102 protein-coding genes, 1 tRNA gene and 2 pseudogenes (2 of these 105 cut by a window edge) are annotated in these 114,812 nt (G+C 71.4%); 63 read left to right on the top strand and 42 right to left on the bottom strand.

Translation table 11 applies throughout. The annotated features are described in order from the left end of the window. Together Ani05nite_RS27340 and Ani05nite_RS27335 are read left to right on the top strand one after the other, a co-directional pair. Nucleotides 1-133 carry the 3' end of an SseB family protein gene (locus Ani05nite_RS27340; RefSeq protein WP_239130672.1) on the top strand. 3,305 nt of this gene lie to the left of the window's left edge, so 133 of the gene's 3,438 nt are visible here — the last part of the coding sequence; the start codon falls outside the window, past its left edge; its stop codon occupies nt 131-133. Continuing rightward, complete coding sequence (locus Ani05nite_RS27335) at nt 130-495, top strand: UCP033725 family protein (protein ID WP_203772949.1); 366 nt, start codon at nt 130-132, stop codon at nt 493-495. The genes Ani05nite_RS27340 and Ani05nite_RS27335 overlap by 4 nt, the downstream gene beginning before the upstream one ends. A 6-nt stretch (nt 496-501) precedes the next feature. Here Ani05nite_RS27335 and Ani05nite_RS27330 read toward each other — a convergent pair whose 3' ends face one another. The 6 genes from Ani05nite_RS27330 to acs form a co-directional block, all read right to left on the bottom strand. After that, nucleotides 502-1,422 carry an alpha/beta fold hydrolase gene (locus Ani05nite_RS27330; protein WP_203772947.1) on the bottom strand — a complete coding sequence of 307 codons (921 nt, stop codon included), beginning with the start codon at nt 1,420-1,422 and terminating at the stop codon, nt 502-504. Between the two features lie 18 nt (nt 1,423-1,440). Further along, complete coding sequence (locus Ani05nite_RS27325; RefSeq protein ID WP_203772945.1) at nt 1,441-1,902, bottom strand: superantigen-like protein SSL4; 462 nt, start codon at nt 1,900-1,902, stop codon at nt 1,441-1,443. A 68-nt stretch (nt 1,903-1,970) separates the two neighbouring features. Continuing rightward, a complete protein-coding gene (locus tag Ani05nite_RS27320; RefSeq protein ID WP_438845630.1) occupies nt 1,971-4,340 on the bottom strand; it encodes an immune inhibitor A domain-containing protein in 2,370 nt (789 codons plus the stop codon). A 164-nt stretch (nt 4,341-4,504) separates the two neighbouring features. Beyond that, on the bottom strand, nt 4,505-4,897 hold the full coding sequence (locus Ani05nite_RS27315) for a hypothetical protein (RefSeq protein WP_203772941.1): 393 nt from the start codon (nt 4,895-4,897) through the stop codon (nt 4,505-4,507). Between the two features lie 95 nt (nt 4,898-4,992). Further along, complete coding sequence (locus Ani05nite_RS27310; protein ID WP_203773191.1) at nt 4,993-7,398, bottom strand: immune inhibitor A domain-containing protein; 2,406 nt, start codon at nt 7,396-7,398, stop codon at nt 4,993-4,995. A 272-nt stretch (nt 7,399-7,670) separates the two neighbouring features. Continuing rightward, complete coding sequence (gene acs / locus Ani05nite_RS27305) at nt 7,671-9,656, bottom strand: acetate--CoA ligase (RefSeq protein ID WP_203772939.1); 1,986 nt, start codon at nt 9,654-9,656, stop codon at nt 7,671-7,673. 199 nt (nt 9,657-9,855) lie between these two features. Between acs and Ani05nite_RS27300 the strand changes: the two genes are divergently transcribed. After that, nucleotides 9,856-10,599, top strand: coding sequence for a Fic family protein (locus Ani05nite_RS27300; RefSeq protein ID WP_203772937.1), 744 nt, complete (start codon nt 9,856-9,858; stop codon nt 10,597-10,599). An 81-nt stretch (nt 10,600-10,680) separates the two neighbouring features. Next, nucleotides 10,681-11,157, top strand: coding sequence for a PH domain-containing protein (locus tag Ani05nite_RS27295; protein WP_203772935.1), 477 nt, complete (start codon nt 10,681-10,683; stop codon nt 11,155-11,157). Between the two features lie 334 nt (nt 11,158-11,491). Here the strand turns inward: Ani05nite_RS27295 and Ani05nite_RS27290 are convergent, their stop codons facing one another. Beyond that, a complete protein-coding gene (locus Ani05nite_RS27290; protein WP_203772933.1) occupies nt 11,492-12,292 on the bottom strand; it encodes an HAD family hydrolase in 801 nt (266 codons plus the stop codon). A 335-nt stretch (nt 12,293-12,627) separates the two neighbouring features. Continuing rightward, the gene (locus Ani05nite_RS27285) at nt 12,628-13,002 is read right to left on the bottom strand and encodes an STAS domain-containing protein (protein ID WP_203772931.1); all 375 of its coding nucleotides are present in this window, start codon (nt 13,000-13,002) and stop codon (nt 12,628-12,630) included. A 305-nt stretch (nt 13,003-13,307) separates the two neighbouring features. On the opposite strand from Ani05nite_RS27285, the gene ssd reads away from it, so the two are divergent. The 7 genes from ssd to Ani05nite_RS27250 all read left to right on the top strand — a co-directional run bounded on the left by ssd (nt 13,308) and on the right by Ani05nite_RS27250 (nt 18,301). Next, nucleotides 13,308-14,357: a septum site-determining protein Ssd gene (gene ssd / locus Ani05nite_RS27280; RefSeq protein WP_203773189.1), complete on the top strand. Its 1,050-nt coding sequence runs from the start codon at nt 13,308-13,310 to the stop codon at nt 14,355-14,357. Then, on the top strand, nt 14,354-15,550 hold the full coding sequence (locus Ani05nite_RS27275; protein ID WP_203772929.1) for a TadA family conjugal transfer-associated ATPase: 1,197 nt from the start codon (nt 14,354-14,356) through the stop codon (nt 15,548-15,550). Before ssd ends, Ani05nite_RS27275 begins: the two co-directional genes overlap by 4 nt. After that, on the top strand, nt 15,547-16,329 hold the full coding sequence (locus Ani05nite_RS27270) for a hypothetical protein (protein ID WP_239130671.1): 783 nt from the start codon (nt 15,547-15,549) through the stop codon (nt 16,327-16,329). Before Ani05nite_RS27275 ends, Ani05nite_RS27270 begins: the two co-directional genes overlap by 4 nt. 313 nt (nt 16,330-16,642) lie before the next feature. Continuing rightward, entirely contained in the window at nt 16,643-17,353 is a 711-nt protein-coding gene (locus tag Ani05nite_RS27265) for a type II secretion system F family protein (RefSeq protein ID WP_203772927.1), read from the top strand. A 20-nt stretch (nt 17,354-17,373) separates the two neighbouring features. After that, the gene (locus Ani05nite_RS27260) at nt 17,374-17,556 is read left to right on the top strand and encodes a DUF4244 domain-containing protein (protein WP_203773185.1); all 183 of its coding nucleotides are present in this window, start codon (nt 17,374-17,376) and stop codon (nt 17,554-17,556) included. Next, entirely contained in the window at nt 17,553-17,942 is a 390-nt protein-coding gene (locus Ani05nite_RS27255; protein WP_203772925.1) for a TadE family type IV pilus minor pilin, read from the top strand. The genes Ani05nite_RS27260 and Ani05nite_RS27255 overlap by 4 nt, the downstream gene beginning before the upstream one ends. Next, nucleotides 17,939-18,301 carry an Rv3654c family TadE-like protein gene (locus Ani05nite_RS27250; RefSeq protein WP_203772923.1) on the top strand — a complete coding sequence of 121 codons (363 nt, stop codon included), beginning with the start codon at nt 17,939-17,941 and terminating at the stop codon, nt 18,299-18,301. Before Ani05nite_RS27255 ends, Ani05nite_RS27250 begins: the two co-directional genes overlap by 4 nt. Before the next feature lie 246 nt (nt 18,302-18,547). Here Ani05nite_RS27250 and Ani05nite_RS27245 read toward each other — a convergent pair whose 3' ends face one another. Beyond that, nucleotides 18,548-20,923, bottom strand: a complete 2,376-nt coding sequence (locus tag Ani05nite_RS27245; protein ID WP_239130669.1) for a DEAD/DEAH box helicase — start codon at nt 20,921-20,923, stop codon at nt 18,548-18,550. A 141-nt stretch (nt 20,924-21,064) separates the two neighbouring features. On the opposite strand from Ani05nite_RS27245, the gene Ani05nite_RS27240 reads away from it, so the two are divergent. The 6 genes from Ani05nite_RS27240 to topA all read left to right on the top strand — a co-directional run bounded on the left by Ani05nite_RS27240 (nt 21,065) and on the right by topA (nt 29,098). Beyond that, nucleotides 21,065-21,436, top strand: a complete 372-nt coding sequence (locus Ani05nite_RS27240; protein WP_203772919.1) for an STAS domain-containing protein — start codon at nt 21,065-21,067, stop codon at nt 21,434-21,436. Beyond that, entirely contained in the window at nt 21,433-21,873 is a 441-nt protein-coding gene (locus tag Ani05nite_RS27235; RefSeq protein WP_203772917.1) for an ATP-binding protein, read from the top strand. Before Ani05nite_RS27240 ends, Ani05nite_RS27235 begins: the two co-directional genes overlap by 4 nt. 307 nt (nt 21,874-22,180) lie before the next feature. Then, the gene (locus tag Ani05nite_RS27230; protein ID WP_203772915.1) at nt 22,181-24,547 is read left to right on the top strand and encodes a sodium-translocating pyrophosphatase; all 2,367 of its coding nucleotides are present in this window, start codon (nt 22,181-22,183) and stop codon (nt 24,545-24,547) included. A 74-nt stretch (nt 24,548-24,621) separates the two neighbouring features. Then, complete coding sequence (locus Ani05nite_RS27225; protein ID WP_203772913.1) at nt 24,622-25,152, top strand: hypothetical protein; 531 nt, start codon at nt 24,622-24,624, stop codon at nt 25,150-25,152. 34 nt (nt 25,153-25,186) lie between these two features. Continuing rightward, nucleotides 25,187-26,071: a hypothetical protein gene (locus Ani05nite_RS27220; RefSeq protein WP_239130667.1), complete on the top strand. Its 885-nt coding sequence runs from the start codon at nt 25,187-25,189 to the stop codon at nt 26,069-26,071. 198 nt (nt 26,072-26,269) lie between these two features. Further along, entirely contained in the window at nt 26,270-29,098 is a 2,829-nt protein-coding gene (gene topA / locus Ani05nite_RS27215; RefSeq protein ID WP_203772911.1) for a type I DNA topoisomerase, read from the top strand. A 61-nt stretch (nt 29,099-29,159) separates the two neighbouring features. Here topA and Ani05nite_RS27210 read toward each other — a convergent pair whose 3' ends face one another. Continuing rightward, entirely contained in the window at nt 29,160-30,452 is a 1,293-nt protein-coding gene (locus Ani05nite_RS27210) for a D-arabinono-1,4-lactone oxidase (RefSeq protein ID WP_203772909.1), read from the bottom strand. Between the two features lie 137 nt (nt 30,453-30,589). On the opposite strand from Ani05nite_RS27210, the gene Ani05nite_RS27205 reads away from it, so the two are divergent. Then, entirely contained in the window at nt 30,590-31,219 is a 630-nt protein-coding gene (locus Ani05nite_RS27205; protein ID WP_203772907.1) for a TetR/AcrR family transcriptional regulator, read from the top strand. Between the two features lies 1 nt (nt 31,220). Here Ani05nite_RS27205 and Ani05nite_RS27200 read toward each other — a convergent pair whose 3' ends face one another. Beyond that, nucleotides 31,221-32,423, bottom strand: a complete 1,203-nt coding sequence (locus Ani05nite_RS27200) for an amino acid deaminase/aldolase (protein WP_377880296.1) — start codon at nt 32,421-32,423, stop codon at nt 31,221-31,223. A 248-nt stretch (nt 32,424-32,671) separates the two neighbouring features. Between Ani05nite_RS27200 and tmk the strand changes: the two genes are divergently transcribed. The 5 genes from tmk to Ani05nite_RS27175 all read left to right on the top strand — a co-directional run bounded on the left by tmk (nt 32,672) and on the right by Ani05nite_RS27175 (nt 37,895). After that, on the top strand, nt 32,672-35,338 hold the full coding sequence (tmk, locus tag Ani05nite_RS27195; protein ID WP_307836720.1) for a dTMP kinase: 2,667 nt from the start codon (nt 32,672-32,674) through the stop codon (nt 35,336-35,338). A 19-nt stretch (nt 35,339-35,357) separates the two neighbouring features. After that, entirely contained in the window at nt 35,358-36,551 is a 1,194-nt protein-coding gene (locus Ani05nite_RS27190; protein ID WP_203772903.1) for a DNA polymerase III subunit delta', read from the top strand. A gap of 102 nt (nt 36,552-36,653) precedes the next feature. After that, on the top strand, nt 36,654-36,980 hold the full coding sequence (locus Ani05nite_RS27185) for a YbaB/EbfC family nucleoid-associated protein (protein ID WP_203772901.1): 327 nt from the start codon (nt 36,654-36,656) through the stop codon (nt 36,978-36,980). Nucleotide 36,981: 1 nt separating this feature from the next. Further along, a complete protein-coding gene (locus tag Ani05nite_RS27180) occupies nt 36,982-37,278 on the top strand; it encodes a type VII secretion target (RefSeq protein WP_203772899.1) in 297 nt (98 codons plus the stop codon). Then, nucleotides 37,278-37,895 (top strand): hypothetical protein, encoded by a 618-nt coding sequence (locus Ani05nite_RS27175; protein WP_203772897.1) that lies wholly within the window; start codon nt 37,278-37,280, stop codon nt 37,893-37,895. Before Ani05nite_RS27180 ends, Ani05nite_RS27175 begins: the two co-directional genes overlap by 1 nt. A gap of 306 nt (nt 37,896-38,201) precedes the next feature. Here the strand turns inward: Ani05nite_RS27175 and Ani05nite_RS27170 are convergent, their stop codons facing one another. After that, the gene (locus Ani05nite_RS27170; protein WP_203772895.1) at nt 38,202-40,301 is read right to left on the bottom strand and encodes a hypothetical protein; all 2,100 of its coding nucleotides are present in this window, start codon (nt 40,299-40,301) and stop codon (nt 38,202-38,204) included. A 152-nt stretch (nt 40,302-40,453) separates the two neighbouring features. Between Ani05nite_RS27170 and Ani05nite_RS27165 the strand changes: the two genes are divergently transcribed. Further along, on the top strand, nt 40,454-41,290 hold the full coding sequence (locus Ani05nite_RS27165) for a PSP1 domain-containing protein (protein ID WP_203772893.1): 837 nt from the start codon (nt 40,454-40,456) through the stop codon (nt 41,288-41,290). Between the two features lie 139 nt (nt 41,291-41,429). Here the strand turns inward: Ani05nite_RS27165 and Ani05nite_RS27160 are convergent, their stop codons facing one another. Beyond that, nucleotides 41,430-43,514: a metallophosphoesterase family protein gene (locus Ani05nite_RS27160; protein ID WP_377880114.1), complete on the bottom strand. Its 2,085-nt coding sequence runs from the start codon at nt 43,512-43,514 to the stop codon at nt 41,430-41,432. Between the two features lie 107 nt (nt 43,515-43,621). On the opposite strand from Ani05nite_RS27160, the gene Ani05nite_RS27155 reads away from it, so the two are divergent. Then, nucleotides 43,622-43,695, top strand: a tRNA-Thr gene (locus Ani05nite_RS27155). Between the two features lie 205 nt (nt 43,696-43,900). Here the strand turns inward: Ani05nite_RS27155 and Ani05nite_RS27150 are convergent. Beyond that, nucleotides 43,901-44,689 carry a sigma 54 modulation/S30EA ribosomal C-terminal domain-containing protein gene (locus tag Ani05nite_RS27150; RefSeq protein ID WP_203772891.1) on the bottom strand — a complete coding sequence of 263 codons (789 nt, stop codon included), beginning with the start codon at nt 44,687-44,689 and terminating at the stop codon, nt 43,901-43,903. A gap of 848 nt (nt 44,690-45,537) precedes the next feature. Between Ani05nite_RS27150 and Ani05nite_RS27145 the strand changes: the two genes are divergently transcribed. From Ani05nite_RS27145 to Ani05nite_RS27110, 9 genes and pseudogenes are all read left to right on the top strand, one after another. Next, complete coding sequence (locus Ani05nite_RS27145; protein ID WP_203772889.1) at nt 45,538-47,556, top strand: NACHT domain-containing protein; 2,019 nt, start codon at nt 45,538-45,540, stop codon at nt 47,554-47,556. Between the two features lie 982 nt (nt 47,557-48,538). After that, entirely contained in the window at nt 48,539-52,123 is a 3,585-nt protein-coding gene (locus tag Ani05nite_RS27140) for a WD40 repeat domain-containing protein (RefSeq protein WP_203772887.1), read from the top strand. A gap of 145 nt (nt 52,124-52,268) precedes the next feature. Further along, nucleotides 52,269-52,799, top strand: a complete 531-nt coding sequence (locus tag Ani05nite_RS27135) for a hypothetical protein (protein WP_203772885.1) — start codon at nt 52,269-52,271, stop codon at nt 52,797-52,799. A gap of 470 nt (nt 52,800-53,269) precedes the next feature. Then, nucleotides 53,270-53,467, top strand: a pseudogene (locus Ani05nite_RS42430) (hypothetical protein); the annotation flags it as partial. Nucleotides 53,468-53,616: 149 nt separating this feature from the next. Then, nucleotides 53,617-55,206, top strand: a complete 1,590-nt coding sequence (locus Ani05nite_RS27130; protein WP_203772883.1) for a VWA domain-containing protein — start codon at nt 53,617-53,619, stop codon at nt 55,204-55,206. Nucleotides 55,207-55,219: 13 nt separating this feature from the next. Further along, nucleotides 55,220-56,038, top strand: a complete 819-nt coding sequence (locus Ani05nite_RS27125) for a protein phosphatase 2C domain-containing protein (RefSeq protein ID WP_203772881.1) — start codon at nt 55,220-55,222, stop codon at nt 56,036-56,038. 2 nt (nt 56,039-56,040) lie between these two features. Then, nucleotides 56,041-57,531, top strand: coding sequence for a hypothetical protein (locus Ani05nite_RS27120; protein WP_203772879.1), 1,491 nt, complete (start codon nt 56,041-56,043; stop codon nt 57,529-57,531). Further along, entirely contained in the window at nt 57,525-59,009 is a 1,485-nt protein-coding gene (locus Ani05nite_RS27115; protein ID WP_203772878.1) for a DUF4407 domain-containing protein, read from the top strand. The genes Ani05nite_RS27120 and Ani05nite_RS27115 overlap by 7 nt, the downstream gene beginning before the upstream one ends. After that, on the top strand, nt 59,006-60,574 hold the full coding sequence (locus tag Ani05nite_RS27110; protein ID WP_203772876.1) for a hypothetical protein: 1,569 nt from the start codon (nt 59,006-59,008) through the stop codon (nt 60,572-60,574). Before Ani05nite_RS27115 ends, Ani05nite_RS27110 begins: the two co-directional genes overlap by 4 nt. A gap of 1,444 nt (nt 60,575-62,018) precedes the next feature. Here Ani05nite_RS27110 and Ani05nite_RS27105 read toward each other — a convergent pair. The 5 genes from Ani05nite_RS27105 to Ani05nite_RS27085 all read right to left on the bottom strand — a co-directional run bounded on the left by Ani05nite_RS27105 (nt 62,019) and on the right by Ani05nite_RS27085 (nt 67,253). Further along, nucleotides 62,019-62,681 (bottom strand): nitroreductase family protein, encoded by a 663-nt coding sequence (locus Ani05nite_RS27105; protein ID WP_203772874.1) that lies wholly within the window; start codon nt 62,679-62,681, stop codon nt 62,019-62,021. 124 nt (nt 62,682-62,805) lie between these two features. Continuing rightward, nucleotides 62,806-64,488, bottom strand: a complete 1,683-nt coding sequence (locus tag Ani05nite_RS27100) for a hypothetical protein (RefSeq protein ID WP_203772872.1) — start codon at nt 64,486-64,488, stop codon at nt 62,806-62,808. A gap of 154 nt (nt 64,489-64,642) precedes the next feature. Further along, nucleotides 64,643-65,416, bottom strand: a complete 774-nt coding sequence (locus Ani05nite_RS27095; protein WP_203772870.1) for a 5'-methylthioadenosine/S-adenosylhomocysteine nucleosidase family protein — start codon at nt 65,414-65,416, stop codon at nt 64,643-64,645. Further along, complete coding sequence (locus Ani05nite_RS27090) at nt 65,413-66,438, bottom strand: nucleotide-binding protein (RefSeq protein WP_203772868.1); 1,026 nt, start codon at nt 66,436-66,438, stop codon at nt 65,413-65,415. Before Ani05nite_RS27090 ends, Ani05nite_RS27095 begins: the two co-directional genes overlap by 4 nt. A gap of 215 nt (nt 66,439-66,653) precedes the next feature. Further along, on the bottom strand, nt 66,654-67,253 hold the full coding sequence (locus Ani05nite_RS27085; protein WP_203772866.1) for an NUDIX domain-containing protein: 600 nt from the start codon (nt 67,251-67,253) through the stop codon (nt 66,654-66,656). Between the two features lie 132 nt (nt 67,254-67,385). Here Ani05nite_RS27085 and Ani05nite_RS27080 point away from each other — a divergent pair, with 132 nt between their 5' ends. Further along, nucleotides 67,386-67,868 (top strand): CoA-binding protein, encoded by a 483-nt coding sequence (locus tag Ani05nite_RS27080; RefSeq protein ID WP_203772864.1) that lies wholly within the window; start codon nt 67,386-67,388, stop codon nt 67,866-67,868. An 18-nt stretch (nt 67,869-67,886) separates the two neighbouring features. Here the strand turns inward: Ani05nite_RS27080 and Ani05nite_RS27075 are convergent, their stop codons facing one another. Beyond that, nucleotides 67,887-68,675, bottom strand: coding sequence for an aminoglycoside adenylyltransferase domain-containing protein (locus Ani05nite_RS27075; protein ID WP_203772862.1), 789 nt, complete (start codon nt 68,673-68,675; stop codon nt 67,887-67,889). Between the two features lie 317 nt (nt 68,676-68,992). Between Ani05nite_RS27075 and Ani05nite_RS27070 the strand changes: the two genes are divergently transcribed. The 3 genes from Ani05nite_RS27070 (at nt 68,993) to Ani05nite_RS27060 (ending at nt 72,895) form a co-directional block, all read left to right on the top strand. Continuing rightward, nucleotides 68,993-69,754 (top strand): ABC transporter ATP-binding protein, encoded by a 762-nt coding sequence (locus Ani05nite_RS27070; protein WP_203772860.1) that lies wholly within the window; start codon nt 68,993-68,995, stop codon nt 69,752-69,754. 3 nt (nt 69,755-69,757) lie between these two features. Then, nucleotides 69,758-72,271, top strand: coding sequence for an FtsX-like permease family protein (locus Ani05nite_RS27065; RefSeq protein WP_203772859.1), 2,514 nt, complete (start codon nt 69,758-69,760; stop codon nt 72,269-72,271). 192 nt (nt 72,272-72,463) lie between these two features. Next, nucleotides 72,464-72,895 (top strand): DUF6232 family protein, encoded by a 432-nt coding sequence (locus Ani05nite_RS27060; RefSeq protein ID WP_203772857.1) that lies wholly within the window; start codon nt 72,464-72,466, stop codon nt 72,893-72,895. A gap of 16 nt (nt 72,896-72,911) precedes the next feature. Here Ani05nite_RS27060 and Ani05nite_RS27055 read toward each other — a convergent pair whose 3' ends face one another. Genes Ani05nite_RS27055 through Ani05nite_RS27045 form a run of 3 tightly spaced genes read right to left on the bottom strand, consistent with a single transcriptional unit; the run spans nt 72,912 to nt 75,243 of the window. Then, nucleotides 72,912-74,108, bottom strand: coding sequence for an MFS transporter (locus Ani05nite_RS27055; protein ID WP_203772856.1), 1,197 nt, complete (start codon nt 74,106-74,108; stop codon nt 72,912-72,914). Further along, entirely contained in the window at nt 74,105-74,680 is a 576-nt protein-coding gene (locus Ani05nite_RS27050) for a TetR/AcrR family transcriptional regulator (RefSeq protein ID WP_239130665.1), read from the bottom strand. The genes Ani05nite_RS27055 and Ani05nite_RS27050 overlap by 4 nt, the downstream gene beginning before the upstream one ends. Then, nucleotides 74,677-75,243, bottom strand: a complete 567-nt coding sequence (locus Ani05nite_RS27045; protein WP_203772854.1) for a sugar O-acetyltransferase — start codon at nt 75,241-75,243, stop codon at nt 74,677-74,679. The genes Ani05nite_RS27050 and Ani05nite_RS27045 overlap by 4 nt, the downstream gene beginning before the upstream one ends. Nucleotides 75,244-75,262: 19 nt before the next feature. Between Ani05nite_RS27045 and Ani05nite_RS27040 the strand changes: the two genes are divergently transcribed. Then, on the top strand, nt 75,263-76,492 hold the full coding sequence (locus tag Ani05nite_RS27040) for a geranylgeranyl reductase family protein (protein WP_203772853.1): 1,230 nt from the start codon (nt 75,263-75,265) through the stop codon (nt 76,490-76,492). A 329-nt stretch (nt 76,493-76,821) separates the two neighbouring features. Here the strand turns inward: Ani05nite_RS27040 and Ani05nite_RS27035 are convergent, their stop codons facing one another. The 6 genes from Ani05nite_RS27035 to Ani05nite_RS27010 all read right to left on the bottom strand — a co-directional run bounded on the left by Ani05nite_RS27035 (nt 76,822) and on the right by Ani05nite_RS27010 (nt 80,289). Next, on the bottom strand, nt 76,822-77,382 hold the full coding sequence (locus Ani05nite_RS27035) for a DUF6226 family protein (protein WP_203772851.1): 561 nt from the start codon (nt 77,380-77,382) through the stop codon (nt 76,822-76,824). A gap of 64 nt (nt 77,383-77,446) precedes the next feature. Continuing rightward, nucleotides 77,447-77,647, bottom strand: coding sequence for a DUF397 domain-containing protein (locus Ani05nite_RS27030; RefSeq protein WP_307836719.1), 201 nt, complete (start codon nt 77,645-77,647; stop codon nt 77,447-77,449). A 249-nt stretch (nt 77,648-77,896) separates the two neighbouring features. Further along, on the bottom strand, nt 77,897-78,094 hold the full coding sequence (locus Ani05nite_RS27025) for a DUF397 domain-containing protein (RefSeq protein ID WP_203772849.1): 198 nt from the start codon (nt 78,092-78,094) through the stop codon (nt 77,897-77,899). A 48-nt stretch (nt 78,095-78,142) separates the two neighbouring features. After that, on the bottom strand, nt 78,143-79,060 hold the full coding sequence (locus Ani05nite_RS27020; RefSeq protein ID WP_203772847.1) for a helix-turn-helix domain-containing protein: 918 nt from the start codon (nt 79,058-79,060) through the stop codon (nt 78,143-78,145). A 177-nt stretch (nt 79,061-79,237) separates the two neighbouring features. Continuing rightward, nucleotides 79,238-79,678: a DUF6232 family protein gene (locus tag Ani05nite_RS27015; RefSeq protein ID WP_203772845.1), complete on the bottom strand. Its 441-nt coding sequence runs from the start codon at nt 79,676-79,678 to the stop codon at nt 79,238-79,240. A gap of 257 nt (nt 79,679-79,935) precedes the next feature. Next, nucleotides 79,936-80,289 (bottom strand): DUF1304 domain-containing protein, encoded by a 354-nt coding sequence (locus tag Ani05nite_RS27010; protein ID WP_203772844.1) that lies wholly within the window; start codon nt 80,287-80,289, stop codon nt 79,936-79,938. A gap of 174 nt (nt 80,290-80,463) precedes the next feature. Between Ani05nite_RS27010 and Ani05nite_RS27005 the strand changes: the two genes are divergently transcribed. Next, nucleotides 80,464-80,925, top strand: coding sequence for a DUF2231 domain-containing protein (locus Ani05nite_RS27005; RefSeq protein WP_203772842.1), 462 nt, complete (start codon nt 80,464-80,466; stop codon nt 80,923-80,925). A gap of 30 nt (nt 80,926-80,955) precedes the next feature. Then, nucleotides 80,956-81,501, top strand: a complete 546-nt coding sequence (locus tag Ani05nite_RS27000; RefSeq protein ID WP_203772840.1) for a type 1 glutamine amidotransferase domain-containing protein — start codon at nt 80,956-80,958, stop codon at nt 81,499-81,501. A gap of 98 nt (nt 81,502-81,599) precedes the next feature. Here Ani05nite_RS27000 and Ani05nite_RS26995 read toward each other — a convergent pair whose 3' ends face one another. Next, nucleotides 81,600-82,088, bottom strand: a complete 489-nt coding sequence (locus Ani05nite_RS26995) for an NUDIX domain-containing protein (protein WP_203772839.1) — start codon at nt 82,086-82,088, stop codon at nt 81,600-81,602. Between the two features lie 13 nt (nt 82,089-82,101). Beyond that, the gene (gene ku, locus Ani05nite_RS26990; protein WP_203772837.1) at nt 82,102-83,130 is read right to left on the bottom strand and encodes a non-homologous end joining protein Ku; all 1,029 of its coding nucleotides are present in this window, start codon (nt 83,128-83,130) and stop codon (nt 82,102-82,104) included. Between the two features lie 95 nt (nt 83,131-83,225). Between ku and ligD (Ani05nite_RS26985) the strand changes: the two genes are divergently transcribed. The 4 genes from ligD (Ani05nite_RS26985) to Ani05nite_RS26970 are packed head-to-tail and all read left to right on the top strand — an operon-like array spanning nt 83,226 to nt 86,065. After that, nucleotides 83,226-84,176, top strand: coding sequence for a non-homologous end-joining DNA ligase (ligD, locus tag Ani05nite_RS26985; RefSeq protein ID WP_203772835.1), 951 nt, complete (start codon nt 83,226-83,228; stop codon nt 84,174-84,176). Then, nucleotides 84,169-85,080, top strand: coding sequence for a non-homologous end-joining DNA ligase (gene ligD, locus Ani05nite_RS26980; RefSeq protein ID WP_203772833.1), 912 nt, complete (start codon nt 84,169-84,171; stop codon nt 85,078-85,080). The genes ligD (Ani05nite_RS26985) and ligD (Ani05nite_RS26980) overlap by 8 nt, the downstream gene beginning before the upstream one ends. A gap of 32 nt (nt 85,081-85,112) precedes the next feature. Beyond that, nucleotides 85,113-85,454: a PadR family transcriptional regulator gene (locus tag Ani05nite_RS26975; RefSeq protein WP_203772831.1), complete on the top strand. Its 342-nt coding sequence runs from the start codon at nt 85,113-85,115 to the stop codon at nt 85,452-85,454. Continuing rightward, the gene (locus tag Ani05nite_RS26970) at nt 85,451-86,065 is read left to right on the top strand and encodes an HAAS signaling domain-containing protein (protein ID WP_203772829.1); all 615 of its coding nucleotides are present in this window, start codon (nt 85,451-85,453) and stop codon (nt 86,063-86,065) included. Before Ani05nite_RS26975 ends, Ani05nite_RS26970 begins: the two co-directional genes overlap by 4 nt. 13 nt (nt 86,066-86,078) lie before the next feature. On the opposite strand, the gene Ani05nite_RS26965 is transcribed toward Ani05nite_RS26970, so the two are convergent. Together Ani05nite_RS26965 and Ani05nite_RS26960 are read right to left on the bottom strand one after the other, a co-directional pair. Then, the gene (locus tag Ani05nite_RS26965) at nt 86,079-87,740 is read right to left on the bottom strand and encodes a DNA repair helicase XPB (protein ID WP_203772828.1); all 1,662 of its coding nucleotides are present in this window, start codon (nt 87,738-87,740) and stop codon (nt 86,079-86,081) included. Nucleotides 87,741-87,918: 178 nt separating this feature from the next. Beyond that, nucleotides 87,919-90,354, bottom strand: a complete 2,436-nt coding sequence (locus Ani05nite_RS26960) for a helicase-associated domain-containing protein (protein ID WP_203772826.1) — start codon at nt 90,352-90,354, stop codon at nt 87,919-87,921. 71 nt (nt 90,355-90,425) lie between these two features. On the opposite strand from Ani05nite_RS26960, the gene Ani05nite_RS26955 reads away from it, so the two are divergent. Genes Ani05nite_RS26955 through Ani05nite_RS26945 form a run of 3 tightly spaced genes read left to right on the top strand, consistent with a single transcriptional unit; the run spans nt 90,426 to nt 91,694 of the window. Then, nucleotides 90,426-90,638, top strand: a complete 213-nt coding sequence (locus Ani05nite_RS26955; RefSeq protein WP_203772824.1) for a hypothetical protein — start codon at nt 90,426-90,428, stop codon at nt 90,636-90,638. Then, nucleotides 90,635-91,261, top strand: a complete 627-nt coding sequence (locus Ani05nite_RS26950) for an HAD family hydrolase (RefSeq protein WP_275410641.1) — start codon at nt 90,635-90,637, stop codon at nt 91,259-91,261. Before Ani05nite_RS26955 ends, Ani05nite_RS26950 begins: the two co-directional genes overlap by 4 nt. A 46-nt stretch (nt 91,262-91,307) precedes the next feature. Further along, a complete protein-coding gene (locus Ani05nite_RS26945; protein WP_203772822.1) occupies nt 91,308-91,694 on the top strand; it encodes a cold-shock protein in 387 nt (128 codons plus the stop codon). Between the two features lie 99 nt (nt 91,695-91,793). Here the strand turns inward: Ani05nite_RS26945 and Ani05nite_RS26940 are convergent, their stop codons facing one another. The 3 genes and pseudogenes from Ani05nite_RS26940 to Ani05nite_RS41420 all read right to left on the bottom strand — a co-directional run. Beyond that, nucleotides 91,794-92,621 carry a 1,4-dihydroxy-6-naphtoate synthase gene (locus Ani05nite_RS26940; protein ID WP_203772820.1) on the bottom strand — a complete coding sequence of 276 codons (828 nt, stop codon included), beginning with the start codon at nt 92,619-92,621 and terminating at the stop codon, nt 91,794-91,796. Between the two features lie 108 nt (nt 92,622-92,729). Beyond that, a complete protein-coding gene (locus tag Ani05nite_RS26935) occupies nt 92,730-93,380 on the bottom strand; it encodes a futalosine hydrolase (protein ID WP_203772818.1) in 651 nt (216 codons plus the stop codon). A 773-nt stretch (nt 93,381-94,153) separates the two neighbouring features. Further along, nucleotides 94,154-95,641: pseudogene (locus Ani05nite_RS41420) on the bottom strand (MFS transporter); the annotation flags it as partial. A 51-nt stretch (nt 95,642-95,692) separates the two neighbouring features. Here Ani05nite_RS41420 and Ani05nite_RS26925 point away from each other — a divergent pair. Then, the gene (locus tag Ani05nite_RS26925; RefSeq protein WP_377880293.1) at nt 95,693-96,565 is read left to right on the top strand and encodes a DUF3027 domain-containing protein; all 873 of its coding nucleotides are present in this window, start codon (nt 95,693-95,695) and stop codon (nt 96,563-96,565) included. Here Ani05nite_RS26925 and Ani05nite_RS26920 read toward each other — a convergent pair. Then, nucleotides 96,562-96,786 carry a DUF2530 domain-containing protein gene (locus tag Ani05nite_RS26920; RefSeq protein WP_239130684.1) on the bottom strand — a complete coding sequence of 75 codons (225 nt, stop codon included), beginning with the start codon at nt 96,784-96,786 and terminating at the stop codon, nt 96,562-96,564. The genes Ani05nite_RS26925 and Ani05nite_RS26920 overlap by 4 nt on opposite strands. A gap of 226 nt (nt 96,787-97,012) precedes the next feature. Between Ani05nite_RS26920 and Ani05nite_RS26915 the strand changes: the two genes are divergently transcribed. From Ani05nite_RS26915 to Ani05nite_RS26905, 3 genes are all read left to right on the top strand, one after another. Further along, complete coding sequence (locus tag Ani05nite_RS26915; protein WP_203772810.1) at nt 97,013-98,491, top strand: NCS2 family permease; 1,479 nt, start codon at nt 97,013-97,015, stop codon at nt 98,489-98,491. 107 nt (nt 98,492-98,598) lie between these two features. After that, on the top strand, nt 98,599-99,042 hold the full coding sequence (locus Ani05nite_RS26910) for a MarR family winged helix-turn-helix transcriptional regulator (RefSeq protein ID WP_377880291.1): 444 nt from the start codon (nt 98,599-98,601) through the stop codon (nt 99,040-99,042). A 70-nt stretch (nt 99,043-99,112) separates the two neighbouring features. Continuing rightward, nucleotides 99,113-100,456, top strand: a complete 1,344-nt coding sequence (locus Ani05nite_RS26905; protein ID WP_203772806.1) for an MFS transporter — start codon at nt 99,113-99,115, stop codon at nt 100,454-100,456. Nucleotides 100,457-100,544: 88 nt separating this feature from the next. Here the strand turns inward: Ani05nite_RS26905 and Ani05nite_RS26900 are convergent, their stop codons facing one another. Next, nucleotides 100,545-101,219 (bottom strand): FadR/GntR family transcriptional regulator, encoded by a 675-nt coding sequence (locus Ani05nite_RS26900; RefSeq protein WP_203772804.1) that lies wholly within the window; start codon nt 101,217-101,219, stop codon nt 100,545-100,547. Nucleotides 101,220-101,241: 22 nt separating this feature from the next. Between Ani05nite_RS26900 and Ani05nite_RS26895 the strand changes: the two genes are divergently transcribed. The 3 genes from Ani05nite_RS26895 (at nt 101,242) to thpR (ending at nt 103,483) form a co-directional block, all read left to right on the top strand. Next, entirely contained in the window at nt 101,242-102,450 is a 1,209-nt protein-coding gene (locus tag Ani05nite_RS26895) for a CynX/NimT family MFS transporter (RefSeq protein WP_203772802.1), read from the top strand. 84 nt (nt 102,451-102,534) lie between these two features. After that, nucleotides 102,535-102,984: a hypothetical protein gene (locus tag Ani05nite_RS26890; protein ID WP_203772800.1), complete on the top strand. Its 450-nt coding sequence runs from the start codon at nt 102,535-102,537 to the stop codon at nt 102,982-102,984. A 16-nt stretch (nt 102,985-103,000) separates the two neighbouring features. Further along, nucleotides 103,001-103,483: an RNA 2',3'-cyclic phosphodiesterase gene (gene thpR / locus Ani05nite_RS26885; protein ID WP_203772798.1), complete on the top strand. Its 483-nt coding sequence runs from the start codon at nt 103,001-103,003 to the stop codon at nt 103,481-103,483. Between the two features lies 1 nt (nt 103,484). Here the strand turns inward: thpR and sepH are convergent, their stop codons facing one another. Beyond that, on the bottom strand, nt 103,485-104,564 hold the full coding sequence (gene sepH / locus Ani05nite_RS26880; RefSeq protein WP_203772796.1) for a septation protein SepH: 1,080 nt from the start codon (nt 104,562-104,564) through the stop codon (nt 103,485-103,487). Nucleotides 104,565-104,760: 196 nt separating this feature from the next. Between sepH and Ani05nite_RS26875 the strand changes: the two genes are divergently transcribed. After that, the gene (locus Ani05nite_RS26875; protein ID WP_203772794.1) at nt 104,761-105,255 is read left to right on the top strand and encodes a GNAT family N-acetyltransferase; all 495 of its coding nucleotides are present in this window, start codon (nt 104,761-104,763) and stop codon (nt 105,253-105,255) included. Between the two features lie 267 nt (nt 105,256-105,522). Continuing rightward, entirely contained in the window at nt 105,523-105,990 is a 468-nt protein-coding gene (locus Ani05nite_RS26870; RefSeq protein ID WP_203772792.1) for a hypothetical protein, read from the top strand. A 301-nt stretch (nt 105,991-106,291) separates the two neighbouring features. Here the strand turns inward: Ani05nite_RS26870 and Ani05nite_RS26865 are convergent, their stop codons facing one another. The 3 genes from Ani05nite_RS26865 to Ani05nite_RS26855 form a co-directional block, all read right to left on the bottom strand. Then, nucleotides 106,292-107,551 carry a pyridoxal phosphate-dependent aminotransferase gene (locus Ani05nite_RS26865; protein ID WP_203772790.1) on the bottom strand — a complete coding sequence of 420 codons (1,260 nt, stop codon included), beginning with the start codon at nt 107,549-107,551 and terminating at the stop codon, nt 106,292-106,294. Between the two features lie 61 nt (nt 107,552-107,612). Continuing rightward, nucleotides 107,613-108,734, bottom strand: coding sequence for a phosphoserine transaminase (serC, locus tag Ani05nite_RS26860; protein ID WP_203772788.1), 1,122 nt, complete (start codon nt 108,732-108,734; stop codon nt 107,613-107,615). A 30-nt stretch (nt 108,735-108,764) separates the two neighbouring features. Beyond that, nucleotides 108,765-109,871, bottom strand: coding sequence for a citrate synthase 2 (locus Ani05nite_RS26855; RefSeq protein WP_203772786.1), 1,107 nt, complete (start codon nt 109,869-109,871; stop codon nt 108,765-108,767). Nucleotides 109,872-110,075: 204 nt separating this feature from the next. Here Ani05nite_RS26855 and pdxH point away from each other — a divergent pair, with 204 nt between their 5' ends. The 6 genes from pdxH to Ani05nite_RS26825 form a co-directional block, all read left to right on the top strand. Beyond that, on the top strand, nt 110,076-110,702 hold the full coding sequence (pdxH, locus tag Ani05nite_RS26850) for a pyridoxamine 5'-phosphate oxidase (RefSeq protein ID WP_203773175.1): 627 nt from the start codon (nt 110,076-110,078) through the stop codon (nt 110,700-110,702). Beyond that, nucleotides 110,699-112,066, top strand: a complete 1,368-nt coding sequence (locus tag Ani05nite_RS26845; protein WP_203772784.1) for an MFS transporter — start codon at nt 110,699-110,701, stop codon at nt 112,064-112,066. Before pdxH ends, Ani05nite_RS26845 begins: the two co-directional genes overlap by 4 nt. Nucleotides 112,067-112,076: 10 nt before the next feature. Further along, complete coding sequence (locus Ani05nite_RS26840) at nt 112,077-113,006, top strand: aldose 1-epimerase family protein (protein WP_203772782.1); 930 nt, start codon at nt 112,077-112,079, stop codon at nt 113,004-113,006. A gap of 2 nt (nt 113,007-113,008) precedes the next feature. Continuing rightward, the gene (locus Ani05nite_RS26835; protein WP_203772780.1) at nt 113,009-113,653 is read left to right on the top strand and encodes a nitroreductase family protein; all 645 of its coding nucleotides are present in this window, start codon (nt 113,009-113,011) and stop codon (nt 113,651-113,653) included. 127 nt (nt 113,654-113,780) lie between these two features. Next, nucleotides 113,781-114,077 carry a type II toxin-antitoxin system VapB family antitoxin gene (locus Ani05nite_RS26830; protein WP_203772778.1) on the top strand — a complete coding sequence of 99 codons (297 nt, stop codon included), beginning with the start codon at nt 113,781-113,783 and terminating at the stop codon, nt 114,075-114,077. Nucleotides 114,078-114,095: 18 nt separating this feature from the next. Continuing rightward, nucleotides 114,096-114,812, top strand: partial view of an acyl-CoA dehydrogenase family protein gene (locus Ani05nite_RS26825; protein WP_203772776.1) — the 5' portion only. 453 nt of this gene lie beyond the right edge of the window; only the first 717 of its 1,170 coding nucleotides appear in the window; it begins with the start codon at nt 114,096-114,098; the stop codon falls past the right edge of the window.

Here is a 114,812-nt window from a genome sequence, read left to right as displayed (position 1 = left end):
CGCGGAGTTCAAGGTGGACAGTGTGCGGCTGCCGCACGGCGCGGAGTTGTGGCGGATCGTCGACGGCGCCGAACAGCTCATCGCGGTCTTCGACTGTGACGCGCCCATGTGGCGCCGGGTCGGTGAGCAGTGATGCGGGACGGCTACGTGGTGAACTGGCGCGGCCGCGAGTACGACGCCGCGCCGGACGGTGAGAACGTACGGGTCTACGCGCCTGAGCCGGCCGAGGGTTTCACCGAGGTCCGGCCCGGCCGGTACGTCCGCGTGCTCCAGCCCGGCGAGTTCGGTGAGTTGGTCTACGTCCGGACGACCTGCTCGTGGCGGGATGAGCCGTTCATCGTGCTGGCCGAGGCGGACAACTGGCTGCGGCTGGAGTACACGGGTGGCCGCGCGCCGGTCGCCCGGGAGCTGGGCCTGGAGGAGTTCGACTTCGGCGTCTACCAGGGTTGGGCCCCGGCCCACGAGGTCACCGAGCTCTACGAGCACCGGGTCTGACCGGCATCAGGCCTTGAGCCAGCGCAGGATCTCGCCGGTCACCAGGTCGGGCGCCTCCTGGTGCAGGAAGTGGCCCACCTCCGGGATCAGCCGCCACTCGTAGGGTGCGATCACGTAGCGGCCCGAGCCTTGCGCCGTCCGGGGCAGCACCGCCGTGTCCAGCTCGCCGTGCATCTGCAGGGTGGGGGTGACCAGCGGCTTCTGCATCAGCTTGACGAAGCGGTAGCCCTGCAGCCGCAGCGCCGACCGGAACACCCACCGGTACGCCTCCAGCGCGCAGAACGCCGCCTGCGGGATCTGCATGGCTTCCCGGCACCGCGCGACGTATTCCGCGTGTTCGGCGGTCTCCGTCCATCTCGGACTGCTCCACTGCCGGATCAGCTCGCCGATCAGGGCCGCGTCGTCCTTCGTGAGCACGTGCTCGTAGCGCGGCACCTGGAAGCGCAGCATGGACGCGCTCGCCTTGGCCTGGCCGCGCGGGTCGGCGAACAGGGCGGCGCGCAGCCGCAGCGGGTGCGCGGCGCCCAGCACGACCAGCCGGCTGACCATCTTGGGATGGAAGGCCGCCGCCGCCCAGCCGATCATGCCACCGGCGCCCGCGCCGACGATCATCGCGGAGCGTTCGCCGAGGGCCCGGATCAGGCCGGTCACGTCGGCGGCCATCGTGTAGCCGTCGTAGCCGCGCGGGGGCTTGTCGCTGGCGCCGTAGCCGCGCAGGTCGACCGCGACCGCCCGGAAGCCGGCGTCGGCCAGGCGGGTCAGCACGTCGTGCCAGGCCCACCAGAACTCGGGGAAGCCGTGCAGCAGCAGGACGAGCGGCCCGGCGCCCGCCTCGACGACGTGGAAGCGGCTGCCGTTGGCGCCGACGAAACGGTGGGTCCAGGGGCCCTCCGTCAGTACGCACGCCTCGTCCACCTGGGCACTCATGCCGACCAGCGTACGGGCCTAGGGAAAGCGCTGGAGGCCGCCCATGCTCACCGGGATGCCCTCGCCGCAGGCGATGCGTGCTTTGGCGGGGGTCAGCTCGGCCCGGATGTGCTCGCCCTGGGCCAGCTTGACGCCCTGGGTGGAGTGCATCGCGTAGGCGACGCCGTCGAACGTGACCAGGCCGTAGCAGGGGCCGGTGCCGCCGCGGGTGACCGTGCCCTCGACCCAGCCCGGCGAGGGGATGGTGTCGGTGGGCGTCTTGGGGATGCCGGCGGGCCGGGACGGTGGGGGACCGGCCGGCACCGAGTTGTACGGGCCGCTGGGTGAGGGGGCGGGGGGTTCCGACGTGGCGGTGGAGACCGAGCCGCTGGGCGTGACCGGCGCGGAGGCTCCCGGCGCCACGGCCGGTTCGGCCGAACACGCCGTGAGACCTCCGAGGAGCAGGACCGTTGCTGCGGCCGTACGGGAAAACGAGATCATGGCCCACCTCCGTGCGAAAGGGGCGACGCCCGGGGCCGAGGCCCCGGGCGTCGCGGTGGTGCGGTCGATCAGGAGAACTTGACCTTCAGGGTGGTGCCGGTCTGCTTCACGATCTTGATCTTGACGCCGACGGCCGGGAGCTTGACGCCCGCCCACGGGATCTCGTCGTAGAAGTACTTCTTGGTGTCGTCGAACGTGGGCTGCCCGGCCTGGCCGCGGATGTAGCTGGCCTTGCCGTTGATGTGCAGCGTGAACGAGTCCGCCTTCTTGGTGCTGAACGGCGCGTCGTACAGCTGGATCCGCGAGCGCCACGGGGTGCCGTCGAGGTTGTAGGACGGCGCCGGGTGGCTGTCGATGATCAGGTTACGACCCTGGCCGGGGTGCACGTTGACGTTGTTGTCAGCGACCGACGTGTCGTTGTACGAGATCAGCAGACCCTGCTGGTACGAGAAGTGCTCCACCCAGTCCGGCTTGGTGCTGGCCCAGCCGAAGTTGTACGGGCCGGTCTTGAGGTACCGGTCGTACGAGGTGTAGGTGCGGTTGCCCGCGATGTAGAAGTTGTCGTACTCGGCGGTGATCGAGGAGCCCTCGACGCTGAAGCCGGCAGCGGTCCAGGTCGGGGTGCCCTCGGCGCCGTCGACGTCGGTGGCCGCACCGTTCACCGTGAAGGTGAGGTCGTCGCCGAAGAAGCCGCCCGCGGAGAAGCCACCGTCGGTGATGTAGTGCAGGCGGACCTGCACCTTCTTACCGAGGTACGCGGTCAGCGGGATGCTGATGTTCTTCCACGCCGGACCGCCGTCGCCGCTCAGCGCCGGACGCGGGGGAACCGCGCCGTCGACACCCAGCGGGGCGCCGTCGACCGTGCCGTTGAGCGCGGTCCAGGTGGCGCCGTCGGTGGAGGCCTCGAAGTAGAGGTAGTCGTAACCCTCTTCGATGTTGTAGCGGCCCTTGAGGTCGAACGACGCCGCGGTGGCCCCGGTGAGGTCGACCGACTTGGTCAGCGTGGTGTTGAGGTTGTCGTCGTTGCCGGAGAAGTACTGCTTGGTGCCGGCGAACGGCGCGCCGAGGTCGGTGGTGACCTCCTTGTCGGGCAGGACCACGACCGCGGCCTGCGCCTTGTTGGTGTTGTACTCCTGCGGGCCGAGGTTGAGGGTCTTCTTCTGACCCGCGACGACGGTCTCGTAGTCCAGCCAGCCGAGCTGCAGCTTGTTCCAGGCGCCCAGGTCACCGGGGCGCGTGCCGAGGGGCTCGCCCGCGCCGGAGAGACGGCTCTGCGCCATCAGGGTCCAGAACTCGCTGTTGTTGTTCGAGCCACCGGAGGTGTCGTAGTCGTCCGGCAGGCCGAGGTCGTGGCCGTACTCGTGAGCGAAGACGCTCAGGCCGCCGTTCTCGGGCTGAACGGTGTAGTCACCGATCCAGATGCCGGTGTCGCCGATCTGGGTGCCACCCGCCTTGTTGGTGGCGGGGCCGGTGACGCCGGCCGAGGTGTTGTACGCGTACCAGCGGTGCGCCCAGATGGCGTCCTCACCCTGCTGCGGGTCGCCGTCGGACTGGTCGCCGCCGGCGTGGACGATCTGGAAGTGGTCGATGTAGCCGTCCGGCTCGTTGAAGTCGCCGTCGCCGTCGAAGTCGTACCGGTCCCACTGGTCGTAGCTGGCCATGTCGGCCTTGATCTGGGCGTCGGTGCGCCCGGCGGCCTTCTGGTCGGCGACCCACTGGTTGGCGGCGTCGGTGACCAGCGCCCACATGTTCGTGTCGGTGCAGGCGCCGGTGATGTCGCAGTCGCGACCGTAGCGGGCCTCGTTGTACTTGACCTTCACCCAGTCGGAGACCTCGCCGTCGACGCTGTAGCGCCCGGACGACTGGGTCTCGTAGTAGGTCTTGAGCGACTCGACGCCCTTGCCCTTGCCGAAGTACAGCTCCTCGTAGTGGGCCTGGTTGTAGTCAGGCTGCCACACGGTGGTGTTGTCCTTGGTGCGGTCGGGCGCCGGGATCTTGTTGTGCAGCGGGCCCTCGAACGTCGTCGGGCCCGGCGTGGCCGGGTCGCTGTCGACGTCCGGGTAGTTCGGGTGCCGCTCGTTGCCGAACTCCGCCAGGATCACGAAGATCTTGTCGGTGCGCTCGTTGCTGAGCTCGACGTACTGGTCCTGGCCGGCCCGGGCCACCTTGCGGTTGGTCTCGCCGCCGCCACGGGTCTTGCCCAGCTTGGCGACGGTGCTGCCACCGCGCTGCTGCGTCTTGACGGTGCCCTTGAGGATGCCGTTGATGGCCGCCTCACGCAGTTCGCGGCGCTTGTCCTCGAACGGGTTCGGCAGCTCGTCCACCGGGGCCTTCTTGCTGGCCGACTTCGGGGCCGGATCCACCGGAGGGGCCGCCATCGCCGCGGCGGGGAGCGAGATCCCGACGCTGCTGACCATTGCGGCACCGAGTAGTCCCACGACTACTTTGCGCACGTACTACCTCCGTTGACGTGACCGATCGCTGGGTGCAGCGCATCGGCGGTAAACGGCCCCGTGATTCGGGGCTCAGGAGAACGTATGCAAACAGTCAGATGTATGGAAGTGCTGGCCACAAATGAATTGAGATCTTTATGATTCCGCGCTCAGCGCAGCGGGGCCAGGGCCTTGACCTCGACGAGAGTGCCCGTCCCGCAGTCGATCCGCAAGCGGGACGCAACGGCGTCGACGGATATCCGAAGGCCCTTGGTCAATGCCCGGCCCTTGGCTTCATAGAGGGCATATTGGACGCCGTCGTCGGTGACGAGGCCGTAGCAGGGGCCATTCCCGCCGCGGTTCACCGTGCCCACGATGGTCGTGGTGGCCTTGGTGTCGTCGGTCGGCTCGCTCGGGGGTGCGGTGGGCGCCGTCAGCGTCGGCAGGGCCGACGCGGACTCCTCGCCGCGCGGGGGCGCCTGGGCGGGCTCCGGTCCGGCGGCGCCGCAGCCGGACAGGAAGGTCAGAGCGGTGGCCAGCGCCAGGAACCGGGAAATCGTCACGGTGACTGGGACGCGCGCCGGCTGCCGCCGGTTCCCCGGAAACGGGCCGGCGCCCGGGGAGCGAACTCCCCGGGCGCCGGTCGGTGCGCGGTGGATCAGCCGAACTTGACCTTCATGGAGGTCCCGTCCACGTCAACGACCTTGATCTTGACGCCGGCGGCGGGGAGCTTGACGCCGTGGTTCGGCAGCTCGTCGTAGAAGTACTTCTTGGTGTCGTCGAACAGCGGCTGCGCGGCCTGGCCCCGGATGTAGCTGGGCTTGCCGTTGATGTGCAGCGTGAACGAGTCCGCCTTCTTCAGGCTGAACGGCGCGTCGTACACCTGGACGCGGGCCCGCCAGGGCAGCCCCTCGAGGTTGTAGAACGGCGCCGGGTGGGCGTCGATGTACAGGTTGCGCCCGGTGCCCGGGTGGACGTTGGTGTTGTTGTCGACCTGCGACGTGTCCCAGTAGGAGATCAGCAGACCCTCTTGGTACGAGTAGTGGTCGACCTTGTCCGGCTGCGCCGGGTAACCGAAGAAGTACGGACCGGTCTTGAGGTACCGGTCGTACGACACGTAGCTGCGGTGACCGGCGATGTAGAAGTTGTCGAACGCCTCGGTCGAGGTGGCGCCGACGATCGAGAAGCCGTCGAGGGCCCAGGTGGTGGCCCCCTCCGCGCCGTCGGCCAGCACGGTCGCGCCGTCTGCGGTGATGGTGACGTCGTCGCCGAAGAAGCCGCCCTCGGAGACACCGCCGTCCGTCAGGTAGTGCAGGCGGAAGTCGACCTTCTTGCCCGCGTAGGCGTTCAAAGGGACCGAGATGTCGGCCCAGGCGCCACCGGTGCTGCCGGTCAGCGCCGGGGTGCCGCTGGCGTCGGTCGGGAAGGCCGCGCCGTTGACCGTGCCGTTGAGGCGGGTCCACGTCGTGCCGCCGTCGGTGGTGGCCTCGAAGTAGAGGTAGTCGTAGTCGGCCTCGATGTCGTAGCGGCCCTTGAGGGTGACCGCTGCCGTCGTCTTGCCGGTGAGGTCGATCGACTTGCTCATCGAGGTGTTGAGGTCGTCGGCGTTGCCGGAGAAGAACTGCTTGGTGCCGGCGAACGGCGCACCGAGGTCGGTGGAGACCTCCTTGTCCGGCAGCACCACCACGGCGGCCTGGGCCTTCGCGGTGTTGTACTCCTCCGGACCGAGGTTCAGGGTCTTCTTCTGGCTGGGCACGATGGTCTCGTAGTCGAGCCAGCCGAGCTGCAGCTTGTTCCAGGCGCCGAGGTCGCCGGGGCGGGTACCGATGCCCTGGTCCTCCTTGGCGCTGAGCCGGCTCTGCGCCATCAGAGTCCAGTGCTCGTTGTTGTTGTCGCCGCCACCGGAGGTGTCGTAGTCGTCCGGCAGGCCGAGGTCGTGCGTGTACTCGTGCACGAAGACGGACAGGCCGCCGTTCTCGGGCTGGATCGTGTAGTCGCCGATCCAGATACCGGTGTTGCCGATCTGGGTGCCGCCGAGCAAGTTGCCGGCCGGGCCGGTGCGGCCCTGGTCGGTGCCGTACGCGTACCAGCGGTGGCTCCAGATGGCGTCCTCACCCTGCTGCGGGTCGCCGTCGGCCTGGTCGCCGCCGGAGTGGACGATCTGGAAGTGGTCGATGTAGCCGTCCGACTCGTTGAAGTTGCCGTCGCCGTCGAAGTCGTAGCGGTCGTACTGGTCGAACGACTTCATGTCGGCGGCGATCTCGGCGTCGCTGTGACCGGCGGCCTTCTGGTTGGCGACCCACTGGTTGGCGGCGTCGCGGACCAGCGCCCACGTGTTGTTGCAGACCTGGCTCGCGCAGACCGCCGGGTCGTCGCCGTTGGCGTCGGTCGGCAGGTCGTTGGAGCGGCCGTAGCGGGCCTCGTTGTACGGCACCTTCACCCAGTCGGTGACCTCGCCGTCGACGCTGTAGCGGCCGGAGGACTGGCTCTCGAAGTAGGTCTTGACCGACTCGACGCCCGAACCCTCACCGAAGTACAGGTTGCGGTAGAAGTCCGCCGAGTAGTCCGCCTGCCACACCGTCGAGTTGTCGACGGCCCGGTTCGGCTCGGGGATCTGGTTGTGCAGCGGGCCGTCGAAGCGTGCCGGACCCGGGATGGTGGCGTTGGTGTCCTTGTCCGGGAAGCTCGGGCTGCGCTCGTTGCCGAACTCGGTGAGGATCACGAAGATCCGGTCGGTCTTCTCGCGGCCGACCTCGACGTACTGGTCCTGACCGGCCTTGGCCACGGCGCGGTTGCTGGTGCCGGAGCCCTGCGTCCGGCCGACCTTGACGACCGAGCTGCCGTTCTTGGTCACTGCCTTGGCCTTGCCGCTGACCACGTCCGCGACGGCCTGCTCCCGCAGGGCGCGGCGCTTGTCCTCGAGCGGGTTGGGCAGATCGTCGACAGGTGCTGAGTTGGCATCGGCCTTCGCGACCGGCGCTGGATCCACTGGCGGGGCGGCGTTGGCACCGGCGGGGAGCATGACCCCGACACTGGTGACCATCGCGGCGCCGAGTAGTCCCACGACCACCTTGCGCACTACGTGTACCTCCGTTGACGTGACCGAGCGCTGGGGTGCAGCGGACGGCGGTAAACCGGCCTCGGATTCGAGGCTCACGTGAACGTATGCAAACGGACCGATGTCTTGGAAGAGGTGAACGATATTGATGGGTGATGGTTATGCATTATGGTTTTGACATAACGCAAGGACCGGCAAAAGCCCGAAAATGGACTGTGCTCATGAAACGGCGGCAGACCCCACGATCGCAGGTCTGCCGCCGTTTATAGATGATTGTCTCAGTCTTCGGACTTCCCGGCCTGCATGCCCGAGGAGATCAGGTCCATCACCGCGGAGTCCTGCAGCGTGGTGACGTCACCCAGCGAACGGTTCTCCGCGACGTCCTTGAGCAGGCGCCGCATGATTTTGCCGGAGCGGGTCTTGGGCAGCTCGGCGACCAGCATGATCTGCCGCGGCTTGGCGATCGGACCGAGCTTCTTGGCCACGTGGTTGCGCAGATCCTGGATCAGCTGCTCGCCGGCATCGCCCGAAGTGTCCACATTGCCGCGTGGAATGGTGAAAGCCACAATAGCCTGCCCCGTGGTCGGGTCGGTCGCGCCGACCACGGCGGCCTCGGCCACCGACGGGTGCGACACCAGCGCCGACTCGACCTCGGTGGTGGAGATGTTGTGCCCGGAGACCAGCATGACGTCGTCGACCCGGCCGAGCAGCCAGAGCGCGCCGTCCTCGTCCCGCTTCGCGCCGTCGCCGGCGAAGTAGACCCACTCGTCCCCGGCGCCCGCGCCCTTGCCGAAGCGGGACCAGTACGTGTCCTTGAAGCGCTGCTCGTCACCCCAGATGCCGCGCAGCATCGAGGGCCACGGCTCGCGCAGCACCAGGAAGCCGCCGCCGCCGTCGGGCACCGACTCGGCCTCGTCGTTGACCACGTCGGCGGAGACGCCGGGCAGCGGGGTCATCGCCGAACCCGGCTTGGAGGCGGTCACGCCGGGCAGCGGCGAGATCATCATCGCGCCGGTCTCGGTCTGCCACCACGTGTCCACAATGGGGGCGTTGTCGTGGCCGACGTGCTCGCGGTACCACATCCAGGCCTCGGGGTTGATCGGCTCGCCGACGCTGCCCAGGATGCGCAGCGACGACAGGTCGTACTTGGCCGGGATGTCGTCGCCCCACTTCATCATGGTGCGGATGAGGGTCGGCGCGGTGTAGAGGATGCTCACCTTGTACTTGTCGACGATCTCCCAGAACCGGCCGCGGTGCGGGGTGTCCGGGGTGCCCTCGTACATGACCTGGGTGGCGCCGTTCGACAGTGGACCGTAGACGATGTACGAGTGCCCGGTCACCCAGCCGATGTCGGCCGTGCACCAGTAGACGTCGGACTCCGGCTTGAGGTCGAAGACCGCGTGGTGGGTGTACGACACCTGGGTCAGGAAGCCGCCCGTGGTGTGCAGGATGCCCTTCGGCTTACCCGTGGTGCCGGAGGTGTAGAGGATGAACAGCGGGTGCTCGGAGTCGAACGCCCGGGCCTCGTGCTTGTCACTGGCCTGCTCGACGGTCTCGTGCCACCACAGGTCCTTCTCGCCCCAGGCGATGTCCTCGCCGGTGCGGCGGACGACCAGCACGTGCTCGATGCTCGGGCACTGCGCGACGGCCTCGTCGACGGTCGGCTTCAGGGCGGACGGCTTGCCGCGCCGGTAGCCGCCGTCGGCCGTGATGACCAGCTTGGCGTCGGCGTCCTGGATCCGGGTGGCGAGCGCGTCGACCGAGAAGCCGCCGAACACCACGCTGTGCAGCGCGCCGATCCGGGCGCAGGCCAGCATGGCGACCGCGGCCTCCGGGATCATCGGCAGGTAGATGGCCACCCGGTCGCCGGCCGTCACGCCCAGCTCGGTGAGCGTGTTGGCGGCCTGGCTGACGCTGGTGAGCAGGTCCGCGTACGTGATCGCGCGGGTGTCGCCGGGCTCGCCCTCCCAGTGGATCGCGACCTTGTCGCCGTGGCCGGCCTCGACGTGGCGGTCCACGCAGTTGTAGGCGATGTTCAGCTCGCCGCCGACGAACCACTTGGCGAACGGGGCGTTCGACCAGTCCAGCACCTGCTCCCACGGCTTGGCCCAGCTCAGCCGCAGCGCCTGCTGCGCCCAGAAGCCCAGCCGGTCCTCCTCGGCCTCCCGGTAGGCCTCGGCCGTGACGTTCGCGTTGGCGGCAAGCTCGGCCGGCGGCGGGAACGTCCGCGTCTCCGAGTACAGGTTCTCCAGTGTCTCGCTCATGAGGGCGGCTCCTCTGCCATGACCGGTCGCTTCGTGTGAACACTAGTTCTGCCGGGATGGCCCGGCGAGGGTTGCAAGCTGTACTGCTGTCTGGCCGCGCCGAACGGGGACGGCGTGCGCGGTGCTGCGCGAATCTTGCCACTTACGAGCCCATTCGCGCATCCCATGGTGCCGGGCCTTTTCCGGCTACGGTTGGGCCGTGACTCCCGATCCGCTTGCCCCGCTGCTCGCCCTCGCCGACGTCGAGGCCGCCTTCACCGCCGCCCGCGAGCGCGTCGACGCGGCGCTGCGGCACCGCGCGCTGCGCCGCAACGGCGGCCAGGTGGCCGCCGAGATCAGCCTGCGGGCCGCGGTGGCCAGCGCGGCCCTGGAGGATCACCGGTACGGGCTGGACGAGGTACGCGCCGGCACGGTCACCGACCCCGTGGTCCAGGGCGCCCTGCGCGTCGCCGAAGCTGTGGGCGGACTCGTCGACCTGTGGCCCCGCGCCCCCCGCCAGGTGCTCGCCCGGCTGCACGTGCTGGCCGCCCGGGGCGTCGTGCCCGAGGCCGCCCTGGGCCGGCTGGAGAGCGGCGCCGAGCGGATCGACGCGCTGGCCGGGCTCGTGGCCGGCAACGACCGCACCCCGCCGCTGCTGCTCGCGGCCGTCGTGCACGCCGAGCTGCTGACCCTCAAGCCGTTCGCCGGCCCGGCCGGGGTCGTCGCCCGCGCGGCGGCCCGGCTCACCCTCATCGGGCGCGGCTTCGACACCCGCGGCCTGGTCGACGTCGAGGCCGGGCACCTGGCCCGCGAGCCGGAGTACGTCGGCGCGGCGGGGGCCTACGCCACCGGCACGCCCGACGGCCTGCGGTCCTGGCTGCGGCACTACGCGGCGGCGGTGTCCGTGGGCGCCGACGAGATCGCGGAGGTCGGGGACGCCGTCCTGAGCCCTTCGGCCACGTAGCGACTCACCCTGTCGGGCTCCATCTGCGTCGATGTCCGGAACATGCGGTTTCTTCCGGCCGTGGTTGGCATACTCGGGCTCGTGGGAGACGAGTGGAAGCGTCCGTACACGCCGGGCACCGGCCGCTGGCTGGTGATCGGCTGGGAGGCGGTCGCGCTCGGCCTGCTCGGCTGGAGCACGGTCGAGCAGTTCGGCCTGGCCGGCCCCGGCGTCCGCATCCTGGCCACGGTCATCGCGGCGGTCTGGGTGATCGGCGGCTTCCGCATCCGCGAGATGGGCGTCTACGTCGGGCCCGCCGGGTTGAGGATCCGCGGGCTGCTGCGCTCGCGCACCCTGCGCTGGGACGAGATCGCCCACGTGCGGCTGCACCGGCACACCCACAAGCTCGGCCACTGGCAGATCGAGGCCGGCATGACCGTGCTGATCGAACGCCGGGACGGGACGACGGTGAACACCGAGCTGTGGGCCCAGGGGGTCGACTTCCACACCCGGCCGCAGCTCTTCCGCGCTGTCTACCGGGAGCTCCGGGAACGGCACCTGGCCGCGTCCTTCTCCTGACCCGGCGTCCCTCGCATGACCCGGCCCCGGACGTGAGGACGGCGCCTCAAGGGTGAGGCGCCGCCGCTTCGCGCGTCCTTACCGGGTTATCAAGCGTGCACCTGGGTCGTTGTCGGCAGTCCTGATGAGGTGCCGCCGCAACGTGCCTGCCGTGGCTGATCGCGCGTGGGTTCCCGGTGGCCGTGCACGGTTCCTGCTGCCAGGTTCCGCTCCTTCTTTCTACGCCGGGCCGTCCTTGATCACCAGGGTCTTCGGGACAAAAGCTACCCACGGTGATTTGGTCAGACGCTTCCCCGCCGGCCTTCACATTCCGCTGTCGGACCCCGGCGGGCGCTCAGGCCAGCGCGGCCCGGGTGCGCCGGTGCCGGCCGTAGATGGCGAGCCCGATCGCCACCCCGACCCCGACGCCGAGCGCGGCCGCCGCGACCGGCACGGCGGGACGTTCGCGCAGCCTGCGCCCCAGCGGTACGGGATGCCGGAACTCCAGCACCGGCCACGAGCGCTCCAGGGCGACCCGGCGCAGCGAACGGTCCGGGTTCACCACGCTGGGATGGCCGACCGCCTCCAGCAACGGCAGATCACTGCTCGAATCCGAGTAGGCGTAACACTCCGCCAGGTCGTACCCGCGCTCGTCGGCCAGCTCGCGGACGCCGTCGACCTTGCGCGCGCCGGCCGCGTAGAACTCGACCTCGCCGCTGAACCGGCCGTCGACGATGCCCATCCGGGTGGCGATCACGTCGGTGACCCCGAGCAGGGCCCCGATCGGCCGGACCATCTCGTCGCCGGACGCCGAGACCAGCACCACGTCCCGGCCGGCGGCCTGGTGCTCGCCGATCAGGATGGCCGCCTCGGCGTACACGTACGGGTTGATCAGCTCTTCCAGGGTCTCCGCCACGATCTGCTGGACCTGCTCGACCGGCCAGCCCTTGCACAGCGCCGCGAGGTAGTCACGGGTGCGGGCCATGGCCTGCTCGTCCGTGCCGCCCAGCCGGAACATCAGCTGTGCGTAAGCGGACTTCACCACGTCCCGGCGGCTGATCAGCCCATCGCGGTAGAACGGCCGTCCGAAGGCCAGCGCGCTGGACTTGGCGATGACGGTCTTGTCTAGGTCGAAGAAGGCGGCACTCTGGCCCACGGGCCGAAAGTGTAGCCGCATGCCGCGCCGGCCCGGCCCGGTCGGCGCGCGCCGTCGCCGAATTCCCTGCGCGCCGGTCGCCGGTCACCCTGGGTACTCGACGGTGAGCCGCCCTTGAGGCATGCTTGTGGTGCGATTGCGATTCATGTTGTCCCGGGGATCAGCCCGGAATCGGCTGAGTCTCACCCACCCCGACGTCGCACCCGGATTCTCGGCGACTGCGCCCCCCGCGGTTGCCGGGTCAGATTCGGCTCGACCCCCCCGGAGCCGAATCCCAGGACGGCCCCCGACTCCCCCGTCGGGGGTCGTTCCCATCTGCGGGCGCCGGTGCGGGCTCAGGCGCCGGTCGCGGAGGACAGGGTCTCGCCCGGCCGGCTCAGGCCGTCCTCTGCCTGCTCGCTCATTCCGAAGAGCTCGCACAGCCCGGTCACGGTGAGCACCTGGCGGAAGCCAGGATTCGGGTTGGCCACGACGAAACGGCAGTCCTGCTCGGTCGCGGCCCGGTAGCCCTCGATAAGGGCGCCCAGGCCGGTCGAGTCGATGAAAGTGGCCGCGCCCAGGTCGACCCGCAGCACGGGCGGGTTCCCATCGGCGACGGCGTCGCGCAGGGCCTGGGCGACCTCGTCCGCGTTGGTGAAGTCGATCTCGCCCAACACCGCGACACACGCTGTCCCGTCATCGCCGAGCGCGCGCTCAGTCGGGTGCTCCATACCAACTCCATCGGTCCGGGTGGCGACCAACATACCCAACGGCCTGAGCCTCGACTCCTGACCGATCGGCGACGCGACCCCCGCAGTTACCCCGGATCCGCGGATTCGAACCTCTCGCCGATACCAGATCAGCCGGCTCGGTGGGCGCCGTCCACACGGTCGGAGTTGTCCACAGGCTGGGGCCGGGCCGGTTGAGCCGCGCCGGCCGGGACGCGACGGTGGGTGCCCGAGCCCGCCCGCCGTCCCGTGGAGCCGCGATGTCAGCCCGCACCCCCGTCCGATCCGGCCCGCGCCTGCCGCTGGTCGTGACCGCCGACCCGGACCTCCTCGACGACCTGGTGCGCCTGGCCGCCGCGGCCGGCACCGAGGTCGCCGTGGCCACCGACCCGGCCGCCGCGCGCGCCGGCCTCGCGACCGCCCCGCTCGTGCTGATCGGCGTCGACCAGGCCGCGTCCTGCCTGCGCGCCCGCCTCCCGCGCCGGCCGGGAACGGTCATCGTGGGCCACACCCCGGCGATCGAGGCGGCCTGGGAGGTGGCCGCACCCCTCGGCGCCGAGCACGTCGCCGCGCTGCCCGACGCCGAACCGTGGCTGGTCGACCGGTTCGCGGCCCGCGGCGAGCCGGCCGAGCAGGGGCGGATCCTGGCCGTGATCGGCGGCCGGGGCGGCGCGGGGGCGAGCATCCTGGCCGGCGGCCTGGCCGTGACCGCGGTCGGCGACGGCCACCGCACCCTGCTCCTCGACGCCGACCCGGTGGGCGGCGGCCTCGACCTGGTCCTCGGCTGGGAGGGTCTGGACGGCCTGCGCTGGCCCGCCCTGGCCGCGACGGGCGGCCGGGTCGACCCGCCGGCGCTGCTCGAGGCGCTCCCGCACCGCGGCGACCTGGTGTTGCTGTCGTTCGCCCGCGACGACGTCCACCCGGTGCCCGCCGCGGCGATGGCGGCCACCCTGGACGCCGGCCGCCGTGGCCGGGACGTGATCGTCGCGGACCTGCCCCGCCGGCTCGACGAGGCGGCGACCCTCGCCCTGGAGGCGGCCGACCAGGCCGTCATGATCGTGCCGGCGGAGCTGCGCGCGACCGCGGCGGCGGCACGGATCGCCGCGGTGGCCAGGATGCACTGCGAAAACCTCGCGGTGGTGGTCCGCGGGCCGGCGCCCGGCAAGCTGAAGGCGCGCGAGGTGGCCCGGTCGATCGGGTTGCCGCTGGCCGGTTCGCTGCGCCCCGAGCCGGCCCTCTGCCGGGCGCTGGAGAGAGGCGATGCCCCGGCCGCCGACGGACGGGGACCCCTGGCCGAGCTCTGCAAGCGACTCATCAGGCGGCTGACCAGCGATGACCGCGCGGGGGTGGCCGCATGACGGCCGCGTCGCCGGACGTCGCCGAGCGGGTGCGGCGGCGATTCGCGGCCGAGGGCGCGGAGGCGACGCCCGCCGCGGTGGTGTCGGCGGTGCGGGCCGAGCCCGGGGCGGCGGTCCTCGGGGACACGGCCGTGCTGCGCCTGGCCGACCGGGTGCACGACCAACTCGTCGGCGCCGGCCCCCTGGCGCCGCTGCTGGCCGACCCGACGGTCACGGATGTGCTGGTCAACGGCGTGCAGGTGTGGGTGGACCGGGGCGCGGGGCTGCACCGGGCACCCGTCACCCTGGGCACCCCCGACGACGTGCGGCGGCTGGCGCAGCGGCTGGCGGCGGCCTGCGGGCGGCGGCTGGACGACGGTCAGCCGTACGCGGACGCGCGGCTCGCGGACGGCACCCGCCTGCATGCCGTGCTGCCGCCGGTGGCGACCGGCGGGCCGTACCTGTCCCTGCGGACGTTCCGGCAGCGGCCGTTCGGTCTCGGCGATCTGGTCGACCACGGCACGGTGCCGGCGGCGCTGGCTCCCCTGCTCGCGGCGGTGGTGGCGGCCCGGCTCGCCTACCTCGTCACCGGCGGAACCGGCTCGGGCAAGACGACGCTGCTGGCGACGCTGCTGGGGCTGGTGCCGCCCACCGAACGGATCGTGCTGGTCGAGGACGCGGCCGAGCTGCGGCCGGTGCATCCGCACGTGGTGGCGTTGCAGGCGCGTACAGCCAACGTCGAGGGCGCCGGGGCGGTCGGTCTCACCGATCTGGTGCGGCAGGCCCTGCGGATGCGGCCCGACCGGCTGGTGGTGGGCGAGTGCCGGGGCGCGGAGATCGTCGACCTGCTCGGGGCGCTCAACACCGGGCACGACGGTGGGGCGGGGACGCTGCACGCCAATGCGCCGGCCGACGTACCGGCCCGGCTGGAGGCGCTCGGCCTGCTCGGCGGGCTGCCGCGGGCGGCGCTGCATGCGCAGGTGCTGGCGGCGCTGCAGGTGGTGCTGCAGGTACGGCGTACCGACCGGGGCCGGGTGCTGGAGTCGGTCGGCGTGCTGCGGCCGGCGGGGCAGCAGCGGATCGTGACCGTCGTACCGGCCTGGCAGCTCGGCCACGGCGCGGGTCCCGGCGCCCAGACGCTGGCCCGCCACCTCGCCGATCGCGGCGTGGCGGTCCCACCTGTCCTGCGCACGGCCGGGGAAGTGCGGCCGTGAGCGGGCTGGCGTGGGCGCTCGCCGCGACGCTGCTGGCGGGGGCGGCCATTGCGGCGGCCTGGCCGGCCCGCGCGGCGCTGCGCCGGCTCCACGGCCGCCGGCGACCGCTGCGCGCCGTCGCCACCACGGACGTTCGCCGCTGGTGGACCCGAGCCCGGGAGTGGGCGGAAGGATCCCCCCGGCGAGGCGTGGGCGCCGCCGCGCTCCTCGGTGCCGCCGGAGGGCTGCTCGTGGCGGGCCCGATCGCGGGCCTGACCTGTGCCGTCTACAGCGCCCTGGGCGCGGCGGCGGCCCTGAAACGCGCCGCGCTCCGCCGGGCGGCGGCGGCCCGGTCCCGCAGCCTCGACGACCTGAACACGCTGGCCGCCGACCTCCGCGCCGGCCTGGCGATCAGCGCCACCGCACCCGGCCCGGGCGGACCGCGGCTGCGCGAATCACCGGCCCCGAGGCTGTCCGACCTCACCGCGGCGGTGTGGCGGCTCGCCGAGCAGACCGGCGCCCCGGCCGCCGACCTCGTCGAACGGATCGAGGCGGACGCCCGGGCCGGCGACCGCGCCCGGGCGACGGCGGCGGCGCAGGCGGCCGGGGCCCAGGCGACTGCCCTGTTGCTGGCCGGGCTGCCGATCGGCGGGATCGCCCTCGGGTACGGGATCGGGGTCGATCCGCTACGGGTGCTGCTGCACACGCCGCTGGGCGGGGCGTGTGCGGTCGGGGCGGTGCTGCTGCAGTGCGGCGGTCTGGTGTGGGCGGACCGGCTGGCGAACGGCCCGGCCCGGTGACCCGGGCGGATGCGGCGACCAGTGCGGAGGACGCGGTGATCCGGGCGGATGCGGTGATCGTCGCGGGCGCCGTGGCGCCGGCCGGGCGGATGACTGCCGGCGGTGCCCTGGCCGAGCCGGTGTGTGGCGCCGCTGCTTTCCTGCGGCCAGGCGGCCCGGTCCAGGTTCCGCTCCGTCCCTGCTGTGCCGCCGCCTTCGTGCGGGCCGCCGGGACGCCCGGATTGTCCTTTCCGGACTGCCTGCGAGATCCGCTGGGCAGCTCAGGGCCAACTTCCCTGCCCGTACCGGTCGGGCCCGGCGGCGAGGTGATCCCTTGATCATCTTTGTGGGCCTGGCCGCGCTGGCCACGCTGCTCGGCTTCTCGGTCGCCCGGCGGCGGGCGGTCAGGCGGCGGCTGTCCCGGCTGCGCGGCCCGGCCACCGACGGATCCGGCCGCAAGCCGCGCGTGCTGATCGCCGTCGCTGTCGGGGCCGCGGTGGTCGCCGTGGTCGGGCGGTGGTGGGCGCTGCCGTTCGGGGTCGCCGCCGCTGTCGGGGTCGACCGGTTCCTGCGGCGTCGCGAGCCGGCCGACGTGCGGGCGGCCCGGCTGCGGGCGGTCGCCGATCTGCCGCTGGGCGCCGACCTGCTCGCCGCCGTGCTGCGGGCCGGCGCGCCCGTCGACCGGGCGGTGTCCGCCGTCGCCGACGCCCTCGGGGGTCCGCTCGGCGAGCGGCTCGCCCGGGTGGGCCGGTCGTTGCGGCTGGGCGCCGAGCCCGGCGAGGCGTGGGCGCACCTGGCCGACATGCCCGGCGCCGGCCGGCTGGTGGCGGCGGCCGTCCGGTCCAGCGCCAGCGGTGGCGCGCTGGCGGGCGCGCTGACCAGGCTCGCCGACGACCTGCGCGGGGACCGGGCCGTGGCCGTCGAGGCCGCCGCGCACCGGGCCGGCGTGCTCATCGTGCTGCCGCTCGGGCTGTGTTTCCTGCCCGCCTTTGTGCTCGCCGGCCTCGTGCCGGTGGTGGTCGCCGTGCTCGGCGACGTCCTGTGAGAACCCACCACAAGAAGGAGATCCACGTGCACAGACTCATCGTCCGCCTGGCCGGTCTGCGTGGCGACGACGGCATGAACACCGCCGAGTACGCCGTCGGCACGCTCGCCGCCGTCGCGTTCGCCGGCGTCCTGCTCAAGGTGCTCAGCAGCCCCAGCGTGCAGGCCTCGCTGACCGGCGTGATCAACGAAGCGCTGAAGTGAGCGGGCGCCGGTGGCCCGGCCGCCTGCCGCGGGTGCTCGGGGACGACCGGGGCGCGTTCACCGCCGAACTGGCGGCCGGGCTGCCGGCGCTCATGCTGCTCCTGCTGTCCGGGCTCACGGCGGTCAGCGCCGTCACTGCGCAGGGCCGGTGCGTCGACGCCGCGCGGGAGGGCGCGCTGGTGGCGGCGCGCGGTGGACCGGGTCTGGAGAGCGCCGCCGGGATCGCTCCCGTGGATGCCCGGGTCGACCTCGCGGCAGGAGAGGACACGGTGACCGTCACGGTGCGCGCGCCGGTTCGGCTCCTGGGCGGCCGTCTCCCGGCCATCTCGGTACGGGCGCAGGCGGTGGCAGCCCGGGAACCCGACCTGACCGGCGCCGTCCCGTGAGGACCGTCGATGACCGGGGCGCCGCCTCGATCTTCGTGCTGGCCCTCGGGCTGGTGCTGGTGGCAGCCGGTATCGCCGGGGCGGCCGCCGGAGCTGCCCGGGTCGGCCGCCACCAGGCTCGGACGGCGGCTGACCTGGGGGCCCTGGCCGGGGCGGCGCGGGCCGTCGAGGGCTCGGAGGCAGCCTGCGCAAGGGCGGAACGGCTCGCCTTCGCCAACGGCGCGCGCATGACCGGGTGCCGCCTGGACGGGCTGGAGATCGTCATCGAGGTCCGGGTCGCCGTGACGCCGCTGCCGGGCCTCACCCGATACGCGACGGCCGCTGCTCGCGCCGGACCGGTCTCGCTGCCGGCGGAGTGAGCGCTGGGGGCGTTAGCCGGTCTGACGCAGGCGGCGGGGAGCCGGGACCGAGGGTCTTGGGGCGGCCGGTCTTGCGCCGACGGTCAAGGCGGCGGCCGTGCCGGGACCGGGCGGTCGGAGCAGCTGATCTCGTGCCGACGGCCAAGACGACGGGGTGACGGAGCGGCGAGGTGACGGGGTGACGGGGTGACGGAGCCATGGGTCGGGAAGGGCCGACCGCGGAACCGGCGACCGGAAAGGGCCGGGTCAGGGAGCTGGAGCCGGAGGTGTCGGCGTTTCGGGCAGGGCGGCCAGCACCGCGTCCAGCACCGCCACCGCGCCCCGCTTGTCCAGCGGGTTGTTGCCGTTGCCGCACTTCGGCGACTGCACGCAGGACGGGCATCCCGTCTCGCACCCGCAGCTCGCGATCGCCTCCCGGGTCGCGCCCAGCCACGCGGCCGCCGTCCCGTACGCCCGTTCCGCGAAGCCCGCCCCGCCCGGGTGGCCGTCGTAGACGAACACCGTCGGCGCCTCCGTGTCCTGGTGGTTGGCCGTGGACAGGCCGCCGATGTCCCAGCGGTCGCACGTGGCCATCAGCGGCAGCAGGCCGATCGCCGCGTGTTCCGCCGCGTGCAGCGCGCCGGGGACGTCCGCCGCTGCCACGCCCGAGGTGGCCAGCAGCCGGGGCGACAGCGTGAACCAGACTGCCACCGTGCGCAGTTCGCGGGGCGGCAGGTCCAGCGGGCGGGTGTCGATCACCTCGCCCGAGCCGATGCGGCGGCGCTGGTACGAGACCACCTGGTTGGTCACGTCCACCTCGCCCAGGAACAGGCCGACCGGACCCGCGTCCACGTACTCGCGGACCGACACCACCGACAGGTCCGTCACGTCGCGGGCGTGGGTCGACCAGTCCGGCTCCGCCGCGTGGACCAGGGCCACCGCGTCGTCCAGGTCCAGCTCGTCCACCAGGTAGGACACGCCCTGGTGCAGGTACACCGCCCCGGTGTGCAGCATGACGTGCGAGGAGCCCTCGTCGACCGTGCCCAGCAGCCGGCCCGTCGCCGCCTCGACCACCGAGACCGGGGCGCCGCCCGTGCCGCGCAGGTCGACGTCCGGGCGGCCGCGGTGGGTCCAGTACCAGCCCGAGGGCCTTCGGCGCAGTGCCCCCGACTCGGTCAGCGCCGCCACCGCCGTTGCCGCCGGGGCGCCGCCGAACAGGTCCAGGTCGGCGCCGGTCAGCGGGGCCTCCGCGGCCGCGCAGCACAGTTGCGGGCCCAGCACGTACGGGTTGGCCGGGTCCAGCACCGTCGCCTCGACCGGGCGGCCGAACAGCGCCTCCGGGTGGTGCACCAGGTACGTGTCCAGCGGATCGTCCCGGGCCACCAGCACCGCCAGCGCCTCGTCACCGGCCCGCCCGGCCCGGCCGGCCTGCTGCCACAGCGACGCCCGGGTGCCCGGATACCCGCAGATCAGCACCGCGTCCAGGCCCACCAGGTCCACGCCCAGCTCCAGCGCGTTCGTCGAGGCCAGGGCCAGCAGTTCGCCGGTCAGCAGCGCCCGCTCGATCGCCCGGCGGTCCTCCCGCAGGTAGCCCGCGCGGTAGGCCGCCACTCGCCGGCCCAGGCCCGGCACCGCCTCGTCCAGCGACCGCCGGGTCATCGTCGCGACCACCTCCGCGCCGCGCCGGGACCGGACGAACGCCAGCGTCCGGGTGCCCGCCACCACCGCGTCCGTGAGCAGGTCGGCCGTCTCGCTGAGGGCCGAGCGGCGTACCGGTGGCAGCTCGCCCTCCAGGTCGGTCACCTCGGGCGGCAGCAGCGGCGGTTCCCACAGCGCGAAGGTCGTCGCCCCGCGCGGCGAGGCGTCGTCGGTCACCGCCTCGACCGGCAGGCCGGTGAGCCGCCCGGCCGCGTTCGCCGGGTCGCCGGAGGTGGCCGAGGCCAGCACGAACGTCGGCTCGCTGCCGTAGCGGGCCGCGACCCGCCGCAGCCGGCGCAGCACGTGCGCCACGTGCGAGCCGAACACCCCGCGGTACGTGTGGCACTCGTCGATCACCACGTACCGCAGGCGGCGCAGGAACGTGCCCCAGCGCGCGTGGCCCGGCAGCAGCGCGTGGTGCAGCATGTCCGGGTTGGTCAGCACGAACCGGGAGTGCTGGCGGATCCACTCGCGTTCCTCGCGCGGGGTGTCCCCGTCGTACGTGGCCGGTCGCACCCCGTCCACGCCCAGCCGGACCAGCGCGCGCAACTGGTCCGCCGCCAGGGCCTTGGTCGGCGACAGGTACAGCACCGTCGCGCGCGGATCCTCCGTCAGCGCGGTCAGCGCGGGGAGCTGGTAAGCCAGCGACTTGCCCGAGGCCGTGCCGGTCGCCAGCACCACGTGGCGGCCGGCGCGGGCCAGCTCGGCCGCCGACACCTGGTGCTCCCAGGGTGCGGTGATGCCCCGGGCGGCGAGTGCCGAGAGCACCGGCGGCGTCACCCAGCCCGGCCAGGGCACGGGGCGGCCCAGGCGGGCCGGGACCTGCTCGACGTGGGTGACGGGGGAGCCGCCGGAGCGGGCCCCGAGCCGGTGCAGCAGTTCCGCGGGCCGGGGCCGGGCCGACGCACCGCGCGCGGCGGGAACGCCGGGGACGGTGGTGGTCACGTCTGCACTGTGACATCGGTATGGCCCGAACCTCAAACGGGTAGGACGGGAGGGTGCGACGCGTCGCCGGATGGGCGTCGGTGGTTAGATTCGCAGTGGAGATCGGCTGCCTGCAGGCTCGACCCCGAGGGAGGAGGACCGATGGAGCTGTCGCTGACCACCCGGACCGTCGGCGAGCACACGGTGCTCGACGTCGGCGGCGAGGTCGATGTCTACACGGCGCCGCGCCTGCGTGAGCGGCTCGTGGAGCTGGTCGACGGCGGGTCGCGCAACGTCGTGGTGGACCTGGCCCGCGTCGACTTCCTCGACTCGACCGGCCTGGGTGTGCTGGTCGGCGCGCTCAAGCGGCTGCGCGCCGCGAACGGCACGTTCGGCCTGGTCTGCTCGAAGGAGCCCCTGCTCAAGATTTTCCGGATCACCGCGCTCGACCAGGTGTTCCCGATCTACCCCTCCGTCGAGGCGGCCACCTCGGCATCGGCCGGCGATCGCGACGACAACCCTCCGTCGGCGTGATGGCGACTGTTCGGCTGTCGTTCTCGCCGGCGCCTGTGCACGTGCGCACGGCGCGGCTGGTCGGCGTGGCGGTGGCCCGGCGGGCCGGGGTCGCCGAGGAGTTGCTCGACGAGGTACGCCTGGCGATCGGTGAGGCGTGCACCCGGGCGGTCGCCCTGCACCGCCAGTACAACCTGCCGGACCTCGTCATGGTGGAGATGTCCGACTCCGACTCGTACACGGTGCGGGTGATCGACCGGGCGCCGATCGAGGCGAGCGTGGGCCTGACCAAGCTGCCGCCGGACGAGCTGGCCGACGAGTCGCTCACCGACGAGGCGCTGACCACCGGCGTGGGTTTCGCCCTGCTCGCCGGTTTCGTGGACGACCTGCAGGTGCGCCCGGTGGAAGAGGGCGCCGGCACCGAGGTCCGGATGGTCTGGCCCGTGCACCGGCGCTGAGACAAATCGCCGCTCGGCGCACAAATCCCGCCGCTGGGCGCATGCGTGGGGAAAACGCCGCCGGAGGCCCGGAGCCTAAGCCGTCAGGGATTCCGGTGCCAACAGCTAACACAGCGGTAAACATCACCCTGACACGGCCGGATCCAGGTGTGACCATCACCACGTTCGGCCGCTACAGTACGCCGGTAATCAGCTACTGCTCCCTGGTTCCGCGTCCGCGGGGCCGGGTTGTCGTCTCCTCGAGCAGGGAGTGCGCCCGGCGGTTTCGTCCGCTGCCCGGGTGCAGTCGGTGTACAGGAGGACATTGATGTCCGGGACCTCCATAACCCTCGCTGCGGAAAGCAGCGGCGGGTCACTCGACAGTTCGAACGTCACGTTCGTCATCGTCGCGATCGCCTTCGCGCTGGTGGCACTGGCATTCGCGGCTGTCTTCGTCAAGTCGGTGCTTTCCGCGGGCCGCGGCACCACCAACATGCAAGAGATCGCGGGGGCGGTACAGGAAGGCGCTTCGGCGTATCTGTTCCGGCAATTCAAGACCCTCGCCATCTTCGTCGTCATCGCGGTCGTGCTGCTGTTCCTGCTGCCGGTGCACAACACCGACAACGAGACCGCGGTGAAGATCGGCCGGTCGCTGTTCTTCATCGTCGGCGCCGTGTTCAGCTCGTTCATCGGCGGGGCGGGCATGGCCCTGGCCACCCGGGCCAACCTGCGGGTCGCCGCGGCGGCCGGCGAGTCCGGTGGTCGGGAGAAGGCGATGGGTATCGCGTTCCGCACCGGTGGCGTGGTCGGCTTCCTCACCGTCGGCCTCGGCCTGTTCGGTGGCGCGCTGGTCGTGCTCATCTACCGCGGCGACGCCCCGACCGTGCTCGAGGGTTTCGGCTTCGGCGCCGCGCTGCTCGCCATGTTCATGCGGGTCGGCGGCGGCATCTTCACCAAGGCCGCCGACGTCGGCGCGGACCTGGTCGGCAAGGTCGAGCAGGGCATCCCGGAGGACGACGCGCGCAACCCCGCGACCATCGCGGACAACGTCGGCGACAACGTCGGTGACTGCGCCGGCATGGCCGCCGACCTCTTCGAGTCGTACGCGGTCACGCTGGTCGCCGCGCTGATCCTGGGCCAGGCCGCGTTCGGCCAGGACGGCCTGATCTTCCCGCTGATCGTCTCCACGGTCGGCGTCGTGATCGCGATCGTCGGCGTCTTCATCACCCGGCTGCGGGCCTCGGACAGGAACGGCCTGACGGCGATCAACCGCGCCTTCTACATCTCGGCCGTGCTGTCCGCGGTCATCGTGGCCATCGTCAGCTTCCTCTACCTGCCGGACAGCTTCGCCGGCTTCGGTGCCGACGCGGGCATCGACCAGGGCGTGATCGACAGCGGCCGCAACCCGCAGTTCGTCGCGATCGGCGCCGTCGTCATCGGCATCGTGCTGGCCGCCGCCATCCAGGCGCTGACCGGCTACTTCACCGAGACCGAGAAGCGCCCGGTGCAGGACATCGGCAAGTCGTCGCAGACCGGCGCGGCCACCGTCGTGCTCGCCGGCATCAGCGTCGGCCTCGAGTCGGCCGTCTACTCGGCGCTGCTGATCGGCGCGGGCGTCTTCGGCGCGTACCTGCTGGGTGGCGCCTCGATCACGCTGTCGCTGTTCGCGGTGGCGCTGGCCGGCACCGGCCTGCTGACCACCGTCGGCGTCATCGTCGCGATGGACACGTTCGGCCCGATCTCGGACAACGCGCAGGGCATCGCGGAGATGTCCGGCGACATCGACGAGAACGGCGCGCGGATCCTGACCGAGCTCGACGCGGTCGGCAACACCACCAAGGCGATCACCAAGGGCATCGCGATCGCCACGGCCGTGCTGGCCGCGACGGCGCTGTTCGGCTCGTACACGAACACCCTGCAGTCGTCGCTGGCGGACGCGGGCATCCCGGCCGACCGGATCGGCGCCGAGATCCTCGGCCTGCTGAACATCTCCAACCCGCGCAACCTGGTCGGCCTGCTGATCGGCGCCGCGGTGGTGTTCCTCTTCTCCGGCCTGGCCATCAACGCCGTGTCCCGCTCGGCGGGCGCGGTCGTGATGGAGGTACGCCGCCAGTTCCGCGAGTTCCCGGGCATCATGGAGCGCACCCAGCGCCCCGAGTACGGCAAGGTCGTCGACATCTGCACCCGGGACGCCCAGCGTGAGCTGCTCACCCCCGGTCTGCTGGCCATCCTGGCGCCGATCGCGGTGGGCTTCGGCCTGGGCGCCGGCGCGCTGGCCTCGTACCTGGCCGGTGCGATCGGCGCGGGCACCCTGATGGCCGTCTTCCTGGCCAACTCCGGTGGCGCCTGGGACAACGCCAAGAAGCTGGTCGAGGACGGTGCGTACGGGGGCAAGGGCTCCGAGGCGCACGCGGCCACGGTCATCGGCGACACGGTGGGTGACCCGTTCAAGGACACCGCCGGCCCGGCGATCAACCCGCTGCTCAAGGTCATGAACCTGGTGTCGCTGCTGATCGCGCCGGCCGTGGTGACGCTCAGCGTCGGCACGGACGCGAACGACCCGGCCCGGATCATCCTCGCGGTGGTCGCGGCCCTGATCGTCGCGGGCGCGGTCATCTGGAGCAAGCGCAAGCCGATCTCCATGGGCGAGCCCAGCCCGGCCGCGGAGAGCAAGTCCGAGCGGATCAGCGCCTGATCCGAGCACGTCGTGGAGGGCACCCGGCACTCGCCGGGTGCCCTCTGTCGGAGGTTGGCCGTACGCTGCAAGCCATGCGCACGGCCCGCACCGCACCCTTACTCCTCGTTCTCTCGCTCCTCGTGACACTGGGTGGTTGCTCGGGCGGTCCCGCGCCCCGCGCCTGGGCCGCCACGGTCTGCACGGTCCTCGCGCCCTGGCGCACCGAGATCGGCACCCTGGCGACCCGCACCCAGCAGCAGATGACCGCCGAGACCACCCCGGCGCAGGCCAAGGAGAACCTGACCCGGCTCTTCGGCGGGGCCGAGTCGGCCAGCGAGAAGGCCCGGGCCGGCGTCGAGAAGGCCGGGGTGCCCGACGTCGAGCAGGGTAAGAAGGTGGCCGACAGCTTCGCCGCCTCGCTGGGCGCGATGCGCGACGCGTACGGGCGGGCCCGCAGCGGCATCGCGGCGCTGGCCACCAGCCCGTCGAAGGACTTCTACGCCAAGGTCGGCTCCGTGGTGGACACCCTCAACGTCGAGTACCAGCAGAGTGAGCTGGACACCAGCCGGCTCGACTCGGAAGAGCTGAAACAGGCCTTCGACGAGGCGCCCGAATGCCGCTGACGGAGCGCCCGCCCACGACGGAGTGCCGCTGATCATGACCGAGCCCGGGTGGCCGCTGATTCCGCGCGAGGTCCTGCCCGCGCCGGTCCCGAGCGCCCATGCCCGGCCCGCCGCGCCGGCCCGGCGCCGCGCGGCCCCGGCAGTCCCGGCCGGGCGGCAACTGTCGATCTTCGGAGTCGAGGCGGCCGACCCGTCGCTGGCCGACCTGGCCGGCCTGCTCACCGGCCCGGGCCGGCTGGGCCGGATGGGCGGCACGGCCCGGGTCTCGGTCCGCGTCGACGCCGCCTGGCGGGTGCACGTGCTGGTGGAGGAGCTGGTGGCGCGGGGGCTGGTGGTCACCTGGGCGCCGGTGACGGCCGGGGACGCGGACGAACACGTGGCGGAACTCACGGCCGAGCCGGTGGAGCTGACCCTGGCCGCCGCCGAGGAGCAGGTCGACGAGGGGTCCGCGGGACCCGGCGAGGGAGCCGGCGAACAGCCCGGCGCCGACGCGGCGAGCGCGGCCACCGACCAGGCCGAGGACGTCGCCGGCGGGACGGTGGAGGAAGAGGTGAACGCGGAGGCCCGTACCGTTTCCTTCGAGGTCCGGACCGCCTACAGCAGCCGGTTGAACGGCCTCGCCCGGGCCTGGCCGCCGGCCGCCGACCGGCTCTTCCTGACCGGGCCGCAGCTGCGGCTCTGGGTCGCCGCCGCGGGAGCGCCGCGGCCCGAGGGGTACGCCCTCGGTCTGGATCCCGACGGGAATCTTGACAAAGTGGTGGACGCCGCACTGACCCGGGTCGGTCTGGCCGGCGCGGTTCAGGCCGGTCCGGCGTACGTCATCGCAGGTCGCAGGCGTCTCGCCCGGCTCGCCGAGCTGGTCGGCGAACGGCCCGCCGCGGCACCCGAAAGACTGTGGCCCGGCGGCGCAGCTGCGTGATCTTCACCGATTGTGTCCGACACGACGCCATGTTCCCGGTGTACGGTGTCGCCGTCGGAAGCATGCGGTGGCCGGACCGTTACCATCCGACTTCTCCGTTGCCCGGGGAATGCAGACTCGTCCGGCGCGTTACGTTGAACGTCCGCGTGTCCGCCCGCCGCGGCGGGCCGCCGATCGATCGAGAAGTGTGGGAGTGCCGTGCCGGAGAAAGCCAGGACGACCCGTCTGGTCATCGTCGAGTCCCCGTCGAAGGCCAAGACGATCGCCGGCTACCTGGGGCCCGACTATTTCGTCGAGGCCTCCTTCGGTCACGTCCGGGACCTGCCGAAGAACGCCGCCGACGTGCCCGCCAAGTACAAGGGCGAGCCGTGGGCGCGGCTCGGCGTCGACGTCGACAACGGCTTCCACGCGCTCTACGTGGTCTCGCAGGACCGCAAGGCCCAGATCGCCAAGCTGACCAAGCTGGCCAAAGAGGTGGACGAGATCCTGCTCGCCACCGATGAGGACCGCGAGGGCGAGGCCATCGCCTGGCACCTGGTCGAGACGATCAAGCCCAAGGTGCCGATCAAGCGGATGGTCTTCCACGAGATCACCAAGGCGGCCATCCAGGCCGCGGTGGCCAACCCGCGCGAGATCGACAAGGACCTGGTCGACGCGCAGGAGGCCCGGCGCATCCTGGACCGGCTCTACGGGTACGAGGTCAGCCCCGTCCTGTGGAAGAAGGTGATGCCCCGCCTGTCCGCCGGGCGCGTGCAGTCCGTGGCCACCCGCATCGTGGTCGAGCGCGAGCGTCAGCGGATGGCGTTCCGCACGGCGGAGTACTGGGACATCAACGCCCTGCTGTCCGTGCAGGGCAAGGTCGAGGGCACGAAGTCGTTCTCGGCGACGCTGATCGCGCTGGACGGCGACCGGATCGCCACCGGCCGTGACTTCGAGCCGACCACCGGCAAGGTCAAGCCCGGCGCCGGCGTGGTCCACCTCGACGGCGACGGGGCCCGCGGGCTCGCGGCGCGCCTCGAGGACCGCCCGTTCACGGTCACCCGGGTCGAGGAGAAGCCGTACAGGCGCAAGCCGTACGCGCCGTTCATCACCTCCACGCTGCAGCAGGAGGCCGCCCGCAAGATGCGGTTCTCCTCGTCGCAGACCATGCGCACGGCCCAGCGGCTGTACGAGAACGGCTACATCACCTACATGCGTACGGACTCGGTGAACCTCTCCGAGACCGCGATCAGCGCCGCCCGCCGCCAGATCGCCGAGCTGTACGGCGCCAACAACGTGCCGCCGCAGCCCCGCCGCTACACCGGCAAGGTGAAGAACGCGCAGGAGGCGCACGAGGCGATCCGCCCCGCCGGCGACAACTTCCGGACGCCCGGCGAGGTCGCCAACGAGCTGTCCACCGACGAGTTCAAGCTCTACGAGCTGATCTGGCGCCGGACGGTCGCGTCGCAGATGACCGACGCGGTCGGCAACTCGGTCTCGGTGCGGATCCGCGCGATCTCCACCGCCGGCGAGGAGGTCGACTTCGGCGCCAGCGGCAAGACCATCACCGACCCCGGCTTCCTGCGCGCCTACGTCGAGTCCTCCGACGACGAGAACGCCGAGGCCGAGGACGCCGAGCGCCGCCTGCCGAACCTGGTCAAGGACCAGCCGCTGACCGCCGAGGAGCTCAACGCGGTCGGCCACCACACCTCGCCGCCCGCCCGCTACACCGAGGCGTCGCTGGTCAAGGCCCTGGAAGAGCTGGGCATCGGCCGCCCCTCGACCTACGAGTCGATCATGCGGACGATCCAGGACCGGGGGTACGTGGAGAAGCGCGGCCAGGCGCTGATCCCGTCGTTCATCGCCTTCGCGGTCATCGGGCTGCTCGAGGGCCACTACCCGCGCCTGGTCGACTACAACTTCACCGCCGCGATGGAGACCCAGCTCGACGACATCGCCGGTGGCGACCACGCCGCCCTGGACTTCCTCACCTCCTTCTACTTCGGCAGCGACCTGGGCGCGGACGACTCCATCGCCAAGGCCGGCGGCCTGAAGAAGATGGTCACCGAGAACCTCAGCGACATCGACGCCCGCGCGGTCAACTCGATCCCGCTGTTCACCGACGACGCCGGCCGCAACGTGGTGGTCCGGGTCGGCCGCTACGGGCCGTACCTGCAGCGGGCCCTGCCGGAGGCCACCGAGGAGGCGCCCGAGGACAGGGTGTCCATCCCCGAGGGCGTCGCGCCGGACGAGCTGACCGTCGACAAGGTCAACGAGCTGTACCTGGGCGGTGGCGGCGAGCGCAGCCTGGGCGACGACCCGGCGACCGGCCAGCCGGTGACGCTGAAGTCCGGCCGCTTCGGCCCGTACGTGCAGAGCGGCGAGAAGAAGTCGTCGCTGTTCAAGTCGCAGACGCCGGACACGTTGACCCTCGAGCAGGCCCTTCGCCTCCTGGAGCTGCCGCGGACGGTGGGCCAGGACGAGGCCGGCGCGGAGATCGTCGCGGCGAACGGTCGCTACGGCCCGTACGTCAAGCGCGGCGACGACTTCCGCTCGCTGGACAGCGAGGACAAGCTGTTCACCGTCACGCTGGAGGAGGCGCTGGCGCTGCTGGCCGCGCCGAAGACCCGCCAGCGCCGGGCCGCCGCGCCGCCGCTGCGGGAGATGGGCAACGACCCGGCCACCGACAAGCCGATGGTGATCAAGGAGGGACGCTTCGGGCCGTACGTCACGGACGGCGAGTTCAACGCGTCGCTGCGCCGGGGCCAGACGCCCGAGGAGCTGACGGTCGCGCAGGCCTCCGAGATGTTGGCCGAGAAGCGCGCCAAGGGCCCGGCGCCGAAGAAGAAGGCGGCCGCCAAGAAGGCTCCGGCCAAGAAGGCCGCCGCCGCTTCCGACGCCACTCCGGCCAAGAAGGCGGCCGCCAAGAAGGCGCCGGCCAAGAAGGTGGCCGCGGCGAAGAAGGCGACTCCGGCCAAGCGGGCCACCAACGCCTCCCCGGCCGCCAGCAAGTCCACCCCGGCGAGGGCGACAGTCAACGCTGAATAGATCTTCCCCGCGGCGAATCGGGGAGCGGTCGCCCTGTGGACGGACCTGTGGATAACTCGGCTCAGGAGCCCAGGACGCGGTCCAGGTAGGCGTTGGTGAAGACCCGGCCCGGGTCGAGCTCGTCGCGGACCGCGCGGAAGTCGTCGAACTTCGGGTACGCCTGCCGCAGCGACTCCGCGTCGCGGTAGTGCAGCTTGCCCCAGTGCGGGCGCCCGCCCAGCGGCGCGCACACCGCCTCGAACGCGCGGAAGTACGGCTCGTACGGGCTGCCGCTGAACTGGTGCACGGCGATGTACGCCGAGTCGCGCCCGTAGCCGTGCGACAGCCAGATGTCGTCCGGGCCGGTGAACCGCACCTCCACCGGGAACTGCACCTTGAACGGCAGCTGCTCGATGATCCGGGGCAGCGCGCCCAACGCCTCGCCCAGACACTCGCGGGGGATCTCGTACTCCATCTCGGTGAAGCGCACCCGGCGCGGCGTGCAGAACACCCGGTCGGAGCGGTCCGTGTAGGTGCGGGCGGTCAGCGCCCGGGCGGCCACGGCGCTGATGGCCGGCACGGTCGCCGGGATCGCCCGGCCCAGCCGGCAGGCGCCCTGGAAGACCGTGTTGGCCAGCAGCTCGTCGTCCAGCCAGCCGCGGAAGGCCGACAGCGGCCGGTCCGCGACGGCCACCTTGTTGTTGCGCTTGAGCTGGGCCCGGTCGGTGTACGGGTACCAGTAGAACTCCAGGTGGTCGTTGCCGGCGATCTCCTCGTCCAGGCCGGCCAGCACCTCGCTCAGCGGCAGCGGGCGCTCGTCGGCCAGCAGGGTGAACGCCGGCACGCAGCGCAGGGTCACCTCGACCAGCACGCCCAGGGCGCCGATGCCGAGCCGGGCCGCGGGGAACAGCGGTGAGCCGGCGTCGATGCGCTGCACCGCCCCGGTGCCGGTGACCAGGGTGACCGCCTCGACGCAGGAGGCCAGCGTGGAGTAGGCCTGGCCGCTGCCGTGCGTACCGGTGGAGATCGCGCCGGCCACCGTCTGCTGGTCGATGTCGCCCAGGTTGGGCATGGCCAGGCCGTGTTCGGCCAGCACCCGGTTGAGCCGGTGCAGCGGCATGCCCGCCTGCACCGTGACCAGCTCGCCGTCGACAGCGACCAGCTCGCCCAGCCGGTGCAGCAGCAGCCGCCGGTCGTCGGCCACCGCGATGGCGGTGAACGAGTGTCCGCTGCCGACCGCCTTCACCTTGTGCCCGGTGACGGACGCCTCCTTGACGAGGGCGGCCACCTCGTCGACAGTCCCAGGGGTCAAAACTTCCGCGGCGACGGACCGCTGGTTGCCACCCCAGTTGCGCCAGTGCAGAGACGTAGTCATTCCGGCCTTGTCCTCCCGACGAGCGGACAGTCGCACAAAACCGGGAATGCCGCGTGTCCTCGGCGTCCCGTCGATGCATCTCGCTCGTTGATCCGAGTAACGTTCCTATTATCACTGCTGAGAGGGAGTGGCGACGCGTGTCGACACCAACCGTCACCACCGGACCGCTGCGGCGGGTTCCGGTGCAGGGCAGAAGCGTTGCCCGGGTCCAGCGCATGCTCGACGCCTGCGCGGAGCTGGTGGACGAGGTCGGGTACGAGGGCCTGACCACGACCCTGCTCGCCGAACGGGCCGAGGTCGCCATCGGCTCGGTCTACCAGTTCTTCCCCGACAAACGGGCCATCGTCCAGGCGCTCGCCATGCGGAACATGGACGCGTACCTGCAGTCGCTGTCGGCCCGCTTCGCCAACGAGACGTTCGCCCATTGGTGGGACGGCGTGGACGCGGCGATAGACGCCTACATCCACATGCACCGCAGCGTGCCGGGCTTCCGGACGCTGCACTTCGGCGACGTGGTCGACCTGCACCTGCTCGACGCCGAACGCGACAACAACGCGGTCATCGCCGACCGCCTGGCCGAGCTGCTGGTGGAGCAGTTCCAGCTGATGGACCGGGCGCGGCTGCGCTTCTCCCTGCTCATCTCGGTGGAGGCGGCGGACGCGCTGATCAAGCTGGCGTTCCGGCGCGACGTGACCGGCGACGAGGCCGTCCTGACCGAGGCCAAGGCCCTGATCCGGGAATACCTGCACCGCCACGTCACCGCGTGAGCTAGCCGAGGAACGCATATCCCTCTCCCCGGTACGTCGGGGTCGGCGCCGCCGTGTCGCCGTCGACGAGGTGCACCTCGTTGACGTGCTCACACAGCTCGCCGGCCTTGGCGTGGCGGAACCACACCCGGTCGCCGGGCCGCAGGTCGCGGGCCGGGGGTCCGGTCAACGGCGTCTGCACCTCGCCGGCGCCCTCGTCGCGCAGGAAGGTCAGGCCCGCCGGCAGCCAGGGGGTGGGCTGGCGGGACGGTCCGGTCGGCCCGGAGGCGATCCACCCGCCGCCGAGCACGGTCGCGATCCCAGGCGCCGGTCGGCGGACCACGGTCAGCGCGAAGAACGCCGCCGGGGTCGGCCGCCAGCTGCGGTAGCCGTCGAACAGGGTCGGGCCGAACAGTCCGGAGCCGGCGGCGATCTCGGTGACCGACGGGTCGGCGGCGGTGGCGGCCATGCTGCCGGTGCCGCCGCCGTTCACGAACTCGAGGTCGGCGTGCTCGCGTACCGCCCGGACCGCCGCCATCCGGCGGCGCAGCAGCTCCGGCAGCGACCGGCGCTGCATCATCCGGATCGCCCGGGCCCGCATCGCCTGCCCGGGCGGGGCGTCGCCGAGCCCGGCGATCTGCGCCTCGTACGCCATCACCCCGACCAGCCGGAACCCCGGGCGCTCGACCAGCCGGGCGGCCAGGGCGCCGGCCTGCGCGGCGGAGTGCACCGGCGAGCGCCGGACGCCGATGTGCAGCGGCCCGGCGGGCCGCCAGGAGGCGTCCAGCTCCAAGCAGATCCGCACGTCGGGCCGCCGGCCGGGCGCCACCACGGCGTCGACCAGGTCCAGGTGGGCGGGGCTGTCGATCATGATGGTGACGGCCGCGGCCAGCTGCGGGTCCGCGGCCAGCTCGGCGATCGCGGTCCGGTCGACCGTGGGGTACGCGACCAGCACGTCATCGGTGACCCCCTGGCGAACCAGCCAGATCGCCTCGGGCAGCGTGTACGCCATCACGCCGGCCCAGCCGGGGCGGGCGAGCACCCGTTCGAGCAGGGCGCGTACCCGGACCGACTTGCTGGCGACCCGGATGGGTTTGCCGGCCGAGCGGGCCGACAGCGCGGCGGCGTTCGCGTCGAAGGCGGCCAGGTCGACCACGGCGAGTGGCGTCTCCAGGCCGCCGGTCGCACGGTCGAGGCGTTTCTGCAACTCGGTGCGTTCGGCCATCACGCCAGCAACTTAGCGGCTCCCGGCCGTATGCGAAACACCTTCATGAATGCCTCGCCCGAACGGCCGAGACCGCGATGAGCTGGGCCCGACCGCTAGAGTGCTTCGAGCAGTGACCACGGGGAGGTAGGGCCATCGACACCGAAACGAGCTCGGCGCGCCAGGAGACCACCCCTCCGGTGGACCTCTCCGGCGCCGCGGCGCTGCGCTCCGTCCTGCGGATCCGCCCGTTCCGGCGGCTCTGGCTGGTGCTCAGCGTGGCCTCGTTCGGCGACTGGATCGGCACGCTGGCCACCGCGCTGTTCGCCTCCCAGCAGGTCACCGGCAGCGTGGCCCAGGGCACCGCGTTCAGCAGCACGATCGCGATCCGGCTACTGCCCGCGCTGCTGCTGGGACCCGTCGCGGGCGTGATGGCCGACCGGTTCGACCGGCGCTACACGATGGTCATCTGCGACATCCTGCGCTTCGTCGTGTACGGCTCGATCCCGGTCGTCGCCCTGTTCAGCGACTCCGGTGGCGTCACGGTCACCTGGGCGGTCATCGCCACCTTCATCGGCGAGACCATCACGCTGCTGTGGATCCCGGCCAAGGAGGCCGCGGTCCCCAACCTGATCCCCAAGGGCCGCCTCGAGGTGTCCAACCAGCTCACGCTGATCACCACGTACGGCATCACCCCGATCCTGGCCGCGCTGGCCCTGGCCGCCCTCGACGGCGTGGTCCGCGGCCCGATCGGCGGCCTGCCGGACTGGGCCGAGCCGGTCCAGCTGGCCCTCTGGATCAACGCCTTCTCCCGGGCGGCCACGGCCGCGGTGGTCTTCTTCGGCATCAAGGAGATCAGCGAGGGCCACCGCGAACGCCGGGAACGCAACGCCCAGACCTCGATGTTCCGGCAGTTCGTGGAGGGCTGGCGGTACATCGGCGGCACCCCGTTCGTGCGCGGCCTGGTGCTCGGCATCTTCGGCGCGTTCGCCGGCGCCGGCATCGTCATCGGCACGGCCCGCTTCTTCACCGCCTCCCTGGGCGCCGGTGACGCAGCCTTCTACCTGCTCTTCGCGACCCTGTTCATCGGCCTGGCGATCGGCATCGGGCTGGGCCCGATGATCGTCAAGGAGCTGTCCCGGCGCCGCTGGTTCGGCATGAGCATCGTGCTGGCCAGCGGCGCGGTCGGCTTCCTGTCGGTGGCGTTCCACCTCTCCATGGCCCTGTTCGGCGCGCTGTTCGTGGGGGCCGGCGCCGGCATGGCGTTCCTGGCGGGCGTCACGTTGCTCGGCGGCCAGGTCAACGACGAGGTCCGCGGCCGGGTCTTCGCCGTCGTGCAGATCGGCGCCCGGCTCGTCCTGCTGCTGGCCATCTCGCTGGCCGGCCTGCTGGTCGGCCTGGGCAGCTCCCGCACCATCTCGGCCGGCAGCCTGTCGGTCGACATCTCCTCCACCCGCATCCTGCTGCTGGTCGCCGGCGTGATCGGGGTCTGGACCGGGATCAGCGCCTTCCGCCAGATGGACGACAAGCGCGGCGTGCCGGTGCTGGCCGACCTGTGGAGCTCGATCCGCGGCCGCCCGCTGTCGCCCGGCGAGGACTTCACCCGGCAGGGCATCTTCGTGGTGTTCGAGGGCGGCGAGGGCGCGGGCAAGTCGACCCAGGTCACCCGCCTGTCGGAGGCGCTCGCCGCGGCCGGTCACGACGTCGTGGTGACCCGCGAGCCGGGCGCGACGGACATGGGCGCCCGGATCCGCAGCCTGGTGCTGGCCAACGGGGAGGGCGCCGACGCGCCGTCGCCGCGCGCCGAGGCGCTGCTCTACGCGGCCGACCGGGCGCATCACGTGGCCACCGTGGTCCGGCCGGCCCTGGCGCGCGGCGCGGTGGTGATCAGCGACCGGTACGTGGACTCGTCGCTGGCGTACCAGGGGGCCGGCCGCACCCTGCCGGTCCAGGAGATCTCCTGGCTGTCGTCCTGGGCCACCGGCGGCCTCAAGCCCGACCTCGTGGTCCTGCTCGACGTCGACCCCGGCGTGGGGCTCAGCCGGGTCACCGACCGCGGCGCCGGGGCCGACCGGCTGGAGAGCGAGTCCCGCTCCTTCCACGAACGCGTCCGGTACGCCTTCCTCGACCTGGCCTCGGCCGACCCGAAGCGCTACCTGGTGCTGGACGCGGCCCGCCCGGCCGACGAGATCGCGGACGCGGTGGCGACCCGGCTCAACGCGATGCTCAGCGAGGGCGACGACACCCACCCGGAACCGGCCTCGACCGCCGTGCCGCCGGGACCGGACCTCAACGCGCCGGACCTGGCCGACACGACGGTGATCCCGCCGCCCACCGGACCGAACGAGACGCTGGTGATGCGGACCGGAGCGGCCGCTGACGACACGATCGTGGTGCGCCCCGGCGCCGGTCCGGACGACACGATGGTGGTGCGCCCGGCCGCCGGATCCGACGACACGATGGTGGTCCGGCCGGGTGCGGGTCCGGACGACACGATGGTGGTCCGGGCCGCCACGGCCGGGCCGGACGCGACGATGGCGCTGCCGCCGTCGGACGACCCGAACGCGACGATGGCCATCCCGCCCCCGGCCGACGCGACGATGACCATCCCGCCCCGGGCCGACGCGACGATGGCGCTGCCGCCGTCCGAGGCCGACGATCCGAACGCGACCCAGGTGGTCCGGCCCGCCGGTGCGGGCCCGGACACGACGATGGCCGTCCCGCCCGTCTCGTCCTCTTCTTCGTCCTCCTCCTCATCCGTCGCCGCCGATGCCGGGGCGGTCTCCGCCGCGGGCGAGGCGGAGGATGCTCCGGAGACGCCGGTCGAGGTGCTCGAGGAGCTGACCGGGAACCGGGCCGTCGGCGCCGAGCCGCCGGAGGCCCGGACTGCCGGCGCCCAGCCGCCGGACGAGCCGCCGGTGGGCACCCGGCCGTGAGCGAGCGAGAATCGACGCCATGAGTGTGTTCGCCGACCTGGTCGGGCAGGACGAGGCCGTCGAGACGCTGCGCCGGGCCGCCGCGGCCGCCGCCCGGATCGTGACCGGCGGCGCCGACGCCGGCAACGGGGCCATGACGCACGCGTGGATCTTCACCGGGCCGCCGGGGTCCGGCCGCTCGGTCGCCGCCCGCGCCCTGGCCGCGGCCCTGCAGTGTGAACGCGAGGGCACCGGCTGCGGCGAGTGCCACGGCTGCCACACCGTGCTCGGCGGCACCCACGCCGACGTGCGCTTCGTGGTGCCGGAGGGCCTGTCGATCGGCGTCAACGAGATGCGGGCGCTGGTGCTGCGGGCCGGCACCGCCCCGGCCGGCGGGCGGTGGCAGGCCGTGGTGATCGAGGACGCCGACCGGCTCACCGAGGCGGCCGGGAACGCGCTGCTCAAGGCCATCGAGGAGCCGCCACCGCGTACCGTCTTCCTGCTCTGCACCCCCTCGACGCACCCGGACGACATCTCGGTGACCATCCGCTCGCGGTGCCGGGTCGTCGCCCTGCGGCAGCCGCCCGCCGAGGCGGTGGCCGAGGTCCTGGTCCGGCGCGACGGCATCGCGCCGGACGTCGCGGCCTGGGCCGCGGCCGCCGCGCAGGGCCACGTCGGCCGGGCCCGGCGGCTCGCCAACGACCCGCAGGCCCGCGGTCGCCGGGAGGCCGTGCTGGCGGTGCCGCGCCGGCTGTCCAGCGTGGGCGCCTGCTTCGACGCCGCCGCCGCGCTGATCGAGGCCGCGGAGGCCGAGGCGTCGACCGCGTTCGCCGAGAACGACAGCACGGAACGCGCGGCGCTGGAACAGGCGCTGGGCGCCGGCGGTACGGGCCGGGGCGCGGCGGGCGCGATGCGGGGCGCCGCCGGTCAGCTCAAGGAGCTGGAAAAGCGGCAGAAGTCCCGGACCACCCGCTCGCAGCGCGACGCCCTGGACCGGGCCCTGGTGGATCTGGCCGGGTTCTACCGCGACGTGCTGGTGACGGGCCTGCGGGCGCCCGTCGCGGTGGTGCACACCGACACCGCGGAGCAGTCCGCGGCCGCCGCCGGCAAGTGGACGCCGGAGAGCACGCTGCGCCGGCTGGAGGCCGTGCTGGCCTGCCGCGAGGCCATCGAGCTGAACGTGAAGCCGAAGATCGCCGTCGAGACGATGATGCTCAACCTCTGGCGCGGCTAATCCACAGGGGACGCGACGGGGGCTGCGCGCGGGTCCGGGTAACGGGTACGGTTCCGGTGCCGTAAAGCAACCGAGGCGGTACTCCCGGTAAGGAGCCTGTGGATGCCCCGCGAGATCGACGAGGCCTGGATCGACGAGGCGATCGAGCGCCACCGCCGCCTCGACGCGCTGCGGGCCGAGTTCGAGCAGGCGGTCGCCGGCCACCTGGTGTCGGTGCACTCGCCCGACGACTCGATCGAGGTGCTGGTCACCGCGGCCGGCGACATCACGGACGTCCGCATCCGCGGCAGCCTGCAGCACCGCACGGCGGCCGAGCTGGCCCGGGAGGTGCAGGCGGTGGTGACGACCGCCGGCGAAGCGGCCCGCTGGGCCCGGGAGAAACTGCACGACGAGGTGTTCGGGGCATTCCGATCGCTGGGAGACCGCTGACATGGACAAGCTGGCCGAACGCCTGGAATCCGCCGCGGACGCGCTGAGCACAGTGGACCGCTCGCTGTCCGCTCACAGCGCTTCGCCGGGCGCGTTCGGCGCCGACGACGCGGGAACGCCGGGCCGGCTCGGTCGCGAGCTGCACGCCCGCTGGCAGGCGGTGCTCGCGGCCAGGGCGCAGGAGGCGGCCGCCGTGTCGGCCCGGCTGACCACGCTCGCGGCCGACATCCGGCTCACCGGCCGCGCCTACAACCAGACGGACGACGAGGCCGGCCGCCGAATCCGCCGGAGCATGTGATGGACCGCCTGGACCGCCTGCTGAGCACGGCCGCGCCGCTGCTGCGCCGGGTCGACGACATCCTGGCCACGGCCGGGGCGCCGCCGGCCCACCCGGTGTGGACGGAGCTGCGCCGGGTGCGCCTGCTGCCGGGCGACGCGGCCCGGGCGGTCGCGGCGCTGCGCCCGTACGACCTGGCCGACGCCGGGCCCGAGCTGCGCGCGGACGCCCGGGCCTACGCGGTGCTCGCCGCCTCGCTGCCGGCGCCGGGGGAGTGGAGCGGGGAGGCGGCCGACGCGTACGACACGGCCCGGCAGCGGACGGCCGACCACCTCAGCGGCGGCCCGGACAGCCTGGACGAACGGTTGCAGGCGTCGGCCGACCTGGCCGACTCCCTGGTGGCCTGGATGCGCTCGGCCCGCGACTCCCTGGCCGGCACGCTGGCGGAGGTGCTCACCTCCAGCGAGGCCGTGACGCTGGCCGGGACCGGGACGGACCCGGCGGCGGTCCGCGAACAGCAGGCGGCGGCCGAGGTCGCGGCGCGGGTGCTGCGGACCGTCGCGGAGAGCTGCGCGTGCGGTGCGGAGGTGCTGCACGGCTCGGGACGGTTGGCGGAGCCGGTGGGTCTACCGGGCTGACCCCGCACCCGCCGTGACGACGGGCGCCGCGCCCGGACAGCCGGTTTCCGAGTGCGGCGCCGCGTCCCCTGCACCCCCCGCAGGTCTACGGCTCACTCAACCCCCGCCGCCGCCCTTTGTCGCCGGCCGGAGCGGGGAACCGGCCGCTCGTCGCACCAGAACAGCACCTGCGGGGGCCGGGACCGCACCGTCGGCCAGCGACAGTCGGCTCGACGGACCATAGGGCGCGGGGGCCGGCTCGGATGCGGTCGGGCTCGTCGCTGCAGCCGGCTTCACCGCCGCCGGGACCGGTGGGGCGACGGCCGGTCAGGGGCGCGGACGACCGCGCAGGCCGAAGATGAGGGCCGCCGCCCCGCCGATCAGCAGGGCCACGCCGGTCAACGCCATCAGGTCCACCCGTGGGCCGGTGATCGGCAGGCCGCCACCGCCGCCGTGGGCACCGGCGTCGGCATCGGCCACACCGGACACCGCGCCGGCCGGCTCCGGAGCGACGGCGGCCACTTCGAGCAGTCCCATGTCGAGGTCCAGGACGAGGCCGGTCGCAGTGGTTGTGCCGTCCCCGTACGCCCGGCGGTCCGCTCCCCGGGTGATCGCGATGGTCACCGCGGTGGCCTTCGCCGCGATGGCGTGGCCGGAGACGGCCTGGCGCACATCGCCCAACCCGATCCTGACGGTCGTGCCGGGCCCGGCGGCCGGCGCGGTTTCGGTGGTACGGCCGGCGAGCGGCGGGACGGCCGGGAGGCTCGGCGGCGTCAGTGGTGCGGCCGGGGCGAGGGCGCCGACGGTCGGCAGGCCGGCGAACGGCGATCCTGAGGTGTCCCCGGCCGGGCCGCGGCTGTCACCTTTGTCGGACGAGGCGGGCTTGGAGTCTTTGTCGGTTCTTGCTTCGTCGGCGGGGGTTCCGTCGCTTCGGCCGGTGTGCTCGGGGCCGTGGCTCGTGCCGGTGCCTCCCTTGCCGTGGGTCGCCGCGCTGCCCTTGGGCGCATCGTTCCGCGCGCGGCTTCCCTTCGCCGTGCCCCCGGTTGCCGTGCCGCCGGTTGCCGTGCCGCCGCTTGCCGTCCCGCCGCTCCGTGCCGGGCTGTCGCTCGTTGTGCTGCGGTTCGTTGCGCCCTGCGGAGTCGTGGCGGTCTTGCTCGCGCCCTCCCAGCGAGTGTCGCGGGGCGCGGTATTGCCGGTGGCTGCGTTATTCCCACCCGCGCTGCTGGTCGCCGCCCCGTCCCGGACAGTCCCGCCTGTCCCTGCGCGGCCCGTGCCCGCGCCGCTCCTCGCCGCGTCGCCTGTGTTCGCGCCGCTATTCACCGCGCCGCCCGTCGCCGTGTCGCCCGTCGCCGCGCCGCGCGTCGCTGCGCTGCCCGTGTTGGCGCCACTCCTCGCCGCGCCGCCCGTGGTTGCGCCGCGCGGCGCCGCTCCGTTCTGCCCGTCCCCGTCGTCGGCCCCTCCCACGGGACCCACGCTGCCCGGCGCCGCTCCGTCCTGCGCCGTTCGGTCCGCCACCGCCCCGCCCGGGCCCGTGCCGTCCTGCTCCGGCACCGGCTCGCCGTTCTCATCCAGCCGGACCTCGACCTCGTCCCCCGCCGTGTCCAGCCGCGCGCTCTCCAGCCCTTCCCCGGACACCTCGATCACCGCCGGCTTGTAGCGAACCTCACCGCCGTCCGTACCCGACATCGAAGCCAGCAACGACGGCGGCCGCAGCACTTTCACCGTGATCGCGCCGCCCAGCACCTCGATCGTGCCGCCGGTCATGGAGGCCGCGGCGACGGTCCGGGCGGCCGGCCCGCGCCGCTCCATCGCCGTCGTGCTCAGGCCGGAGATCTTTCCGGGTACGCGCACCAGCGCCGCGCCCCCGTTCTCGAGCACCCCGGCCCGCCGCAGCTCCGCCTGCGCCCGGGTCACCTCGCCCGGCAGGTCCCCGCAGGCCATTCGCGGGTCCCAGCGGGCGTGCACGGTCAGGTCGCTCGCGCCCAGGCGGAACGGCCCGGCCGTGACCGCCGTGCGCCGGCGCCGCTCGGGCCGGTCGTGCGACGGCGGGGCCGTCTGCTGCAGCACCTCGGCCGGCGCGCCCCGGTCCGCCGGTCCGCCGTCCAGCACCCGGCCCAGCGCGGCCGAGTTGATCGTCGATTGCGCGACCAGGGCGGACTTGACGTCGCCCATCCCGACGTCCCGGACCGGCCGGCCGGTGCGGCCGGCGGGGGTCAGATCGAGGGTGCCGATCCGCATCAGCTGGGCGCCGGACTGGGCGGCGTACCGGAGGGCTTGCTCGCAGGGCGCCGGGGCAGCGGCCGCGGGCAGCGGCACGAGCAGGGCCCCGACCACGCCGAGCGCGGCGGCCTTCATCCGGGCCCGGGTGGTGCCGGGCACGCCCTGGTCGGGCTCGGCGGGTGTAACAAGATCAACCCGGGCTGACACGGCGGGCATCATGAAAAGGTCCTCCCCCAAGGATCACCGCAGCGAGCGGCGTCTACGGCATGGCCCAACGAGGGTCGATGCCCGGGGGTTGCGCTGATCTATGTGGTTCTGCGCGGTTTCGCACCGCCGGTCCGTCGCCGTAGGGTGTCTTCATGGGCATGCTGTGCGCGGTCAGCTTCAACCGGTACGGCCGTCTCTACTACCTCGACCCGGGCGAGTTCTCACCCCAGGTGGGCGACCGGGTGCTGGTCCCGACCGACGACGGGCCCGAGGTGGCGGAGTGCGTCTGGGCGGCGCAGTGGGTCAGCGAGGACACGGACGGCTTCCCCAAGGTCGCCGGCCTCGCGGACGACCGCGACCTGCGCCGCGACGAGCTGCTGCGCAAACGTAAGGCCGAGGCCAAGGTCGCGGCCAAGAAACTGATCAAGGCGCACGAGCTGCCGATGAAGGTCGTGGCCGTGGACCACGTCCTGGAGCAGGGCGGCACGGGTGGCGCCCGCACCACGATCTACTTCACGGCCCCGCACCGCGTGGACTTCCGGTCCCTGGTCCGCGATCTGGGCGCGACCCTGCACTGCCGGGTGGAATTGCGCCAGTTGTCGGCCCGTGACTCGGCCCGGGTGCAGGGCGGCATCGGCTCCTGCGGCCGCGACCTGTGCTGCGCGACGTTCCTGACGGACTTCGAGCCGGTGACCATCCGGATGGCGAAGGACCAGGACCTCCCCCTGAACCCGCTCCGCATCTCGGGCGCGTGCGGGCGGCTCATGTGTTGCCTCAAATACGAACATCCGCTGTATCAGAAGTTTCAGGCGTCGGCGCCGGCCGTGGGCTCCCGGGTGACCACCCCGGAGGGGGACGGCAGGGTCGTGGCCCACAGCGTGCCGAAGGATGCGGTGGTGGTGCGGATGGACGCGGACGGGTCGCGCTGCTCGTGCAGCCGTGCGTCGGTCTGCGGACCCCGCCAGGCCCACGACGAGCAGTACTCCTGACCGATACGTGACCTGGCGTTCCGGCTCGCGGTCGGCTCGCCGGCCGCGGTGATCCGCAGGTCGACCAGGAGCGAGGCCGGCCGCGCCGGGAGCCGACGCCGTCCGCGCCTCCGGCCGATGCCGCGCAGGAGCCACCGCCCTACGGCGCCGCCGTGCCGGGCGTCGCCGTGCCGGATGTCGCTGTCCCGGGCGTCGCGGTGCCGGGCGTCGCGGTGCCGGGCGTCGCCGTGCCGGATGTCGCTGTCCCGGGCGTCGCTGTCCCGGGCGTCGCGGTGCCGGGCGTCGCGGTGCCGGGCGTCGCGGTGCCGGGCGTCGCCGCCCCGGATGTCGCTGTCCCGGGCGTCGCTGTCCCGGGCGTCGCCGCCCCGGATGTCGCCGCCCCGGATGTCGCTGTCCCGGGCGTCGCTGTCCCGGGCGTCGCGGTGCCGGGCGTAGCCGTGCCGGATGTCGCCGGCGTCGGTGCTGGTGCTGGTGCCGCCTCGGCCGGACCGTCGACGATGATGGGCGGCTCGATCAGGTGGGTCCGCAGGGGTTCGTCGGGCCGCAGCCACGGGCTGTCCGGCGGCCCGTGCGGGTCGGCCACCCACTTGCGGCAGATCTTGTCGATGCCGATCGGGTGCACGGTCAGGGTGCCGTCCGCGGCGATATGCAGGCGGAGGAAGCTTTTGGCGTCCTCGATGCCCTGGCCCGCGAACAGCTCGTTGACGTTGACGTCGAAAAAGCTCGCGATCAGCAGATAAAGCGCGACCAGCTGGGCGGCCAGATACGCGATCAGTGGCCCGTACAGCACCGCGGCCACCGCCAGCGGGCCGGGCCAGGCCCAGTCGCGGAACGGGAGTTGCAGCCACACCCACGTGCCGCCCGCCGCCAGCGCGATCTGGGCGAAGCCGTGGGCCAGGCCGAGTATCCAGTGCCGGGCGTGCTTGTCGGAGCTGGCCCCCGGCGGCTGCGCGAACAGCACCGCCCCGGTCATGATCAGCACCAGCATGAGCACCAGCGGGATGCTGAACAGCCGCTGGATGGTGCCGCTCTGCCCGGCCGCGCCCGCCATCGCCAGCATGGTCAGCGTGTGCACGATGCCGAGCATCGTCGCGAAGCCGGTGTTGCGGGCCGGCAGCTTGCCGAAGACTCCCCAGCTCATCCGCCGGGACTGCGCGGCGCTGGGGAAGCGGGACACCAGCGAGTAGTCGCGGCTGCGGCTGGCGCTGCGGGTCAGCGTCTCCTTCGGCGGCACCGTGAGGGTCTCGGGCAGCTGGTGGGTGGCGAGCAGGTAGGCGCCGCCGCCGCCGCAGGTGATCAGGTCGCGGTCCTCGCCCGTGTAACGCGCGTAGTGGTGCATGTCGCCCGAGACGAGCAGCCGGACGTGGGCGCCGGTGGGCGCGAGGATGGTGCGGATGAAGTAGTCGACCGCGTCGTACGCCTCGGGCTTCTTCGCCGCCTTGACCCAGGTCGGCGAGGGCGTCATCAGGATGACCCGGTCGTCGGGGCCGAGGTTGCGGGCGGCCTTCTCGAAATACAGCAGCTGGGGGTCGTCGATGTACGCGCCGAACTGCTCGTCGATCCCGAACAGCCACCAGTTGGCCGGCAGCTCCACCGCGAAGTACGAACGGCGCTGCTGGGTGCGCCAGCCGCCGATGTGCCCGTCCTTGCGGCGGGCGAAGAGGCGGAGGAAGGCTGTCAGGCCGTCGTACCAGTCGTGGTTGCCCGGCAGGGCGAAGAGCGTGGGCCGCGGCCCGGTGGCCGGCGGCTGGGGCAGGGCCGCGCGGTACGGCCCTTTGGTGCGGTTTTCGTAGCTGTCGCCGTTGGCGACCGGATAGACCTGGTCGCCGCCCATGAGCAGCACCTGGCCGCGGGGCAGGACCCGGCCGCCCACCTCGAGCTGCGGCTGCGCCAGCAGGTACGCCACCGAGTAGGTCGCGTGGAACCCGTCGCCCAGGTCGGCGACGTAGTCCAGCCACAGCTCGCCGTCGGTGCCGGGCTGCTGGAACGAGTCGCCGGAGAGCGCATTCTGCAGCTCCCGCTTGTCGAGATACGCGCCGAAGAGAATCGCGAACAGCGTGCGCAGGCCGGTGTTGAGCAGCAGCAGCGGCGCCAGCCAGCCGACCGGCCGCTGCGGGGTGAACCCGAGCTGCTGCGGCTCCATGCTCACCGGCCGCCGCGCCACCGAGGGCTCGGCCTCGGCGGATCGCCGGCGGTGCCGCCGGGGCGGCTGTTGATCGGTCACGAGAGGCAGACTAGCCCGGGGGTATGACACCGGCCGTCCGGTTCCGGCGCGCCTGGGCGGGGTCGTTCCGGAGCGCGACGGCCGATGCAGTAGACTCAACGATCGTTGCCGCCTTAGCTCAGTCGGCTAGAGCGACGCACTCGTAATGCGTAGGTCGACGGTTCGATTCCGTCAGGCGGCTCAGATGGATGCCCTGACCAGCGGAAACGCAGGTCAGGGCATCGTTCTTCTTCGAAGAAGATTTGAGCCCCCCCCCGAAAACCCCTCAGGTCCGGACCTAGTGGAATCAAATCCGGTCGCTTTGCGAAGCATTGGTCAGGGCAGGGTCACTCCGATAAAGGCGTGGATGCGCGCGTGGCCAGGGATCCCTGTAGATGGGCGCCGCGTCACCAGATGGGTGTGACGTGGCCGAGTTGGCCGTCGTAGCGGCGGTACAAGATTTCTGCACGTGTGGTGGCGGCGCCGGCGAAGATGAGGAACGCGCGGCCGCTGGTGTCCAGGTGGCGGATGGCTTCGGGCAGCGTGACGGACGGTACGGGGTCGCCGTCGGCTTCGACGGGCGAGTTCGGGGCGTGGTCGATGAGGGTCGTCGCCTTGAGAGTGGCCAGGTGGTAGCCGGTGGGTCCTGCGCGGTGGGCGACTCGGTCGTGCCCGTCGTGGTCGTCGGTGAACAGGTAGAAGTCGTAGTCGCGCAGGTCCATGGTCAGGGCGGCGGCGGTGGTGACGTCGTGCACGGCGGGTGGGCGGGCTTTGTGCCGGACCAGCCCTCGGGGGTGCCGGTCCGGTCGGGCGTAGGTGCGAACGGGGCTCGGTTCGCGGTTCTGATGCCATTCGCCGTGGCTGAACGTCGGTGGACCGGTCGGGCCTGCCAGGTGGGTGTTCAGCCGGTGGAGCACCGGTGGCGGCGCCGCGGTGACCCGGTCGACGGCTTGACCGATGGTGGAGGGCGGCTGCCTGCCGGCATTCTCCTCATGGTCATCACCTTGAGCCTGCCTGCCATCGCGCAGACGGCGTCCGCTGGCATACGCGACCTTGCGTTCGCCGCGACACTGCTGACACGGCACCGTCGCCGCATCGGCGTCATCGATCCGCCGCATTGAGATTCGCGGCTGGAGCAGCACCGGAGCTGCCGCCGGCATACCGCGGCCCGCATTGGCGCCGGACGGCTGGACCACCGCGTCCGGACACCTCGACATTCGCTGCTCGTAGTGATGCGGCACGAGGTGCCATCGGTGGCAATCCACGTTCAACCCGTGCAGACGCCCTGCGCTCGAGAGATGCCACGTTTGGGCTCGGCCGAACGGGCCATAGTTCGAGTTCAGCGGTCACCGTGACTGGTACACGACAACGCTTAGGTTTGGTGAACGCTGTCTTCGCTTATATATTCGTGTTCGTGATGATTCAATTGGGCGAGGATTTGGTCCGGATGCTGGCGCGAAGTTGCTGCGGTCTCCCAGTCTGAGCTGCACTGCCTTTTCCTCCCGGGAGGATCCGAACTTCGACGATCCGGGCAGCGCCTTCCAGCAACGGTCGCGTTGTGCGGCATCGAACGGTTGGGTGTTGATGCGGGCGCTGCTGCGTCATCGCCACATGGGTGCGCTGACCCGCTCGCGCGCCTACAGTTGTCGTGTCACTGCCCAGGGCGGGACTGTCGGCGCACCGTCCCCGGATCACGGGGGCGGCGCGACTGATGGAGTGCCCCGTTACCCCCCCATTTACCCCCGTGGGAAACCGTCACCATATTGACAATTGCTGACAAGCACTGGCCACTTGGAGATGGCACCTGCGCAGCTAAGGACTGATCTTTACGGCCAACGGCAAGGCTGGCGCCGTGCGTTGGGTCGCTTCCAGCTCCATGTTGCCCGCGTTTAGGCGCACCGGTAGCCGGAAACGTTTCCGACTGATCAGAATATCTGTGCGATTGCGTTCCCATGGGCCCTTAAGAGTGGTGCGGGCCAGCGCGTGATGGTCGCGGGCCGGACTTCATCGAGGCACTCAAGAAGGACTTCCAGGAAGGGCATTGATGCGTCTGTCGAGGCTGCCTGCCCTGTGGCCCCTCCTGCTATTGGCTTTGCCGACTGCAGCGTTCGGGCTCGCGACCAATCTGGCCAGCGATATGTTGCCTTCTTGGCTCGGCAGGTGGGCGATCTGGGCGCTCATTCCTCTGGCTGTTCTGATGGTGGCCGCCGGTGGCCTGCAGATCAAACGAGACGCCGGCGGACGTGACGCCAGAGCCCGACGTATCGCGGCTCGTCGTGTTAACGCCGTGCTGTCGAACAAGCTGGGTCGGGCTGTAGATAACGTTCCGGTCATCCCCGTGAAGCTGGCTGGCCGCTCTGATCTGGCACAGGGTAGCCCAGCGGACCCGGGCCCGGCCGACGTCAGCGCGCTATTCCGACTCTGCGGAGAGTCGTTGCTGGTTGTCGGGGATGGCGGTGTCGGCAAAACCGTCATGCTGATGCAGTTGTGTGCAACCTTGTGCTTGCAAGCCGAGCAGGACGACGACCCTGACCTTGCCGTGTACCTGGGCTTGGAGTCGTGGGACAGCCGTCACGGCGCGTTCGACGACTGGGTGGTCACCCAGGCCGCCGTCAATTACAAAATTGACAAAGAAACCGTCCGCGCTTGCCTGGATAGCAGCCGGCTGGTCATCGTGATCGACGGGTTGGACGAGATCAGCGGATTAAGACGTCGCCAGGTCGTCGCCGCGATGGGGATGTTTCAAACGGCTCACCTTGCACGGATCGCCGTCGGTTGCCGCACCAAGCAGTATCAGGCGTTGCGGACACCGCTCACCGTTACCGCCGCGGTTGAGGTCCTCGCGCCGACCCAAGAACAAGCGCTCGAGTACCTTCGCAACCTCCAGCGGCCGGCGGCTACCGCTGTCGCCTCGGTGCCCAGCACTGATCGGGCCTGGTGGGACATGGTACGCACTCCCCTGATGCTCAGCATTGTGGCGCGGGTTTCGGCGAGCAATCCCAATGTGCAGCTGGTGAGAAGAGGATCGGCGCGGCAGCGGCGTGACCATGTACTGAACACGTACGTCGACGAACTGCTGGCTCGACGCGGTCGGCAGACGCGGTACCCAGCAGCTGACGCTCGGCGGTGGCTGGAATGGCTAGCCTGGTGGCTCACCGCCAATGATGCTGCGTCGCTGACCGTCGACCGATTGCCTTCCGCGTGGGCGGGGCAGATCCCGGACTCTGATCCGGACACGATGATGGGCAGCCCATTGCGGCTGTTGCAACGCGGTCTGCGTCTCACGATTCTGGTCTGGGGATTGACCCAGTTCGTGGTGTTGGCGGTGTCGGGCCGCGTGAGCCTGGTTGCGCTATTAATATCCGCCATTTCGTCCGGGCTCGTCTACGCCACGACCGCAAACCATGTGAACCGGAACTACGCTAACAACCAGCGGTACATCCAGCCGCTGTGGAACCTGACAACCTTGCGGGTTGTCTGGACCGAGCGCGTATCCGTTGTCGGCGTTTCACTCCTGGCCGTAATGATTCCTATCGTCCTCCTGAAGGAGTTGCTCACCGGGATACGTGTGCCTTACGCGGCGCTCATCAGCATTTGTGGCACGTGCACTCTCCTGTACCTGCCCGGACTTCTCACCATCGACAGCCCGAAGCGACTGCGCGAAACGACGGCGGTGTCCCCGGGGGAACAGTTGCGTCGGTCAGCGGCCAACGCCATGTTCATGACGATCGCAGTCGCTGTACCCGCCCTCGTGACGGCCGCCGTACTGAGCGGGGTACGCACCCATAGCTGGGGCTACAGCCTCGTGCTCGTGCTGCCGATGACGCCCGTGACTGTCGCGGGGTACTGGCTCGCATTCGGTGGCGCACCGGTCGTGCAGTACCAGTACGTGCGAAACAAGATCGTTGCGGCCGGATACGGGCCACCGCACTACCTTCGCTTTCTCCGGTGGAGTCAGGATCAGCAGATCCTAACCTGCGCAGGTGACGCCTTCCAGTTCCCCCACCGCGAGATTCAAGGGTTCTTGGCCAGATGTTGGAGACCGGCATTTACCGGTGAATAGAACATCGGCAATGGCAAAGAACGGCGTGGTACCTGGCCAGTAGGTTCGCGGCCTTGCGGGTAGCGGCGGGAGGCGGAGCATTCAGCGCCCACGCTGACGCACGCCAGGCCGTCAACCGCCCTATGGCAGGTCTGACAACCAACGGCCCCCGCAGGTACGACGCCGTCCGGGTTCGCGGTTCGCCGTGGCGGCCGGTGGCCCGGTCCGGCCCCCCCGTTTACCCCCCCCGTCCGAAAACTCATGCCAACGGGTGACGACTGGTGGCAGACGTTGATCAGCGAACAGCCGCGTCTGCGCAGGTCAGCGACTATCTATGACAACGACTGACAAGCTAGGGAGGGCGATGGTTGAGGAGCGTAGGTTGTCGACTAATGGTCGAGTGGAAGGGACGATCTGCGGTCCAGAGCGGACTGGAGCGCACGTCAAGGCACCCTTCTGCCTTCGATCAAATCGCGTCCAGTCTGATGGCGTCGGTCTGGCCGGTGCTGCGGCTCGGCGATCGGGTCCGCTTCGTAGGCGAAGACCACCAGGTCGTCAGGCTGTTCGGCGCGTCGGGTCGGCGGCGCTAGGTCAGGAAGAAAGATAGCCCGTCGGTGACCGGCGTACCGGCCATGGGGGACTACACCTTGGCGAATCTGCGGAGACGCTCCATCATGTAGCGATGGTTAAGGAGCCTAGCGGCCCAGCGGCCGAGGACTTCCACGGCCGAAGTTGGCTTGTCCGGGCGGTGGACGACTGGGCGGCGACCTCCGCACGGCTCTTGACCATTTCGGGAGCCCCAGGGTCTGGCAAAACGACGTTCCTTCAGCATCTGGGTTTAGGCGAGCGAGCTGCCCGAACCTACTTCTGCGACTCGCGCATTGACGCCACGCTGGACCCGGTCCGCTACGTTGAGGCACTGGCATCCGGGCTTGTCGCATCGCTACCCGGATATCGCGACGCGCTGCTTCTCCCCGGACCTGCAAGCACCACGTCCGCACCCGTGTACATCAATGCCAATGTCAGTGTGCACTCAGCGGGCACGGGGGCAACGGTGGCCGGGGTCACGATCAAGTTCATGGATTCGTCGCCGCGACGGGCTGTCGACCAGCTTCTTCGCAAACCCCTGGAAGCGCTCGGCGTAGTGTCCACGAAGCCCATCTTCCTCGTCGACGCCCTGGACGAAACGGTTTCCTACGGTGCTGAGTACGGCATTGCCCGCCTGATCGCGCAGAGTATGGCCGACCTACCGATCCGCTTCGTCGTAACGACCCGACCCGACGAGAGGGTCGTGTCCCTGTTGAGGTGCGCCGACAGCTCGTTCCTTGATCTGGCGACGGACCGGGTGTCCGGCGAGGACGACATAGAGGGATACATCCGTGCCCGGACAATCAAGCTTGGGGCCGGCGGCGCGGAGCCACTGGCTAGTCGCATCGCAGCCGCCGCCGACGGAAACTACCTGTATGCGCACTACGCCCTTCGCAGTTTGGAGGCGGACGATGCACTGCCCGAGCAACTCCCTGCGGGGCTTGATGAGTGGTACGCGAGCTTCGTAGCCCGCGAGCTTTACCCAGGTGGAAGCGCCTCCACCGATCATCGATGGGTCACCCGTATCCGCCCTGTGCTGGCGCTCCTCGTTGCGGCCCGGGGGAGAGGACTGACCCGTCAGCAGATCGGCGAAATCTCCGGCATCGACCTTCCCGGCTCGGAAGACTCACCGTTCGGGGTCGACGACACTCTGCGGCTCCTCGGCCAATTCTGCGTCATGGACCCCGAAACATCGGAGTACCGCCTCTACCACGATTCTTTCCGGGACTACCTGACCCAGGGCGATTACCCGCTCGTCAACGTACGGGATGGGCACTTCCGCATCGGCCGCTACTTTATGGATCAATGGAATGGTCTTCGGTGGCTTGAGTGTGCCGACCCGTATCCGCTCCGCCATCTCGAGTCACACCTGCTGCACGCCGTCCAAGGGGCCGCGCCTCAAGCCTCGCACGAGATCATTGGCCGCCTGCTCGGACTGAGAACGGATCTCCACTACCTCGAGGCGCGAACCATCGCCGTGGGCATCAGCGCTGTCCTAACGGATTTGGCCAGAACGCCAGACGACTGGCATCCGCCCGGCCTGTCGGACGGGTTGACCAGCCTTGCCAAGCAAGCGACGCAGATTCGCGCCATTCTGGCCGGCCGTGCGCACCGACTCAGTGCCGGCAGCGAGCAGGCTGCGGCGTACTTCGCCCAAGAAGTGCACAACGAGGCCGTCCGGCGGCGTCTCCCCGAGGTCGTTGCGAGAGCCGTCGCCCGGCTCGACGAGATCTCCGCGCCGCACGGGAGGCTGCTATGGTCCGGCGGCGGAGAGAGCACGGCGAATCTCGTGGGCGTCCTCAGCGGCCACCCTGGCGTGATCCGGGCGATGCGGCTGACGCCGGACGGGTCCGAGCTGATCTCGGGAAGCCCGGACAACACGGTGCGGATATGGGATCTGGCGGATCGGACCTGTCGCGTCATCCAGGCGCCGCGGCCTCTCCGGGAAATCTGCATCTCGCCCGACGGCACATGGTCCGTCACCTCATTCCTCAACCGTAATGTCTATATATGGGATCACGCGTCGGAAGACGTGGCAATCGTGTCCGACATCGTTGGCGTCATCGACGCCGTTACGGTGACACCCGACAGCGGATTCGCGGCGGCGTTTTTCGACGAGACCGGCCGGGCACTCTCCGACGGTCGGGAGGCACCGTCCCTTCTGCTGGTCTGCGAGCGACGGACATTGCGTACGCAGCAATGGCGGTTTCCAAGCCACAAGGTCCTCCACCTCGCCGCCTTCCCAGACAGCCGGCAAGTGCTGGCACTGACTTCCTCGGGCCCGCTCGTGTCCGTCGATATCCACTCCGGCGAGGTGGGCTACATCGCGCGCCCCTTCGACAACCCGATCTGGTCGTGGGACTTCGACTCATCTGGGAAGACGGCCGTCGTCGGAACCGCCACGGGCGAGATCTGGGTTCTCGACATCGCTTCCGGGACCTGGCACTTCGTCGGAAGCCACGCGACCGACGAGCATCCCGATCGTGGCGTCTGGTTCTCGGTGACCGGCGTCAGGTTCCTCGACTCCGCCCAGTCCATCGTGTCGGTCTCGCGGGACGGCACCGCTAGGATCTGGAGCCAGCACGACGGATCGGACCGTACCGTGCTGACAGTCGACGACGCGATCCTCTCCTTCGTCCTAACGCGCGACGGTAACCGCCTCATGGTGGGCACGCAACGCGGCAAAGTGGCCGTCTGCGACCTCGCCACCGGTCACACGCGGGCGCTCCAAGGACACCGGAACTGGGTGACATGCATGGCGCTGGACGTGGCCGAACGTACGCTCTTCACGGGTTCATATGACTGCGACATCCGCATGTGGAACATCGAGGCCTTCGCCGACGAATCGCCCGGCCACACCACCGAGATCGACCTTGTTGCGCTCTCACCCGGCGGCGAATTCGCCGTCAGCGTCGACGCCGATGGGGAGATGCGGTCGTGGCGCCTCACGGACGGGAGATCGCGGGTTGTCGCCCAGCTTGCGTCACGCGCCCATGCGTGCGTTCTCGTTGGTGGCGGCACTGTGGCCGCCGCGCTGACCCTTGACGGGAAGCTGCACCTGATCGGCCTCGAGTCGGGCGAGGTCCGGGTACTCGACAAGAGCATTGGTGCCATCATCAGCGACGGCAACGTGCAGCCAGGTTCGGATGGACCGGCGGTCGGCTCCTGGGAGCCGACAAGGGTCCGGGTGGCACCCATGGGCGAGGTGGAAAGTCTCCAGGACATGGGTTTCGCGGTCCCCTCCAACGGCATGAACCTGACTGAGTTGTCCTGCATCGCGGCGGGACGATCCGGCACGGTGCTGGTTGCCGGAACAGCCAACGGCACCCTCTGGGTATGGGACCTCGACTCCGGCCACCTGGACAATGTCGCAGGCCATACGGAAAAGGTAAATCAGGTGCTGGTAACCGGGGACTCCATCCTGAGCGCAGCCACCGATGGGACCGTGCAGCTCCTTCACCTGTCCTCTCGGCAGCGACGCACAGTTTCCGGCACAGATCCGGGATGCCGAGCCGTCGGGCTGGGAATGTCTGGCGATGGCCAATGGGCCGCCGCAGCGTGGTCAGACGGCCGGTTGGCGTTGTGGGACACGAACGGCGACACGGTCGAGACGCAGGAAACCGTCAAGCCTTTGCTGAGCATAATCGTCGACCCGGACAATCTTGACGTGGCATGCCTCGGTTTCTCCTATGCCGTCATCGTCAACCCCTTCAACCGTAGGGCGTTCGTGGTCGACCAACTCGGCGAGAACGAGAGTGTTGCCACGTTCACCAGCTTTGGCGGAGAGGTGTTCTCGCCGTACGCGGTCGGCTTCACCGCCGGCAATGGGCGGATTGTCACTCTGCTGAACCGAATCTCGATCTGGGGTTTCGGCGAGCAGACAACTGGATGCGATCTCGCCCTGCCACTGCATCGCCGCCTCGTGATGGCGACGGGCAAGGAAGACCTTCTGCTGGTCGGCGACGGCAACGGCACCGTGGCCCTGTACCGAGTTCACTAGCGCGGCTCGTCGCTGACTGCCCGGCGAGGAGCCGCGATGCGACCGCACCTCACGGTCCAACGAGTCAGGGGAGCCGTCCGCCATCCGGTCCGGACTGTCAGCGGCCGTGCGATACTCCATACACCAGCGGCGACAGGAGTCCACCGTGGCCGATCCGTTCACTCTCGGCGCCGTAGGCGGCGTCGTGCTGTCGGAAGCGATCAAGTTCCTTTATGGGCAAGCCGGAGAACTTATCAAGCTGCGCCGGGAGAAAAGGGTTAAGAAGACTACGACCGACGCTCAGGTCTTCGCTACGCCAACCGAGCTGCAGGAGCCCGATCCGGAACTGGCCGCACACTTCGAGCCCGACCTAAGGGAACTGCGGCACGCCCTGGCCGACTATGCCGACGGTGTCGACCCCGTCGAGACTAGCGATCGTGCTCTGATCGACGCCGTCGGCGCGCTCCGGAACATCCTGGAGATCGTCTACCACCGGGATCTGACGCTTCGCGGAGAGTCCCGGCAGACCGCGAATGCCGACGTGACGGGCGAGGCAAGGGTGCGCGAGGTCGCCGGCTACGTCGCCGCCGTTCGAGCCGGGCGGCTCGTGTCCGGGTCGGTGCGCGGACGCCTCGAAGCCGAACGGGTGGAGGCGGGCGGCGAGGCGATTGGCGTTGACGTCGATTCGGTCGAGTGAGCCGTGCCGTACACCTTGGGGGTCCGCCGGACGCCAACTGCTGGTAGTGGCCGACCATCTGCTGGTGCTGGCCGACCATCGGGCGGTGCCCCTAACCGGTTATCCCCTCGACCGGCTGCCCGGCGGACGGCTGAAGCGCCTACTGCGATCGCGTCCGACGGCGTGACGACGTAGCCGGCTTCCGGGAACATGGGCGTACCCGATACGCGCGACGTGCCGGAGAGAGCGCCCGGTAGTGCCACGCGGATCCCAGCAAGCGTCAATGCCCCCCCGTTTACCCCCCGAAAACCCCTGCCAAGGGTCGACTATCAGTGACAGACGTAGATAAGTCGACGATCGGGTCTGCGCAGGCCAACGGCAGGTTCTGACGATGAACGACAAACCCGGGGCCGTGACGTTCGGTAAGCGTAGGTTGTCGACTCTTGTCAACGTTGCGCAATCCTCGGGCACCAGGGTCTCACCGCCGCTCCAATCTCGGCGACTGCTCCACACCGCGAGCGAAGAAGCTCGTCGTGCTCGTCGGCTTCCGGCGGGCGCTAGCCGCTGCCGTCCGTACGGTCGGTGGTGACCGCCACCACGCGGCTCAGACAGATGCCCTGATCAGGACATGCTGGTCAGGGCATCTGCTTTTCGATGCGGTTTTGCACCACCCCCAAGAACCCCGGTAACGCCCGCGGGCGGTCAGGGTTCCCGTGCCCAACCCGGACCTGCGTCGTTATCCGTTTGGTCGTTTCCTCGGCGTCGGGATGAGCAACGCGTGGGCCGATGCCGCTTCCGTGCCGCAACAGCGGTCCGTCAGCTAGGGAGTGACGCGGTGATGCGAACAACTGAGGGCTTCGACCAATTCGGCAACCCGGAGGGGCGTGCATTCGACCTCGGCGGCGGGGACGAGGACCGTGTCCGGGGCGAGCGGATTTTGTTTTACCACTGCCCGATCGTCGACGGGCCGATCGCAGAGAAGGAACTTCAGCGGCTGCTCGGCGAACGCGGATTGGCCCTGGACGTACACCACGGGTCGCGGCACGGCAGCGGTGACTTGACCGAGGAGATGCTTTCCCGCTACACCCAGCTTTGGTATCTCTCGGGTGAGGTGCCTACTCTGAGTGGCCACCAGGTCCAAATGATCGGCGATTATGTCGCTGCGGGTAACGGGTTGGCGATCTGGGCAGACAACGAGCCGTTCTATGCGGACGCGAACCTGCTCGCCGAGGCGTTGATCGGGTCGAGGTTCAGCGGCAACGAGATGGCCGACCAGGTCATGGTGCCGGGTGAGCAACGGTCGCCGGGAAGTTTCATCGAGCACCAGCTGACGCAAGGGGTGAACAACCTCTACGAGGGAATCACCATCTGCACGATCCACCCCGTGCCCGGGGTGACGATCTTGGGGCAGAGCCACGACGGGCAGATGGGCCTGGGCTGTTACGAGGACGAGTACCGGCGCATTGTGCTCGACACGGGCTTCACGAAGCTCTATCCCGATCGGTGGACCGCACAAGCGGGGCCGCTGGTTCGTGGCCGAGCGGGGTCAGTCGGTGAGCCAGACCCTCACGGCGCTGGTTGGGGTGATCGGCAAGTCGATCCTCCAGTCCGCGCAGAGCGCTTCCAGCGGCGTACCGGAAGTGACCCTCCCGACGAACGTGCCCGGCATGACCGGCGACCGAACCCACAGGAGTTGAGAGCCACCATGACTGAATACGACGAGGACCGCAGGGCCGACGGTGAGGGCCAGATCATCATGCCCTTCTACCTTCTCTGCGATGTGTCCGGTTCGATGGCACCCGACATGGGTGAGCTGAACAAGGCCCTGGGCCAGTTGCATCAGCAGCTGCTCAACGAGCCCATCATCAACGACCTGGTGATGATGAGCCTGATCACCTTCAACCACGGGGCGAGGACGGCCGTGCCGCTGGCCTCGCCGGAGGAGATCACGTTGCCGACCCTGTCGGCCTCCGGCGGCACCGACTACAGCCCGCCGTTGCGTGAGTTCCACGAGAAGTTCACGGCAGACCGGACCCGGCTCAAGAGCGAAGGCAAGCGGGTCTACCGGCCGTGCATCTACTTCCTGACCGACGGCGACCCCAACAATGCCGGCTACGAAGCAACCATGGCGTCGCTCATCACCGAGGAGAACAACAAGGCGTACCCGTACATCTGCGCGTTCGGATTCCGGGACGCGACCGCGGCGAAACTGCAGAAGCTCGCGTATCCCGATTTCGGCGACGACAGCAAGCGCGGCCGGTACTTCATCGCGAAGGACGGGGCCTCGATAGCCCAGGTGCTCGAGGCGATGGTCGGCGTACTGGCGCGGTCGATCCTCCAGTCGGCTGACAGCGCCTCGGCCGGCACTCCGACGGTCGTCATGCCGGAGCCGACCGGCGTGAACGGGATGGGTGGAAGCTTTGTCTGAGACCGGACCTGTCGTGATCGGAGAGCCCGGCCGGACGGCCACCGCGATCGGGCCTTGCGCGCCGACGTACCACCCGGACTCGGCCGACCATGAGCTAAGCGAGTGCGTGGTGCCCGGGGCGCAGGTCCGCGCGGCCAGCGTCCGCGGGCTGATGCACCGCTACAACCGGGAGCCGCGGCAGGACCGCTTCTCGGTCGTCTACGACGATGCCACCGCGACGCTGGTGATCGTCGTGTGTGACGGGGTGGGGCAGTTCGCGCTCTCCCACGAGGCCGCGGCGTTCGTGGCGTCGGACGCACCGCGCGCGTACCTGGTGCATCGCGACTGGCATGCGGCGGTGGTCGAGGTCAATCTGGGTCTCACCGACCTGGCCGAGGCGGCGGCGCACCGCAACCGCATGCTCAGCGTGCCGCAGCACGGGATGGCGACCACCCTCGCGGCGGTGGCGATCCGCTTCGAGGAGACCCGCCGGACGGCCTCCATCGCCTGGATCGGCGACACCTCCGTGTGGTTCCTGGACAAGCGCGGCTGGGAGTCGATCACCGACGACGGCCCGGCCGATGACCGGGACGCCCCCGATTCGGGCCGGGTCGGGGCCCTGCCGAACGCGGACCCGCGGCCGGCGGTCATCGAGAGGGATCTACCGGACGGTGCGCTGTTCCTCACCACGGACGGCATCGGCAACCCTCTGCGAGACGCGGAGCAGGTCAAGGAAACGCTGGCCGGCTGGTGGGCGACGCCGCCGGATGTGTTCGCGTTCGCCCGGCAGGTGGGGTTCGCCCGCAAGAGTCACCTCGACGACCGCACCGCGGTCGGGGCCTGGCTGGCCTAGCCATGATCGTTGTCGACGTCGGCGCGCTGGGGATCGGGCACGGTGTGAAGCCGTTCGCCGAGGGTGCGGTCGGTGCGCTGTTCCATGTGTCGAATCCGGTGCCGGGTCTGGAAGGCCGGACTCTCGTCTTCAAGCGGGCGAAAGATCAGCGGGAGCTTCCCAAGGGCATCGATCGGAGTCTGGTCCTCGCGCAGATGCGCACCGTGGTCGCGATGCGCAATGCGATGACTGCCACGGAAGCAGCGGACCTGGACGAGGTGACCGTGTGGCCGCTGGCGATGGTGCAGGACGGCCACAAGGACGACGGCATCCTCATCGACCTCATCGCCCCGGAGTTCTTCGTCGACACCAAGCCGGCCTCCGGTCCCGCCGGTAAGGCGTTGTTCGAGTTGCAGTTCCTGTGCACCACCGACGGATATCTCGACAAGATGGGCATCGATCGCTCGGTTACCGGCGACGCTGTCATGCGGGTCGCGTTGGCGGCCCGGCTCGCGTACGCGATCGAGATCGTGCACCGCCACCCGGTCGTCTTCGGCGACCTGCACGCCAAGAACGCGGTGGCCGTCACCAAGCCGTTCGCCCGGGTGCTGCTGATGGACTGTGACAGCGTCGCCGAGCTCAGCGACAGCGGGCGGGTTCAGCTGCACGGTCCCTGCTTCACCCCGCCGGAGATCGCCGGCAAACAGCAGAAACTCCAGGATCAGAAGACCGACGTCTACAAGCTCGCGCTGTGCATCATCCGGATCCTCTCTCCGGGCAAGGGCGCTACTCAGCAGATGGATCCGGTCAACCCCACAGCCATCCCGGACCTGCTCGGCAAGGAGGGCATCACGCTGCTCCGGCGAGCCGCGGGCCGCGATCGGTCCGCCCGCCCGACGGCGGCCGAGCTGCGGGAGTACCTCGTGGACCGGGTGCTCAGTCTCGTTCGGCTCCCGGAGCTGACGGCGGCCGCGCTCAGCCATAGCGTCGCGCTGCGGGGCTCGGACATCTTCGTGCGCTGGGAGCAGGAGTACGGCACCGAGGTGCGGATCTACGGAACCGGGGGCTTCCAACTCGACGGGATCGACCCCGTCAAGCACGCCACCGGTTTCTTGATCAAGCCACCGACGGGTGGGCCGATCGACGTCGAAGTCTGGAACAAACACGGCGCCTCGCCGCGCGTACGCGCCGGGTATCTCGACTACTACGAACTACCGGCGCTCGACATCGCCAGGCAGCTGGGCACCATCCCCCGGCCCGAGATCCGTGACCTGCCCGCGCTCGACGCCGGGGCGTTCCAGGCGCTGCAGCCGTTTCCGGTCGTGACCGGCCCCGACCTGAACTTCGCTTCTTCCGCGCCGACTCTCAACTACCCCGCGCCGGCCTTCGGTCCCGTTCCGGGAACGCCGGCCGCCGCCATCGATCGAACTGTCGGGGATGCGATGAAACGTTTGAACAGGGTGCTGCGCGGACGCCTCGGCCAGGCACTGAATGAAGGGGATCCGAAATGGTAGAGCTCGATCGGCACTCGACCGGGGCGCTGCTGTGCCGGCTTGGTGGCGCGGACGCCGGAGTGCTGAGCCTGGCGCCGAAGGCCCGCCGTGAATACATCGCGCTGGCGATGGTGCTGCTGGCCACCGCGTCACTCGCGGTGGTGTCGATGGCCTACGCCATGACCGACGGTTTGAAGGCGAATCCCGCGATCGGGGTTCTCGTCGGACTCTTCTGGGGTGCTCTCATCCTGGTCATCGACCGGGCGCTCATCATCAATCTGAAGCCCCGGGGCAGCAAGGGGCGGATGTTCCTGATGATCCTGCCCCGGCTCCTGATGGCGGCGCTGCTGGGTCTGGTGATCTCCACCCCGCTCACGCTGCGGATCTTCAGCGACGAGATCGCCGGGCAGATGACTCGGGACCAGATCGCCGCGGCCAACATCGCCGCGGAGGAGCTGTCGTCCGGCAGCCTGAAAGGCCTCTTCGACGCCAAGGAGGCCGAGGTCAGGAAGTACGAGGACATCGTTGCAGGCAAGTACACGTACACCGCGGCCGGACTCACCGGGGCGCAGCAGGAGTACGACACGGCCAAGACCGCCTACGACGCGAAGCAGAAGCAGGCCGAGACGGCGTATCGCAAATGGCAGTGCGAGCTCTACGGCGTCGGCTGCGAGGGCACCAGCAAGAAATCAGGCAACGGGCCGCTCGCGCTGGCCATGCAGAAGGAGTACCAGAACCGCAAGGCGGAGGCCGGGGACGCCAAGCGGCTCATGGACGCCAAGCAGACGGCGCTGCTCGGGGCGCAGCGGGAGAACGGCGCGGACGCCAAGACGGCGCTCGCGGCCGCGCAGGCCGACGCCGGGAAGCAACTGGCGATCTTGCGGCCCCAGCGGGACGGCCTGCAGCTGCAGTTGCAGCAGCTCAACGACGCGGCGCAGGCGAAGCGCCAGGACGGCCTGCTCGCCCAGCTGGTGGCGCTCGGTCACCTGGGCGACGAGAGCGGGATCGCGCGACTGGCCCACCTGCTCCTTGCGGCGCTCCTGTTCATGATCGAGCTGCTGCCGGTCGCGATCAAGACGCTCAGCGCCGCCGGTCCGACCACCATCTACGAGCGGGCCGAGAAACTCGACGACGACCGGGTGCTCAAGCTGGCCCAGGAGAGGGCCGGCCGGGAACGCACCAAACAGGCGCAGATCGATCAGCGGGCCGCCGACAGCGAGGCCAGGGTCGCGAAGAAGGTACAGGAGAAGGTCGAGGAAGTGGTGACCGAGATCGCGATGGTGGCCGTCGACCAGTGGAGTAAGGAGGTGCGGCAATCCGCTGCCGACTACACCAACCGCCAGCACCTACCCACGTATCAGGCGGCCAGGGTCCTGGGTGCGCAGAACGCCGTGCAGCAGCGCGGCCCGTACAACCTGCCGCAGGCCCGGAATCCGCACGGCAATGACCCGGCGCAGCAAGGCGGTGGCGGGCAGCAGTCCGGAGGTTCCAAGCCATGACCGAGCCCTACTGGGGCGTCGACGCCGACTGGGCCGGGCTGCTGCTTTTAATCGTGCCGGTGGGACAGCTGTCGGTACCCGCCGGTGAGCTGGCCCAGCTGGTCCGTGACCGGATCGAGAGCGACGCCGCCCTCTATGATGTGGTGACCGTCGCTCATGCTCCGTCGCCGACCGAGTTCGCGGCACCAGCCGACTGGCACCGCGCGCTACGGGCCTCGCTGATTCGTGCGGCGGTGCCTGACGGACACTTCCTCGCGCCCCGCGCGATCTTCGTCACGATCTCCGTTGGGGAGACCGAAGAGGACGCCCGGCAAGGCATGGGTCAGCTGCATGATGACGGCCCGTTCAATCGGATCAGCGTGATCAGATATGGCACCGGGATCCGCAGGGACTCTCAGGGCGGGGGCATCGCGCCTGCGACCATCCGAACGATCGCCCGGGCGGCGTCGAAGAGCATCGCCGCGTACGAGCAGAACCCGGAGCTGGCCATCGGCGAGCGTGACTTCCAGGCGGAGGTCGTTCGGCTGGTTCAGCAGGGTCTGCTCGATCGGCAGGATTTCGCCGTGGCGTGGCCCTCGCCGCGACCAGCACCGCGGATGGGGACAGCTACGTTGACGCAGGCCCCGCGGCAGCAACGAAGTCCTGCGCCGACGCCCCCAGTGACCCCGGCGCCAGCGCCGGCCTCGACGCAGGCGCTCGGCCTCCCGCAGCCGCCGCCCAGCCTTCAGCCGCAAGCCCCCGTGTTCCACCACGCGGGCGACATCGTCCAGGTCGACAGTCGGTCGGCGTTGAGCCGCCTCCGCGGTCCGGAACCCACGGACGCGTACGCCATCGAACGGCTGGCGAGGAGCATCGATGCGGTGTCGCTGGCGTACTTCGTGGTGGTCCCGGATGAGGATTCGAGCGCGCGAAAGGTCGGCCGGGAACATCGGTCGCTCGCCCGGAGCCTGGACCGGCTGCTGGCTGATGTGGGCGGTGATGCCTTGACCGGTCGTCGGATGCGGGTGGCCGCGGAGGTGGTCGCGGCGCTTGACCCGCTGCGCAGGTACGGTGTGCTGCGACCGGCCGGCGACCTGACCGAGGATGATGTGCCCAAGGTCCGCGCCGAACTCTTCGATCATGCTAAGACGGTCGAGGGCCTGCTCGGCGCGGCGCAGCGTACGGCGGTCGCCTTCCAGGCTCGCGGCGTCGACGTCCTGAGCCTGCACTTCATCTTTTTCTCCAGCGTCGCACTGCTCGACGCAAACACCTCCGGCGCCGACTGGGACCGACTGCTCGAACACGCCCGCGTCACCTGGATCGACATCGGCCCCTCCGGGCAAGCTGACAATCGGGAACCACCCGAGATTCTTCCCTCACCGTTCGGCTTCCACTTTGTTTCGGATCGATACGACGTTCCCACCCTAATCCGTGAGGAGTCGGCGATCCTCTACCGGTATAGACCGCCGGCGCCGCCCCAACCAGTTGCCCGCGAGGCGCCGTCAGCCAGCGAAAAGATGGCCGAGTCGTCCGGCGGCCGCCGGGGGTGGCTGCCGCGCCTGCGCCGTCGCGCCGATCGATCTTGATGCAGCGGTGGAGAGGAACGACGGGATGGAACCGGACGGCGATCACGAAGCCCTGCGCAGGGCCGACCTCGCCTGAGGGCCGGAGGGTCAGACTCCCTCCGGCTACTCGGCGGGCTTGACACCGCTTCATCGGCGGCGTCAGCTTGAGGTAGATCCGCCTGAGCAAGGCCCTTCGCCGTCAGTCTGCCCCAATTTTGCGGACGCGCCAGGTCCGGGGGTCAGGATCCCAGATCCTCAAAACACCCGCGGGTAGGCCTGAAAGGTCGAAACGCAGCATGGCATCGAGAGCTTCCTTGTCAGCGCGTACGTTGTTGTCGACGAGAAACCTGGATCCCTCAGTGTCACCGCTGATTATGGATCCGCGAAGCGTCTCAGCAAGACCGTCGCCACCGTACTGAGCGGACACGGCCTAGTCTCCGAAGCCGCCGCCCAGCTGGGCCACGTCGACGAGAGCATCACCAAGAAGTTTTACATCCAGAAACCCTCGACCGCCCCCGACGTTAGCCATGTTCTGGAAAACCTGATCGGCGCAGGCGAGCGTCAGTGACGTTGGCTGCCCAATAAGCATCGCTATGCTGCCCGCCGCCGTGCTTGGCTACGCGCTCGCCGCGACCTTGCTGGTCGAGGCCGGCACCGGGCTACTCGTCGCCGACCGGGCCCAGCTCGGGGGCGCGACACCCACCGCGCCGCCGGTTGGGTTGCCCGCGGGCCCGCCTGGCTTGATGTCCAGCCCGATCGGGCCGTCCAGCTGCCCCGACCGGCTGACGCACGAATTAGGCCACGACTCGGGCTGATCGCAGAGCTGATGGCCCACCCTGCGGGCAGACGCTACCAGGGCATATGCGGTGGCGTAGCCGTTCCCGGCACCGCGATTTGCGCCCCCGTTTACCCCCCCCGAAAACCCCTGCCAACAGACGACGATCGGTGACAAGCGATGACTAGGCTGATCTAGCATTCTCGCAGGTCAACGGCCACTCCCGACAACCAATGACAAGCCGGAAGCTGCGGTGGTCGAGCAGCGTAGGTCGACGGTTCGATTCCGTCAGGCGGCTCCAAGGGCGAGGCCCTGACCAGCAGAACGCTGATCAGGGCCGCACGTCTTTCTATACGGTTTCGAATAGCCCCCCGACCCCAGAAGCGCCTGGTCGCGACCGGTTCGGTGGCGGTCATCCATGCGGGCTGCGGGGCGGGCAGCCGTGGGGACGAAACCCAGGTGTCCGGGTGGCCGCGTGGGGCGGCGATGGGTGCCTGTCCGTAGCTGCTGGTCCTCGTCGGCAGGTTGCGTGCGTGCGGGATGCCGCGTCCGGGACTCGCGAACCTCGAGCCGGTCGAGCGCGCCGGCCTGCGGGCACGCGCCCGGTGCGGTCCCGCTCGACCAGCCGCATCTCGGCGGCCCAGCCCATCGGCGATGACAGCGCTGACCGCCGGACCGGCGCGGCGGCCGTCACGACCAGACGAGAATCTCCCGCAGAGGCTTCTTGTCAATCACGGGTACCTGGGCCTCGTCGGTCGGGTAACCGACCGGGATGATCAGATAGCCGCGCTCCTCTTGCGGCCGCTGCAAGATCTGGTTGAGGAAGCGCATCGGGCTCGGTGTGTGCGTCAATGTCGCCAGACCGGCCTGATGGAGAGCCGCCAGCAGGAAGCCCACCGCGATACCGACGGACTCCTTGACGTAGTACGGCTTCGGCGAGCTGGGCCCCTTGTGCACCTCGAACACCACGATCAGCCCCGGCGCCGTCTCCAGGAACGGCTTACGCCAATCCGTGCCCAATGGGGCCAACGCGTCCAGCCACTCCCGCGACGCACGCCGCTGGTAGAACTCCCGCTCCTCCGTCTCGGCGGCCGTCCGCAGCGCGCGGCGCACCTGCGGATCGGTCACCACCACGAACCGCCAAGGCTGCAGATTCGCCCCGCTGGGTGCGCTGCCGGCTGCGCGGACAGCCTGCTCGATCACCCCGTCCGGAATCGGCCGGTCGCTGAAGTCACGGACCGTACGCCGCACCGACAGGCCGTCGGCGAAATCCCGTACCCGGAGGCGCGCCTCCTCGGCCGGCACCGGGTAGCGAGGAGCGGGCTGCATCAGCGGGGCACTGTTCGAGGTCATGGCGTCAGTCTGGGAAGTCGCATGCCCGGGGGGCAAGGTCCCTGGCCAGAGTTGACGGGCATGACCTGAACGCTGCGGCGCACTACCTCCAGCCCAATTCTGACCGGAGTAGAATGACCCGCGTTCAGTCGGCTTTTCTCCGCAGCCGGACCTGCCATTCAACGGTGTGATCGACCGCTGACGGACCTCGCAAGATGAGATCGTCGTGGGAGCATGAATATCCCTCCGGCGGGATCACCGGCCTCAGTGGTTCAACAGCTGCCAAGGCGCTCCACTGGGTGCTGATCACGCCCTCCGTCGTGATACTTCGGTAGGACAGCCGTCCGGCACCGACGGTGTATCTGAAGAGTTCGTGGCCTTGCGCTACCACCTCGTACTCGGAACCGGCCGCTGGGAAACTCTCGAGCCGTGCGTCGTTCCAGGATACGGATCCGGCGCCGTCTGCGCCGAACGTGAATACAATGCCCCGGTTCTCTGGCAGGAAGCGCGGCGAAGGGGCAGTGAAGAAGCCTGCGGTGGAGGGCGTCGCAGCACTGCCGGACAATGGTGGGAGGAATGCGCGATGAGCGGATTGGGGATGAGTCAATCGCCACGTGCCGACGATACAACTATTGATCGTAGGTGAGGCGGAAGGTGGCGGGACCTCTGGCCAAGAACCGGTCGAATCCTGCCAGTACCATCGGATACCGAACAGGCAACCGAACACCGGCAGTACGACGAGAGCGAGAACCGTGGCGCGATGACGGCGCTTCTTGGGGACGGTGGTCTTGTCGCAGATCACGCACTGGCCGGCCGTTTGTATGTCGTTGGCGGCGTTGAGTGGCTCCGGCTCCGGCCAGTGCCTGGCCTCGTACCGGGCATCGAATCCCAAGTCGGCGCGCTCCCGGGACATCTCGCGGAGCTGCGGAACGAGAGCCGATGTGTACGTCTCGACGGCGAAATGACGGCGTTTTGCCCGGCGTTCGCCCGATCTCCGCCCGTGGTCGACCCCGATCGTCTGGACATGTATTCCGTCTTCCAGCCATGCCAGGATCGGCGACTCGAGGGCGTACTCGCGGTACTCGGATGCCTGGTACCGGATGTCGGCCGGAGCCGCCGTCGCTCCGTGCCTCAGCAGGGCCATGAGGTGAAACAGTCGATGCGCCGGAGGGCAGCCCTGATCCGAGCGGTTGTCGGGGGGCGGCAGGATGAAGACCACGCGCGATTGCAGACCCAGGTAGGCGACCTGGGCCATCTCCCATTCGAGCCCTCTGCCGATCGGTACGTCCGGTGGAAGCAGCACCAGAATGGTGTGCGCCCGAGCTATCAGGCGATGCACCGGCAGATGCCAGCGGTCATTGCGGGCCCGCAGGTACGTCGGGCCCGGTGGGGCGAACGCGATGCCTTGGTCGACTACGGAATAGGTTCGTACCCGGCAGGCTTCCCGTACAGATTCTGCGATGATCTGCTCAATGGGTTTGGTTCGCTGAATCAGCCCTTGAGCCGCCCCCGGCCGTCGATGCCACGGAAGGTCCTCCGACGCGATCGGTGGCAGCACCGGCAGAACGATCTCTCCGTCGTACCCGAACGGCCGCAGGAGCAGGCAGTATTCTTGGTCGGACTCGATCAGTGGGTCGACGACCTGGGTGGACCACTTGGCCCGAACCGGCAGCGGTGTGCGAATCATCAGGATGATCAGCCCGACGAAGCTCATCAGCATCATCATGAAGATCCAGACCAGCGCCAGGCCGCCGACGGTGGCCGCACTGCCCGCCAGCAGTACCCAGACCGATCTGACACCGAGGTGGCCGACGAGATTGGCGAACAACCCGCTGGCCGATATCGATTTGACGTACCGCTTGAGAAGAGCCCTCAGTGTTCTAACCTCCGACTGGCGTTCGCCGCCGAACGACTGACCATCGGCGGCAAGCGCTGATCGGGGGGCAGCCGCGCCTGCGCAGTTCAGCGATCATTAGTGACGCCTACTGTTCGGACCGGGCCCGGTTCGTGTCGTGCGCATGTTCGATGGCGGCGAAGGTGAAAGCGGCTGTGGCGGCGCACGCATCGGTCAGCCAGACGCGCGATTGCTCGCGCTTGTCGTCGTTCGCGTAGTCGACCACCCCTCGAATCATGAGAAATGGTACCGGTATCGGGTACCGGGCCAGCGCCGCCGCGACGCCGGCCCCTTCCATCTCCACGCCGATCAGGCGTTCGTTCTCGCGCAGGAAGTTCGCGACCAGGGTGCTCGAGGCGATGACCTTGTCGCCCGACAGCACTGTTCCGAAATGCACGTTCGGCCGGCTGCCGTTGACTCGCGGCAACCCTTTCTGCCAATCGGACTTCTCGGCGGCGGAGGCGGCGCTCAACAGGTCATGATCGGTGCTGAACAGCCGCGGGCGTGACTCGTTGCGTATGTCGGAGAGCCGTTGCATCTCGTAGTCCCAGATATAGTCCGCGACGAGGAGGTCGCCCAGCGCGACGCCGCGGGCCTCGAACCCGCCGGCGATGCCGACCAGGTACAGCCGGAGCGGGGTGACCCGGCTCAGCAGCAGGCTTGTCGCGATCGCCCCTTCGACGCGGCCGACGCCGCCGACGGGCATGACCACTCCGGCGAGGCCCGAATCCGGCAGTCGAACACGGTAGAGGGTCTCGGGAAAGGACCGGTCCTCGCCGATCACCTGGGCCAGGTCGAGCACCGCGGCCAGTTCCGCGTCCTGCACCGTCAGCACTGCGAAGTCGCAGTCGGCCTTCGTCATGCTTCACCGTTGATGGCGCGCAGGGCGGCCGCATCGTCCAGCACGTCACCGATCGCGTGGGCGCGCGAATACAGGGCACGGGCGATGACTTCGTCGCGGGCGGTGATCCAGACGCTCTCGCCGGACGCATCCTTGAACCAGATCATGAAGTCATCGTCGCTGACCAGGAACGTCATGGGCGCGGAACCGTCGTACCAGCGAAGAGTCATGCGGGACTGGGGCATTGCGAGCTTCCGGGCCATCGATTCGTAGTTCTCCCGCATGCGCTGCGGCAGAATGGTGTCCCTATTGGCCGCCAGCTCGGCGGCAACCGCACCCCGGGCCGCGACGCACACGAACTCCGGACCGTTTCCTGATGCGCTCCGCTCCATCAGATCGGCGTAGACGCGCATCTGCTCGGCTTCGTACGAGAACGGGCTCGAGGAGCCGTCGTACGGTCGGCACCCGGCGAGGATGATCGGCGTCTTGGCGACCAGCGCCACCCGGTGCTTCGCCTTCAGGAGGAGCTCGGTCCCCTTCTCGAACAGGGTGCGCTTGCCGGAGGCCTGGAACGGGGACTTCAGCGCTTTCACGGCGAGCGCCTCGTTGTACTCGGCCATCGAGGACTTGAGCCAGGTGCGCACGTGCTTCTCGGCTCGAGCCATCGATCGCTTGGACAGCTCGACCCAATTTATGCCCAGCACGTCGGAGGCGGTCTTGGGATCACCCGCGCGGCAGATGATGACCTTTTCCTGGCCCAGGATCGCGCTGAAGAGTCCGTACTCGAGCAAGACGTTGTCACGGGGCTGATGGGCGTCGCCGTTGCGGTACCACACCCGGTCGTCCTCGGAGAAGATGAAGATCGCGCCGTCCACGCTGCGCGCGATCCTCCGGAGCGCGGTCAGCGTGTGGAGGCCGAGCGTCATGGCTTCGGGGTTGTCCCATCGCAGCGGCTCGTGCCCCGCATCCTCCACCCAACTGGCCACATCGTGCAGCAGGTCGTTGTCGCGAGCCTCTCGTGAACTGCCGATGAATATCTTCACGTCTACCGTTCCGTCGTCCGGTTGAAGGTCCGCCGCACCGGGTGGACTCCGCAGCGGCCCGCGCTGCCGCTCCGGCGTGTGGAACGGCCGGTCGCCGCCGTATCCGCTGGCGTCTTCCAGAGACAGGGACGATCCACCCCCGCGAGCAGGCAGTGGGCGCGCCTGCACGCTGGCTCGTGAGACTAGCGGATACGTAGCGGCGGCGTCGCGGTGTGTCACTCGGCTAAAGCCATCCGCAAGATCGGTCTCCTCAGGAGCCCCGCGTCGCCAGCTGCGAGGAGCGCCGCTGATTGCTCGAAGCCCTCGGACCGGGCCACCTCGCGGGCAAAAGCCCCAGGATCGAGCCGCTGACCCCACACCGCCTCGTACACCCTGCGCAGGTCATCCAGCGTGAACGTCTGTCCGCAGAAGAGTGTCGCCAAGGTCGTGTACTCGAGCCGGCCGCGCACCTCGTCCACCGGCCTCCAGGCGGCGGCCATCGCGTCCGAGCCGGCGGTCGGCGGCACAGCGGGCGAGACGCCGAAGAAGGCAACACTGACGACGCGACCGCGCGGGTCGCGGTCCGGCTCCCCGTACGCGCCGAGTTGCTCAAGATGCAAACGCCCGCCGTCCACCCCTGTCTCTTCCGACAGCTCGCGGATCGCCGCATGGTCAGGGCGCTCGCCCTGTCGCAGGAATCCGCCAGGCAGGGCCGGCCGATCACGAAACGGTGGGTTGCCGCGGCTGATGAGGAGCACCTGCAGGGCATCCCGGCCTATGCCCAGCAGGGCGACGTCAACGGCGATGCGGAGGGTTTCATGCCGCCGGTCCGTCATCAGCCGAGCATAGGGAGCGGCGTCCGCCGGCCCGCCCCAGGGACACCGGTCCCGGCCGAGGTGCCGTTCGTCCCTGGCCCCCGACCCGGCACCGGCGCAGATTGAGGTGATGCCGATCGCGAGGAGGCCACGATGACCACGATCAAGCAGGCTGCGACCGAGTTCCTCGCCAAGAAGCGGATAGCGGTCACCGGCGTGTCCCGTCATCCGCAGAGTCACGGCAGCAACGTCGTCTACAAGCGGCTGCGGGACCGCGGGTATCAGGTGTTCGCGATCAATCCGAACGCCGACAGCGTGGAGGGCGACCGCTGCTACCCCGACCTGAAGTCGGTCCTGGACGGGGTCGAGGCGGTGGTGATCGGCACCCGGCCCGAAACCGCCGAGGCCACGGTGCGCGAATGCGTCGAGCTGGGCATCGGGCTCGTGTGGATGCACCGCGGGCCGGGGAACGGCAGCGTGTCCGGGCCGGCCACCGAGTACGGCCGCCGGCACGGCCTCACGGTCATCGACGGCGGCTGTCCCTGCATGTTCGCGCCGACCGCTGACTTCGGGCACAAGCTGGGGCGCCTGGTGCTCACGGCCACCGGCAACGTGCCGAGGACCATCGCCGGTTAGGGCCGCCCGGACGATCGCCTACCTCGAGCCGGCGTCCCCGAGATCGTCGCGGTCGGCGGCCGCGGCCCGGATCCGAAAGAGCATCTCATCCACGCAGGGCCGGGCCGCGGACCGCAGCCCTGGGCTCCACGTCTCCGCGGCGTAGCTGGTGTGCCGGTAGAGGTCGCGGGCGTGCCGCAGCACGGGACGGTGTTCCGGGGGCAGCCGGTCCAGCGCCCAGCGGGCGGCGGCGTCCTTCGACCGGATCTCCCCGGTGGCCACCGTGGCCCAGATGCGGGCGAAGGTCAGCACCACGTTGCGGGTGTCGCCGGCCAGGTCGGCGAGCAGGCCGGCGATTCCGGCCAGGCTGGCCCTGGCCAGGTCGGCGGGGGGTACGGGCTCCAGCACCTGCGCCGGCGGCGGCCCCGCGAGCGGACGGTCGCCGGCGAGCACCATGGCGATCAGCAGCGCCAGGTCCGGCATCGGCTCGGGTCGCGGGGGTCCGCCGGCCGTGAGCTCGGCACGCAGCCACTCGCCGTACAGGAAATCGGCGGTGGGTGGGAAGCGCCAGGGCCGGACCTCGGCCTGGACCACGACGGTCAGCTCGACCGGGCGGCCGCCGGCCGCCGGGCCGGAGATCGCGAGCAGGGCCGCGAGCAGCGCCTCGCGTTGCCGGGTGGTCATGCTCTGCCGGGTGACGACCAGGACGTCGAGGTCGCTGGCCGGGCGCAGGCCGCCGAGCACGCCGGAGCCGTGTTGGTAGGCGCCGACGAGCCCGGGGCCCAGCACGGTTTCGGCCGACCGCACGATCCGCCGGAGCTGATCCATGGCGCCATGCTCGGCCATCGGCCGGGCGGCGCGCACCCGAATATGTGGGCCACCATGCCGTCGCATGCGGGACAGGCCCATCTGCCGACCTGCGGCTTCCCGGCCGGAGCCGGCTGCACGAGGCCCTGAGCGAGCGGAACCGGCCCGTACGCCGGCGCGGACGCCGGGGCCGCCCTGCGCTTCCTGACCGGCCATCTGACCTCCGCCACCCGGTAGCGCCTGCTGTACCCCGGCCGGGCAGGTGGCTTCATCGAGGAGGACCGGCGATCTCCCTAGCGTCGGAGAGGACCGAAAAGGACTCCTCCGGAAGGCCAGCCATGTCACCCTCGGCAGAGATCGCCGTCAGCGTCGAACGGGTCAGCAGATCGTACGGCGGTGACCAGCCCGTCGTCGCGCTCGCCGGGGTCGACGCCGCGTTCCGGCGGGGCACCGCCACGGCCGTCATGGGGCCGTCCGGCTCCGGTAAGAGCACGCTGCTGCACTGCGCCGCCGGTCTGGACCGGCCGTCCTCGGGCCGGGTACGCATCGGCGCCACCGACCTCTCCGCGCTGTCCGAGAAGGCGCTCACCGAGCTGCGCCGTACCCGGGTCGGCTTCGTGTTCCAGGCGTTCAACCTGATCGGCGCGCTGACCGTGGAGCAGAACATCCTGCTGCCGTCGCGGCTGTCCGGCCACCGCCCGGACCGCGCCTGGCTCGCCGAGGTCGTCGAGCGGGTGGGGCTGGGCGACCGGCTGCGGCACCGGCCCGCGGAGCTCTCCGGCGGTCAGCAGCAGCGGGTGGCGATCGCCCGGGCGCTGGCCACCCGGCCCGAGGTGATCTTCTGTGACGAGCCGACCGGCGCGCTCGACACGCAGACCGCGGCCGAGGTGTTGTCGCTGCTGCGTTCCGTGGTCGACGACACCGGGCAGACCGTCGTCATGGTGACCCACGACCCGGTCGCCGCGTCCTACGCCGACCGGGTGCTGGTGCTCGCGGACGGCCGGATCGTGCACGACATGCCGCAGCCCGGCGCCGAGGCGATCGCCGAGCAGCTGGCCCGGCTCGGCCGCCGGCAGACCGTCGCCACCCGGGAGGGCTGACCGGTGCTGGAACTGGCCGTGCAGATGCTGCGCTTCCGCAAGGGCGCCTTCGTGGCGACGTTCGCCGCGCTCGCCGCCGGCGTGATGATCCTGATGACCTGCGCCCTGCTGGTCGAGTCCGGCCTGCGCTATCAGGGCACCCCGCAGTGGTATGCGGGGGCGGTCGCGATCGTGGCCGACGGCGAGCTCACCGTGCCCGGGCCGGAGCTGTTCGGCGAGACCGAGTCCACCACCGCCCCGCTGCCCGAGGGCGGTCGGGTGCCGGAGTCGCTGGTCGCCACGCTGGCGGCGGTGCCCGGCGTCGCGGCTGCGGTGGGCGACCACTCGATCGCCGTCACCGCGCCGGCATCACCGGGGACGCCGGTGACGGGCCACGGCTGGGGCAGCGCCGTGCTCGCCCCGTACCGGATGATTGCCGGCGGCCCGCCGCGCGCGGACCGCGAGATCGCCGTCGACGCCCGGCTCGCCGCGGGCGGGAAGCTGCGGCCCGGCGACGACGTCGCGGTCATCGTCGGGGGCGCCGAGCGCAAGTTCCGGGTGAGCGGGGTCGTCGGTGCGGCCGCGCCGCGGGCGACGGTGTTCTTCACCGACGCGCAGGCCGCGCGCCTGGACCCGAACCCGGGCAGCTTCGCCGCGATCGGCGTGCTCGCCGAGCCCGGCGCGGACCGCGCGGCGGTGATCGCCGCGGTCCGCGCGGCCGCCGGCGAGGCGCGGACCTATGTGGACGGGCGACGTGGACTGGTCGGGCAGCCCGAGGCGGTGGCCGCGCGGGCGCTGACCGTGCAGGCCGGCAGCGCGTTCGGCGGCTACGCGGCGATGATCATCATCTTCGTGGTGGCCGGCACGGTCGGGCTGTCCGTCCGGCACCGCCGCCGCGACCTCGCGCTGCTGCGGGCTGTCGCGGCCACCCCGGGCCAGGTGCGGCGGCTCATTCTCGGTGAGGTCGGGCTGCTCAGCCTGCTCGCCGCGGCGGTGGGCGTCCCGGCCGGCCTGGCCGCGACCGCCTGGACCCGCGACCAGCTGGTGACCCGCGGATTCGTCCCCGACACCTTCGTGCTGCGCGGCGGGGTCCTGTCCGCGCTCGCCGTGACCGTCGCGGTGGCGGTCGTCGCGCTGGGCGCGGCCTGGATCGCCGCCCTGCGCACCAGCCGGATCCGGCCCACCGAGGCGCTGGGCGAGGCGGCCGTCGAGCGGGCCCTCGGCGGCCAGGTCCGGATCGTGTCCGGCCTGGTCTGCCTCGGTGGCGCGGCGTCGCTGACCGGGCTCACCGGCGCCACCGGCGGCACGACCGCGCTGGGCGCCGCGACCGGCATGCTCTACCTGTTCGTGCTGGCGGTCGCCCTGCTCGCGCCGTGGATCAACCGGGCCGCTGCCCGGCTGCTCGCCCCGGTCCTGCGGACCGTCTGGGGCAGCAGCGGCTACCTCGCCGCGGCGAACCTGCGGGCCAACGCCCGCGGCATGGTCGCGGTGCTGACCGCGCTGGTGCTCTCGGTCGGCTTCGGCGGCGCGGTCTGGTTCCTCCAGGACAACCTGCAGCGCCAGGTCACGGTCCAGCACCACGAGGGCACGCTCGCCCAGCAGGCGCTGGTGGGCTCGGCCGGTCTGCCCGCGGCGGCCACGGCCCGGGCCCGCAAGATCCCCGGGGTGGTCGCGGCGACGGGCGTACGCCGCACGTCGGTGATCGTGCCCAACCGGCTGGAGGCCCAGGCGGTCCCGGCCCAGGGCATCGACCCGGTGGGGGCCGACCAGACCCTGGACCTGGGGGTACGGGCGGGAAGCCTCGCCGATCTCCGGGTCTCCACGGTGGCGGTGTCCACCACCCAGGCGGACGCCGCGGGCTGGAAGCTCGGTGACGACGCCCGGCTGTGGCTCGGCGACGGCACGCCGGTGACCCTGCGCATCGTGGCGCTGTACGACCGTGGCTGGGGCTTCGGCGACGTCACGCTGGACACCGAGACGCTCGTCGGGCACACCGCGACCGGGCTCGACGACCACGTCCTCATCCGGACCGCCCCCGGCGCCGACGCCGGACCGGGCCTGGCGGATCTCGCGAACGCCTACCCGATGAGCGCCGTGGTGGGCGCCGACCGGCTCAGCGGCGAGCTCGCCGGTGACCTGGCGGTCAGCTCCTGGCTCAACAAGATGCTGATCGCGGTGCTGGTCGGCTACGCGGTGCTGGCGGCGGCGAACACGCTGGTCATGGCCGCCCTGGCCCGTACCCGGGAACTGGCGTTGCTGCGCCTGGTCGGGGTGACCCGGGGTCAGGTGAAGCGGATGGTCCAGGCCGAGCAGGCCGGCCTGCTCGGGGTGGCGCTGGCCATCGGGTCGGCGGTCGCGGCGGTGACCCTGTCGTCGGTCGTGCACGCCGTCGCCGGGGTGCGGATCCCGTACGTGCCGGCGCTCGGCGCGGCCACCATCGTCGGCGGCACGATCGCGCTGGCCCTGGTCGCCACGATGCTGCCGATCGGCCGGGTCCTGCGTACCCCGCCGGTCGAGGGGATCGGCATCCGTGAGTAGCCCCGTGGCCCCGGCCTATTCTGCGACCTAGCAGGTTGAGTAGTGGCGATCAGCGCGGTGGCGTGCTGTACTGGAACCAGGGAACAGGGCGGAACAAGGGGGAGACACCACAACGGCACCCGGCGGCAACCGGGTGCCGTTTCTCGCCCACCGGCTCGCTCCTTCGTGGCGTCGCACGGAAGGGGTTCTCCGATGCACACCTACTACCGCGGGCCCGATGCGCTGGTCACCGATGAGCATTTCGTCCGGCGCGGGCCGGCGGGCCGGATCGTCACCATCGCCGAGCTCGGCGAGGTCCGGCCGGCCCGGGGCCGGCCACTCCCGCTGCGCCCGGCCGCCTGGCTGATCATCGCGCTGCTGCCGGCCGTCGTGACCGCCGGGACCTGGGCCGTCTTCGGCGTCGCGGCCGGCTACTCGACGGGCGCCCTGGCCGTCATGGTCACCGCGCTCGCCCTGGCTGTCGCGCGCGAGCGGGCCGCCCGCGGATGGGAGTTGCAGGCGACCTACCGGGGCGAGGAGATCCGGCTGTACGAGTCGACCGACGCCATGGCGTTCTACCGGGTCATGCTGGCATTGCAGGAGGCCGTCGAGGACCGTGCGGTGCACAGCCCTGCCGCCGCCTGACGTCCCGGGTGCCGGGTCACTCGCCGGAGGGCCGCAACGGTCGCAGCGCGCCGGCCACGGCCGCGGCCACCGCCAGCAGCACGGCCACCGCGGTCAGCGCCTTCAGCACGCTCACGTGATCGCCGAGGAAGCCGATCAGGGGTGGGCCGCCGAGGAACGCGCAGTAGCCGATGGTGGCCACCACGCTCACCCGGGCGGCGGCCTTCGCCGGGTCGTCCGCCGCGGCGCTCATGCCCACGGGGAAGCCCAGCGAGGCCCCGAGTCCCCACAGCAGCGCCCCGAGGAACGCGGTCACCACGTTCGGCCCCAGCACGAACAGCAGCAGGCCCGCGAGGCTGAGCACGGTGAGCAGGCGGACCACGACCACCCGGCCGTAGCGGTCCAGCAGCGCCGGCCCGAACCAGCGGCCGACGGTCATCGCCGTCAGGAACGCCGCGAAGGCCAGCGTGCCGATCGTCGCCCCGGCGCCGTACCCGTCGATCACCGCGACGCTGATCCAGTCGATGCCGGCGCCCTCGGCGAAGGCGAAGGCCAGCACGACCAGGCCGATGAGCAGCGTGCGCGGCTCGCGCCAGGTCCGCAGCGTGCGTTGCAGGGAGCCGCCCGGCTCGGCGGTGGCCGGCTGCGCGTCGTCCGGGCCGAAGCTGCGGACGGCCAGCATCACGACCACTCCGATCAGGACCGCCGAGCCGATCAGGTGCGCCGTGACCGGTACGCCCACCGCCACCGCCCCGGCGCCCACGATGGCGCCGGCGACTGTGCCGAGGCTGTATCCGGCGTGGAAGCGCGGCATGATCGACTTGCCCAGGCGCCCCTCCACCACGGCGCCCTGCACGTTCATGGCCACGTCCCACGCGCCGTTGGCGAAGCCGAACAGGAACAGGCCCACCATCACCGGCGCGACGCCGTACGGGTAGCCGATGCCGACCGCGCTCAGCGCGACCAGGAGCAGCCCGGCCATCGTGGCCACCGTGGCGCGCGAGCCGAACCGGGCCACGATGGGCCCGGCCAGCACCAGCGACACGATCGAGCCGGTGGCGATGGCCAGCAGCACCAGGCCGAGCCGGGACGGGGTCAGCCCGAGCCCGTCGCGGACCTGCGGGATGCGCGAAGCCCACGACGCCATGGCGAAGCCGCAGCCGGTGAAGGCCAGGTAGACCGCGCGCCGGGCGGCGAGCACGTCAGGGGCGGGGGTGGTGAGGGTGGCGGTCATGCCGGGGCTCCCAGTTGGCGGGCGACGATCTCGCGGGTCTCGGCGCGCGTCGCGCCCGGGGTGGTGGCCAGGGTCCGGTGCATGACCAGACCCTCGATGAGGGCGTCGACGCCGCGGGCGGTGGTCGGGTCCATGAATCGTTGGAGCACCGCGCGGCTGGTCCGCATCCACGACTCGGTGACCGTGCGCAGCGCCGGGTCCCGCAGCGCCGCGAGATACAGCTCGTAGGCCACCGCCCAGTCGCGGGGGTCGGCGTCGGCGTCGCCGTGGATCAGGTCGGTGACCGCGTCGACCAGCTCGGCGCGGGTGGTGACGCCGTCGAACGCGGCCTCATAGGACCGCGACATGCGTTCCGCATGCCGCCGGAACGCCTGCGCGAGCAGATCCACCAGGCCGTCGAAGTGATAGGTCAGGGACCCCAGCGGTACGTCGGCGACGGCCGCGATCCGCCGGTGGGTGGTGCCGGCGACGCCGTGGTCGGCGATGACGTCCACGGCGGCGTCGATGATGCGGTCCCGCCGGTCGGGGTCGTACCGTCGGCCGGGCCGCGCCGCGCCGGCCGGCGCGCTCACGGCTCGACCTCCCGGACGACCCGGGCCGGGTTGCCCACCGCGACCACGTTCGCCGGCAGGTCGCGGGTGACCACGGCGCCCGCGCCCACCACCGTGTTCTCGCCGATGGTCACGCCCGGCAGCACGATCACCCCGCCGCCCAGCCAGACGTTGTCGCCGATGGTGATGGGCAGGGCCGCCTCCCACTTGTCGCGGCGGGGGCCGGCCGCCACCGGGTGGGTCGGCGTCAGCAGTTGCACGTTCGGGCCGATCTGCACGTCGTCGCCGATGGTCACGGTCGCGACGTCGAGGCAGACCAGCCCGAAGTTGGCGAACGTGCGGGCGCCGATGAAGGTCTGGTAGCCGTAGTCACAGCGGAACGGCGGCCGGATCTCGCTGTCCGGGCCGAGGGCGCCGAGCAGCTCGGTGAGCAGGGCCCGCCGGCCGGCGCCGTCCGTGGGGTCGAGCGCGTTGAGCCGGTGGCTCAGGACGGCCGCCCGGTCCAGCTCGCGGGCGAGTTCGGGGTCGTCCGCCCGGTACAGCTCACCGGCGAGCATCCGCTCGCGCATCGTCGGTTCGGCCATGTGTACAACCGTACACAGGATGTGTACGGTTGTACACAGCGATGATCGTAGACTTCGCCGGGTGGAACCGCAGTGGGATGTCGCCGTGATCGGCGCCGGTCCGGGCGGCCTGGCGGCGGCGCACGCCGCGGCCTCGGCCGGCGCCCGGACGATCGTGCTGGAACGCGCGGAACACCCGCGCTACAAGACCTGCGGCGGCGGCCTGATCGGCACGTCGCTGGCGGTGGCGGCCCCGCTGATCGCGGTGCCGGCCCGCGACACGGTCGCCGCCGTCACCTTCACCGAGAACGGCCGCCGCGCCTTCACCCGCCGGTCGCCGGGACGCCCGGTGCTGACGATGGTGCGCCGCGACGACTTCGACTTCGCCTGGTACGGGGCCGCCCTCGCCGCCGGCGCCGAGGTGCGGCAGCACGCCCAGGTCCGCGCCCTCGACCAGGACGCCGGCGCGGCCACCGTGACCCTGGCCGACGGCGAGACGATCACCGCCCGCGTCGTCATCGGCGCCGACGGCTCGGCCGGGATCAGCTCCCGCCACGTCGGCGTCACGTTCGACCAGCAGGACCTGGGGCTCGAGGTGGAGGTGGCCGCGACCGACGCCGACCGCGCCGCCTACCGGGGCCGGGTGCTGCTCGACTGGGGTCCGGTCCCCGGCTCGTACGGCTGGGTCTTCCCCAAGGACGACGAGCTCACCGTCGGCGTGATCATGGAGAAGGGCCGGGGCGCCGAGACGAAGAAGTACCTGGCCGACTTCCTGAACCGGCTCGGCCTGGCCGACCGCCGCGTCGTCCGGGACTCGGGCCACCTGACCCGCTGCCGGCGCGCCGACGCCCCGCTGCGCCGGGGCCGGGTGCTGGTCGTCGGTGACGCGGCCGGACTGCTCGAGCCGTGGACCCGGGAAGGCATCAGTTACGCGCTGCGCTCGGGAACGTGGGCCGGCGAGGTGGCCGCCCGCGCCCAGAACCCGGCCGAGCTGGCCGAATACGATCAGCGAGTGGCCCGGGAACTGGCGCCCGAGATGGCCGCGGGCCGGCGCCTGCTGCGGGTCTTCGCCCGGCACCCCCGGCTGCTGCACACGGTGTTCGCCACCCCGATGGGCTGGCGCTTGTTCGAGTCGTTCTGCCGCGGGGAGCTCTCCCTGGCCGCGCTCGTGGGCCGGGCGCCGATCCGCACGGCGGTCAACCTGCTCGGGGGGCGGGCCCAGGCGGTGGGCGGACCGGCGCGGTCGGTCGGTGGCCGCGCTCAGGCTTGAGGTGTTCGCCTGGTTGGGGGCGGGCTCAGGGGCCTGGCCTGGCTGGCTGGCGGGGTCGCGCCCGAGGCGTTCGCCTGGTCGGCGGGCGGGCTCGCACCCGAGGTGTTCGCCTGGTTGGCAGCCGGGCTCGGATGCCTGGCCGGGTCGGCGTCGGGCCCACCCCCAGGGCGTTTGCCTGGTTGGCGGTCGGGCTCGCGCCGAGGCGTTTGCTTGATTGGCGGTCCGGCTCTCGCCGAGGCGTTTGCCTGGTTGGCGGTCCGGCTCACGCCTGAGGCGTTCGCCTGGTCGGCGGGCGCGGCCCGCGGCGTCGGCCTAGTCGGCGGCGGGGCTCAGGTCTGAGGTGCTCGTCGGGGCCACGGCGCCCACTGCACCGGCGCGGCGAAGCCCTCCCGGCGGGCCGCCCGGGCCTCGGCCGGGTCGACCGGCGCCTGCCGTGAGACCCGCAACCCCGGCCCGATCAGCCGGGTCTCGAGCCACGACCCGGTGACCCCGCGCCGCACCCGTTCCCACAGCCCGCCCTCGACGTGCGCGAGCACCCGGGCCCGCAGGTCGGCGACCAGCTCGGCGGGATCCTCGGCGCACTCGTCACAGCCGCAGTCGGGCAGCACCTCGAGGTACCAGCGCCCGAGGCGCAGCACGAGGCCCGGGAAGTCGGTGAAGGCGATCGCCAGCGGCCCGGCGGCGGGAGTACGCGGCACGAGCCGGACGGTACGCACGATCTCGGCGTCGGGCGCGGGCCCGACCGGCTCCTTGCCCTCGCGACGGTCGACGACGTAGCGGGCGGTGAGCTCGTCGAGCACGTCCTCGGCGGCCTCGTGCAGCACGAGGAACCGCCGCGAGTCGGAGACCCGGGGTGAGAAGCTGTCCGGTCGCGATCCGAAGTCGCCCACCAGCGAAGTATGCCGCGCTCGGCCCGCGGCGACGCGGGAACGTCAGATCAGCGACCGGAAATGCTCACTCCGCCCGGAACTCTCCGGCCGTGAATGCCGTCGCGAACACGTCCAGCTCTTCCTCGGTGAAGAACAGCGGCTGCTGCTCGGGGCGCTTGCTGTCCCGGAGCAGGTACCCCCCGTCGACCGCGGCGAGCTCCACGCAGGTCGAGGTGCCACATCTACTGCCGCGGCGCCAGGCAGGTTGTTCCGTCGAGTTCATCATGCTTACTCCTCCGTGACGGTTCCCGTGTAACACGGTAAGCGACGTCCGACAGGTGCGGGAGGAGTGCTTAGTGAGTGAAACCGCGATCTGTGCGAAGAATGCGGTTATTGTGGCCATATGACCAGTTGGTTTGTCGGAACGCGCAGGTGGCGATAGCCCGCGGACATAGGCCGCCGACATTTGTACGCCCGTTCCCCGAGCACTCGACGCGTGCCTGCACGTCGACTGCACCCGAAACGGACGAGCCTGCTAATTGAAGCGGAACTGCCCGTCGTTGACCCCACGGACGAACGCCGACCATTCCTCGGTGGTGAAACTGAGCGGAGCCGCGGTCGGATTCTTGGAGTCGCGGACCAGAATCTGCTCCGCCAACTGGGCGACCTCGACACAGTTAGCAGCGGCGCAGAAGCTGCTCTTACGCCATTCCAGCTGCTCTAGAGTTGACACGATTTCTCCGATTTCATTCGTACACCGACGCTGGTGCACCGGGTGCAGTCAGACATGGCCTTTGGCTTTCTGTGATTGTGTCTCCAGATCCTTGATGCGACTGTCGAGGAATCGGATCGTGTCCGTCTCGTCATTCGATAAGTGCCAAAGCTGTTCGAAACGCTTGCGGTGGCGCTCGGTGGTTGCCTGGTCCTCGATGATCTCGTCCGTCACGCCGTTTTCGCGGTACAAGATCTCGCTGTGGGCGCCACGATCACTCAATGCCAGCAATTCATAGCTGCCGTTGTTGGCGATGGGATAGTCCAGTGCGAAGGGCAGCATGCGCAGGTGGACCGGCCCGTCGCTCACCAGCCGCCGCATCTCGGTCAACTGCTGCGCGAAGACCTTCGCCCCGCCGATGGGCCGCATGAAGACGGACTCGTCCAAAAGAACGAAGGCCTGGACGGCGTCCAATCGGGAAAGCAGGGTCTGGCGGCGCATCCGTCGCGCCTTGATGAGGAGTTGCACCCGCTGGCGCGAGCCGATGTCCTCCTCGTCGAAGGTTCCCGTCAGCGCGGTGGCGTACTCCTCCGTCTGTAGATAGCCCGGCAGGTAGTAAATCGAATACGACCGAACGGCGACAGCCTCGGCCTCGTATTCGATGTGGCGCCGCGTGGCGTCCGAGAGGAGCTCACGGAACTCCTGCGTCTGGTACCAGGCCTCCCGCTGCCGGGCTCGCGCGATCCGGGCCGACGACAGCAGATCGGCGACCTGCTCCTTGTCCTTGATGCCGTAGTAGGAGAGCAGCGGCTTCAGATCGTTGGGGGCGATCGTCACGTCGCCGTTCTCGATGCGGATCACCTTGGAGAGGGACCACTCCATCTCCTCGGCGACCTGAAGTTGGGTGAGTCCGGCCGCGTCGCGGGCTTCGCGTAGCGCTAGGCGTATGCGTCGGCGCGCGACTGTCGGTGAGTCACCTTCAGCCATGAGTCCTTCATCAGCGAGGAGTACATCCGGACGAGGCGGTCGCAACCTCGCATGCGGCTACCTTGCAGACAGCGAGGTTGCGACCAAATCGTACTGAGAACGAATCGTCGCGTCTCTGGTATTGATCAAACTGTTAGATGTCACCCGATCGGTGCAGTGGGTGACATGGTTTGTCCGTCATGCGGCCACCAGGTGGTGTCCGTCGGACACCGGCCGGGTGTCCTCGACCGCCCGGCGCAGCGCCCGGGCCACCTGGTTGAAGACGCGGACGTCCGTGGTGGCGTACAGGGTCATCTCGGTGCCGCGGTAGGTGGCGAGCAGTTCCCACCGCTGCGGCCGGAGCCGCCAGTAGGCCGCGGTGGACATGCCGGCGATCGCGGCGCACAGGGGCGCCGAGATGTAGACGGCCGGCGTGCCGAGCGTCGTCCAGCCGGCCGCGGTGACAACCAGGGCGGCGAAGGCGATGTGCAGGGGCCGGGCGAGGCCGCGCGGCCCGGCGCGGTGCACGCGGCGCACGTTGCGCAGGTCCCGGATGAGTGCCGTTCTCGCAGGGGCTCCGAGCCAGACGAAATGTCCGTCAGTGACCACTGCGTCAGTTCCGCGGTAGTAGGTGCGCATGGCGAACTCCTCTCCACGACTCTTGCGAGGTGAGGAACGAGGGGGCCACCATTGGCATAGACAGTCATCCTCGCCTCGCGCATCGCCGCAAACGGCGTCCTCGGAGGCAACAACGGCACCCGGTTGCCGCCGGGTGCCGTTGTAGGGTCTTCCCCCTGCTTCGCCCTTTACTGCGGTCTTCAGTACAGCATGGCCAGGGCGCTGACCGCTAGGTTTCAATCTGCCACGTCGCAGATTGCGTACAAGCAGGCTGGCGATCAGCTCGCCAACAGGACCAGGAGCAGGGCCAGTGCACCCGGGATGACCTGCACGAACAGGATCCGGCGGGTCGCCGTCAGCGCGCCGTAGCAGCCCGCCACGATCACGCAGCAGAGGAAAAATACCTGGAACGTCAGGTCGTCCGAGATGAGACCGTAGAGCAGGCCCGTGGCCAGGAAGCCGTTGTAGAGCCCCTGGTTCGCGGCCAGCGTCGCGGACTGCTCGGCGAACTCCGGGGTGGTACCGAAAGTGGCCCGCACCCGATCTGTGCGCCACAGGAACATCTCCAGGACGAGGATGTAGAGATGGATCGCGGCGACCAGCCCGACCGCGATCCGCGCTGCCCAAGCCATGGCGCACCCTCCGGCTGCCGGCGCGCACGGCGCGGCCGGATCACGGGCAACCCTAGGGCATCGCTGCCCATCGATGGACGTAACCGTCGACACGGTGCGTTTCGGCGACCGGACGACCGGGTAGGCGAACGGGCGAAACGGATGAACGAGCAGGCAGGGGAGGGTACAGCCCGCATGGACAGCAGACTTCGGATCGCCGGCCAGGCCGTTCAGCCGGTCCTGGTGATGTTCCCGCTCGGCCTGTTCGCGATGGCCGTCCTCTTCGACCTCGGCAACGTGTTCGGCGGCCCGGACATCCTCGGCGCCCTCGCCTACTGGAACCTGGTCGCCGGCCTCATCGGCGGCGTGCTCGCGGCCGCGGCCTCGGCCCTCGACCTGATGTTCGTGCGCAACACCCGGGCAAGGCGCTACGGCGTGCTGCTGGGCCTGGTCAACATGGGCGTGCTGTTGGTCTTCGCCGTCATCCTGATGCTCCGCATGCGCACCCCCGACCGGGTGGCCGGCGGCGGTCTGGTCGCCGTCGAACTGCTCGCCCTGGCCGGCGCCGTCTTCGGCGCCTGGTTCGGCGGCGAGCTGGTCAACCGCCGCCGGGTGCCGGCGTTTGTCCGCACCGAGGCCGGGAACCGCACGTACTGACAGTGCGGGAACCGGAAAGGGGCAAGAACCATGACGGCATCGATCAGCGGTAAGCGGGTGGCCTTCCTGGCGACCGACGGCGTCGAAGAGGTCGAGTACACGCAGCCCCGCAAGGCGGTCGAAGAGGCCGGCGGGACGGCGGAGCTCATCTCGATCAAGGACGGCGAGATCCAGGCCGTCAACCACATGGACAAGGCCGGCACGTACCCGGTCGACAAGCAGGCCAAGGACGCGGCGGCGGCGGACTACGACGCGCTGGTGCTGCCCGGCGGCGTCGCCAACCCGGACTTCCTGCGGGCCGACCCCGACGCGGTGCGCTTCGTGCGGGAGTTCTTCAGCGCCGGCAAGCCGGTCGCGGCCATCTGCCACGGGCCGTGGACCCTGGTCGAGGCGGGCGTCGTGGACGGCCGCACCCTGACCAGCTGGCCCAGCCTGCGCACCGACCTGGCCAACGCCGGCGCGACCTGGGTGGACGAGGAGGTCTTCGTCGACGACGGCCTGGTCACCAGCCGCAAGCCCGACGACCTCCCGGCCTTCTGCGACACGCTCCTGCAGGAGATCGCGAACAGCAAATAGCAACCGTACGGACCCAGCAGGTCACCGTGGCGCACCGGCGGAAGCTGGTGCGCCACGGCCTTGCCGGTCGGCCGCCGGGCTGACCCGCCGGGGAGCTGTCACTTCAGCACCATGCGGCCGGTGGCCTCGAACTCCGCCAGGTCGGCCAGGACCTCGTCGATCACCATCGACTTCGGGCCGGGCAGCGCGTCCAGCGGGAAGAAGCCGGCGTCCACCGATTCCTCCGTCACCTTCTGCAGCTCGCCCTCCCAGGTGTGGACCCGGAACGACATCAGGATCTGCTGGTAGGTGTGGCCCCACTCGTTGGTGTACGTGTACGACGTGTGGAAGGCGAACGGGGTCAGCGACGTCGCGCGCAGCCCGGTCTCCTCCCACACCTCACGGATCGCACAGTCCTGCATGCTCTCGCCCAGCTCCATCGCGCCCGCCGGGATGGCCCAGCGGTGGTTGTCGGAACGCTGGATCAGCAGCAGCCTGTTCCGCTCGTCGAGGATCACGCCGCGCGCGCCCACGAACAGGATCGTGTCGGCGTCGCCGACGCTCGAACGGACCCGACCCAGATAAGACTCAGCCCACGACAATGCCACGGGACCAGCCTAGCTAGGCCGACTTCTTGGCCGCCTTGGCGGCGGGCGTGGTCTTCTTGGCGGGAGCCTTCTTCGCGGCTGTGGACTTCGACGGCGCGGCAGTCGCCTTGGCGGCGGGAGTGCTCTTGGCCGCTGCCGACGTCTTGGCCGGTGCGGCCTTCTTTGCGGTTGTCGACTTTGTGGCCGTACCGGAGGAGGTCTTGGATTTTGCGGAGCCGATGGGGGTGGCGCCGATCTCGCGGGCCCGCTCCTCCGGGGCCTCGCCGCGGGCCTTCTTGGCCCGCTCGACGCTGGCCTTGAGCGCGGCCATCAGGTCGACCGCGGCGGCCGGCGCCTCCTCGGCCTCCTCGGGCGCGACGATCTCGCGGCCCTCGACCTTGGCGTCGATGACCTCCTGGAGGGCGGCCCGGTAGTTGTCGGTGAACTCCTCGGGCTTGAAGCTGCCGGCCATCGAGTCGATCAGCGAGCTGGCCATGGCCAGCTCGGCCGGGCGGGTCTCGATGTCCTCGTCGAGGAACCCGAAGTCGGGTGTGCGCACCTCGTCGGGCCAGAGCATCGTGTTGAGCACTAGCACGTCGTCGTGCACCCGCAGGGTGGCCAGCTGCTCGCGCTGGCGCAGCGCCACCTTGACGATCGCGACCCGGTCGGACTCGGTCAGCGCGTCCCGCAGCAGCACGTACGGCTTCGCGGCCTGGCCCTCGGGCTCGAGGTAGTACGCCTTGGCGAACAGCAGCGGGTCGATCTGCTCGGCCGGCACGAACTCCAGCACGTCGATCGCGCGGGAGGTGGTCAGCGGCAGCTCGGCGAAGTCCTCGTCGGTCAGGATGACCATCTCGCCGCCGCCGAGGTCGTAGCCCTTGGCGATGTCGTCGTAGGTGACCTCCTCGCCGTCGATCGAGCAGGTCCGCTTGTACTTGATCCGGCCGCCGTCGGTGCGGTGCACCTGGTGGAACCGGATGTCCTTCTCCTCGGTCGCGGAGAAGAGCTTGACGGCGATCGACACCAGGCCGAACGAGACCGCACCCTTCCAGATCGCTCGCATCTTCGTCTCCTACCCACCGTGACCAGTGCCCCCGATCAAGAATGGCATCAGTGAGACGCCTGCGTAAGGTGTTCGCGGGTGCCTATGGTGATCAGGTGCCGGGTGCGCCGCTCTCGCCGATGCTCGCGACCGCGGGCGCGCTGCCCCGTGGGCCGGGCTGGAGCTACGAGTTCAAGTGGGACGGCGTGCGGGTGCTCTCCTCGTTCGAGGACGGGCCGCCGCGGCTGTGGGCCCGCTCGGGCGCCGCGGTCACGCTTGCTTATCCCGAGGTCGCGGGCCTGTCGCTGCCGCCGGGCTCGCTGCTGGACGGTGAGATGGTGGTGCTGGACGCGGCCGGGCGCCCGTCGTTCACCGCGCTGGCCGAGCGGATGCACGTCCGCGACCCGGGGCGGGCGGCCCGGCTGGCGGCGACCCTCCCGGTCACCTACATGATCTTCGACCTGCTCCGGTACGCCGGCGAGTCGCTGATCGAGGTCCCGTACGCCGACCGGCGCGCCCGGCTCGAGGAGCTGGATCTGGGGGACGGGCCGTGGATGGTGCCGCCGGCCTTCACCGACGGGGTCGCCACCGAGGCCGCCGCCCGGGAGAACCGCCTCGAGGGCGTGGTGGCGAAGCGGCTGAACACGGCGTACCTGCCGGGCGCCCGGTCGCCGGACTGGGTCAAGGTCAAGTTCGACCGGACCGGGGACTACGTCATCGGCGGCTGGCGGGCCGGGGCGCGCAAGCTCGGTGGCCTGCTGGTCGGCGTGCCGGGCCCGGACGGGCGACTGCTGTTCCGGGGCCGGGTCGGCGGCGGCATCGGCGCGGCGGCTGAGCAGCAGCTGCTGTCGGTGCTCGCCCCGCTGGCCGCCCCGGAGTCGCCGTTCGCCCGGGGCGCGGTGCCGCGCGAGGACTCCCGCGGCGCCCACTGGGTGCGGCCGGAGCTGGTAGTGGAGGTGCGCTACGGCAACCGCACCCCGGACGGCCGGCTGCGCTTCCCGCGTTTCCTGCGGCTGCGCCCGGATAAGTCTCCCGAGGAGTGCGCCGAGGAGGACGACAGTGGTTAAGCAGCGGTTCGCCGTCCAGATCGAGGGACGCGACGTGGAGCTGTCCAACCTCGACAAGGTGATGTACCCGGCCGCCGGCTTCACCAAGGGCGAGGTCATCGACTACTACACCCGGATCGCGCCGGTGCTGCTGCCGCACCTCAAGGACCGGGCGCTGACCCGGATCCGCTTTCCGAACGGCGTGGACGGCGCGCACTTCTTCGAGAAGAACGCGCCGGGCGGGACGCCGCCCTGGGTGCGGCTGGAGACCCTGCCCGTGCCCGGCTCCACCAAGGCCCGGGAGACCATCGACTTCGTGGTCGTCGACGAGCTCGCGACGCTGGTCTGGGTGGCCAACCTCGCCTCGCTGGAGCTGCACACGCCGCAGTGGCGGATCGGGGCCGACCCCGACCTGATGGTGGTCGACCTCGACCCGGGGGCCCCGGCCGGGCTCAAGGAGTGCTGCGCGGTCGCCGTGCTGATGCGCGACCGGCTGGCCGACGACGGCCTCACCGCCCAGCCCAAGACCTCCGGCAAGAAGGGCATGCAGCTGTGCGTGCCGATCTCGGGCACCCAGGACGCCGAGGTCGTCTCCGGCTACGCCAGGCGGGTCGCCGAGGAGCTGTCCGCGCAGGTGCCGGGCTCGATCACCGCCAAGATGGCCAAGGCGGTACGCCCCGGGAAGGTCTTCATCGACTGGAGCCAGAACAACGCGGCCAAGACCACCGTGGCGCCGTACTCGCTGCGCGCGCAGGCGACGCCGACCGCTTCGACGCCGCTGACCTGGGACGAGGTGGCGGAGATGGCGATGGGCGCGGGCGCGGTCCGGCAGCTCACCGCGGCCGAGGTGCTGGACCGGGTCGAGGAGCACGGCGATCTGCTGGCCTGCCTGCTGGAGCCGGGGCCGCCCGTACCTGCTCGTTGAGCTACCTTGCGTGGCAAGGTACCGTGTACCGCATGGCCGACGTCGCGCAGCTCTCCACCAGCCTCCGCCGCGGGACGCTCGAGTTCTGCGTGCTCGCCATGGTCGAGCACGAGGACCGGTACGGCACGGAGATCGTCCGGCGCTTCGGCGAGGAGCGGAACCTCGCCGCCTCCGAGGGCACGATCTACCCGCTGCTGTCCCGGTTGCGCCGGGTGGGCTGGCTGGACAGCAAGTGGAGCGAGTCGCCGACCGGACCGCCGCGGCGCTACTACGCGCTCACCGACACCGGGCGGTCGGCACTGGAGCACTTCCGCTCCGAGTGGGTTTCGTTTCGACAGACCGTCGACCGTCTCGTAGGGACCGGTGGGGCATGAGCAGCAACAGGACCGACCAAGCGGTCAAGGAGTACCTGCACGAGCTGGAGCTGCGGCTCACCGGGCTGCCGGTGCTGCAACGCCGGGAGCTCCTCGCCGAGATCGAGGCGCATATCCACGACGAGCGCGTCGCCCGCGGCGTCGCCTCCGAGAGCGACCTGCTGGAGCTGCTGGAGCGGCTCGGCAGCCCGGAGGTCGTGGCCGCCGCCGCGTACGAGGAGGCCGGCCTGCTCGCGCCCCGCGAGCCCGTGCTCTCCTACGCCGGCCCCGCCCGGGCCGCGGCGCGCCCCCTGCCGGTCGTCGCGCCGCCGCCGGATTCGCCGCCGCCCGCCTACGCCGGGCCGTTCCCGCCCGCCTCCGACTTCGGCCGCTCGTCCTATCCGCCGCCGCCGGTCGCCGGGCCGCCGTTCGCGCCGCCGCCGGTGCGCAAACAGGACGGCGGCGCCGGGCTGCGCGTGGCGGTCGCGGTCGCCATCGCCGCCGTGGTCGTCGTTCTGCTCGGTTGCCTGGCCGGGGGCCTCATGCTGACCAGCCGCAGCGCGGTGGACCAGGCCCCCAGCGCCGTGGAGGCGCCGGCCGAACCGCCCGCGCCGCAGTTGCCGACGGAGTGACCGCGCGGGCCGGTCAGTCGACCTGGGGCAGGGGCGGGCCGAGCACGTCGTCCGCGTCCACGATCGTGTAGGCGTAACCCTGCTCGGCCAGGAAGCGCTGCCGGTGCGCGGCGTACTCGGTGTCGATCGTGTCGCGGGACACCACCGTGTAGAAGTGCGCCTGGCGGCCGTCGGCCTTCGGGCGCAGCACCCGGCCCAGCCGCTGGGCCTCCTCCTGCCGGGAGCCGAACGTGCCGGACACCTGGATCGCCACGGCCGCCTCGGGCAGGTCGATGCTGAAGTTGCCGACCTTGGAGATCACCAGCGTCTTCAGCGAGCCCGACCGGAACTCGTCGAACAGCCGCTCGCGTTCCTTGTTCGTCGTCGAGCCCTGCACGATCGGGGCGTCCAGGTATTCACCCAGCTGGTGCAGCTGGTCGATGTAGCCGCCGATCACCAGCACCTGCTCGTCCGGGTGCCGGTCGAGCAGGGCGCGGACCACCGGCAGCTTGGTGCGGGCGGTCGCCGCCACCCGGTAGCGCTCCTCGGCCTCGGTCACCGCGTACGTCATGCGCTCGGCGTCGGTGAGCGTCACCCGGACCTCGGTGCACAGCGCCGGGGCGATCCAGCCCTGCGCCTCGATGTCCTTCCACGGCGCGTCGTAGCGCTTCGGGCCGATCAGCGAGAACACGTCGCCCTCCCGGCCGTCCTCGCGCACCAGGGTCGCGGTCAGGCCCAGCCGGCGGCGGGCCTGCAGGTCGGCGGTGAAGCGGAAGATCGGCGCCGGCAGCAGGTGCACCTCGTCGTAGATGACCAGGCCCCAGTCGCGGGCGCCGAATAGGTCGAGGTGGGTGAACGCGCCGCCGCGCCGCGAGGTGAGCACCTGGTACGTCGCGATGGTGACCGGGCGGATCTCCTTGCGCTCGCCGCTGTACTCGCCGATCTCGTCCTCGGTCAGCGACGTACGGGCGACCAGCTCGCGCTTCCACTGCCGGCCGGCGACCGTGTTGGTCACCAGGATCAGCGTGGTGGCCTTGGCGGTGGCCATCGCGGCCGCGCCGACCAGCGTCTTGCCGGCGCCACAGGGCAGCACGACCACCCCGGAGCCGCCGGCCCAGAAGCCGTCCACCGCCTCCTGCTGGTACGACCGCAGCGTCCAGCCGTTCTGGGCCAGATCGATCTCGTGGGCCTCGCCGTCCACGTAACCGGCCAGGTCCTCGGCCGGCCAGCCGAGCTTGAGCAGGGCCTGCTTGAGCCGGCCGCGCTCGGAGGCGTGCACCGCGATCGTCTCGTCGTCCAGGCGGGCGCCCAGCATGCCGGCCAACTTCTTGCTCTTCGCCACCTCGACCAGCACGATCTTGTCGAGCCCGCGCAGGACCAGCCCGTGCGACGGGTCGTTGACCAGCTGGAGGCGGCCGTACCGGTCCATGGTCTCGGCCACGTCGACCAGCAGGGCGTGCGGCACCGGGTAGCGGGAGAACTTGATCAGCGAGTCGACCACGCCCTCCGCGTCGTGACCGGCGGCCCGGGCGTTCCACAGGCCCAGCGGCGTCAGCCGGTAGGTGTGCACGTGCTCGGGGGAGCGTTCCAGCTCCGCGAACGGGGCGATCGCCATCCGGCACGCCTGCGCGTCGGGGTGGTCGACCTCCAGCAGCAGAGTCTTGTCGGACTGGACGATCAGGGGTCCGCCGGTCACCAGGTGCCCTTCGACGTGCGGGAGAAGACCCTCCAGTGTGACACGGCCCGTTCCGTAGCGAAGAAGGTTGATCCCGTGTGCAACGCTTCGCACAGGCCGGGCGTTTAACACTGCAGAACCATCGACGGCGGGCGGGTCGCGCGCGAGCAGGGCAACGGGGGCGCGCGGTCCCGGCCGGTCACTCCTCGACGACCGCCGCCGTGATCCGGTGCAGGGCGAACGTGTGCAGCGTCTCTGTCCGCTCGTCCTCGGCGCGCAGGTAACCGGCGCTCAGCGACACCGGGCGGACCAGCCGGGACAGCGTCGCGCCGTGCGAGTCGACGTAGCCCACCCAGACCCGGGCCTTGTCGCGGACCGCCTGCTGGAGCACCGCCATCGCCTGCGTGTGCGCCTGCACCGAGGTCAGGCCGGGCACCTGCTGGCCGTTCGCCGCCCGCACCGTGACCGGCGCCCGGCGGGCCGCGCGGGTCGCGACGTCTCCCCGCCGGATCTGCTCGACCACCCCGGCCAGCCGCGGGCCGGCCAGCAGCGGCGGCCCGGCCTGGTCACCCAGCCGCGACGAGACCGGGGTACGGCTGACCGCGCGGCGCACCCGCGGCCGGGCCAGCACGGCCGACCCGGCGGCGTCCTCGGCGACCGGGGCGAACCCGGCGTCCCGCAGCGCCCCCAGCAGCCGGGCGATCTGCACCGGGCTGCACAGCACCGTGGGCGCCAGCCGGCGCAGCGCCAGCGGTCCCAGCCGCCGGTCCGCCAGCACCTCGGCGATCAGCGCCTCGTCGTCGCTGCGCAGGTAGGACCCGGCCGAGCCGGCCCGCAGGCCGCCGTGCTTGCGCGCCGAGTCGTCGATCAGGTAGGTCAGCGCCTGCGGCACCGGCGTCCGCGACCGGCGCCGGAAGAGCCCGTGCAGGTCGCCGGCGGTGTAGCCGACGTCCAGGGCGCGGCGCACACTGCCCGAGGTGACCCGGTAGACGCTCGCGCCGCCGGCCGACTCCGGCTCGGCCACCACGTCCAGCTCCGCGGCCAGCTCGGGCTCCGGCGGGCCCGGCACGACCACGGAGAGGTCGGCCTGGACCAGCACGTGGTCGACGGGCGCGGGCAGCAGCGCGTCGAGGGTGCGCACGGCGTTCGAGGCCCCCGGCGCGCGGGCGCCACCCGGGCCGGCGCCCAGCGGGTCGGAGTCGGTGGGCGGCTCGTCCGACTGCACCAGCCGCCCGTACGAGGTCAGCGCCCCCAGCCCGGTCACGCCGAGCGTGGCCGCACCGGCCAGGGCGTCGCGGTGGGCGGCCTCCCGGCCCCGGGCCCGGCGCGGCGCCTGCCAGGCCAGCAGCTCGAGCACCTCGTCGGCCCGCGGCGCGGCGCCGGGAGCGAGCGTCGCCAGCGCGGCCAGCGCCTCCCGCCGGGCCTGCGGGGCGCCGGCCCGCTCGGCGTCCGGGGCCAGCGGGTTGATCGGCCGGTCCCGGTCGTCGCGCTGCCCGATCAGGCCGGGCTGCCGGGTCATCGCCAGCCACGAGTTGGCCAGCGCCTCCCAGCGCTGCGCGATGCTCAGCGCCCGCCACAGGTCGTAGCCGCCGGTGGGCAGGAAGATCTCGTCGACCAGCCCGGAGGCCCGGCTCGCGGTGACGCCCCGGCCGTTGCCCGCCGCGTCCGCCTCGCCGAGCAGGCCGGCCGCGTAGGCGGCCTCGATCAGCAGCCCGGCCGACGGCTCGTCCAGGTTGGCCGCGCGGGCCAGCCGCTTCAGGTCGCGGACGCCCAGCCCGCCGGTCTTCAGCACGGCCGCCGGCTCGGCCGACAACGCCTCCAGCAGCGTCTCGACGTACCGGACGGCCTCCATCGCCTGCCCGGCGCCGGCCGAATCCACCGACTTCGGCTCCCGGACCGGCCCGTCCGGGGCCGGCGGCAGCGGCCGCAGCCGGCCCAGCGGCCCGGAGTCGCGGCGCAGCAGCAGGCCAACCTCGCGCGGCAGCTCGACCAGCTCGCCGTCGGCCCGCGGGGCCCGGCCGGCCTCGGAGACCGGCACGAGGATGTGCTGGTCGATCAGCCAGCGCACCGGCTCGGCGACGGTGCCGCCCGAGCTGAGCGCGCCGACCGGCGGCCCGGCGGCGAGCCGGTCGAGCACGGCCCGGGCGCCCGGCGGCGCGGCGAGCACGGCCCGCCGCAGCTTCGCGCGGTCGGCGCACAGGGCCGCCGCCTGCGGGTCCAGGTAGTCGGCGGGACGGCCCAGGCCCGCCGGGTACGGCGAGGTCACCTCGTCGACCGCACCGACGATCTGCAGGGCGTCCTCGGGCCCGTGCAGCAGGAACCGGGCCCGGAGCCGGTCGATCGCCACCCGTAGGTCGACGGGGTCGGCCGTGTCCCCGGCCAGCTCGACGATCGCGGCGACCGAGGTCAGCGCGGTCTCCGCGGCCCGGCTGAGCCGCGCCGCGTCCAGCACGGCGAGGGTGAACTCGTCGAGCGCGTCGAGGCAGCGGGCCACCGAGCCCCGCGACTGGGCCCGGACGGCCAGGGCGGAGACGTCGGACGGCACGGGCACGACGAGATCCGGGCGCAGCTGGATCAGCGCGCCCAGGGCGTCATCGGTGAGCGACCGGAGCTGGTCGGCGAATGCGGTGGCCATCGTTCTCCACGCTAGCCGCCGTGCGAGCATGGTGAGAGGTCGGATCAAGCGACGGACCAAGGGGAGTGACTGTGGGGGCTGACAACAAGATGCCGGGCACGTCGGTGGAAGCCGGCTCGGCCTCACGGAAGACGACCGGCCGGGAGTCCCCCATCAAGGAGGGCCACCTGCCCGTCTCCGAGCTCATCGCCGACCGGCCGGCCGCGCCGTCGCCGTTCGGGGACGACCAGGAGTTCCCGCTCCCGGTGGACCAGCTGACGTACACCCCCACCACCACGCCTTGACCGCGGCGGTCGGGTTCGACCTGGACATGACCCTGATCGACTCCCGGCCGGGGATCCGCGCGGCCTACCGGGCGTTGACCGCCGAGACCGGCGTGTGGGTCGACGCCGATCTGGCGGTCACCCGGCTGGGCCCGCCGCTGCGCACCGAGATCAGCGAGTGGTTCCCGCCCGGGCAGGTCGAGGACGCGGTCACCACGTACCGGGCGCTGTACCCCGACCACGCGATCGCCCCGACGGTGCCGACTCCGGGCGCCGTCGCGGCGCTGGCGGCGGTGCGCGCGCAGGGGCTGCGGGTGGTGGTGGTCACGTCCAAGCTGGGCCGGCTCGCCGCGCTGCACCTGGCCCACCTCGGTCTGACCGCCGACGAGCTGGCCGGCGACCTGTTCGCCGAGGGCAAGGCGGCGGCACTGACCGCGCACGGGGTCGAGTGGTACGTGGGTGACCACGTCGGCGACATGGTCGCCGCGCGGACCGCCGGGATCCCCGGCATCGGCGTCGTGACCGGCCCCTGCAGCGCCGACGAGCTCCGGGAGGCCGGCGCGGCGTACGTCTTGTCCGACTTGACGGCATTTCCGGAGCTGCTGCGAAAGATAGCGGTTGGGCCGGGCACGGGCGCTGGATAACCTTGCCGTGAGCAATCGAGTCCAATGAGTGAAGTCGAGGTCAGCGGTGCCCACGGGTCGAGTGAAGTGGTACGACGCGGCGAAGGGTTTCGGGTTCGTCACCAGTGACGAGGGCGGGGACGTGTTCCTGCCCAAGGGCGCGCTGCCCTCCGGGACGGCGGACCTGAAGGCCGGTCAGCGGCTGGAGTTCGGTGTGGTCGACAGCCGCAAGGGCGCCCAGGCGATGAGCGTGAAAGTGCTGGACGCGCCGCCGTCGATCGCTCAGCTGCGCCGCCGGCCCGCCGACGAGCTGCACGGCATGGTCGAGGACATGATCAAGGTGATCGAGGCGAAGATCCAGCCGGATCTGCGGCGCGGGAAGTATCCGGACAAGCGGACGGCGGAGAAGGTCGCGCAGCTGGTTCATGCCGTTGCGCGGGAGCTGGAGATCTAGCGCCTTCCGGTTGATGCGGCAGGGTCCGGGCTCGGCTGTGGTTCGGCCGGGCCCGGCCTGCGTCTGTCTCCGGTCGGTCCGAGTCCGCTTCCGCGCCGCTCAGCCGGCCAGCGGCTTGACCGCCGGTGTGATCCCCGCGGCCGCCGCGCGCCCCAGCAGGGCGTCCGCCGCGGCGAGACCCTCCGCGCCCAGGTCCAGGGTGAACTCGTTGACGTACAGCCCGATGTGCTGCCGCACCACCTCGGGCTCCATCTCCTGGGCGTTGCTCAGCACGAACTCGCGGCTCGCGTCCGGGTCGGCCCAGGCCATGCTGACCGACTTGCGGATCCACTCGGCGGCCTCCTCCGGGTCGACGGCGCCCTTGCGGGCCAGGATCGCGCCCAGCGGGATCGGCAGGCCGGTGTCGGCCTCCCACCATGCGCCGAGATCGACCAGCGCGGTCAGCCCGTGGCGGGGATAGGTGAAGCGCGCCTCGTGGATCACCAGGCCGGCGTCGAACCGGCCCTCGGCGACCCCCGGCATGATCTGGTGGAACGGCACCACCTCGATGCGCTCCGGCGGGTGCGCCTGCGACCAGAGCCGGAACAACAGGTACGCCGTGGTGCGGTCACCGGGCACGGCGACGGTCGCGCCGCTCAGGTCGCCATCGGCGAACCGGCCGTCGCCGCGGGTCAGCACCAGCGGGCCGCAGCCCCGGCCCAGCGCGCCGCCGCAGGGCAGCAGGTCGTAGTCGTCGAGCAGCCACGGCAGCGCCGCGAAGCTGACCTTGACCAGGTCGAACGCGCCGTTCTCGGCCGCCGTGTTGGTGACGTCGACGTCGGCGAAGGTCAACTCGACCGGCTCGGCGCCGGGGATCAGACCGTGCACCAGGGCGTGGAAGACGAACGTGTCGTTGGGGCAGGGCGAAACCGCCAGAGAAAGCGCCACGCCCCTCACGGTAACGACGCCGGACCGCCGACACCCGCACCGGAGGCTGTCTGCATCGCCACACGTAGTTTCCCCCACACCACCGGGCCCCGGCGGTTTTCCACAGGGTTATCCACAGGCTGCCGCGGTGGCCTCGGTGAGGGCGGAGAATGCTTCCCGGAGTCGCCAGGCGGCCCGGTCCCGGGGGCCGATCGGGTTGGAGACGGTGCGCAGCTCGCCGCACGGGACACCGGCGGCCTGCGCGGCACACGCCACGCCGTAGCCCTCCATGGCCTCGGCCACTGCGTCCGGGTGGCGGGTCAGCAGAGCGGCGGCGGTCCCGGCGGTGCCGGTGACGGTGGAGAGGGTGAGGATGTCGCCCACGATGGCGTGGGGGAGAGCGGTGGTCAGGGTCTTGAGCAGGGCCGGGTCGGCCTCGAGGAGGTTGCTGCCGAAGCCCAGCCGGTCGACCGGCAGGAAGCCCTCTGGGGACTCCGCGCCCAGGTCGGCGGCGATCGTCCGGGCGCCCAGGACGGTGGCCCCGACCTCGGCCCGGCCGGGGAAGCCACCGGCGATGCCCGCACTGATCACGGCGCGGTAGGCGGCGCCCCCGGCCTCGGCGAGGGCCAACAGGCGCGCGGTGCCGGCGGCCGCGGCGGCCGGCCCGACCCCGACCGGGATGACGTCGACCGTCGCGGGGTCGACACCGGACGCCAGCACCCCGGTCCGGACGGCCGCGGCCTCGGCTTCGACGGCGGTGACGATGAGCAGGCGGGTCACTGGTCGGCCTCGTCGTTCGGGCTGGTGCGGTTCGTGGCGGACGACGGGCGGTAGATGTGGAAGCCGGGGGGCGCGAGGTCGTCGTCCGGTGCGATCGGATCGGTTTCGGCTCCGCTGCCGGTGGTGTCGCGCGGGCCGGTCCGGCCGCCGGCGCCGGATCGAGCCGGTCCATGGCCGCCGCCGGTGGTCGGTCGAGCCGGTCCGGGGCCGCCGCCGGTGTCGGATCGAGCCGGCCCGGGGCTGCCGCCCTCGGTGGGCGGTCGTGTCTGTCCGGGCCTGGCGGGGGCGGTGTCCGCGGGCGGGGACGGGGTGGCGGGGGCCTGCGGCGGTTCGGTCGGTGATTCCGCCGGCTGCGCGCCTGCTCGCTTTCGCGAGCCGGACCGGGCGAAGAGGCGGCGCTTGGGCGGCGGGCCTGCTTCGGCGGGAGCAGCCACCTCCGGCCGACCGGGCGCCGATTGGTCGGACGCCCCCGGCCGGCCAGTGCCCTGCCGGTCCGGCGCGTCTGGCCGGCCCGGACCGAACTGCCCGGACGCGGTCGGCTGGCCGGGCACGGAACGGCCCGGCGCGTGCGGCTGACCCGAGGGTTGGCGACCTCGGGCGTTCGGCCTGCCGGTGGGCGATTGGCTGGGTGCGTTCCAGCCGCCGGGCGCGTTTTCCTCTCCGGGCGCGGTCTCCTCGTCAGGCGTGTTCCAGTCGCCTGGGGCGTTCCAGTCGCCGGGCGTGTTGTGCTCGCCGGGCCGAGGGTTGCCGGCGGCGGCGGCGGCGGCGGCCCGGCCCGACCCGGCCGTCGCTGTCGGCGGGCGTGGCGGCAGCGTGGTGGCCGCTCCCGCCGGAGCCGGTGAGGCCGGCATCGTCGCGGTGGGCGCGAAGTCCGCGGCGGACGGCTCCTCCATCGCCACGTCGGGCCGGCCGTGCAGGCGTTCCTTGTGCAGCCGGCCCGCGGTGACCGTGCCGCGGATCGCCGCCGCCACCGCGAACGCCGCCATCACCGCCACGCCCAGCCGGCCGTTCAGCGGGATGATGCCGACCGCGCCGCCGACCACCCAGGCGATCATCAGCACCGTCTCGGAGTGGGCGAAGGCGCTGGCCCGCAGCCGTTCGGGGACGCGTTCCTGGATGCTCGCGTCGACGGCCAGCTTGGAGATGCCGCTGAAGATCGACGCCACCAGGGACAGCAGCGCCACCATCGGCAGCGTGAAGAAGATCGCCGTCAGGACCGCCACCCCGGCCGTGATGGTCAGGCCGCTCGACTGCAGGGCGGTGGGGCGGCGGATGCGCAGCCGGGTGCCGACCGCCGTCGCCAGGAAGGTGCCGACCGCCAGCGCGCCGCCGACCAGCGCCACCGCGCCCTGGCTGCCGATGTCGCGGCCGAAGAACGTGGTGCCCAGCGATCCCGCCTTGACCGCGAAGGCGAAGTAGAGCAGCAGGAAGCCGTACAGGCAGCGGAAGCTCGCGCTGCCGACCAGGGTGGCCACCACCAGCTTGCCGGAGAGCGGGCGGTCCTCGCCGCGGCGCAGCCGCAGCATCGTGCGGAACGGCCGGGGCACCGCCTCGGGCGGATCGGAGTCGGCGCGCGGCGGCAGGCGCAGCGAGATCACCATGCCGACCAGGAAGATCAGTGAGGCCACCCGCAGCGGCCACTGCGGACCGAACCAGAACGCGGCCAGCCCGATCGGGGCGACCACCGCGCCGGCGAAGGTGCCGTACACACTGGCCCGGGCGCCCGCCTGGGACAGGCCGATCCCCTCCGGCAGCAGCCGGGGCACCGCCGCCGAGCGGGCCACCCCGTACGCCCGCGACAGCGCCAGCACGCCGAACGCCGCCGGGTACAGGCCCCAGCCCAGCAGGTTGTCCGCGATCACGTAGGCCAGGAACGCCCGGCCCAGCATCGTCACCGCGAGCGCGTACCGCCGGCCGTGCCGGAAGTGGTCCAGCAGCGGGCCCACCACCGGGGCCAGCAGGGCGAACGGCACCATGGTGATGAACAGGTAGAGCGCGACCTTGCTGCGGGCCTCGCCCAGCGGCACGTTGAAGAAGATCGTGCCGGCCAGGCCGATCGCGATCAGGGTGTCGCCCGCGCAGGAGATCGCGTGCAGGTCGAAGAGCCGGACCATGCCGACCTCGTTGGCCGCGCCGCGGGCCCGGGCCGCGCCGACCCGGCGGGTGGCCCACGCGCTGCCGCGCACCGATCCCCGCACCAGCATGCGCAGGGCCTTCACGCCGGTACCGACGGTGCGTCCGATGGTGGGAAGCAGCGGCATCGCCCCATCCTGTCGCATCGAGGCGACTTCCGTCCTCTCCCCGGCGCGGAGATCTGGGGGAGTCGCTGCGTCGGCCGTGCGCGAGTAGGGGACAATGACGAGGTGACGACCAGGACCTCAGTGCGTGCCGCCCGACTCGACCAGGTCTGCGCCGATGCCGTCGGGGTTGCGCGCGGCGCCATCACCGAAGTGGAGCCGAGCGACATCGGCGACCATCTCGAGGCGGTGGCCGAGGGCGACCGGGTCGTGACCCACTTCTTCGAGAGCCACCTGGCCGGCTACAAGGGCTGGCGCTGGGCGGTGACGGTCACCCGGGTGCCGCGTTCGCGGCACGTCACCGTGTGCGAGACCGTGCTGCTCCCCGGCCCCGACGCCATGCTCGCCCCGGCCTGGCTGCCCTGGAACGAGCGGGTGCAGGCCGGCGACCTCGGCGTCGGCGACCTGATGCCGACCGCGCCGGACGACGACCGGCTGGCCCCGGGCTACGTGCTCAGCGACGATCCCGCCGTCGAGGAGGTCTCCTGGGAGCTCGGCCTCGGCCGGTCCCGGGTGATGTCGATGGAGGGCCGGATGGAGACCGCCCAGCGCTGGTACGAGGGCGAGGCCGGCCCCGAGGCGCCCATCTCCACGGCCGCCCCGCGCAACGCCCGCTGCGGCACCTGCGGCTTCTACCTGCCGCTGGCCGGCGCCATGCGCGGCATGTTCGGCGTGTGCGGCAACCTCTACGCCCCCGACGACGCCAAGGCGGTCAGCGCTGACCACGGCTGCGGGGCCCATTCCGAGGCGTTGCTCGGCGCGACCGAGCAGCCGGTCGAGGAACTGCCCACCGTGTACGACGACAGCGAGGTCGAGGCCGTCGCGGTCAGCCGGGCCCCCGGTTCGGTCGAGGCCGGCGAGCCCGCGGAGCCGTACGGCCACAGCTAGGGCCGGCGCCGGACCGTTTCGTTCACCGTGAACTCGGGGTGCGACAGCGCCCGCCGGCGCCGCCGGTTGGCGTCGTGGCGCAGCATCGTCAGCAGGCCCGGGATCCCGCACAGCGCACCGGCCAGGCACGTCCACAGCCAGCTGCCGGGCGCGCCGGCCAGCAGCAGGACCACGCCGGCCACGGTGAACGCGGCGATGCCGGCCAGGGCGAACGGGACCATCGGCGGATCCAGCGGCTCGGGCCGGGGCTTGGTGCCGGTCACCGCGTCGAGGCCGTGCGGGTGTTGGTGCGGGGCGGGGGACAGGTCGGCCACGACCATCAGACTACGTGCGCGGAGATCGTCCGTGTGACCTCGTGACGGTTGTAACAGTTCTGACCTTTTGCCGAGGTCAGCGTTCTGATTTGATGCGCGCATCGACCCCTGTTGGTCCTGTGGAGAGGCGCGAATGTCCACTGCTGCTGCCGAGACGGACGCTGGCCCGTCCGGGCGTACCCCGAAGAACGGTTTTGATCGATATTTTGAGATCTCGGCCCGCGGCTCGACCGTCGGCCGGGAGGTTCGCGGTGGTCTCGCCACCTTCTTCACGATGGCCTACATCGTGGTGCTCAACCCGCTGATCCTGGCGGCGGGTGTGGACGCGGTCGGCGGCAAGCTGCCGGTCGCGGCGCTGGCGGCCGGTACGGCGCTGGTGGCCGGCGTGATGACGATCCTGATGGGCGTCGTGGCCCGGTTCCCGCTGGCGCTGGCCGCCGGCCTGGGCGTCAACGCGCTGGTGGCGTACGAGATCGCGCCCGAGATGACCTGGGCCGACGCGATGGGCCTGGTCGTCATCGAGGGTGTGATCATCGGCATCCTGGTGCTGACCGGGTTGCGTACCGCGGTCTTCCGGGCCGTGCCGACCCAGCTGAAGACGGCCATCGGCGTCGGCATCGGCCTGTTCCTGATGATCATCGGGCTGGTCGACGCGGGCTTCGTGCGCCGCGTGCCGGACGCCGCCGGCACCACCGTGCCGGTCGAGCTGGGTCTCGGCGGCAAGCTGCTGACCTGGCCGCTGTTCGTCTTCTGCGTCGGCCTGCTGATCACGCTGGTGCTCTTCGTCCGCAAGGTCAAGGGCGCGATCCTGATCGGCATCCTGGTCACCACGGTGCTGGCGATCGTGGTCGAGGCGATCGCCAAGGTGGGTCCGTCGTTCGCCGACGGCAAGCCGAACCCGAGCGGCTGGTCGCTGAACGTGCCCGCGCTGCCGGACAAGATCGTGGACACGCCGGACCTGTCGCTGCTGGGCAAGTTCAACGTGTTCGACTCGTGGGGCCGGGCCGGCTGGCTCGTCGTGCTGATGTTCATCTTCACGCTGCTGATCACCGACTTCTTCGACACCATGGGCACGATGGTCGCGGTCGGCCAGGAGGGTGAGCTGCTGGACGCCGAGGGCATGCCGCCGCGTACGCGGGAGATCCTGCTGGTCGACTCGGTTGCCGCGGCGGCCGGTGGCGCGGCCAGCGTGTCGAGCAACACGTCGTTCATCGAGAGCGCCTCGGGGGTCGCCGAGGGCGCCCGGACGGGCGTGGCCAACCTGGTCACCGGCGTGCTCTTCCTGCTGGCGATGTTCCTGGCCCCGCTGGTCACCGTGGTGCCGTTCGAGGCGGCGTCGACGGCGCTGGTGGTGGTCGGCTTCCTGATGATGATGGCGGTCCGGCAGATCGACTGGACCGACTACGAGATCGCCATCCCGGCGTTCCTGGCCATCACGCTGATGCCGTTCACGTACTCGATCTCCAACGGCATCGGCGCCGGGATCATCTCGTACGTGGTGATCAAGGTGGCCGTCGGCAAGGCCCGGGAGGTGCACCCGCTGCTGTACGGCGTGGCGCTGCTGTTCGTCCTGTACTTCCTGCGGGGCCCCCTGGAGACCCTGCTGTTCTGACGAGCCGGTGTGACCGTGGTCACCGCGTGCGTTAGCGTGCCCGGTGACCACGGTCATAGCCGTCGGCATGTCGTTAGCAATGCTCATTAGCTAGGCTAAGAAACGTGATGGAGCGGTCGGTGGCGGAGCGGGTTACAGCCGAGCAACTGGCCATGTCGCTGCGCGAATCGATCATGCGGCTCAACCGCCGGTTGCGGCAGGCCCGTGCGGTCGGCGACCTGACGTTCAGCCAGCTCTCGGCGCTGACCAGCCTGCAACTGGCCGGTGCGCTGACACCCCGGGAGCTGGCCGACGTCGAGCGGGTCCAGCCGCCGACGATGACCAAGATCGTCGGCAAGCTGGAGGAGCGCGGGCTGGTCGCGCGCACGCCCCACCCGACCGACCGCCGCCAGGTGATCCTGGCGGCGACCGAGGAGGGCCGGGCCGTGTACGCCCAGTTCGAGAAGGCCCGCAACGAGTGGCTCGCGCTGCAGCTGGCCGAGCTCACCCCGGACGAACGCGACACGCTGGAGCGGGCCGCGCAGATCCTGCGGCAGGTCGCCCGCAACTGAGAGGTTCCGCAGCCCCTCGGCCCCGTCACACCGCGATGACGCGTACGGCTGATGAGGAGGCGCAACCCGAGTGCGGGCAGTGCTGAGCACGACATTCCGGTCCCTGCAGGTCCGTAACTACCGGCTGTTCTCCCTGGGGCAGCTGGTCAAGCTCGTCGGCGTGTGGATGATGTTCACCGCGCAGGACTGGCTGGTCCTGGACCTGTCGCACAACTCGCCCGGCGCGCTCGGCATAGTGACCGCCCTGCAGTTCCTGCCGGTGCTCCTGCTGACCCTCTGGGCCGGCAAGCTCGCCGACCGCTTCGACAAGCGCAAGCTGCTGATCAGCGCGAACGCGGCGTTCGCGGGCACCGCGATCCTGTTCGCCATCCTGGTGGCCAGCGGCGTCGTGGTGCTCTGGCACGTGTTCCTCTTCGCCTCGCTGCTCGGCATCGCCAACGCCATCGAGACCCCGGTGCGTCAGGCCTTCGTCTCCGAGCTGGTCGAGCTGCGGCTGCTGCCGAACGCGCTGGCCCTGTCGGCGGCGACGTTCAACACCGCCCGGATCGGCGGCCCCGCCCTGGCCGGCGTGGCCCTGGCGCTGTTCGACACCGGTCCGGTCTTCCTGATCGCCACCGCCCTCGCCGTCGCGCCGATCTTCAGCTACCTGGCCATGCGCGCGCAGGACCTGCACCGCTCCTCGTCGCGCCCGTCCGCGGACGACACCCGCATCACCGACGGCCTGCGGTACGTCTGGAAGCGGCACGACCTGCTGCTCCCGATCGCGCTGATGGCCGCGGTCGGCATGATCGGCTTCAACTTCCCGGTCACCCTGGCCGCCCTGGCGAAGATCAACTTTCACGCCGGGCCGTCGTCCTTCGGCCTGCTGACCACGGCCCTGGCGGTGGGCGCGCTCGGCGGCGCGCTGGCCGGCAGCGGCCGCCGCAGCCGGCCCGGGGTGTACGTCGTGCTGGGCGCGGCGTTCGCCTTCGCCGTCTTCGAGGTGGCGGTCGGCTTCGCCCCCAGCTTCCTGGTGGCGATGATCCTGCTGGTCCCCACCGGGTTCTTCTCGATCTACCTGGCCCAGGCGGCCAACCACCGGGTGCAGATGGGCCTGCACTCGGCCTACCGCGGCCGGGTGATGGCCCTGTACGTGCTGGTCTTCCTGGGCACGACGCCGATCGGGGCGTCGCTGGCCGGCTGGTGGGGCGAGCACTTCGGGGTGCCGTCGAGCATCTGGGCCGGCGGGTTGTTCTGCCTGGTGGCGGCCGCGGTGGCGCTGGTCTGGCAGCTGCGTACCAGCGGGGACCGGCTGGCGCTGCACGGCGGCTCGCGGCCGGGGCTGACGCTGGTGCGCACCGCGCCGGACGAGAACGAGGAGATCGAGGAGCCGCTGCCGGCGGCGGCCGAGCCGGCCCGCAAGGTCGCGGCCTGATCGGGGCCGGCGGCAGTCCGCAGAGCACGGTGCGGCCCCGGCCGGGGCGGAGGCGCGACCGGGTACGGCCGCCGGCGACGGGCCGGCGTCAGCGGGCGGCCTCGCAGGTCGCGGTGTAGCTGGCCGCCTCCGCGGTGGCCGCGTCCGGGTCCTCGGCGCGGATCGCCGCCAGCAGCCGGCCGTGGTCCAGGTATTCCTCCGGGCTCAGCCGGGCCCCGAAGTGCTCCCGCAGCGAGTCGCGGATGACCTGGCCCAGGTCGGCGTACAGCTCCGTCAGCACCTCGTTGTGCGACGCCGCGACCACGGCCAGGTGGAACGCCGTGTCGGCGTCGACGAACGCATCCCGGTCGCCCGTGGCCCAGGCCCGCTCGCGCTGGGCCAGCAGTTCGTCCAGCCGGGTCAGGTCCGCCGGGGTGCGGCGGCGGGCCGCGAAGCCGGCGGCCGCGGCCTCCAGCGTGCCGCGCAGCTCGGTGACGTGCCCCGGGTCGGCCGCTGCGAACCGGCGCTGCATGACCCCGGCCAGCTCACTGGTGGCGATCACCCACGTGCCCGAGCCCTGCCGGATGTCCAGCAGGCCGTTGTGGGCCAGCGCCCGCACCGCCTCGCGGACGGTGTTGCGGGCGACCCCGAGCTGGGCGACGAGCTCCGGCTCGGTCGGGATGCGGGAGCCCACCGGCCATGCCCCCGAGGTGATCTGCCCGCGCAACCGGGCGATCACCTGGTCGGAGAGGGTGGCGCCGCGGGCGACGGGACCAAGATTCATCCCATGATTCTATGATGGGGCCATGACGACCACCAGTACCCCGGCGCGCGCCCCCTCGACGATCCGGCCGCTCGCCGTCGTCGGCCTGGTGCTGGTCGCCATCAACCTGCGGCCCGCCGTCACCAGCCTGGGCCCCGTGCTGGCCGAGGTCCGGGCCGGCCTCGGGATGAGCGCCGCCGTGGCGGGGCTGCTCACCTCGTTGCCGGCGGTCTGCTTCGCGCTGGTCGGTTCCACGGCGCCGCTGCTGGCCCGCCGATGGGGGACCGGCGGAGTGATCGCGCTCGGCACCACGGCGCTCGCGCTCGGCCTGGCCGTGCGGCCCTTCGCCGGCGGCACCGGATCGTTCCTCGCTTTGACCGCGCTCGCGTTGGCCGGCATCGCGCTGGCCAACGTGCTGCTGCCGGTGGTGGTCAAGCAGCGCTTCCCGGACCGGGTGGGCGCGATGACCGGGCTGTACTCGGTGGCGCTCAACCTGGGCGCGTCCACCGCCGCGGCGATCACGGTGCCGCTGACCGCGGCCGCCTTCGGCGGGGACTGGCGGTACGGGCTCGGGGTGTGGGCCGTCGTCGCGGCCATCGCCCTGCCGTCGTGGATCGTGCTGGCCCGCGACCGTGCCGCGGCGCCGGTGCCCGTGACGCCGTCCGGGGCGCCGGCGGCCGGCCTGCGCCTGCGGCGGCACCCGATCGCCTGGGCGCTGGCCGTCTACTTCGGGCTCCAGTCCACCGCCGCGTACGTGATCATGGGCTGGCTGCCGCAGATCTTCCGGGACGCGGGGCTCTCCGCGCGTACCGCCGGCCTGCTCTTCGCCGTGACCGCCCTGCTCGGCGTACCGCTGTCCTTCGCGCTCTCCGCCCTCGCCGGCCGGCTGCCGCGGCAGAGCGGCGTCGCCGTCCTGATCGGTCTCTTCGGCCTGGCCGGCTATGCCGGCCTCTGGGCCGACCCGGCCGCCGCGCCCTGGCTGTGGGTCGTCCTGCTCGGCGTGGCGAACTGCTCGTTCCCGCTGGTCCTCACCATGATCGCGCTGCGGGGGCGGGACGCCGCCACGGTCAGCCGGCTCTCCGCCTTCGCGCAGAGCACCGGCTACCTGCTGTCCGTCCCCGGGCCCATCGTGGTCGGCGTGCTCTACGACCACACCGGGAGCTGGCGGATCCCGCTGGCCCTGATGGCGGTGCTGATGGTGCCGCAGATGGCCGCCGGGGTGCTGGCCGGGCGGGACCGGCAGATCGGCTGAGGACAAACCCGAGGAAATGTATGGCAGACCGGGTCATCCGAACGGCTCTCTCCGTTGCCCCGGGACAGGCCCTAGCGTCGAACCGTGGCAATCACGCACATAGCTGTGCTCGCGACGGCGCTGCTCGCGCTGCTGTGCCTGCCATGCGCTGTCGCCGTCGTCGTCTGCGCCGACGAGTTGGCCGCCCGCCGGTTCTGGGGCCGGGGCGGGCGGCAGGAGCGCCGTGCCCTGCGGTGCCTCGAGCGGGAGCTGTCCACCCGGGAGCTGCCGCCGCCCGATCGCGAACCGGGCATCGACGAGCTGGTCGCCGACCTGCGCCGGCTCGACCGGCAGCGCCGCAGCCCGCCCACCCTGGACTCGGTCGTCTGGCTCACCGCGGTGCTGCGGGCGTACGACCAGCGGCTGTCGCTGGCGAGCCGGTCCCTCGGGCTGACCGAGCACCTCGCCCAGCTCGACGGGATGGACCGCGACATCGAACGCGTCCGGGTGGAAGGGCTGCTGCACGCCGCCGGTCTGCGGCTGCGGGCCGCCTGACCGTTACAGTCGCACCGTGCGGCTCTTCGTGGCGGTCTTCCCACCCGATGACGTGTGCCGGGACCTGCGACACCGCCTCACCGACGGCGGCGCCCGGAACGTCCGGCTGACCCCCGTCGACCGCTGGCACGTCACGCTGGCGTTCCTCGGCGAGGTCACCGCGGAGCGGCTGCCGGAGGTGACCCGGGAGCTCGACGCGGTGACCGTGCCGCGGGGCGCCATGCTGCGGCTGCACGGCGGCGGACGCTTCGGCCAGGGCCGGTCGGCGGTGCTGTGGGCGGGCGTCGAGGGGGACCTCGACGGGCTGCACCGGGACGTCGCCGGGCGCCTCGGCGTGGCGGACCGGGAGTTCACGCCGCACCTCACCGTCGCCTACCGGGACGATCCGGTGGTCCGGCTGGCCCTGGACGGCTACGCCGGGCCGGCCTGGCCGCTCGACGGGATAGCCCTCGTCCGGAGTGTTCCGGGCGAGGGCTACACGATCTTGCGGAGCTGGTGACTCAGGAGCTCTCGCGGGCCGCCGGGCCGCCCCCGAACAGGACGTCGTCCCAGCTCGGCAGGCGCTTGCGGGGCTTGGCGGTCTCCTCCGAATCGGTGGAGTCGGCCTGGGACTGGCCCACCGTGCGGCGGGGCCGCAGCACCGCGAGGCTCGGCACCGCCGGGACCTCCTTGGGCAGGTCGGCGTCGTCGTCGAAAGCGGAACCCGCGCCGCCGCCGAGCAGGGCAGCCGCGCCGCCGGCAACCGGGCGGCGGGACTCCTGCGCGGCGGGCTCCAGGCCCCGGCCGGAACCCTGACCGCCGAGCGGACGGTCCAGCGAGGCCAGCAGGGCGTCGCGTCCGGCGCGGATCGGGTCGCGGGTCGGGCGGGGCGCGTCGGCCGCCGGCAGGCCCCGGCCGCCGCGGGCCGGCTCGTTGATCCGCGACGGGCCCGGCAGTCCGTGGCCGCCGCGCTCGTGCGGGGTGCGCTCCGGCACCGGCTCCTGGCCGAGGATCTGCGTCGGGCGCTCGGCGCACAGGTACTGCGCCATGTCGTCGTGCGGGGCCACCACCTGGCGGCCCTTGTCGAGATCCCACATCGCCTGGGCGGTGGCCTTGCCGGACGGCCACGTGGCGACGATGCGCCAGGTGCCGTCCTCCCGGCGGAACGCGTCCCAGGAGATCTTCTCGGTGTCTATGCCGTGCTGGGCCAGCCGGCTGTCGACGACCTCGGCCAGCGGCGCGCCGGAGTCGGAGGTCTTGAGACGGGTGCGGCGCGCGTGCTGGGCCAGCATGGCCCGCTCCTGCAGCACCGGGCCCGCGTACCGCAGCACGCGGTCGACCGGGACGCCGGCCACCCGGGCGACGTCCTCGGCGGACTCGCCGGAGCGGATCCGGGCCTGGATGTCGCGGGGCGACAGCGAGGCCATGACCTCGGCGTTGGCGACCGCCACGGCCGTGCCGACCGGATGTGGTGTCCCGTCGGACTGCAACGCGCCGCTGATCCGGTCGTCGATGGGAAGCGCCAGGAGCCGGCCGACCTCATCGGCGAGCACCAGGGCCTGACCGTCCTCGGAGAGGGCTACGAAGCGTACCGGCCGCATGCGTTGCCTCCGTCCCGTGCTCGCCGCTGTCTGGCCTGTGCTCCCGAGAGTCAGCCACCCGGGCGCGTTTCGGAACACGGTACGCGCCCCGGTCACCCGATGGGGGTATGCCACGCCGTCAAAGTCATTGACCTGCAGAGATGATCTTCGCTGATAAGGCGTTGCGGCGCCGCGGCGACAAGCCTACAAAGACGGCATGACAGTCGACCTGCGCCCGATCACCGCGGAGAACTTCGCGGCGGTCATCAAGCTCGACGTACGGCCGGAGCAGTCGACCTTCGTCGCGCCCAACGTGCGGGGCATCGCCGAGACCCACATCCTTCCGGACGCCGAGCCGCGGGCCGTCTACGCGGGCGACGACCTGGTCGGCTTCGTGCTGTTCCACCCGGTCGACCGGGACCGCCCGGCCGCGGGACACATGATCGTGCGGCTGATGATCGCGCACCAGTTCCAGGGCCGGGGACTCGGGCGGCAGGCGCTCGAGGCGGCCGTCGACTGGATCGCCCGCGAGCGCGGGGCCGACCGGGTACGCCTCAGCGTCGTGCCGTCGAACGAAACCGCCCGCGGCCTCTACCGCTCCGCGGGCTTCGTCGAGACGGGCGAGCTGGACGAGGGCGAGATCGTGATGGTCCGCTCCCTGCGGCAGCATCCCCCGAACACCGAAGACCTTCCGGTACGCGCTGCGGGGTGAGCAACCGCAGCCCGTGCCGGGTCCGGACCGCCTGGTCGAGTTGGCCGCCGCGGCGTGGGAATTCGGTCCGCTCGCCCCGCCGGCGCGTCTGCGGGGAGTGGGGTGATTACTTGTCTGGCCGCCGTCGTCGTGCTGCCAGTCACCGCCGTTGTTCGGCGACTCATGCGTTGAGCGCTGCTTCTCGTGTTCGAGCCGGATTCTTGAAAGCCTTGGGTGGGTCGTAGGGCTTTCCCGTCGCCAGGCAGTCGACGTTGATAGTGCTGCTTGGTGGGTGCGACGTGGGCGGTGGCGACGAAGGCCAATAGACATCCGGCAGCGGCGAGCCGGTCGTTCTTCACCGTGCGGTGGGTGATGGAGATGCTGGGTTCGGACGCGCGAGTGACCGGAGCCGCGCCCGGCGTAAGCCTTCAACGCGCTGGCGTCGGGGAACCGGACACGGTCGTCATCGATCTCGGCCGGGACGCGGGCACCGGTCACGTCGGCCGGGCCGGGGAAGCCGGTCAATATCGCGTGGTCCGGCTGCTGGCGGAACGCTTCACCGGCGGCCTCGGCAAGCTGGCCGACACCGGCGCACCCTACGTTCAGCACGTCCCACTGGTCAGATCGCCTTTCCTGTCGTTGAATGCGGCAAGGAACATCGGGAAGCACCCCGGCGGCAGCGACCGCAGCTCGTTCGAGGCGCGGGTGCGCCAGCTGGCATCCTGGCGAGCCGGGGCCGGCACGGCGACCGCCTGAACGAGTTCGCTGTCGTTCGGCAGCGGCCGGTGGGCGTGCGCCTCGCGGCGCAGGATGTTAGCCAGCACCCCCGCGTCGGCGTGGTCCGACTTCCTGCAGACCACCGCCAACGGTGATTTGCGAGACGGAGTCTGGGAGCGGTCAGCCCGGCGGCGGATCCCTCGGCCTGGACCCGGCACGGACCTCAGAAGCCGCGGGACTCCAGCCCCGGTTGCTGCGGTTGGCCGCGCCGGATCGCGTACCGGAAAAAGCCAGGTCGCATACCGGAAAGGCCGGAAAGGCCGGGAAGGGGGAGGACGAGCTAGCTGTTCACGGCGCGGCGGGCGGCGTAGTCCGTGGTGCGGTGGGTCGGGTACTGGATCAGGTTGTCCGGTTCCTCGTCCACCGTGGTGCTCCACCGGCGGCCGACCTCCAGCGGGTCCTCGTCGTAGGCCGACCGGCCGCGGAACTGGCGGCCGTAGTCGAGCATGCCGTCGATGAGCCGGTCCACGTCCCTCGCCGGGCGCACCACCAGGCGCATGAACTGGCTGGTCATGCCCAGCTTGTTGCCGCACTCGCGGGTGTAGACGCCGTGGTTGGCCACCAGGTGGTCGCGCAGCGCCACCCCGGACCATTCGGTGGGCAGCTTGACCAGGATGAAGTTGCCCTGCGACGGGAAGACCGTCAGCCCCGGGATGCGGGCCAGTTCGCCGGCCATCGTGCGGCGGTCGCGGCTGAGCAGGCGCAGGCTGTCCTCGTACTCGTCGTCGTGTTCCTGGATCATGTAGACGACCTTCTCGGCCAGCGAGTTCAGGTTCCACTTGGGCAGGGCCTTGCCGATCTTGCCGGCGATGGCCGGGTTGGCCATCAGGTAGCCGAAGCGGATGCCGTGCAGGCCGAAGTTCTTGCCCAGGCTCTTGAGGACCACCGTGTTCGGGCGGATCACCGCGTCCGGCCCCACCGACGGGTACTGCTCGGCGTCGGAGAAGTCGATGAACGACTCGTCGATGACCACCAGGTCGAGGTCGCCGAGCGCGTCCATGAACCGGATGACGTCCCGGCGGGCCAGGTAGTTGCCGTCCGGGTTGTTGACGTTGCAGACCACCGCGACGCGGGAGCCGCGGTCGCGGATGAACCGCACGTAGTCGTCCAGGTTGAGCCGGAAGCCGTCGCGTTCCTGCAGCGGGAACATGTCCACCCGCTTGCCGGTCTCCAGCGGCTGGTCGGTCCACCGGCCGAACGTCGGGATCGGGATGGCGACGCTCTCCTTGACAAGGAGGTGGTCGATCCAGGTGATCAGCTCGGTGGACCCGTTGGCCATGGCCACGGTCTGCGGGTGCAGACCCAGGACGCTGGCCAGCTTGTTGGTGATGCTGCCGGAGTCGCTCGGGTAGTACTTCAGGATGTTCTTCAGGTCGCGCGACAGCTCGTCGAACATCTCCGGGGTCGGGAAGTACGGATTGCACGGGATGCAGAAGTCCACGATCTCGGTGCCGGCGTCCATGCTGCGGGAGAGATCGAAGTAGGACGCGCTGTGCGCGCCCTTGTGCAGGATCGAAGTATCGATACCTGTCCGTGCCATCGTGTCCTCCCGAGTCCGGCGACCTGGCCGCCCGTCAGTACGGGAGGGGTCACGGGATCGTTCAGAACTTATGGATGACGTAATCGATGCACCGGGTCAGCGCGGCCACGTCCGCCGGGTCGACGGTCGGGTAGAGCGCCACCCGGAGCTGGTTGCGGCCGAGCTTGCGGTACGGCTCCGTGTCCACGATGCCGTTCGCCCGCAGCACCTTGGCCAGCGCCGCCGCGTCGATGCCGTCGGCGAAGTCGATGGTGGCCACCGCCTGCGACCGCAGAGCCGGGTCGGCGACGAACGGGCTGGCCACCTCGGAGCGGTCGGCCCAGCCGTAGATCGCCGCGGCGCTCTCGGCGCTGCGCTTGGCCGCCCAGGCCAGCCCGCCCTGCGCGTTCATCCAGTCGACCTGCTCGGCGGCCAGGAACACCGTGGCCAGCGCCGGGGTGTTGTAGGTCTGCTCCAGCCTCGACTGCTCGATCGCGGTGACCAGATCCAGGAACTGCGGGATGTACCGCCCGGATGCCTTGATCTCGTGGGCGCGCTCGATCGCGGCCGGTGACATCAGGGCGATCCACAGGCCACCGTCGGAGCCGAACGCCTTCTGCGGCGCCAGGTAGTAGACGTCGGTCTGGGTCAGGTCGACCTCGAGGCTGCCCCCGCCCGAGGTGGCGTCGGTCAGCACCAGCGCGCCGGGATCGGCGCCGGCCACCCGCTGCACCGGCACGGCCACCCCGGTCGAGGTCTCGTTGTGCACGCTCGCGTACGTGTCCACCCCCGCCTCGGCGGTGAGGTAGGCCGCGCTGCCGCCGGGCGCCCGGTGCACCGTCGGCTCGGCCAGGAACGGCGCGTCCCGGACCGCCTTGACGAACTTGGCGCCGAACTCGCCGAACTCCGCGAACTGGGCCTTGTCGCGGATCAGCCCGAACGTGGCGGTCTCCCAGAACGCGCTGGTGCCGCCGTTGGAGATGATCACCTCGTAGCCGTCCGGGGCCGAGAAGAACTCGGCGATGCCGGCGCGCAGGCGGGCCACCTGGTCCTTGACCGTGCGCTGGCGGTGCGACGTGCCCAGGAAGGTCGTCGCCACCCGGGACAGCGCCTCGACGCCCTCCGGGCGGACCTTGCTCGGCCCGGAGCCGAACCGCCCGTCGACGGGCTTGAGGTCGTCGGGAATCCGGATCGGGTCAGCCACGGGGGGTCCTTCCAGCGGGTCGGTCAGCCGTCACAGATTATGCGGCACCGCGTCCCAGCCCTCGACCTCCTGGGGCTTGCGCGGCTCCGGTCCCACGTAGAGCGCGCTCGGGCGCACGATCCGGCCGAGCCTCTTCTGCTCGAGGATGTGCGCGCTCCAGCCGGCCACCCGGGCGCAGGTGAACATCGAGGTGAACATGTGCGCGGGCACCTCGGCGAAGTCGAGCACGACCGCCGACCAGAACTCGACGTTGGTGGCCAGCACCCTGTCCGGCTTGCGGGCGTGCAGCTCGGCCAGGGCGGCCTTCTCGAGCGCCTCGGCGACCTCGAAGCGGGGCGCGCCCAGCTCCTTGGCCGTGCGCCGCAGCACGCGGGCCCGCGGGTCCTCGGCGCGGTAGACCCGGTGACCGAAGCCCATCAGCCGCTCGCCGCGGTCGAGCACGCCCTTGACGTACGCCTCCGCGTCGCCGCTGCGCTCGACGGCCTCGATCATGTGCAGCACCCGGGACGGGGCGCCGCCGTGCAGCGGGCCGGAGAGCGCGCCGATGCCGGAGGAGATGCAGGCCGCGGCGTCCGCGCCGGTCGAGGCGACGATCCGGGCGGTGAAGGTGGAGGCGTTGAGGCCGTGCTCGGCCGCCGAGATGAAGTACGCGTCGACCGCCTTGACGTGCCGCGGGTCGGGCTCGCCGCGCCAGCGCTTCATGAAGCGCTCGACGATCGTCTGCGCCTTGTCGATGTCGCGCTGCGGCACGGCCGGCAGGCCCAGCCCGCGGGCGGCCTGGGCTACGAAGGACAGCGCGGTCACCGAGACCCGGGCCAGGTCGGTGCGGACCTGCTCGTCGTCGATGTCCAGGAGCTGGTCGAGCCCCCAGTACGGCGCCAGCATGGCCACGGCGGACTGCACGTCGACGCGGATGTCGCCGGAGTGCACCGGCACCGGGAAGGGCTCGGCCGGCGGCAGCCCGGGCCCGAAGCGGCCGTCGACGAGCAGCGCCCACACGTTGCCGAACGAGACCTGGCCGATCAGGTCCTCGATGTCGACGCCCCGGTAGCGCAGCGCGCCGCCGGCCCGGTCGGGCTCGGCGATCTCGGTCTCGAAGGCGATGACGCCTTCCAGGCCGGGCTTGAAATCGGACACGATGCGCCTCCTGGGATCCCGGCCGGACGAAGCCGTGGGTGTTTCATCTTGCCCGCTGGGTGACCGGCGGTCGACCCGCGGAAATGTGTGGTCGGCGACACCTATCCTCGCCGAGGCGACGGGCTCCCGTCCGGGACTTAGGTTCGATTCGTCATTGCGGCTTAAGGAGAGCGTGTGATCCCCGAACCCCCCTCGCCCGCCGGCATGCGCCGGGACTACACCGAGCGGGGCGCGCTGCTCGAGTCCGACCTGGCCGCCGACTGGACCGGCCAGTTCGCCCGCTGGTTCGCCGAGGCCACCGCGGCCGGGCTGCCCGAGCCCAACGCCATGATCGTCGCCACCGCCGACGCCCGGGCCCGGCCCAGCGCCCGCACGGTGCTGCTCAAGGGCTACGACGAGCGCGGCTTCGTCTTCTTCACCAACTACACCTCGCGCAAGGGCGCCGAGGCGCTGGCCAACCCGGCGGCGAGCCTGGTCTTCCCGTGGTTCGCGATGCAGCGGCAGGTGCTGGTGGCCGGCGCGGTGGAGCGGGTGGAACGGGCCGAGACGGAGGAGTACTTCGCGACCCGGCCGCGCGGCTCCCAGCTGGGCGCGTGGGCCAGCCCGCAGAGTCAGGTGCTCGCCGACCGGGCCGCGGTCGAGGCCGGGCTGGCCGCCGCCGTGGAGCGCTTCGGCGCCGAGGGTCCGATCCCGGCCCCGCCGCACTGGGGCGGCCTGCGGGTCGTGCCGGAGACCGTCGAGTTCTGGCAGGGCCGCAGCAACCGGCTGCACGACAGGTTGCGTTTCCGCCGGACGACCGCGGGCTGGGTCGTCGAGCGGCTCGCTCCGTGAGTCAGGAGCCGGTCGAGGCCGCGGCGGAGGTCACCGAGGAGGCGCTGGAGGGACGCCGGCGGAGCTGGGTCATCGACGTCCGGCCGCTGCGCGGGGTCGCGTACCGGCGGATGTGGGTGGGCAACGGGGTCGCGTACTTCGGCTTCCAGTTCACCTCGGTCGCCGTGCCGGTGGAGATGTTCGCGATCACCCGCTCGTCGGCGTGGGTGGGGCTGCTCGGGCTCGCCGCCCTGATCCCGTTGCTGATCTTCGGGCTGTGGGGCGGCGCGGCGGCCGACGTGGTGGACCGCCGCAAGCTGCTGCTGGCCAGCTCCACGCTGGCCTGGTCGGCCACCGCCGGCCTGCTGGCCCAGGCCCTGGTCGGCCTGCGCAGCCCGGTGGTGCTGCTGGTCCTGACGGCGGTGCAGTCGGCCGGTTTCGCCATCAGCTCGCCGGCCCGGCAGGCGATCATCCCCCGGATCGTGCCGGCGGCCCTGGTTCCGGCGGCCAACACGCTGGCCTACACGACCACCACCGCGGGCGGGGTGCTGGGCCCGCTGGCCGCGGGTCTGATCTTCGGCGCCTGGTCGACCGACGCCGGCGTGACCATCGCGTACGCCGTCGACGCGGCGCTGTTCACCGTCTCGTTCTGGGCCACCTGGCGGCTGCCGCCGATCCCGCCGGTGCATGACGACGGGGTGACCGCCCGGCCCACCGCCGGCCTGCGCGGCATCGCCGACGGGCTGCGGTTCCTGGGCACCCAGCCGGTGCTGCTGCTCTCCTTCGCGGTGGACATCGTGGCGATGGTGCTGGCCATGCCGCGGGCGCTGTTCCCCGAGATCGCCGAGAACCGCTTCGACGGCGGCTCGGCCGTGGGCTGGCTGTTCGCCGCCGTCGCGATCGGCTCGGTGCTCGGCGGCCTGACCTCCGGCTGGATCGGGCGGGTCAAGCGGCAGGGCGTCGCGCTGGTGCTGGCCGTCGTGGGCTGGGGGATCGCGGTCGGGCTGGCCGGGTTGGCGCCCTCGCTGTGGCTGATGGTGCTGCTGCTCGCGGTCGGCGGCGCGGCGGATCTGGTCAGCGCGGTCTACCGGCAGTCCATTCTGCAGACGTTCGCGCCCGACCGGCTGCGCGGGCGCCTGCAGGGCGTCTTCACCGTCGTGGTGGCCGGCGGTCCCCGCCTGGGCGACCTGCGGGCGGGCGCCACCGCCGACCTGACCGGCCCGGCCGCCTCCTGGGCCGGCGGCGGCTTCGCGGCCGCCGGGCTCGCGGTGGTGCTCGCGCTGGCCTTCCCGGCGCTGCTCCGGTACCGGCCGCCCGCCGACCCGGGAGACCAGCTCGTGGACGCGGACGACCGTCACCACGCCGACGCGGACGGCAACCGATAATGTCAGCGGCATGACTGACGTCGTGGCGGCGAAATCCGGACTGCAATGGTCGATCGAGGCCGAGGGTCACCGGGTGGTGATCGCGGAAGTGGGTGGCGCCCTGCGCCATTACTCCGTGGACGGCTGGGAGGTGCTGGACGGCTTCGGCCCGGACGAGATCTCGCCCGCCTCGGCCGGCCAGATCCTCGCACCGTGGCCGAACCGGATCCGCGACGGCCATTACACCTTCGAGGACACCGCGCACCAGCTGGCGCTCACCGAACCGGCCCGGCACAACGCCATCCACGGGCTGACCAACTGGTCGCGGTGGAAGCTCGTGGACCAGTCCGGCGACGCGGTGACGGTGGAGTTCGACCTGCCGCCGCAGGTGGGTTACCCGTGGGCGCTCACCCTGCGGATCCGGTGGAGCGTTTCCGCCGACGGGCTGCGCTCGGACACCGAGGTGGTCAACACCGGCGACCAGAACGCGCCCTGGGGCTTCTCGGTCCACCCGTACCTGCAGCTGCCCGGCGTCGCGGTCGACGACATCCTGCTGCACGTGCCCGGCCGCAGCCGGGTCCTGGCCGACGCGCGGCTGCTGCCGATCGGCGCGGTCGCGGTGGCCGGCACCGAGTACGACTACACCGAGCCCCGGCGGATCGGCGCGGCGGTGCTGGACACCACGTGGGGCGACCTGGACCGGGCGGCCGACGGCGGTTCCGCGGTCACCATCGCCGCGCCCGGCGGCGCGCACTCGGTCACAGTCTGGGCCGACGAGACCTTCGGCTGGTGGCAGGTCTTCACCGGCGACACGCTGCACGGCGAGCGGTTCCGCCGGTCGGTGGCGATCGAGCCGATGACCTGCCCGCCGGACGCCTTCCGCTCCGGCCGCGACCTGATCGTGCTGGCGCCCGGGCAGACCTGGCGGGCCTCCTGGGGTGTCCGGCCCGCGGCGGCCTGACCATGGAGTTCGACGAGGTCCTGCGCCGGCGCCGGATGGTGCGCACCTACGATCCGGAGCGGCCGGTGCCGCCGGAGCTCGTCGACAAGCTGCTCCGGCACGCGCTGCGGGCGCCGTCGGCCGGCTTCTCCCAGGGCTGGGGCTTCCTGGTGCTGAGCGAGCCGGCCGACCGCGAGCGCTACTGGTCGGTGACCGCGCCGCGGGGTGACACCGCGGCGGAGCGTGCGGCGGCCGGCTCCTGGCTGGACCGGATGCGCTCGGCGCCGCTGATCATCGTGGCGCTGGCCAACAAGTCGGTCTATCTGGACCGCTACGCCCAGCCGGACAAGGGCTGGACCGACCGCGACGAGAGCCGCTGGCCGGTGCCGTACTGGGATGTGGACACCGGCTTCGCCGCGTTGCTCATCCACCTGACCGCGGTGAACGAGGGGCTGGGCTCGCTGTTCTTCGGCGTGCCGGCCGACCGGATCGGTGCATTTCGGGACGCTTTCGGCGTACCCGCGGAATTTCGGCCGGTGGGCGCGCTGACGATCGGCTATCCGGCGCCCGACAAGAGGTCACCGTCACTGCGCCGCGGGCACCGCGCGGTGGACGAAGTGGTGCATCATGGCCGGTGGACCGCGCCGCGAGCGCCCTCGGACGGGTAACACCCGCACCGGGCGACGCGGCGGGGGCGCAGGCCGGTCGATAGGCTGGCGGCTCGCTAGGCTGGCAGGCAGGGCCGGCCGCCGTGCGGGCCGACGTGCGTGAGGGACCGGAGGGGAGCGTGCCGTCGTGATCTTCAAAGCGGTACGGGACGGAGCGCCGTACCCCGACCATCACACGACACTCAAGAGATGGGCCGAGATCCCGCCCCGCCCCATCCGGCTGGCCGATCTCATCACCACCAAGCGTGAGCTGGCCCTGGACAAGCTGCTGGCCGAGGACTCGACGTTCTACGGCGACCTGTTCCCGCACGTCGTGGAGTGGCAGGGCGGTCTCTACCTGGAGGACGGCCTGCACCGCGCGCTGCGCGCCGCGTTGCAGCAGCGCAACCAGATCCACGCGAGAGTGCTCGTCATCGACAACTAACACCGCTAGTTTATGGGTATGGCCGTATCCCCGCTGGATCTCCTCGACCTGGACGCGCTGCTGACCGACGAGGAGCGCGACGTGCGCGCGCTCACCCGCCGGGTCGTCGACGACCGGGTCCGCCCCTTCGTCGCCGACTGGTACGAGCGCGGCGAGGTGCCCGTCCGCGACCTGTCCCTCGAGTTCGGCAAGCTGGGCCTGCTCGGCATGCACCTGACCGGGTACGGCTGCGCCGGCGCCTCCGCGGTCTCGTACGGGCTGGCCTGCCTGGAGCTGGAGGCCGCCGACTCGGGCGTGCGCTCGCTGGTCTCCGTGCAGGGCTCGCTGGCGATGTACGCCATCTGGAAGTACGGCAGCGAGGAGCAGAAGCAGCGCTGGCTGCCCGGCATGGCCGCGGGCGAGCTCCTGGGCTGCTTCGGGCTCACCGAGCCGGACCACGGCTCCGACCCGGCGAACATGGCGACCCGGGCGCGGCGCGACGGCGACGACTGGGTGCTCACCGGCGGCAAGATGTGGATCACCAATGCGCCGGTCGCCGACGTGGCCGTGATCTGGGCCCGCACCTCCGAGGGGGTGGCCGGTTTCGCCGTGCCGACCTCGGCCGAGGGGTTCACCGCCCGCGAGGTCAAGCGCAAGCTGTCGCTGCGCGCCTCGGCCACCGGCGAGATCACCCTGGACGACGTCCGGGTGCCGGAGTCGGCGCGGCTGCCCACCGCCCGGGGCCTCAAGGCCCCG

The sequence above is a fragment of the Actinoplanes nipponensis genome (assembly GCF_016862275.1).
GTDB lineage: Bacteria > Actinomycetota > Actinomycetes > Mycobacteriales > Micromonosporaceae > Actinoplanes > Actinoplanes nipponensis.
The sequence above is the reverse complement of the archived record's forward strand: the minus strand, read 5'-3'. Positions and strand labels throughout refer to the sequence as shown.

What these genes read in the sequence shown, in the direction of transcription:
- Ani05nite_RS27330 (WP_203772947.1), bottom strand. Translation starts at nt 1,422, where the DNA reads ATGAGTGCCCAGGTGGACGAGGCGTGCGTACTGACGGAGGGCCCCTGG.
- Ani05nite_RS27325 (WP_203772945.1), bottom strand. Translation starts at nt 1,902, where the DNA reads ATGATCTCGTTTTCCCGTACGGCCGCAGCAACGGTCCTGCTCCTCGGA.
- acs (WP_203772939.1), bottom strand. Translation starts at nt 9,656, where the DNA reads ATGAGCGAGACACTGGAGAACCTGTACTCGGAGACGCGGACGTTCCCG.
- Ani05nite_RS27285 (WP_203772931.1), bottom strand. Translation starts at nt 13,002, where the DNA reads ATGGAGCACCCGACTGAGCGCGCGCTCGGCGATGACGGGACAGCGTGT.
- Ani05nite_RS27275 (WP_203772929.1), top strand. Translation starts at nt 14,354, where the DNA reads ATGACGGCCGCGTCGCCGGACGTCGCCGAGCGGGTGCGGCGGCGATTC.
- Ani05nite_RS27240 (WP_203772919.1), top strand. Translation starts at nt 21,065, where the DNA reads ATGGAGCTGTCGCTGACCACCCGGACCGTCGGCGAGCACACGGTGCTC.
- Ani05nite_RS27230 (WP_203772915.1), top strand. Translation starts at nt 22,181, where the DNA reads ATGTCCGGGACCTCCATAACCCTCGCTGCGGAAAGCAGCGGCGGGTCA.
- Ani05nite_RS27225 (WP_203772913.1), top strand. Translation starts at nt 24,622, where the DNA reads ATGCGCACGGCCCGCACCGCACCCTTACTCCTCGTTCTCTCGCTCCTC.
- Ani05nite_RS27220 (WP_239130667.1), top strand. Translation starts at nt 25,187, where the DNA reads ATGACCGAGCCCGGGTGGCCGCTGATTCCGCGCGAGGTCCTGCCCGCG.
- Ani05nite_RS27210 (WP_203772909.1), bottom strand. Translation starts at nt 30,452, where the DNA reads ATGACTACGTCTCTGCACTGGCGCAACTGGGGTGGCAACCAGCGGTCC.
- Ani05nite_RS27200 (WP_377880296.1), bottom strand. Translation starts at nt 32,423, where the DNA reads ATGGCCGAACGCACCGAGTTGCAGAAACGCCTCGACCGTGCGACCGGC.
- Ani05nite_RS27190 (WP_203772903.1), top strand. Translation starts at nt 35,358, where the DNA reads ATGAGTGTGTTCGCCGACCTGGTCGGGCAGGACGAGGCCGTCGAGACG.
- Ani05nite_RS27185 (WP_203772901.1), top strand. Translation starts at nt 36,654, where the DNA reads ATGCCCCGCGAGATCGACGAGGCCTGGATCGACGAGGCGATCGAGCGC.
- Ani05nite_RS27180 (WP_203772899.1), top strand. Translation starts at nt 36,982, where the DNA reads ATGGACAAGCTGGCCGAACGCCTGGAATCCGCCGCGGACGCGCTGAGC.
- Ani05nite_RS27175 (WP_203772897.1), top strand. Translation starts at nt 37,278, where the DNA reads ATGGACCGCCTGGACCGCCTGCTGAGCACGGCCGCGCCGCTGCTGCGC.
- Ani05nite_RS27165 (WP_203772893.1), top strand. Translation starts at nt 40,454, where the DNA reads ATGGGCATGCTGTGCGCGGTCAGCTTCAACCGGTACGGCCGTCTCTAC.
- Ani05nite_RS27145 (WP_203772889.1), top strand. Translation starts at nt 45,538, where the DNA reads ATGCGTCTGTCGAGGCTGCCTGCCCTGTGGCCCCTCCTGCTATTGGCT.
- Ani05nite_RS27130 (WP_203772883.1), top strand. Translation starts at nt 53,617, where the DNA reads ATGCGAACAACTGAGGGCTTCGACCAATTCGGCAACCCGGAGGGGCGT.
- Ani05nite_RS27120 (WP_203772879.1), top strand. Translation starts at nt 56,041, where the DNA reads ATGATCGTTGTCGACGTCGGCGCGCTGGGGATCGGGCACGGTGTGAAG.
- Ani05nite_RS27115 (WP_203772878.1), top strand. Translation starts at nt 57,525, where the DNA reads ATGGTAGAGCTCGATCGGCACTCGACCGGGGCGCTGCTGTGCCGGCTT.
- Ani05nite_RS27110 (WP_203772876.1), top strand. Translation starts at nt 59,006, where the DNA reads ATGACCGAGCCCTACTGGGGCGTCGACGCCGACTGGGCCGGGCTGCTG.
- Ani05nite_RS27105 (WP_203772874.1), bottom strand. Translation starts at nt 62,681, where the DNA reads ATGACCTCGAACAGTGCCCCGCTGATGCAGCCCGCTCCTCGCTACCCG.
- Ani05nite_RS27095 (WP_203772870.1), bottom strand. Translation starts at nt 65,416, where the DNA reads ATGACGAAGGCCGACTGCGACTTCGCAGTGCTGACGGTGCAGGACGCG.
- Ani05nite_RS27085 (WP_203772866.1), bottom strand. Translation starts at nt 67,253, where the DNA reads ATGACGGACCGGCGGCATGAAACCCTCCGCATCGCCGTTGACGTCGCC.
- Ani05nite_RS27080 (WP_203772864.1), top strand. Translation starts at nt 67,386, where the DNA reads ATGACCACGATCAAGCAGGCTGCGACCGAGTTCCTCGCCAAGAAGCGG.
- Ani05nite_RS27075 (WP_203772862.1), bottom strand. Translation starts at nt 68,675, where the DNA reads ATGGATCAGCTCCGGCGGATCGTGCGGTCGGCCGAAACCGTGCTGGGC.
- Ani05nite_RS27070 (WP_203772860.1), top strand. Translation starts at nt 68,993, where the DNA reads ATGTCACCCTCGGCAGAGATCGCCGTCAGCGTCGAACGGGTCAGCAGA.
- Ani05nite_RS27060 (WP_203772857.1), top strand. Translation starts at nt 72,464, where the DNA reads ATGCACACCTACTACCGCGGGCCCGATGCGCTGGTCACCGATGAGCAT.
- Ani05nite_RS27055 (WP_203772856.1), bottom strand. Translation starts at nt 74,108, where the DNA reads ATGACCGCCACCCTCACCACCCCCGCCCCTGACGTGCTCGCCGCCCGG.
- Ani05nite_RS27045 (WP_203772854.1), bottom strand. Translation starts at nt 75,243, where the DNA reads ATGGCCGAACCGACGATGCGCGAGCGGATGCTCGCCGGTGAGCTGTAC.
- Ani05nite_RS27040 (WP_203772853.1), top strand. Translation starts at nt 75,263, where the DNA reads ATGTGTACGGTTGTACACAGCGATGATCGTAGACTTCGCCGGGTGGAA.
- Ani05nite_RS27030 (WP_307836719.1), bottom strand. Translation starts at nt 77,647, where the DNA reads ATGATGAACTCGACGGAACAACCTGCCTGGCGCCGCGGCAGTAGATGT.
- Ani05nite_RS27020 (WP_203772847.1), bottom strand. Translation starts at nt 79,060, where the DNA reads ATGGCTGAAGGTGACTCACCGACAGTCGCGCGCCGACGCATACGCCTA.
- Ani05nite_RS27015 (WP_203772845.1), bottom strand. Translation starts at nt 79,678, where the DNA reads ATGCGCACCTACTACCGCGGAACTGACGCAGTGGTCACTGACGGACAT.
- Ani05nite_RS27010 (WP_203772844.1), bottom strand. Translation starts at nt 80,289, where the DNA reads ATGGCTTGGGCAGCGCGGATCGCGGTCGGGCTGGTCGCCGCGATCCAT.
- Ani05nite_RS27005 (WP_203772842.1), top strand. Translation starts at nt 80,464, where the DNA reads ATGGACAGCAGACTTCGGATCGCCGGCCAGGCCGTTCAGCCGGTCCTG.
- Ani05nite_RS27000 (WP_203772840.1), top strand. Translation starts at nt 80,956, where the DNA reads ATGACGGCATCGATCAGCGGTAAGCGGGTGGCCTTCCTGGCGACCGAC.
- ku (WP_203772837.1), bottom strand. Translation starts at nt 83,130, where the DNA reads ATGCGAGCGATCTGGAAGGGTGCGGTCTCGTTCGGCCTGGTGTCGATC.
- Ani05nite_RS26975 (WP_203772831.1), top strand. Translation starts at nt 85,113, where the DNA reads ATGGCCGACGTCGCGCAGCTCTCCACCAGCCTCCGCCGCGGGACGCTC.
- Ani05nite_RS26970 (WP_203772829.1), top strand. Translation starts at nt 85,451, where the DNA reads ATGAGCAGCAACAGGACCGACCAAGCGGTCAAGGAGTACCTGCACGAG.
- Ani05nite_RS26960 (WP_203772826.1), bottom strand. Translation starts at nt 90,354, where the DNA reads ATGGCCACCGCATTCGCCGACCAGCTCCGGTCGCTCACCGATGACGCC.
- Ani05nite_RS26920 (WP_239130684.1), bottom strand. Translation starts at nt 96,786, where the DNA reads ATGGTCCCGTTCGCCCTGGCCGGCATCGCCGCGTTCACCGTGGCCGGC.
- Ani05nite_RS26915 (WP_203772810.1), top strand. Translation starts at nt 97,013, where the DNA reads ATGTCCACTGCTGCTGCCGAGACGGACGCTGGCCCGTCCGGGCGTACC.
- Ani05nite_RS26910 (WP_377880291.1), top strand. Translation starts at nt 98,599, where the DNA reads ATGGAGCGGTCGGTGGCGGAGCGGGTTACAGCCGAGCAACTGGCCATG.
- Ani05nite_RS26900 (WP_203772804.1), bottom strand. Translation starts at nt 101,219, where the DNA reads ATGAATCTTGGTCCCGTCGCCCGCGGCGCCACCCTCTCCGACCAGGTG.
- Ani05nite_RS26895 (WP_203772802.1), top strand. Translation starts at nt 101,242, where the DNA reads ATGACGACCACCAGTACCCCGGCGCGCGCCCCCTCGACGATCCGGCCG.
- sepH (WP_203772796.1), bottom strand. Translation starts at nt 104,564, where the DNA reads ATGCGGCCGGTACGCTTCGTAGCCCTCTCCGAGGACGGTCAGGCCCTG.
- Ani05nite_RS26875 (WP_203772794.1), top strand. Translation starts at nt 104,761, where the DNA reads ATGACAGTCGACCTGCGCCCGATCACCGCGGAGAACTTCGCGGCGGTC.
- Ani05nite_RS26865 (WP_203772790.1), bottom strand. Translation starts at nt 107,551, where the DNA reads ATGGCACGGACAGGTATCGATACTTCGATCCTGCACAAGGGCGCGCAC.
- pdxH (WP_203773175.1), top strand. Translation starts at nt 110,076, where the DNA reads ATGCGCCGGGACTACACCGAGCGGGGCGCGCTGCTCGAGTCCGACCTG.
- Ani05nite_RS26840 (WP_203772782.1), top strand. Translation starts at nt 112,077, where the DNA reads ATGACTGACGTCGTGGCGGCGAAATCCGGACTGCAATGGTCGATCGAG.
- Ani05nite_RS26835 (WP_203772780.1), top strand. Translation starts at nt 113,009, where the DNA reads ATGGAGTTCGACGAGGTCCTGCGCCGGCGCCGGATGGTGCGCACCTAC.